We start from the raw sequence: 115,343 nt of genomic DNA, 5'->3' as shown, positions 1-115,343 counted from the left end.
ATAATGAATTCACTGGAATTTTTGGGAGAAATAACAGGTGAATCCGTAAGGGACGACCTTATAGACAAGATATTTACCGAGTTTTGCATAGGGAAGTAATGGAGGAATAAGCAAGTGAAAGACATAAAGAGATTTATAGCAGGGAAATATGATGTAGTGGTGGTAGGAGCAGGACATGCAGGATGCGAGGCTGCCCTTGCCGCTGCAAGAATGGGCAAGAAGACGATTATGATAACCCTTAGCCTTGACTCACTGGCCATGATGCCCTGCAATCCTTCAATAGGAGGAACAGGAAAGGGTCATATAGTAAAGGAAATTGATGCCCTTGGTGGAGAAATGGCCTTTGCAACTGACAAGGCCATGATACAGTTCAAGCTTCTGAATACTTCAAAGGGACCTGCAGTTCATTCTTCAAGGGCACAGACTGACAAGAGAATATATCATGTGGCAATGAAGCAGGCAATAGAGAATGAATATAACCTTGACCTTGTGCAGAACGAGGTTACTGAAATAGATGTTGTTGATGGAAAAGTTGTCGGAGTAAACACCAAGACAGGTGCTTATTTCGAGACGGAAGCTGCAATACTGTGTACCGGAACGTATCTTAAGGGCAAGATATACATGGGAGAAGTGAGCTACGAGGGAGGACCGGGAGGTCTGTTCCCTGCAAACGAGCTTTCAGCATCTCTAATAGAGAATGGAATAGTGCTTAAAAGATTCAAGACAGGCACGCCGGCAAGGGTTCACAAGGATTCAATAGATCTTGAAAAGATGGAAATACAGGAAGGAGATGCGGAAATAATACCATTCTCCTTCATGAATGACAAGATAGACATAGATCAGGTGCCCTGTCATCTTTGCTATACCAATGCAGAGACACATAAAATTATAATGGATAACCTCTCAAGATCGCCTTTGTATGCCGGAAAGATGGAAGGTGTTGGACCGAGATACTGCCCGTCAATGGAAGACAAGGTGGTGAAGTTCTCAGACAAGCCCAAGCACCAGGTTTTTGTTGAGCCTGAAGGTCTTGATACAAAGGAAATGTATATACAGGGATTCTCCACATCACTGCCTGAAGAGGTGCAGATAGCAATGTACAGGACAATAGTGGGAATGGAGAACTGCAAGATTATGAGACCTGCCTATGCAATAGAATACGACTGCATAGACCCTACACAGCTAAAGAGAAGTCTTGAAATCAAGAGTATTGAAAATCTTTTCTTTGCAGGACAGATAAATGGAAGTTCAGGATATGAGGAAGCCGCAGGGCAGGGTCTTGTAGCCGGAATAAATGCCGTTCTCAAGTTGAACGGAAAGGAACCTATGATTCTGGACAGGTCCGAAGCATACATAGGTGTTCTTATAGACGATCTTGTAACCAAGGGAACAAACGAGCCCTACAGGATGATGACATCAAGGGCGGAGTACAGACTTGTGCTTAGACAGGACAATGCCGACTTGAGACTTACGGAAAAGGGTTACAAGGCTGGACTTGTAAACCTCGAAAGATATAAAAAATTCACGGACAAAACAGTAAGCATAAGCAAGGAAATATCAAGGCTTAAAGGCAGGATGGTGACTCCTGCTGCGCAGGTGAAGAGTCTGTTGGACAAGCTTGGTACAGTTCCTCTTAAGGCTCCAATGTCAATGTATGAATTATTGAGAAGACCTGAAGTTAATTATGACGACCTTAAGGAGATTGATCCGGGAAGACCTGAGGTGGACAGGGTGGTAATACAGCAGATAGAAATACAGATTAAGTACGAAGGATATATCAAGAAGCAGTTCAAGCAGATAGAACAATTCAAAAAAATGGAAAACAAGAACATTCCTGAAAACATAGAATATGACGCGATCAAGGGACTGAGATTGGAAGCGAGACAGAAGCTTTCAAAAATAAGGCCTGACTCCCTTGGACAGGCATCAAGGATATCTGGAGTGTCTCCTGCCGATGTCAATGTACTTGTCATCTATCTGGAGCAGCAGAGAAGGGTGAAGGAAACGGATGAAGAATAAACTTGAAGAAATGTTGAAATCCTCGGACCTGGATTGTACTTCCGAGCAGGTGGACAAGTTTGAATTATACAAGACAATGATCCAGGAATGGAACAAGAAAATAAACATCACTTCCATTACGGAAGATGAAGACATATACATGAAGCATTTTGTGGACAGCATTATAGTTAAAAATCATTTTGACATGGAATCTGTGGATAAGATGATAGATGTGGGTACCGGAGGAGGATTTCCCGGAATACCTCTTAAGATAGTTAATGAGAAAATGGATGTTACACTTCTTGACAGTCTGAACAAGAGGATAATCTTTCTGGAAGAGGTAGTGAAAAGTCTCGGTCTACAAAATGTCAGTCTCATACACGGAAGGGCTGAGGATTTCGGAGTCAATGAGGACTACAGGGAAAAATTTGACCTTTCAATATCAAGGGCCGTAGCACCTCTCAATATACTTTCCGAATACTGCATCCCCTTTGTAAAGGTTGGAGGATGCTTCATATCAATGAAAAGCGGAGATGTTGAAAAGGAAATTGAGGATTCGGCAAATGCACTTGACTTGCTGGGAGGAAGAATAAGGAATATTGTGAAATACAGGCTTCCGGGAACGGATATATCCAGAAGCATAATAATAATAGAAAAATACAGGGAGACGCCGGTTAAGTATCCAAGAAAAGCCGGAAAACCAACAAAGAAACCATTATAGGAGTATAATAAATGATGCAGGAATTCAAAGCAGTAGAAATGATAAATCTGGACTGGATAGTACCAAACAAACACCAGCCCAGAAAAGTATTCCAGGAGGATGCGCTTATTGAACTCACATACTCAATACAGTCCTATGGAATTATCCAGCCAATATCACTTAAGAAGAACAGCGAAAGGGAATATGAAATAATTGCTGGAGAGAGAAGATTCCGTGCTGCACAGCTAGCTGGAATGGAGGAAATTCCTTCACTTGTTATTGATGTTGACGAGAGTAATTCTGCAGCCATTGCACTTGTAGAGAATCTTCAGAGAGAGGATTTGAATTTCCTGGAGGAAGCGGAATCTTATAGGAACCTTATGGACATCTTTGAAATAACCCAGCTGGAGCTTGCAGATAAGATAGGAAAGACACAGTCAACTATAGCAAACAAGCTTAGGATTCTAAAGCTCCCTGAAGTAGTAAAGGCAAATTTGGTGGACCACGGTCTCACCGAAAGACACGGAAGGGCACTTCTCAAGTTGAAGGATGAGGAGCTGCAGAAAAACGTTGTTGACAAAATTATTAAAAATAATTTGACTGTAAAAGAGACTGAAAAACTAATTGATGATATAATAAAGAAATACAGCGACAAAAAGGTAAAGGACAAGAGACTCATCAAGAATTTCATCAACTACAGGATATATGTCAATACCATCAAGCATGCATTCAATGAAATAAAGAAAACGGGCGTACCTGCTGAATTTGAGCAGAAGGATTTTGACGAATATATAGAGCTGAAGGTTAAAATTCCTAAAAATAAGATCTAGAGGTGGAACATGGGTAAGGTTATATCAATTTTCAATCAAAAGGGAGGCGTAGGCAAGACCACTACAAATGTAAATCTGTCTGCAATCCTTGCAATGAAGGGCAAGCGCATATTGTCTGTGGACATAGATCCCCAGGGCAATTCGACAAGCGGCTTTGGAATAGACAAGAATGATGTTGATTCCACAATATACGACTGTCTTTTTTCGGATATTGAAGAATCCGGTGAATCAAGTGCCATTGTTGAAACGGATGTTGAGAACCTTCACCTGATACCGTCGAACATAGAGCTTGCTGGTGCGGAAATAGAGCTTACCAAGACTGTACACAGAGAGAACACCTTGAAGAATTTCCTGGGAAAGATAAGGGAGGATTATGATTTTATTTTCATCGATTGTCCTCCTTCCCTTGGACTTTTGACCATAAACGCACTTACTGCTTCCGACAGTGTAATAATTCCTATTCAGTGTGAGTATTACGCTCTTGAGGGTGTAAGCCAGCTTGTGAATACGGTAAAGCTGGTCAAGAGAAATTTGAATCCCAAGCTTGACATTGAAGGGATAGTTCTCAACATGTATGATGGAAGGACTAACCTTTCGATCCAAGTAGTGGAGGAAGTAAAGAAGTATTTCAAGAACAAGGTTTACAAGTCAATAATTCCCAGAAATGTAAGATTGGCAGAGGCACCAAGTTTTGGACAATCAATAGTTGAGTACGACGAAAAGTCGAAGGGTGCTGAAGCCTATACGAATTTGGCGGAAGAATTTCTGGGCAGGATATAAGGGGGACATATGGCAAGCAAGAGAAAGGCCCTTGGAAAGGGGCTGTCTGCTCTAATAAACGAAGAGTTCGACAAGATAGATGAAAATTCCATAGTAAATATAGGCGTAGACCTTATCAAGTCCAATCCTCTTCAGCCAAGAAAGAACTTCGACGAAGAAAAGATAGACGAGCTTTCAAAGTCAATAGAAAGACATGGAGTGATCCAACCTGTAATCGTGAAGAAATCGGGAATGCACTACCAGCTCATTGCAGGAGAAAGAAGGTGGAGGGCCGCCAGACAGGCAGGTCTCAAGGAAATCCCTTCCATAGTGAGGGATATAGACAACAGAAGCCAGGAGGAGATTGCCCTAATAGAAAACATTCAGAGGGAGGATCTCAATTCCATAGATGAGGCTGTAGCTTACAAGGTTGTTATGGACAGGTATGATATAACCCAGGAAGAGGTTTCAACCATGGTTGGAAAGAGCAGGGTATATGTAACAAATATCATGAGACTTCTTAAGCTTCCCGATTATGTTCAGAAGTACATTATGAACGGTGATATGACAACAGGACACGGAAAGGCTCTGGCGGGCATTGGAGAAAAGGAAATTAAGGCTGTAACGGACAGAATACTTAAAGAAGACCTGAGCGTCAGAGAAACGGAAAAAATCGTCAGAGAGTTGAAAAATGGCAAGAAAGACGAAAACAAGAAAGTTAGGAAAAACGAGAAGGAACCAAATATACTGCATATTGAGGAAGTTTTAATGAACGAGCTGGGCACCAAGGTTGAAATTAACAAGAGAAAGAAATCAGGAAAAATACAGCTGTTCTTTTCCAATGATGAAGAGCTTCAGAGAATTCTTAATATAATATCGGACAAGTTGAGTTAGAATAAATAGGAAAGTAGATTCCAGGGATAAATTCCCTGGAATTTTTTATTACATGACGTTCAATATAATTACGGATTTTGGGAATTATCACTCACGTGAACGTCAGATAATTCGAAGGACTCGATGTCCTGAGAATTTTATTTGTCCATATTTTAACAGATTGTATAGATACCTGTACAATTATCGATAAAAATTAGTTATTTATTTATTAAACTCATGCTTGAGCAAGTGCATGGTTTTTCCTTGCAATAATGGGAAAATGTTTACAAAAAAGTGAAATGTCTTAAAATATAAGACAGATACCACAAAGAAAGACAAAAATGAAAAAAAGTCGTTTTTTCATGATAAATTCTTGTCAAAGTAATTGACATAAAATTAACAACAAAGTATAATAATCGTGATATTTGTATATAGTAGGAGGAAATAAAAGTGCAGAAAACAATCGATATTGTTGAAAACAAAGCTAATTTCGATGAACTGGCAAGTTACATCGAAGCACAGGATGCATCACAAGGTGTCCTGATGCAAACGTTACACAAAGCACAAGAACTATTTGGCTATCTGCCGATAGAAGTGCAAAAGTTCATATCCGAAAAAACCGGAATCCCTATGGCTGAAATCTATGGTGTAGCTACATTCTACACTCAGTTTTCACTTGAGCCAAAAGGAAAGCATACTGTAGGAGTATGTATGGGAACAGCTTGCTATGTTAAGAATGCACAGCTGGTACTTGACAAGCTTGCAAGTGAATTGAAGATCCCTGTTGGTGCAACAACAGAAGATGGTCTTTTTACGTTGGAAGCGACAAGATGTCTTGGATGCTGCGGACTGGCACCTGTAATGATGGTGGGCGAAACAGTTTACGGCAAGGTTGATCCTAAGGATATCCCAGACATAATCAAGAGTTACAGAGAGTAATCCGGAGGTAGATATGAAATCATTGGAAGAATTGAAAAAAATCAGAGAAGAAGCGAAGAAAAATCTTGAATTAAGAGATTCTGGAAAGACTACAAGAGTTGTTGTAGGAATGGCGACATGCGGAATATCTGCAGGAGCGAGACCTGTATTGCAGGCTTTTATTGAAGAGCTTCAGAAGAGAAACATGGCCGATGTTCAGGTTGTTCAGACAGGATGTATCGGAATGTGCGCATATGAGCCAATAGTTGAAGTGACTATGCCTGATAAGGAGAAGGTTACCTATGTATTTATGGATGCTGAAAAGACAAAGAAGGTTGTTGCAGAGCATCTGGTTAATGGAAATGTAGTAGCGGAATATACAATAGGAGCTGTGGAGAAGTAATTTCTCCAGAGTAATAAAGGAGGGTCATTATGGCTATATTCAGATCACATGTACTGGTATGTGGCGGTACAGGATGTGCTTCTTCAAAATCTGGAGATATAAAAGATAGATTTGAAGAGAAAATAAAGGAAATGGAACTGGACAAGGAAGTCCAGGTTATAAGTACGGGATGTTTCGGACTTTGTGAAGAAGGTCCTATAGTAGTAGTTTATCCTGAGGGTGCTTTCTACTCAAAAATGGAAGTTGAAAGAGTGGACAAGATAGTTGAAGAGCACCTTTACAAGGGTAGAATAGTTAAAGAGTATCTTTATGAAGGAAGCTTGGACGCAGAAGACCTTAAGTCTCTAAGTGAAGTGGACTTCTATGCAAAACAGAAAAGGGTTGCACTTCAGAACTGTGGTGTAATCAATCCTGAAGATATTAACGAGTATATTGCAAGAGATGGATATACCGCTCTTGGAAAAGCATTGACTGAAATGACTCCAGCGGAAGTTGTTGATGTTATAAAGGATGCAGGTCTCAGAGGTAGAGGAGGCGGTGGTTTCCCTACAGGTGTTAAGTGGGGATTTGCAGCACCTCAGGTTGCAGACCAGAAGTATATAATCTGTAACGCGGACGAAGGAGATCCAGGTGCATTCATGGACAGATCAGTTCTTGAGGGAGACCCTCATGCAGTTCTTGAAGCAATGGCAATTGCCGGTTATGCAATAGGTGCAACCAAGGGATTCATCTACGTTAGAGCGGAATATCCAATAGCTGTTGAAAGACTTAAGATAGCAATAGCGCAGGCCAAGGACCTTGGACTTCTGGGAGAAAACATATTTGACTCAGGATTCGATTTCGAGCTTGACATAAGACTTGGTGCCGGTGCATTCGTATGTGGTGAAGAGACTGCACTAATAGCTTCAATCGAGGGCCAGAGAGGTATGTCAAGAAACAAGCCTCCATTCCCTGCAGTAAGCGGACTTTTCGGCAAGCCTACAATCATCAACAATGTTGAGACTCTTGCAAACGTACCGCAGATAATAAACAAGGGAGCTGAGTGGTTCAAGTCATTTGGAAGCGCAAAGTCTCCTGGAACAAAGGTATTTGCTCTTGGTGGAAAGATCACAAATACAGGTCTTGTTGAGATACCAATGGGAACTTCACTTAGAGAGGTAATTTACGACATAGGCGGTGGATGTCCTAACGGAAAAGCTTTCAAGGCAGTTCAGACAGGTGGACCGTCAGGTGGATGTATAACTGCCGACTATATAGATACACCAATCGACTTTGATACACTGACAGAGCTTGGTTCAATGATGGGATCAGGCGGAATGATCGTAATGGACGAAGACAACTGTATGGTTGATATCGCTAGATTCTTCCTTGAGTTTACAGTTGAGGAGTCTTGTGGAAAATGTACGCCTTGTAGAGAAGGTACAAAGAGAATGCTTGAGATACTTGAAAAGATAGCAGAAGGAAAGGCTGTAATGGAAGACCTTGACACTCTTGAGAAACTTGCTGTCAACATCAAGAACACTTCTCTTTGCGGACTTGGACAGACTGCTCCAAACCCTGTACTTTCAACTATGAAGTACTTCAGGGAAGAGTATGAGGCACACGTAAAGGACAAGAAATGTCCTGCAGGAGTTTGCCAGTCGCTTCTTAGCTACAAGATTACTGATGCTTGTAAGGGATGTACAAAGTGTGCAAGACAGTGTCCTGTTAACTGTATATCAGGGAATGTGAAGGAAGTTCACGTTATTGATCAGGATAAATGTATTAAGTGTGGTGCATGTATGGATGCTTGTCCATTCGATGCAATAATCAAAGAGTAAGGATGGTGTTGATGTGAAAACAGTAAATTTAACTATAAACGGCATTGATGTTACAGTGCCAAGTGACTATACAGTACTACTTGCTGCCAGAGAAGCAGGAATAGATATACCGACATTGTGTTACCTGAAGGATGTAAACGAGATTGCAGCATGTAGACTATGTGTTGTTGAAGCCGATATCAAGGGTAGACCTCTTAGAAACCTTCCAGCTTCATGTGTGCTTAAAGTAGAAGAGGGAATGAACGTAAGAACAAATACTCCAAGGGTTAGGGAAGCTGTCAAGACTAATCTTGAACTTATTCTTGCAAACCACAACAGGGAATGCCTTACCTGTAACAGAAACGGTACATGCGAGCTTCAGAAGCTGTGTGATGAAATCGGAGTAGATGATATACCATATGTTGGTGAAAGAAGAGAGCCGGTAATTGACAAGGTATCACAGGCTATAATAAGAGATGCAAGCAAGTGTATCCTCTGTGGAAGATGTGTTGCTACATGCAAGCAGGTTCAGGGAATAGGAATACTTGACTTCACAAAGAGAGGATTCGAAACTGAAATCGCTCCTGCATTCGACTTCTCTATGGATGATGCTCCATGTGTATATTGCGGACAGTGTATAAATGCTTGTCCAGTTGCGGCACTTAGAGAGAGAACTCATATAGACGAGGTATGGGAAGCAATAGACGATCCTGAGAAGTATGTAGTTGTTCAGACTGCTCCAGCAGTAAGAGCTTCTCTAGGAGAGGAATTCGGACTTCCAGTAGGAACAAGAGTAACAGGAAAAATGGTTGCAGCACTTAGAAGAATTGGATTCAACAACGTATTCGACACAGACTTCACTGCTGACCTTACAATAATGGAAGAGGGAACTGAGCTTCTTGGAAGAGTCAAAAACGGCGGAAAGCTTCCAATGATAACTTCATGTTCACCTGGATGGATAAGATACTGCGAGCTTTTCTACCCAGAGTTCGTTGAGAACCTGTCTTCTTGCAAGTCTCCACAGCAGATGTTTGGAGCATTAGCAAAATCATACTACGCTGAGAAGATGGGAATCAACCCTAAGAACATGGTTGTTGTTTCTATCATGCCATGTATTTCGAAGAAGCAGGAAGCTGACAGACCGGAAATGGAAGTAAGCGGAATAAGAGACGTGGACTTCTCACTTACTACAAGAGAGCTTGGAGATATGATCAAGCAGGCAAGAATCGACTTCAAGAGACTGCCTGATGAAAACTTCGACAAGGTTCTTGGAGAGTACACAGGAGCTGGAGTTATCTTCGGAGCAACCGGCGGAGTTATGGAGGCAGCCATAAGGACTGTAGCCGACATACTTACTGGAGAGGACCTTGAAGATATAGAATATCATGCAGTCAGAGGTATCGAGGGAGTGAAGGAAGCAGCACTCACCCTTCCTATAGAAGGAGTTGACACTGAGATCAAGGTTGCAGTTGTTCACGGTACTGCAAATGCAGCAAAAGTTCTCGAAGCTGTTAAGGCTGGTGAAAAAGATTATCATTTCATAGAAATAATGGCGTGTCCTGGAGGATGTGTTCACGGTGGTGGACAGTCTCATGTTTCAGCAAAAGAAAGAATAGATGTTGACCCAAGAGTGAACAGGGCAAATGCTCTTTACGAAGAAGATGTAATAATGGTGAACAGAAAGTCTCATAAGAATCCTGAAGTTATTAAACTTTACGAAACTTTCCTTAAGGAACCAAACAGTCATCTGTCACACAAGCTTCTTCACACTCATTATGAACCTAAAGTTAAATATCCAATTGCAAACCAGGAAGATTTTGACGAACTGATCAAGTAGAAACTAAAATTCACATATAAAGCAAAAAAAGGCCTTTTTTGGGCCTTTTTTTATTTTATCATATGAATGTATTGATAATTATTTTTAATCCCTTTAAAACGGGTGTATTTTGAGGCTGATTTCCTGGAATTTTGAATAGAATTTGTATTTTGTATACAATTTCTAGATTTATATTAAATGGCTTTACTCTATTGAATCAAGTCTATATAATAATAAATGGGTGATTTAATGATATATTTGGATAACGCGGCTACTACATTTCCAAAGCCGGAATCGACATATTACTACATGAATAAATATACAAGAGAAATAGCGGCCAATCCTGGAAGAGGAAGTCACAGCATGGCAGTTGAAAGTGCTGAAATTATTTTTGAAACCAGGGAGATGTTGGCGGAGTTTTTTAACATAGAAGATTCCATGAATATAATTTTCACAAAAAACTGTACGGAATCTCTGAATGTCGGAATCAAGGGGGTCCTTAAAAGTGGGGACCATGTAATAACAACTTCCATGGAACACAACTCTGTTCTAAGACCATTGTCTACCATGGAGTCCCGTGGAGTGGAGCTGACCATAGTGCAGGGTGATGAATTTGGCAATGTAGATCCTGAAGATATTAAAAGGGAAATAAGGGAGAACACCAGGATGGTGGTTACAACCCATGTGTCAAACCTTACGGGAACAATAGTGCCAATAGATGAAATAGGAAGGATATGCAGGGAAAAAGGTGTTGTTTACATGGTGGACTCAGCCCAGAGCGCAGGTCTACTGGAGATTGACGTTAAAAAGCAGAATATTGACATACTTGCTTTCCCGGGACACAAGAATCTCTTCGGCCCCATGGGCATAGGAGGACTCTATATAGGAGAAGATATTGAAATTGAAAACTTCATAGAGGGAGGAACAGGCAGCCTTTCAAGTGAAATGGTGCAGCCTGACTTTATGCCGGACAAGTTTGAAAGCGGTACTCCGAATCTTCCCGGCATTGCAGGACTCAAAGGAGGACTTGAATTTATTATGGAAACCGGAAGGGAAGAAATTAAAAGAAGGGAAGAATATCTGGTGAAGGCCTTTGTTGACATAATTGGTTCCACGTGGAACATTCAAACTTATGGACCAAAGGATTTAAGTAAGAGAAGCGGAGTTGTGCTTGTCAATATAAAGGATATGGATTCTTCTGAACTTGCTTCACGGCTTGACAGGGAATTTTCAATTGCGGTTAGGCCTGGATATCATTGTGCTCCCCTTGCGCATAAGACAATAGGAACCTATGGAAAGGGGGCTGTGAGATTCAGTTTCAGCTGGTTCAATACAATGAAGGAAATAGAAAAGGCTTCTAGCGCACTCCTTAGGATTGCTGAAGAATGCAGCAAGGAAGGTTAGTATGATAAAAAAGACAGTGCTGTTTATGGTCGTAGTTGTAGTATTTCTTGGCATCTTGTATTCCATGGGATTCCTAGATGACATTGTTGAGCGATTCACTGAAACGAAGGTTTCTCTTGTAGTGGAAAATATGATTGATATGGATACCCAGAAAGGCGACATAATAATGACGGGAGAAGGCTATTATATATTGTATGACAATGTAATGGAGACCTATGACTATAAGGGTCAGATGGCCGATATTACTGAATTCGATGAATTCATAGAGAAGGCTTACTTCGGTATAAGAAAGATTGTAAAGACTTCAGATTGTCTTTCTATTGAAATGGACGGAGGGTTTTCGGAGCTTGAATTCGATAATGAGTCCAGAAATCTTTTGAATATTAGTCAGGATGAACGTATTTTTGTCATAAGCTCGGACCTTGATGAAACCACAAATACAGTAGACATATATAACGACACAATGAAGTTTATGGGATCCTATGACAGCAATAGAATGAGGGTAATAAAAACTATGGATTCAGACAACTCCGATGGTGTCATAATAACCACATTCTCTTATGAGGGAAGTTATATGACTTCAAAGATTGGGGAGTACCTGGTTGAAGGAATGTACAATCTTTGGGAGCTGGAGCTTAACAATGAGCTTGTCGTATTCCAGTACACAGCAAAGGATGGGATATATGTTGCTACAAATAAGAATCTGTATAAAATAAACAACGAGGGAAGTATATTATGGACCTACAGCGGGTATGATTATATAAAGGATTGCAAATTTACAGGTGATAAAATAATTCTTCTCACAGGCAGGGATGAAAATGCAATAACCACCATAAACAGTGAAGGTAAGGTGGAAAGCATAGTAAAGACGGAGGATTTATATTCGAGGCTTGACATTTATATGAGCCAAGTATTCATTAGCAACAGCAGCTTTATATCCACAATTGCCGACGGGAAGGTTGCTATGGTCTATAATTCGGATGGAGTAATAAAGGATTTGAAACTGGACGGCAGTAAAATGAGGTTGTTGACTGAAAACAGCATAGTTGTGCTGGATATAAAAATAGACTGACAGGAGGGATTTAATGGAATACAATGTTATAGATATTATAGTATTGGTATTTGTTCTGCTTGTACTGGGAAACGGATTCAGAAAAGGATTGATAATGTCATTGTTCGATCTTGTAGGCTTAATTGCTTCTTTTATAATAGCGTGGAATTATTACTATTTAGTGAAGGATTTCCTTGTTGATAGGACGGGACTTGTTGATTTTATAAACAATAATATAAGTTCAAAGATATCGGACATACTGGCTGAATTCCCTGGAAAGGATCTTGATCTTGGAAGCATATTCAATGGGTTCGGTAAGCTTCCATTCGACATGCAGAGGATAATGGAGGATTTCATCCAGTCTTCAATAAAAGATACAGCGGTGGACTATGCACAGTCAATGTCGGATAAGATAACAAATATATTTATAATCATAATCAGCTTCACCGTAGCCTTTCTCATTGCATACCTCATACTAATGATAGTTGCAGGAGTTTTAAACATAATGTTCAAGGCACCGGTACTTAATATGGCGAACAAGCTACTTGGAGGTCTTTTCGGGTTGTTGAAGGCTGTTGTACTTCTGTACATAGTCTTTGCCATAGCATCTCCTTTTATAGCCATGTCTGAAAAGGAAAACATGTTTACGACAGAGATTCTTGAGTCCAAGTCAAGCGAAGTGTTTTATGAAAACAATCTTATTCTCAACTATCTGACATATAAGGGAGTACTGGCAGAATAGCGATAACAACCTAATAGAGAGCAGAGAAGACTATTGTTCGAATGTACAATGGTCTTTTCTTGTAATTGTTAATATGATAAAATAGTATTGAAAATTTGTGACAACGGGAGGAAATATGAAGGAAATAGATGCAAGAGGACTTGCTTGTCCGCAGCCTGTCATACTGACTAAAAAAGCACTGGAAGAAAGCAAGAATGTAATGACTATAGTTGATAATGAAACTGCAAAGACCAATCTGCTTAAGCTGGCGAAGAAGATGAATTGTGAGGTGGCAGTGAAGGATGAAAGCGACGGTATAAAGATTTCAATGTACAGAGATAACATTGAAAATGCGAAGCCAGAAGAGGGTAATTTGAATGCAGAAGTTACTACATCTTCAGGCGGCATGGTATATGTATTCGGAAAGGATACACTAGGGGAAGGATCAGATGAATTGGGAAAACTTCTTATGAAGGGATTCATATATACCTTGACCGAGATGGATGTACCTCCGGCAAAGATTGCATTTCTCAATGGAGGGGTGAATCTTACCTGTGAAGGTTCGGAGTCGATTGAAGATCTGAAGACACTTGAGTCAAAGGGAACTGAAATTGTTTCCTGTGGTACTTGTCTAAATTATTTTGAAATTAGCGACAAACTTCTAATAGGGGAAGTTTCAAATATGTATGACATAGTGGAAGTAATAGCTTCAGGCGGTAATACAGTGATGATATAGGAAATAATAGACAAAACCGCAGTAATCTTAATATATGATGTATTTAAGCAAGAAAGAGGCTACTCCCCGGCAAGGTACAAGCTGTTGTTTAAACGTGTAGAAAGTTTATCTTAAATGTATAAAACCAACATTTCAGGGGTTTATGCATATTGAACTTTTCTATGTGATTAATTATAGGGAATGATGTCCTGATATGGAGTGAAATTGGTTAAATGATAGAGGTGCAATATGGATGAGAAACTGAATGTAGGAGATGTTATCAGACTAAAGAAGCAGCATCCCTGCGGAGGATACGACTGGGAGATCATGAGGATAGGAACAGACTTCAGGATAAAGTGTACAACCTGTGACAGACAGATATGGCTTCCAAGAAGGGAAGTAATGAGAAGGGTGACTAAGGTTGTATCAAGGAAGGAAGAGGAATAGAGAGATAAGTATAGACTAGTAAGCATTAAAGGTAAAGTAGCAAAAGAAGAAAAATTAAATGGAGAAGACCTGTGGTTGCGGAATAATGCAGACATGGGTCTTTTGTTTTAGACTGCAACTATATTTCTGAACATATTTAGAAGAAATAAGAACTGATTTTACTTTTAAGGTATTAATAATAAATTTGCGTACATATTATCAGAATATTATTAATCAATAGAGTATGTTGCTAGCTATGCTTCAAAATGAAGAAAAAATTAATCGGATTAGAAAATCTTGTTTTTTCTTGAGGTGTGAGAATATGAATATGATTGGTATACATAATTGTTTAATTAATGTAACTGTTCCACGTGGAACAATTATGTCAACAAAGGCAATAAGCAGTTGGGACATTTACAATGTTTCTAAATTAAAAGGATGATCTTAACAGGATATTTGCTGAATAGTCCGAAGAGATGGGGCTAGACTTTTTTTAGAGATTAATGAACCAAAAATTTTTGTAATCTATGGGAGTAATTATTGTATATAAAAATAATTCAAAAATGTTTTTGTAAGAGGTTGACAATTCCAAAGCTATTATATATAATTAAGTTAATTCCATTTAGTAAAATCTATTTTCATTCTATAAAAAAGGAGGAAATATGGCTAATAATACTGTTGAAATAAAGAAAGAGTTAACAATTGAGCAAAGAAAGGAACTGGATACTGCATTAGAGAAGGCTAGAAAGGCATTAGAAATAATAGAGACATATGATCAGGAAAAGGTTGACAGACTGGCACAGGCAGTAGCGTGGGCTGTTGCAAACAAGACATCATTTGCAGAGTTGACGAAAATGGGTATAGAGGAAAGTCAGCTTGGTAACTTTGAAAACAGAATAAACAAGAGATTCAAGATTAAAGGTATCTTGAGAGATGCTCTTAGACAGAAGAGTGTAGGTATCATTGAAGAGATACCTGAAAAGGGAATTGTAAAATATGCAAAACCTGCTGGTGTTATCGGATCAGTTGTTCCAACGACAAATCCAGCTTTGACTCCGGCGGGAACGGGTGTGTATGCCATCAAGGCAAGAGATGCAGTAATATTCTCTCCACATCCAAGATCAAAGAAGACAACATTTGAAACTGTTAGAAGAATGAGGGAAGCACTGGTAAGAGAAGGAGCACCTGCTGATGTATTCCAGTGTCTGCAAAACGTAAACCTTACTATGACTAAGACATTGATGGCAGAATGTGATTTGGTCCTTGCAACCGGTGGGCCGGGTCTCGTAAAGGCTGCATATAGCTCAGGTACGCCAGCCTATGGCGTCGGTGCAGGTAACTCAACTATGATTATTGATGAGACTGCAGATATCAAGGAAGCGGCACACAATACCATGCTGAGCAAGACATCTGACAATGGTTCAGGATGTTCTGCCGATGGAAACCTGGTAGTAGAAGAGACTATATTTGATGATATGGTTAAAGCCCTTGTAGAAGAAGGCGGATATCTTGCCAACGATGAAGAGAGGGAAATGCTTAAGAAGGTAATGTGGGACGATGAAGGACACAGACTTTCAGATACTGTTGCAGTAGCACCTCAGAAACTTTGTGAAATAGCTGGATTTGAAATACCTGAAGATAGAAAATTTGTCATAGTAATGGGAGATGGGATAGGCATTGAGCACTTGTTCTCAAATGAAAAGCTTACTACTCTTCTTGCCATGCACAAATATTCAGGTTTCGACGACGCTCTTGAGAAGATGAAGGGTATCTACAACGTTAAAGGAAAGGGTCATTCATGTGGAATCTACTCTTTTGATGATGACCACATACACAGACTTGCTATGGTTGCTCCTGTCAGCAGGATCATGGTAAGACAGCCGCAATCAAAGGCAAATGCCGGATCATTTAGTAACGGAATGCCTATGACATCAAGTCTTGGTTGTGGAACCTGGGGTGGAAATATAATATCTGAAAATGTAAACCTCAAGCACTATATGAATACAACATGGGTATCAAAGCCAATACCTGAAGACAGACCTTCAGATGAAGAGCTTTTTGGAGATTACTACAATCCTGAATTGGAAAAATAAATTCACTTCTCCCCTGGCAAAAAGACCGTTAATGCGGTCTTTTTGCATTGAAGCAATTAAATTGAAACATATAATTGACAATGATTCAAAATTATAATAACATTACCCTAGCGCTTTAAGCATGTGTTGTTCTGAAAGATGAAACGCTGCATCAGAGTACGAAATAGAGAATTTTAAGAAGCAGAGGAGTTCTCATGAACTCCTTTTCAGATAATTATTGTTTTGGGGAGTGAGGTTATTATGAAGAACATTGCATTGATCGGTATGATGGGAAGCGGAAAGACGACCTTGGCTGAGATGTTGGCAGAGAAGATGAAACTGGATTATTGCTGCGCCGATGAGTATCTGGAGGAAAAATATAACAGATCCATACCAGACATATTCGAGAAGGACGGAGAAGATGGTTTTAGAAAGCTTGAAAGTGAAGCAATAAGAGATTTGGCAAAGAGAAGGAATATTATCATAGCAACTGGTGGAGGAGTCATACTTAGGGAAGAGAATATTGATACATTGAGGGAAAATGGGTTCATCATCATATTTCTGAACAGAAGTATTGAAAGCATACTTAAAGATATTACTACGGAAAACAGACCTCTCATCAAGGAAGACAAGAACAGGCTTTTGAAGATATATAGCGAAAGGGAACATCTGTATAAAGAATACAGCGATATCATTATTAACAACCACGATTGCCTGGATGAAACCTTGGACAAGCTTTATAACTCGGTTGCCCTTTTATCAAATGATAAATCCGACAAAAAATAAAAATGCATTCCATCTAATGAAAAATATGTTTAAGAACAACAAGAAATATGGTATAATGAGATATAAATATTTTTAATAAGGATGATACTATGAGTGAAAAGAAGCCTACAACGAGATCTGTTGACAGAGCCCTTGACATCCTTGAATGCTTTCTGGGAAAGGAAAGGGAGTTGTCTTTGATGGAGATTTCAGAGATGACAGAATTGTCTCCAAGTACTGCCCACAGGATGATTAATTCTTTGATGACAAGGCATTTTCTCGAAAGGAACAATGAAAACAAGAAGTTTTTTCTTGGTCGGAAGATAGCAAAGCTTGGATCCATGAGTCTTACCAGCATTGATGAAAACCTTAAGGAGCTGGCAAAGGAATATATGATACAACTCAGGGATAAAGAGAATGAAAATGTAAGCCTGTACGTTCTGGATGGAGACTACAAGCTTTGCGTTGAAAGGTTTTTATCGTCGCAGACCTTAAGGCAGGTAATCAACATAGGCGACAGACTGAAGATAGATAAAGGTTCTACAGGAAGAGTTTTTCTATCGCATATGGAGAAAGAAGAGCTTGATGCAATGCTGAAGAAATATCCAAATATAGACATTGAAAAGGTTAATCAATGCAGAGAAAAGGGATATACAATCAGTAACGGTGAGAGGGACGAGGGTCTGGTTGGAATAGCAGCTCCAATTTATGGAGCGGACAATTCACTGAAGGCTGTATTGTCGCTGTCGGGCCCTTCCTTTAGATTCATAAATGAAAACCTGAACGATAAGATTGAAGACACGAAAGCAACTGCATATGAGATTTCAAAGGCGATAGGTTATCAGAACAATAACTGAAAAACCGCAACCATTAGATGGTTGCGGTTTTTTTTAGGTGGAATAATTTTGCTTGTAAAAATATAAAAAACAATATGGTCAGTTATGGACCTTGCAGACGGAATATTTTATCTTGGCGATAAAAGCTTTAAAAGATCAAGGTATATCAATATATAGAGGTTATTTCGACCTAGTGTAGCATATGTTGTGTGTGCCGATGCAGTGTTAACTTAATCTTTACAAATGTTTTTATATATATTGACAACACTATGAATTAGTGATACAATTTCATTAGAAGAAAAAGATTTTCAAAGAATGGAAATGAAACAAAAATGGAAAATTTAGAATTAAGGAGAGTTTGAAATGAAAACAGAGTTTTCCTTAGCTCACTTGACGGTTCTGGGATGCGCTCCGCCGGAAATGATTTACATAGCATCTCTTTGCGGATACGATTATGTAAGTATAAGACCGATATATATGAAGCTTCCCAACGAGCCGAACTACGATCTGGCCCACAACAAGGCCATGATGAAGCATACAAAGGAAGCCATGAGAAGAACGGGAATGCGTATTCATGACATTGAACTGGCAAAGATTGACGACACAATAGATGTAGAGGATTATAAGGCTGCAATTGAAACGGGTGCGGAACTGGGTGCAAAAAGCCTGCTGTCCAGCATATGGACTGAAGACAAGTCGATGTATATTGAGAAGTTTCATCACTTGTGTGAGCTTGCAAAACCTTATGGCATGACTGTTGACCTGGAGTTCGTAACTTGGGCCGGCGTGAAGAACCTGAAGCAGGCTGTTGAAGTATTGAATTCAATCGATATTGACAACAAGGGTCTGATGATAGACACACTTCACTTCAACCGTTCCAGGGTGGCCCTGGAGGAACTGGATAATCTTCCTCCGGAGTGGTTCAATTATGTACACCTCTGTGACGGGCCCAAAGAGATACCGGAAACAAAGGAAGGACTGATTCATACGGGAAGGGATGAACGCTTGTACTGCGGTGAAGGAGAAATAAACATAGCAGATATAATAAGAAGGATTCCAAGACCGGTTGTATATTCCCTTGAGCTTCCACACCTGAAAAGAGTGAAAGAATTGGGATATACGGAACATGCCAGGAGATGCCTGGTTACAGCAAAGGAATATCTGGAAAAGCACAACCTGGAAAACTTTTGCCTGAAATAGCAGAAGTTGACTAAGTCAAATCATTATAAATGAATTATGAAATGAAAATTGATTCAAAGTAATGGAATTGGATTAAATGGAATGGAAACACAAAACAGTGGAGGTAGTGATGAATAAACTCTTATCACATCAGATTGTTGATTATCTGGAAAGAAAAGGAATTGAACATGTATTCGGATTATGTGGACATACAGTCATAGCGATGCTGGATGCATTGGAAAAAAGTGAAAAACTTAGATACATATCAGTAAGACACGAACAGGTTGCATCACACGCAGCCGATGGATATGCAAGGATTACAAAGAGGGCGAGCGTTGTACTTTGCCATCTTGGCCCGGGACTCACGAATGCTGCTACCGGTGTTGCAAACGCTTCCCTGGATGCCATACCAATGGTGGTAATAGCAGGTGATGTGCCTAGCTACTATTACGGAAGGCATCCACATCAGGAAGTGAATATGCACTGTGACGGATCGCAGTATGACATTTACAAACCATTTGTAAAGAGGGCATGGAGGGTTGACAATCCCGAGCTTATGCCTCAAATTTTGGACAAGGCGTTCAGACTTGCCGAGACTGGAAGACCGGGACCGGTACTCATATCGGTACCAATGGACATGTTCTCAAGAGAAATTGACGAGAAGCTTTTTGAAAGGACATATGTGGATTCCCAGGAGGTATTCAAGCCTGGAATTCCTCAGGAAACGGCTGCGAGAATTGCAAAGCAGCTCATAGATGCAGAAAATCCTGTCATACACGTAGGTGGCCAGGTTGTGTTTAACGAAGCTACTGAAGAATTGAAGGAGCTTGTGGAGTTTCTGGATATACCTGTTACCAGAAGCTTGATGGGACAGGGAGCATTGCCTGACACCCATCCGCTAATGGTTGGAATGACAGGGTTTTGGGGGACGGATTTTGTAAACGGAACAACAAAGAATGCAGATCTCATTCTTGGAGTTGGAACAAGGTTTGCAGAGGCTGACAGCAGCTCATGGTACAAGGATGTTACCTTCAATGCAGAAAATACAAAATTCATGCAGATTGACCTTGAGCCTTCTGAAATAGGAAGAAACTTCCCGGTTATACTTGGTGCTGTAGCAGATCCTAAAAATGCACTTAAGGTGATTCTTGAGGAAGCAAAAAAGATTGTACCTGAAGGAATCGATAGAAAAGAGCTTAAGGCTGAGATTGCAAAATACAAGGCTGAATTCAAGAAATCAAACGTGGAAATATCAAACGATGAAAGATTCCCTATGACACCCCAGAGAATACTCAAGGATGTAAGAGAGGTATTTCCTGTAGACGGCATCATAGCTACAGATGTGGGCTGGAACAAGAACGGCATAGGACAGCAGTTTGATATTGAACTTCCCAGCACCATTATCCATCCCGGAGGACTTGCCACAATGGGATTCGGACCGGCGGCAATACTTGGAATAAAGCTTGCAGCCTTTGACAAGAAGGTTATAACCCTTGTTGGCGACGGTGGATTTGGAACAAACCCATCAGTTATAGCAACAGCTGTGGAGCAGAATATTCCGGTAGTGTGGGTTGTAATGAATAATGGAGCGTTTGGAACAATAGCAGGATTGGAAGCTTCTCATTATGAGCACTCCTTTGGAACCATATTCAAGGATCACAAGGGAGAAAGCTACAGTCCGGATTGGGCAAAGGTGGCAGCAGGATACGGCATAAAGAGCAAAAGGATCACAAGTGCAGCTGAATTCAAGTCAGCGTTGAAGGAAGCTCTTGAAGCGGATGAGCCTTACTTGCTGGATGTGCCTATGGAAAACATACCGGTGCCTACTGACGGAATCTGGAATATAAATGATATTTATACGCCTAAGGAAAATGTATCTGAAGGAAGACTTACATCTGGTGAAGCCAAGAAATCGCTTCACGTAACAACTTGATTTTTATGAATAATGTTTAAGGGAGAGGTGTCTAATGAAAGTTTTAAGATGGCTTGACAAGAATTTTGAAGAATTCATACTTCTGATTTTTCTTATAGTCATGGTTGTAGTAATGGGTGTACAGGTTCTTATGAGATATTTGTTTAACTATTCACTTACATGGTCGGAAGAATTAACAAGATATCTTTTTGTATGGTCTTCGTTTTTAAGCATAGGCTATTGCATTAAGAACAGTACATCTATAAAGCTGGAACAGTTTCTGGGTGTATTGCCCGGTGTTCTTTCACAGGTTATAAGGTTGACTTCCAAGATAGTCATGCTGGCGTTTTTCGTGTTTGTGTTCATGAATGCAGTGACACTGGTCCAGTCTACACAGGCAAGCGGTCAGGTAAGTTCAGCCCTGGGATTCCCAATATATCTGGTACAGTCATCTGCAGTCGTGGGATTTGCACTTGCGATTTTCAGATTGCTTCAGAGTTTTTATTTGGGATTCATGGAGTTGAAGGGAGCCGAGAAACAGCATTCATAAGTGACAACTGATACGTGCTGTGATGCGAAATCATTTCATCACAGCACGGGATAATTATATAAGAGAGGAGATTTTTATGTCACCAAGTATAGTTTTTATAGTGTTTGCTATATCGATACTGGTATCAATTCCGGTGGCAACAACACTGGGAATAGTGGCGGTACTTCCAGGAATTCTGGACAGCTCTTTTCCAGCCAGCGGTGAATTTATCGTAAGGAGTATGGTAGGCGGTGTCAACAGCTTTCCTATCCTTGCAATACCAATGTTCATACTGTCAGGAATGATAATGGCTCAGGGCGGTATTTCAAAGAAATTGTTTAACATATTTTCATATATTTCGGGAACAAAGACGGCAGGAATACCCATAGCGGTAATAACGACTTGCCTGTTCTATGGAGCCATTTCAGGATCGGCACCTGCAACGACGGCTGCAGTTGGGGCCATGACTATACCTTTGCTGGTGGAACTGGGTTATGATAAAACCTTTTCTACAGCACTTGTAGCAGTATCAGGAGGACTGGGAGTTATCATCCCTCCTAGTATACCGTTCATCCTGTATGGAATGGCATCGGGCGTATCCGTAGGAAGCATGTTTATAGCGGGAGTTCTCCCGGGACTGCTCATCGGATTTTGCCTTATGATTTATTCATACTATTATTGCAAGAAAAATGGAGAAGACAAGGAAAAAATAGAAGCCAATTTCATGAAGCTCAAGAACAAGGGATTCATCAATGTGTTCAAGGACAGTTTCTGGGCATTGTTGGCACCTATTATCATCCTTGGAAGCATCTACGGTGGAATAGCATCACCTACGGAAGCTGCAACCATATCTGTTTTCTATGCACTGTTTGTAAGTCTTTTTATCTACAAGACGATAACGTTTTCAAAAGTCAAGGGAATAATGGTGGAAAGTGTAAAGACATATACTCCGCTGCTGTTCATTCTTGCAGCTGCAGTTGGATTCTCAAGGGTTCTTGCACTCATGCAGGTACCACAGCTCGTTTCAGGATTCATCACAGGGATTTTCTCAGGAAAGGTTGCAATACTGCTTATCATCAACCTCCTGCTTCTGTTTGTAGGTATGATCATTGATACGGGACCTGCACTGCTCATATTGACACCTATACTTTTGCCGATAACGAATGCAATTGGGGTTAATCCTATTCAGTTGGGAATAATTATGGTTGTCAACCTTGCAGTGGGATTTGTAACACCTCCTGTCGGTTTGAACCTGTTTGTAGCAAGCTCCATTACGGATATAGAAGTAATGGATATAGCAAAGAAGGCAATGCCTTTTATAGCTTTCTTCATTGTAGCGCTGTTGCTTATTACGTTCATTGAAGAAATCAGTCTGGCATTACTATAAAATAAAAAATGAGGAGAACAAGATGAAAATATTATTGAAAAAAGGTTTGGTTTTAATGTTGGTATTGACGATGCTTGTATCATTTGCCGGTTGTGGAGCATCAAACAATGAAGGTGGCGAAGATGCTGGCGAAGCAAAGACGTATTCTTTCACACTGTCCTGCGACACTCCTGAAGATTCGGTTACATATCTCTATGCCCAAAAGTTCAAAGAAGAGCTTGAAGCTGCCACTGGCGGAAAGGCAACGCTTCAGATATTTGCCAATGGAACAATGGGAAGTGATGTAGAGGCTACAGAGAGTTGCCTTAACGGTGAAATAGATTTTGTTGCCCTTACTACAGCACCAATGGTAAACTTCATACCGGAACTTGCTGTATTCGACATGCCAAGTGTATTTGAAAATATAGAAATTGCCAGAAAGGCAGTTGACAGCGAATTCTTCAACCAGCTTGAAGGAATTTATGAAGGATACGGATTCAAGATCCTTGGATTTGCAGATCAGGGATTCAGACAGATGAGCAGCAATAAGATGGTTACATCAATGGCAGACTTTGAAGGACAGAAGATAAGAACTATGGAAAATCCATATCATATCGCATACTGGAGAGCAATAGGTGCAAATCCTACTCCAATGGCGTTCTCGGAGGTTTATATAGGACTGCAGCAGGGTACAATAGATGCCCAGGAAAATCCTTATGAAACAATAGTAGCTGCAAAGCTTTACGAGCAGCAGAAGTACATAATAAACACAAACCATGTTATTCACCTTGTTTCTCTTGTTACAAACCTTAACAAATTCAACAGTCTGCCTGAGGATATACAGACAGCAATAGTCGAGTCTGCACAGACTGCCAAAGTGTGGGCAAGAGAACAGGCTGACGAAAGAATAGGACAGCGTGTGGAAATAATGGAAAGCAATGATACGGAAATAATAGAACTTTCTCCTGAATTGAAGAAGGAGATGAAGGAAGCCGCAGCACCGGTATATGACATGATAAGGGAAAAAATTGGTGATGAGCTTGTAGATTCACTGCTTGATGCAACAAAATAGGAAAATACACTAATTTATTGCCTACAGACTATCATGCTGTAGGCAATTTAACTAATGAAATTGAAAGACCTGATAAGGAGTAGATAATGAGAAAACTTTTTGTTTCCGAACCGGGAACCATAGAGATGAAAGAAATTGAATTAATCTCTAAACCCGGAGAGGGAGAGATTAAAATAAAAGTGTTAATGGGCGGCATTTGCGGATCAGACATGAGTGTATACAAGGGAAAGATACCCTATGCGGAATACCCTTTGACTCCAGGACACGAAGTAATTGGAGAAGTAATAGAGGCCGGGGCAAATGCCAGATTCAAGGTTGGCGACAAGGTTGCATCATATCCAAATACATATTGCGGGAAATGTGAAAATTGCCTTAGGGGCATGACCAACATATGCGTGGAGAAGAAATCATTTGGCGTGACTATAGACGGCCTTTTTGCAGAAGAGATAATAATAGACTCTGAGTTTGCCGTCGGTGTTCCCGCTGATATCGATGAAAAGAAGGCTGTCCTTATGGAACCCTTGTCCGTATGCGTCCATGCAATTGGAAAGGCCGATTTAAAAAACTCCCAGAAGATTGCAGTCATGGGATGCGGAACAGAGGGTATGCTCTGCATAGCCATATTGTCATATCTTGGAATGGACATTACGGCCATAGATATCAATGAGGACAAGCTGGCAATAGCAAAGGAATTTGACAAGGGAATAACAACATTGGTGCCGGGACAGGCTGACGGACGAAACTTTGACGTAGTCATAGAGGCTGCAGGAGCGAAAAAAGCCATTGAACAGGCTTTTGAAATAGTTAAGCCCGGTGGAAAGATGATAACCCTGGGATTGACCAACGAAGACATAAGCTATCCATGCTTCAAGGTGGTCAGGAGCGAAATTACAATACAGGGTAGTATAATATATACAAAGGATGATTTCGACAAGGCATTGGAATACTTGAAGGATGAAGACTTCAACATAAAGCCAATCATATCTGAAGTAGTTCCCTTCGAGGAATTCAGGACGGCATATGACCATGCCTTAAGCGGCAAGATGGTTAAAGTCCTTATGGACTTTAAGTAAATACTGGTGAGAGGATAATACAATGAAATACCCAAAGAAAGTAATTATTGCAGAAGTGGGCCCGAGAGACGGGTTGCAGAATGAGAAGAAGATACTGCCTGCACATGTGAAGGCGGATTTGATTGACAAGGCCATTGAGGCGGGGTACAAGGTTATTGAGGTGGGATCCATGGTCCATCCGAAAGCAATACCTGCCTTGGCGGATACGGCTGAAGTTTTTAAAATGATAAAAAACAAGGACAAGGCGGATTTGAGAGTTCTCATTCCAAACTTTAAGGGAGCAGAAAGGGCAATTGCAGCCGGATTCAAGAAGATAAAGCTTACAGTTTCAATCAGTGAATCCCATAATCTGGCAAATTTCAATAGAAAACCTGAGGAGACCATTGCCAGTTTCACTGACAGTATCAATCTTGCCAGAGAAAACGGTGTTGCTGTTTCAGGCGCCATGGCAACTTCTTTTGGATGTCCCTTTGAAGGCGAAATAAGCATCCAGCAGATTGATGAAGTAGTGAAACAGTTTACTGCACTTGGAATCATGGAATTGTCCCTTTCAGATACAACAGGTATGGCAAATCCGAAGGACGTATATGAAAAATGTATTTATTTCAAGGAAAAATATCCTGAGGTAACATGGAATCTCCATTTCCACAATACAAGGGGGATGGCCATGGCAAACATACTTGCAGCAATGGAGGCTGGAATGGACAGGTTTGACGGTGCATTTGGAGGCCTGGGTGGATGTCCTTTTGCCCCTGGTGCATCAGGCAACATAGCTTCTGAAGACATAGTCCACATGCTGGAGCTCATGGGCATTGAAACGGGAATCGATATCGACAAGGCCATTGAAATAGCCAGAGAGGTAAGGGAACATGTGGAACATGACCTTGACAGTTGCATGCTTAAAGCCGGAAAGGTTTCAGATCTTGTTCTGGAACGCCCAAAAGGGCAGATAAAGCCCGGCAAGTAAAAAATTCAGCCGGACACGGTATTGGGCTGGCCGGCTGTTCTAATCAAGGAAGAGTGTAATGATTTTAACGACAGTAGTGAATTCAGTCCTTATTATGGGTTTTCTCATTGCAGTAGGATTTTTCCTGTCTAAAAAAGGCATTGTAACCCATGAAGTTGAAAGAGCATTTACATACATGCTTATGAACATAGCAATTCCTGCGCTGGTTGTAAAGGCTTTCAATATAGAGTATTCGCCTGAAAAAATGGAGCTTGGAATAAAGGTTATTCTTGTAGGTTTTTTCTACATCCTGGCAGTGCTTATCATAAACACCTTGCTGCTAAAAAGGGTAGGCAATGAAGACAAGAAAAAGATACTCAAGTATACGGGAGTACTGACGAATGCAGGATTCATGGGTTTTCCGGTCGTATACCAGATATACGGAAATGAAGGAACATTTTTTGCGTCCATGTATTATATTGCAGTAATGATTTTCATGTGGACCTACGGCATGTCTATTTTCTATGACAAAATAGGAAAGGAAGAAATGCGCCAGATGCTATTCAATCCCAACATGGTATCGGTATATATAGGAATTTTCATTTTTGTGTTTTCAGTAGATATTCCTGATTTGGGTGAAAGAATGATCGATTCGGTGGGGGCTATCACTACTCCTCTTGCAATGTTTATCATAGGAGCAAGAATAGGCAGGGTTAGCATTTCCACATTGCTAAAGGACAATCTGGTTTATGCAGGAACATTTCTGAGGTTGATTTTTTATCCGGCCATTATGGTGGCAGTTTTATATTTCCTGGAGCTGGATCCTGTAATTGAAGGAGTATGTCTGGTATATTCGGCTCTTCCTCCTCCGGCGATAACTGTTGTAATAGCCAGCAGATTTGATGGGGAGGTTGACTTTGCATCGAAGATTGTTGTTGTTTCACACATAGGTTCATTGGCAACAATACCTTTGATGTTTGCCTTTTGTGAATTGATGGGCGTTTTTTGAGAATATTGTAAAAGATTGTATATATGGAGTCACTTGAGTGTTGTGACTTTACAAATTGAAAGGTGGTATATTTATGAAAAAAATATTGTTTCCAACCGATGGTTCTGCCGAATGTCAAAAGGCATATGACATGGCTGAAGAACTGGCGAAGAAGTTTGATTCGGAAGTGACTGTATTCTATGTATATGACATACATGTAATGAAAGGTTACGAAGTCACTACAACTGAAGAGGAAGGGAAAAAAATCATAGGCAAGACAGTTGAATATTTCAAGGACAGGGATGTCAGAGTCGGCAGCAAGATAGTAAAGGGTTATCCTGCAGAAGCAATAATCGAAGAAGCGGAAGAAGGTGGATATGATCTTGTAATTATGTGTACTCACGGAATGTCGGCGAGGAAAAGATTTATGTTGGGAAGTGTGACCAACAAGGTTGTACAACATGTGAAAGTGCCTATGCTGGTAGCAAGATAAGGGTTTGACTTAATTAGTGAAGATCTGCAATCACCCTAATCATGACCAGGTTATAAATATTTTGTGCGAAAATATTACAACTTAGTAAGAAAAATGTTGACAAATCTTAATATTTATAATATATTTGATATAATTATATTTTGAGGATAAACTTATGGAAAAATCTAAACTTAAAACAGGAATGCAACAATTTTATTATTTTTACTTTTATTTCTGGGGCTTTTTTAGCGCTGGCGCTTTTGCATACAAAAAAAGTAAATATAAAAGTATTGAAATAGGAAGTCCTGCATAGATAAATCCATAGATGTTATGATGAAAGACAAGGAGTTCTTAGGAACTCCTTTTTATTTTGCAGAATTTTTTGGTGAAAGAGAGGGTATCATGAGGTTGCAGAGTAGGAAGAAAGTGGTTGTTAAAAATAAGGTGTTTGGCGGGGAGGATATGCTTGTCTGCCTGCCATTGGTTTCAAGTAATAAAGAAACGTTGATTAAGGATGCCGGGAAGATATGTGAATATAATCCGGATGTCATTGAATGGCGTGTCGACTATTTTGATACAGTAAATGATGCTGAAAGCGTTGTTGATGCATTGGAATCTTTGTCTGAAGTAATTGGAGAAAAGCCGCTGATTTTCACCTGCAGACACAAGAGGGAAGGAGGCCAGTCGGACTTTTCGGATATGAAAAGAGTTGATATAATCAGGAAGGCAGTTTCAACAGGAGCCGTTGACCTTCTAGACATAGAGATGTCAAGCGACAGGGAGGCATTGGAAGATATTAAAAGGATATCCGAGGAGAAGGATGTGAAGTTGATACTTTCATACCACAATTTCGAAGAGACACCTGATGAATCTGGCATAGTAGAAAAGCTTGCAGAAGGTGAAAGGCTGGGTGCCGACATATCGAAACTGGCTGTAATGCCAAACTGCCATGGTGATGTGCTCAATCTTCTCAGTGCCTCATGTCTGGCAAGAAAGGAAGTTGATATACCTCTGATAACAGTATCCATGGGTGAGATGGGAAGTCTGACAAGAATAGTTGGAGGGATGTTCGGTTCGGATCTTTCCTTTGCCGTTGGAAGTGAATCATCGGCACCGGGTCAGGTGCCTATTGAAGATATGAGAAAAATGCTTGGATTGCTGACGAATCAGGTGTTGGTATGAGCTAATATGAATAAATTTTGGAAATCTATGGCGACTATATCTTGATTCTATGATATAGTATTATCGATAGGTTCATATATAATTTGTGAAAAAATCGGTTTAAATGTGGATAAAGTGCAGTTCCGCAAGTGAAAATTGTTGACAATTTTAATGACAGGGAGAATTGACCATGAATAAAAGCAAAACGGTTACAGTCAAAGGATTGAGAATAGGCGGCGATAGAACAAAGATCTGCTTGCCTCTTGTTGCTGAATCGGATTATGATCTTACAGCTCAGGCCCTTGAGCTGAAAAAAATGAAGCCGGACCTTATAGAATGGAGAGTTGACTATTATGAAGACTGTGGAGACAAGGATAAGGTTCTCAATGCATTAAGCGATTTAAAGCACGTTATTGAAGACATACCCCTTATTTTTACACTAAGAACAGTAAAAGAGGGTGGAATGGCAAAGATTGAAGATGATTTGAGGAAAGAGGTTATCGAATTGTCCGTAGAATCAGGCCTCGTGGAGCTTGTTGATATTGAAATGTCCAATGACAAGGAGTTTATTGATGATATGAGAAGCATTACCCTGGCTAATGGGACAAAGATAATCATGTCTTATCACAACTTTGATTATACTCCCGAAGAGGTTGAAATAAGAAGGATGCTTGCCAAAGGGCAGGATCTTGATGGGGATATTGTGAAACTTGCCATCATGCCAAAATCCAAGGGAGATGTAATTACCCTCATGAATGCAGTGCACAAGACAGGACGAAAGCTTGATATACCTGTCATTGCAATTTCCATGGGTGAACTGGGACAGATTACAAGGATTGCCTGCAGAATAATGGGTACGGCAGTTACCTTTGCATCAGGTATAGGCTCTTCTGCACCGGGGCAGCTTGGATACAAGGAGATGAAGGATATACTTTATACATTGGAAGGTGGAAGACATGATTAACAATGATACAAGGTTTCTTGGTCTTATGGGAAATCCCCTGGAGCACAGTTTTTCCTGCTTCATGCACAACAGGGCATACGAGCTTGAAAAAATGAACTACATATATATAAATATGGAGACGGAAAAGAAGAACATAGGAGATATATTGAATGGGATCAAGCATCTTAAGTTTGACGGATTCAATGTTACAATACCCTATAAGATAGATATAATGGACCATCTGGATGAAATAGACCCCTTGGCTGAAAAGATAGGTTCAGTAAATACTGTAAAGATCGAGGATGGAAGATTCATAGGATACAATACAGACGGGGAAGGCTTCGTCATTTCCCTTGCAGAGGAATGCAACTTCGACTGCAGGGGAAAGAAGGTGCTCATACTTGGTTCTGGAGGAGCATCAAGGGCTGTTGCAATGACAATAGCGGACAGAAATCCGGAGAAGATATTCATCACGAACAGGACACTTCAGAAAGCGGTTGACTTAAGCGATGAGATTAACTACAAGTTCAGTGAAATATGTTTTCCTGTAGATGGCGTGAATCTGGATGCTGTAATAGATGACTGCGACCTGTTGATAAATACCACAAGCGTGGGAATGTACCCAAATGTGGACGAGTGTCCCCTTGAACCTGAGCTTCTTCATGAAGGACTGACAGTATGCGACATAATATACAACCCTGAAAAGACAATGCTCATCCAGGAGGCTGAAAAGCTTGGATGCAAAACAATGAATGGAATTGGAATGCTTGTAAACCAGGGAGCAAAGGCATTTGAAATATGGACAGGGAAGAAGGCGCCCCTGGAACATATGAGGGAATCCTTGAAGATTCTTATAGACAGCAGGAAAGAAGAGAAGGTATAGTAATTGATATAATAGTGTTAAGTCAGATCATTACAAAGGAGCACCCAGATGCGTATTAGAATACCGAGAAAAGTACACCCTATCCATTCAGTTGATGCCGGCGAATTCGTAGGGGTTTATATGGAAGGAGTCAAGTCCGACAAGGAGGCCAAAAGGCTGGCAAAGGGATATCTGGAGAATTATTCAAAAAGTTTCAACGGGAAAGAGCTAAAATATATCGATCCTAACAACTATAAGATGACAACCAAGTATTTGTATTTAAAGGCAGACAGGTCTGGAAGGAGAGACAAGCTTTATTTTTGCAAATACTATTATCCGGGAAACAAGATGGTTACAGTGGTATTGTTTGACTAGACAATAATAAATGGCTCTATGCGGTTTTGCATAGAGCCATTGTTGTAGAAACAATCAGCTAACGAGATTGTTCAGCCATTTCCTGCTATTGATCCTTTTACTGACTACAAAAACCTTGATTATCTCCTCCGAGAACACTGCTGCCAGCACCAGATGTATAGGCCAATCCATTACAAGTACGCTTATAAATGCAAGCGGTATGCCTACAAGCCATATGAAGAATAGATCCAACAGCATGCAGTATCTGGTGTCTCCACCGCTTCTCAAAACTCCTACTATTATCATGTAGGTGAGCATTTTTGGAAGCATGAACAGGGAGAAGACTATTAACGACATTTCAAGCATGTAGTTGGTGGACTCCTTGAAATCGTAAAAGTTTATTATGGGGTTTTTTAATGAATAGAGCAAGAGACCAGTCACGATTGAAGCTATGGCTGTAAGCTTTATGAAACTTATTCCATATGAATAGGCAAGGTCCTTGTTGTCCCTTCCCAGCTCGTTTCCTATCATTACACCACAGGCGCTTCCAATTCCGAAGAAAAAGGACTGGAAGAAGTCACTTATTGTCATTGACACCTGAACAGTTGCAACGGCATCCGTTCCCACCATGCCGTATGCTATATAGTAGATGGAGGTTCCCAACACCCAGCTGGCCTCGTTTACGAAAACCGGAAATGCAGTTTTGTATACCTTCATCAAAAAAGGCCTGTCCCAGTCGAAAAGCTCCCTGAATGATCCTGCCAGAGGATGGTTTCTATCCTTGTATATGAAATACAGAAGAAGTACAAATTCCAGAAATCTTGCTATGACAGTGGCTATGGCAGCTCCTCTCACTCCCAGTTGGGGAAATCCGAATTTTCCATATATGAGCACATAGTTGAGAAAGGTGTTTATGCTTATTGCTATTGTGTTGATGACGACCGTCATCTTAACCCTGTGTATGGACCGTGAATTATAGCTAAGTGCAAATGATATGGCTATGAATATATAGGCAAGACCTATTATCCTCAAGTATTGTATTCCGTAGTCTATCACAACGGGGTCCTTTATGAATATTCTCATTATGACATGGGGAAATACAAGGGCCAGAGTAGAGAATAATATTGCCACTGAAAAGCCTGAAATGATTTCTATGCCGAATACCTTTCTGATGTTTTTGATATCCTTTATACCCCAATACTGTGAAATGAACACTGAGCATCCGCTGTAGAAACCAAAGCAGAAAAGTCCGAATATCATGAAGAATCGGTTTGCTATTCCTACGGCTGCAAGTTCAGGTTCTCCAAGACGACCTATCATCACTGTATCTACAAGGTTCAGTCCAATGCTTATTAGATGCTGGATAATTACGGGTAGTGCAATTGTCAGCATTGTATTATATATGATCTTGTTGTTGCTTTTATCGTTCAATGTCACCATGTTGCCTCCTGTGCCGAAAGTCTTGTGCTTTCTTGTGCTATTCTACCACAATATTCATGTGGTGTATATCATGATATTCTGTTAAGAAAAAGTAACATGAATAACAGGATAATTTGATAAATACTCATAATAATGATAATATATAGAAAATTCGGATTTTTGCTTGTATAAATGAGCATTTCCATAAACCGGCTTGAGGTGAGATATGGATTCATACAATTTACAACGTTGCGAAGAAAACTGCAACAGCAGGGAATGCTGTGAAAACAGGGTAAAAGAGGTAACTGCGAAACTGACAAAAATGTTCGAAAGGTTGAACAGCATAATAGAATCAAGCTACGACGGCATATACATAACCGATGGCGAGGGTAAGACTCTCCAGGTCAATAAGGCTTATGAAAAGCTTACGGGAATCAACAGAGACAAGCTCATCGGGCGTATGATGGTTGATCTGGAGAAGGAAGGTACCATATCCAAATCGGCAACTATGATAGTTCTTAACACTAGGAAGACTGTTACATTGGAGCAGACAATAAAGAACAAGAAGAAGTTGCTGGTGACTGCAAATCCCATATGGAACAAGAATGGGGAAATTGACATGGTTGTTACAAATGTCAGGGACATCACCGAGCTTGATCATCTCAAGCAGGAAGTTGCAAAAAGCAAGGTGATTATGAAGCAGATGCAGTATCAGATGCTTCAGGATGATTCCATAATAGTTCAGGATCCAAAGTCCTTTAAAATGATTGATATGGCAAACCGGGTATCAAGAAAGTGTACTACAGTTATAATAACTGGAGAGACAGGAACAGGAAAGGAAGTAATGGCCAGATATATACATAATCATTCAAAAAGGAAGGATGAAGCTTTTATCAAGGTCAACTGCGGAGCAATACCTGAAAACCTTATTGAATCGGAACTCTTTGGATATGAGAAAGGTTCGTTTACCGGAGCGGTCAACTCTGGCAAGACGGGAATAATAGAGGCGGCTGACAAGGGAACACTCTTCCTTGATGAAATCGGCGAGTTGCCCCTTTCGGCTCAGGTGAAACTTCTGAGAGTACTTCAGGAGGGGGAAGTAAGAAAGTTGGGGTCCGTCAAGGACAAGAAGGTGGATGTCAGAATCATAGCTGCAACAAACAGGAACCTGCGTCAAATGATACGGGAAGGAAAATTCAGAGAGGACCTCTACTACAGGCTTAACATTGTGCCCTTAAAGCTCCTGCCTCTAAGGGAAAGAAAGGATGATATCATTCCCATGGCTCTTGATTTTTTGACGAAATACAATGAAGAATATGAGGAGTCAAAATCATTTTCCCCTGAAGTTTTAGATTTATTCTACAATTATGAATGGCCTGGAAACATAAGGCAATTGAAGAATATTGTAGAAAGATGTTATGTACTTACTGAGGGAAGAAAAATATTAAAAGAGGCTGTACCATTTGAAATTAGGGGAAGGGACAACCTCATTGAGAAAACTGGTGAAATAAGCAACATGAAGAAGGCCGTAGCCGTACTTGAGATGGAGATGATAGAAAAATCTTTCAATAAATATGGCAATGTAAGGGATGCAGCAAAGTCTCTGGGAATAGATGCATCAACCCTTGTAAGGAAAAGGAAGAAGTATGCAAATCAATGATGTTGTATTTATGCAACGTGTTGCGATGATGCAACAACAGGAAAACGTTGTGTCCATTATTGCTGAACAACAGCTGGATAGCTCAAAAATAAGATATTTTTACTGTAACAGAAAAGGGTTGATGCGTTGCAATAACGCAACAATCCTTTTCTGTTATATATCTTCATATTCTTAATATTATTGGGTTGTCCTTTGAAAGTCAGTATTTTCAACACAATTGAGTGATTGGTAAATTGTTTTTCGAAATTGGCACGGTACTTGCACTATATAGTGGCATACAAGGAAGCAGCAAAAAATAATTAATTGGTTAACCATTCGAAAGGAGAAACAATATGGCATTAATGACAGGAAAAGAGTACATTGAAAGTTTGAGGAAACTAGACATCAAGGTATACATGTTTGGAGAGAGGGTTGAGAACTTTGTGGATCATCCAATAATCAGACCGTCAATCAATTCAGTTGCTATGACTTACCAACTCGCTCACGAAGCGGAGTATGAAGACTTGATGACTGCAACATCAAACCTTACAGGAGAAAAGGTAAACAGATTCACTCACCTGCATCAAAATACAGATGACCTGAGAAAGAAAGTCAAGATGCTTAGACTTCTAGGCCAGAAGACAGCTACATGTTTCCAGAGATGCGTTGGTATGGATTCATTCAATGCAGTATACAGCACAACTTATGAGATTGACCAGAAATACAATACAAACTATCATGAAAACTTTGCTAACTATCTAAAATATGTTCAAGAAAACGATTTAGTAGTTGACGGAGCCATGACGGATCCAAAGGGAAACAGGGGACTTGCACCAAGCAAACAAGAGGATCCGGACCTTTTCCTTCACATAGTTGAAGAAAGGGAAGACGGAATAGTTGTAAGGGGAGCCAAAGCCCATCAGACAGGTTCAATCAATTCACACGAGCATCTAATAATGCCTACAATAGCAATGCGTGAAGGCGACGAGGCATATGCAGTATCATTTGCAATCAATACGGATGCAGAAGGCATTTTCATGATATATGGAAGACAAAGCTGCGATACTAGAAAGATGGAGGAAAATGTTGATGTAGACCTTGGGAACAAGAATTTTGGCGGACAGGAAGCACTTGTTGTATTTGACGATGTATTCATTCCAAATGAAAGAATATTCCTGAAGGGTGAAATTGAATTTGCAGGAATGCTTGTTGAACGTTTTGCAGGATATCATAGACAGAGCTACGGCGGTTGCAAGGTTGGTGTGGGTGATGTTCTTATCGGTGCAGCAGCATTGGCAGCGGAATACAATGGCGCACAAAAGGCATCACACATTAAGGACAAGCTAATTGAAATGACACATCTTAATGAAACCCTTTATTGCTGCGGTATTGCATGTTCAGCTGAGGGATATCCTACTGCAGCCGGAAACTACCAGATTGACCTGCTGCTGGCAAATGTCTGCAAGCAGAATGTCACAAGGTTCCCTTACGAGATTACAAGACTTGCCGAAGACATAGCTGGAGGATTGATGGTTACAATGCCTTCAGAGAAGGATTTCAAGAGTCCTGAACTTGGACCTATCTGCGAGAAGTATTTCTCAGGAGTTGACGGAGTGCCAACTGAAAACAGAATGCGTGTATTGAGACTCATTGAAAACATGACTCTTGGAACAGCAGCTGTAGGTTACAGGACCGAGTCAATGCACGGTGCAGGTTCACCTCAGGCACAGCGTATAATGATATCAAGACAAAGCAATACTGAGCACAAGAAGGAGCTTGCCAAGGCAATCTGTGGAATAAACAAGATTGCACAAAAAGAATTGTTGGAGGTTTAATAATGGCGATAAAAAGAGAATACGGTGCGGAATGTCCTTACATTCCCGCCGGACCATTTAAAATAAGAATACCTTTTGTACACTACAGATTCGAGTGGGCTGACTATATCCAGGGGCTGTTGATGTGTGCCGTATGCCTTGGTGCAATACCAATGCTCCAGGAATACCTGGGAATGCCTTTTGAGGTTGCAATGGCAATCGTTCTCTTGAATGGTATGTTTTACTGTGCACATGTTTTACTTGGTGATCCTGTTGTTCCAGGCTGGATTACTCCGGCAATACCGTTGCTTATATTACATGTAGCCCAATTTGAGATGGGTCCCGAAAGAATGCAGGCTTTGATTGCATTTGAGATGAGTCTTGGTATACTAGCTATTTTCCTGGGAATTACAGGTTTGGGAAAGAAAATTGTAAATATTGTACCTAACGCAATGCAGTCAGGAATAATTCTTGGTGCAGGATTTGCAGCAGTAATGATAATTTTTAATGAAGGTGCAAGGTTTGACCAGTTCCCTATATCAATTATAATCTGTGTAGGTCTTGGTTTCTATCTCTTGTTCTCAACACATTTCAAAAGCATCAGGGACAACAACAAAGTGTTGAAAACGATCGGAAACCTGGGGATACTTCCAGTAGTTGTACTTGCAATAATAGTCGGACCTCTAATTGGTGAAACTGCATGGCCTCAGATAGAGTGGGGTATTACAAAGCCTGCATTGTCTGTATTGTGGCATGACTGGACAATGCTGGGAGTTGGAATTCCGCCTGTAAGCATGTTTGTAAAAAGCATACCAATGGTATTATCTTGTTATATAGTTCTTTTCGGAGACATGATTCAGTCCAGGGCGTTACTTGACGATGTAGCTGAATTCAGGCCTGATGAAAAAATCGACTACAATCCAAACAGGTCGCATCTGATATTCGGACTCAGGAACCTTGTCATGTCAATCATAGGACCGGATTTGACAATGTGCGGACCTCTTTGGGCAGCAATGCAGGTTGTGGTATGCGAAAGATATAAGCAGGGAAGAGATGCCATGGATTCCATAAACGGTGGTGCAGGATCATTCAGATTCGGTACCTTGACAGGATATCTTCTTCTTCCAATAGTAACACTTTGCAAGCCTATTCTCGGTATTGCACTGGCATCCACAATGCTGATCCAGGGTTATGTATCAGTAAGGGTAGGAGTTATGAAATCCAAAACATTCAACGATCTTGGAATAGCAGGTGTTATGGGTGCCGTTCTTGCAACAAGAGGTGCTGCATGGGGTCTTGCTGCAGGTATAGTACTTTGCATAATAGTCAACATGTTCCACAAGCCTGCTTATGACACTTATCTTTTTCCAGAAGAAGAAACTGTACCACTGAAAGCGGCAGAAGAAATGAAGCAGGCACATGGGTCTTGCTAGGATTCTGGAAAAACAGGGTGATGAAATGAAGGAAAAAGTGGCTAAAATACTTAATGACAGTGTTAAACCGATCTTGGCCAATCATAATGGGGACATAAGGCTCCTGAATGTTGATAATAATGTTGTAGAGGTTCAAATGCTTGGGGCGTGCAGCGGGTGCGCCTCGGCAAGTGACACTCTTCAGGAGATCGTACTTGTCGAGATACAAAAGGAAGTCCCTGAGATAAAGGAAGTTGTTATGACCACCGTCATAAGTGACGATCTACTGGATCTGGCAAGAAATATATTGAACGGAAAAAAGGAATTAAAGAGGTGACAGAATGAATTGGGAAGAGAACTACAAGTCGAAACTGGTTACTGCCGACGAGGCGGTTAAATATATTCCCTCAAACAGCAGAGTGGTTTTGGGTCATGCAGTTGCAGAACCATTTAAACTGGTAGAGGCAATGGTTAATAACAAAAAGAATTACGAGAATGTTGAAATAGTACACATGGTTGCCATGGGTAAAGGAGAATATACGCAGCCGGAGATGGATGGTCATTTCAGACACAATGCGCTTTTCGTTGGCGGGAGCACACGTGAAGCGGTAAATATGGGTCGTGCGGATTATACACCATGTTTCTTTTCGGAAGTGCCCAAGCTTTTCAAAGAAGGCTACATGGATGTGGACGTTGCTCTGGTGCATTTGAGCAGACCTGACGAAAAAGGATATTGCAGTTATGGAGTCTCCGTAGACTACACAAAGCCTGCAGCAGAGGCTGCGAGGATTGTCATAGCTGAAGTAAACGACAAGATGCCGAGGACCCTTGGAGACTCCTTTATTCACGTGTCAGACATAGACCTTATAGTTGAAACTTCATACGATCTTGTTGAATTGCAGCCGCCTAAAATCGGTGAAATTGAAAAGTCAATCGGTGAGAATTGCGCCAAACTTATAGAGGACGGAGACACACTTCAGCTGGGAATAGGCGCTATACCTGATGCCGTCCTGATGTTTTTAAAGGACAAGAAGGATCTTGGAATACATACGGAGATGTTTTCCGACGGAGTTGTTGACCTTGTGGAAGCAGGAGTTATAAACAACAAGCAGAAAACACTACATAAGGACAAGATGGTTGTGACATTTTTGATGGGTACCAAAAAGCTTTATGATTTTGTGGACAACAATGAAGATGTTGAATTTTATCCTGTGGACTATGTCAATGATCCAAAAGTCATCATGCAAAACGACAACATGATATCAATCAATTCATGCATCCAGGTGGATCTTATGGGGCAGGTGGTGTCGGAAAGCATTGGTCTCAAGCAGTTCAGCGGTGTTGGCGGACAGGTTGACTATGTAAGGGGAGCATCCATGGCAAATGGAGGGAAATCCATTATAGCAATGCCTTCAACTGCTTCAAGAGGCAAGGTTTCAAGAATAGTTCCTTTCATTACAGAGGGAAGTGCTGTAACAACTTCAAGAAATGATGTGAATTATGTGGTTACGGAATATGGCATAGCCGATTTGAAGGGGAAGACACTGAAAGACAGAGCGAAATCATTGATCGATATAGCTCATCCGGACTTCAGGGATGAGTTGCAGAAACAGTTTGAAGATAGGTTTTAAATACTGCGGAGGTTGTAATCCAAGGTATGACAGAAAGGCAGTATATGAAGAAATACTGGACAGGGCCGATGGCATCCATGAAATAGCCATAGCCGATGAAAATGGAACCTATGACTATTTGATAGTACTTGCAGGTTGCACCAATGCCTGTGCGGATTGCTCAGGGCTGAGCTTTCAAAATGAAAAGATTGTAATTACAGAATATAGACAAGTGTGTGATACAATTAACCGAATAACAAAATCATAGCTAATAACTCCTAACAAGTTATACAATATCAATGACAAAAACCCGCAGTCCAGAAGCGGGTTTTTGTTCATTTTACAAAGGTTTCGAAAGTTGAAGAACCACTTTACTTTTGTATGATTTTGAAATATAATTTTAGTTGGATATTTCAGGAATATACCCGATTTGAACGGGATCATATATATGCAGTATCAACAATAAAGAGAGGAAGAATTTATGGATTACAAGGATTTATCGAAAAAACTCAGCGATATATTGAAAATGGAACAGCCTGCAGTGGGAATAAAGCTTTTGAAGGATGAAGATTTCCCGGAGGATTATGATGCGGAAAGCAAGTATACCTTTTGCCAGTTCATCATGAGGGCAAGGGAAGGAAAGAAGATGCTTGCAAAGGCTGACAATATTTCATGTGCAAACGGCGCTTCGGCCCTTGGTTTCAGACCTGTTCCCGAAAAGCTCATGAACGGCGAGTTTCTTTCAATATTGGGTTCCTTCAAGAAGGAAGGTGCACAGAAGACCATGGAGGAAATGCCAAGGTTCGAACAGGACAGCTACAAGGGAATAGCACTGGCATCCCTTGACAATATGGACTTTGATCCCGATGTAGTGGTACTTGAGACACTGCCGGAGCAGATCATGTGGCTGAGTCTCGCTTCCATCCATGAGGAAGGAGGAAGGCTTAACTTCAGTACCAGCATATCCAACGGAACTTGCGTGGACATGACTGTTATACCCCACAAGACACAGGAGATGAATGTAAGTGTGGGATGCTACGGCTGCAGGAATGCAACGAGCGTGCCCGACGACCATCTCTATGCAGGATTCCCGGGAGACCAGCTTGAGTCAATAGTGGAGGCCCTTGAAAATATAAGCGAGAAGGCAATGCCTAGAACAAGGGAAAAGATGGCATACAACAAGCTTGTTTAGGTCCGATAAAATAACTGGATTGCGCATAAATATACATATCAAAAAAATATGCATGTTTATAATCATTTTTTCCAGTTAATCTATTGACATTTGTCTGAAACTATAGTATTTTATATGAAATTGAACCTTTAATTTGGCACGAGAGGCTGAAAAGGATGAAATTAATAAGCAAGATACGGCAAATTTACGCCTTCCTCTCGTCATGCAGAGGAAGGCTTTTTTGATATAAAGAAAACACTTTTAAAATGGTCCGGAGAGACCAAAAGGAGGAAATTATGTTAAAAGGAAGACATCTTATCGACCCAATGGATTTCACAGTGGAGGAGCTTGACAGCATATTTGACCTGGCTGACGATATTATAGCTAATCCGAAAAAATATGCAGAAGTGTGCAAAGGCAGGCTGCTTGCGACATGCTTCTACGAGCCAAGCACAAGAACAAGACTGAGCTTCGAGGCTGCAATGCTGAGACTTGGCGGCAGTGTACTTGGATTCTCATCTGCAGGAAGTTCATCTGCATCAAAGGGTGAGAGCGTAAAGGATACTGTTCAAACAATAGCATGCTATGCTGATATTTGCGCAATGAGACATCCAAAGGAAGGAGCACCAAAGGTAGCATCACTTACTTCACCTATACCCGTAATCAATGCAGGAGACGGAGGTCACCAGCATCCCACACAGACACTGACAGACTTGCTTACAATCAGATCACGCAGGGGCAAGCTTTCAGATTTCACCATAGGCATCTGCGGAGACCTTAAGTTCGGACGTACAGTACACTCCCTCATGAAGGCTCTGTCAAGATACTCAAACATCAAATTCGTACTGATATCGCCTGATGAACTTAAAATTCCCGACTATATAAGGGAAGAGACACTGGACAAGAACAACATGGAATACAAGGAAGTTGAAAGGCTTGAAGAGGTCATTTCAGAGCTTGACATCCTTTATATGACAAGGGTTCAGAGAGAGAGATTCTTCAATGAGGCAGACTATATAAGGCTTAAGGATTCATATATACTTGACAAGGAAAAGATGAGTCTGGCGAAGGAAGACATGTGCGTACTTCATCCGCTTCCAAGGGTAAATGAGATCTCTGTTGAAATAGACAATGATCCGAGAGCGGCATATTTCCCACAGGCGAAATATGGAATGTTTGTAAGAATGGCGCTTATAACTAAATTGTTGGGGGTAGAAGCATGTTAAATATAGATTCAATTCAAAAGGGACTTGTAATAGACCATATAGCAGCCGGAAAGGGAATGAAGATATTCAAGTATCTTAAACTTGACGAAGCTGATTTCACCGTGGCACTGATAAAGAATGTGTGTTCGAAGAAAATGGGAAGAAAAGACATAATCAAGATAGAGAATGAAATAGACATAGACCTTGACGTGCTTGGCTTCATAGACCACAACATCACAATAAACGTAATAGAAGGGGACAAGATCGTGGACAAGCTTAATCTTGAGCTTCCAGAGCAGGTGAGCCATGTAGTGAAATGCAACAATCCAAGATGCATCACTTCCATAGAGCAGGAAATAGCGCACACCTTCAGGCTTGTCGACAAGGAAAAAAAGGTTTACAGGTGCATTTACTGTGACCAGGCTTATGATCCGAACAAGCAGGACATATAGATAGCTTAGGAAAGTTTAATATGCATAGCCCCTTGAAGTGCTGGTGTTATGCTTTTAAGGGCACCTTGATAAATGCTTGCACATTTATCTGCATGCGCATTTATCTGCATAGGCAATTAACGCAGCATAGCTGCTTTCTTGAGAGGAGAAATCATGAATATAATCATAGAAAATGTAAACATAGTGGATTCAAGGAAAACAGAATATGGAAAAATAGTTATTGAAAATGGAATCATTGTGGATCCATCAAGTATATCTGAAGACATGGACTATGAAATTATTGACGGCAGGGGACTAACAGCCCTGCCGTCATTTGCAGATACACATACCCACTTCAGAGAGCCTGGATTTGAGTACAAGGAAACACTTGAAACAGGAAGCAAGGCAGCAGCAAGGGGAGGATACACTTCGGTACTACTCATGGGAAATACAAATCCTCCCTGCAGCAGCTCGAAAGTGATCAACAAGGTGATAAACAAAGGAAAGGAAATCGGCCTTGTTGAAATACTTCAGGCTGGAACCATATCCGATGGAATAAAGGGAGAATCCCTTGACCACCTTGACGATGTAAGAACAGCAACGAGTTTCATTACAGACGACGGAAAGGGTGTAATGAACGACAAGCTCATGTATGATGCAATGAACTATGCAAGGGAGAACGGACTCATAGTTGTGTCACATGCCGAGGACCACTATTTCTCCGATACTGACATGAGGCTAGCAGAAAACCTCATGACCTTCAGGGACATAGACCTCTGCAGGATTACGGGAGCAAGGCTCCACCTTGCCCATGTGAGCACCGTGGAGGCAGTTGAAAGGATAATAGCAGCCAAGGAGGAAGGTCTTCCGGTAACCTTTGAGGTGACTCCCCACCACATATTCGGAGACAGCAGCCTGGTTTACAGGGTCAATCCGCCATTAAGGGAGCAGAAGGACATAGATGCAATAATAGAAGCAATCAGGGAAGGCTATGTGGATTCCATAGGAACGGACCATGCCCCACATACTGCAGAAGACAAGAAAAATGGCTCACCGGGCATATCAGGCATAGAAACAAGCTTCCCCATATGTTATACTGTTTTGGTAAGGCAAAATGGCATCACCCTGAATGAACTTTCAAGAATCATGTCTGAAAATCCTTCAAGGATATTGGGTCTCAACAAGGGCTTGATTGAAGAAGGATACGAAGGAGATATTGTTCTCGTCGAAACGGATACGGAGTATGAGATAGACAGTTCGCAATTCGTATCAAAGGGAAAGAATACTCCATTCGATGGAAGAAAGGTGTTCGGAAAGGTGATGATGACAATCAAGCACGGAAATATAGTATATAAAGGAGCCGACTATGATAGTAGACAAGCTTTATAGGGCAGTGGAAGAAAAGGGACACGTATGCGTAGGACTGGATACGGATTATTCATACCTTCCATCTGCATTCGCAAGCAGATTCGAAACAAAGGGCGAGGCAATATTCGAATTCAACAAGGAAATAATAGACAGGACACACGACAAGGCTGCATGTTTCAAGGTTCAGGTGGCATACTACGAGGCACTTGGACTGGAAGGACTTAAGGCTTATTCGGACACACTTAAATACATCAAGGAAAAGGGAAGCATAAGCATCTGCGACATCAAGAGAGGCGACATAATGAAGACTGCAGAAATGTATGCAAAGGCACACTTTACGGGAGACTTCGAGGGAGACTTCATCACCCTTAATGCATACATGGGTGTAAACGACAGTCTTGAGCCATTCCTTGACTATATAAAGAATCAGGATAAGGGAATCTTCGTTCTTGTAAGGACATCAAACCAAGGTGCAAGGGACTTCCAGTACATAAAGAACGAAGAAGGTAAATACCTCTACTCCTCAGTAGGAGAAAAGCTCCAGGAGCTTAGCCAGGACTATCTTGGAGAATGCGGCTTCAGTTCAATCGGCGGAGTTGTTGGATGTACAAACAACGAAGAGGGAATCAAACTTAGGGAAGAGATAAAGTCAATGTTCCTACTCATACCTGGATATGGAGCCCAGGGCGGCGGAGCCAAGGATGTTGTACCTTACCTTATCAACGGTAACGGAGGAGTTGTAAACTCTTCAAGAGGAATAATCACTGCATACAAGAAAGACGGATCTGACCCTATGGACTTTGCAAAGGCTGCTGAAAGGGCAACTGTAAAGATGAGAGATGAGATCCGGGAGGAACTTAAGAAATGAAAACTTCCCTCTCCAGAATAATTGAAAATATAAAGGTTGCAGAGGGAATCTACAAGATGACCCTTGATGTGGATACCAAGCCAGTACCGGGACAGTTCTACATGGTGAAGGGTCTCAACGGAGACTACCTGCTGCCGAGACCTATAAGTGTACACGACTACTATGACGGAAAGCTTGTGTTGCTTTACAGGATATCAGGACACGGCACCGACATGATGAGCAGGATGAAGGAAGATACAGAGGTACAGGTTCTTGGACCATTGGGCAACGGCTTCGATCTTGAAGCAATTAAGGGAAAGACTGCAGTAATAGGAGGCGGAATAGGAACTGCTCCTCTTTATTATCTTGCAAAGGAAATGAAAAAGGCAGATATGGATATATACCTTGGATTTAAGGACATAGTATACTCCATAGAGGACTTTGAAAATACGGGCCATAGTGTAACTGTGGCAACTGAAGACGGAAGCGTGGGAACAAAAGGCTTTGTTACGGATTGTGTCGACTATGACAAGTACAGGATGGTTATCACCTGCGGACCGGACATAATGATGAACAAGATAATAAGGACCTGCGTTGACCACAAGATAGACATATATGCATCCCTTGAAAAGAGAATGGCCTGCGGTGTTGGAGCCTGCCTTGGATGCGTTACCGAAACAGTGAACGGAAACAAGAGGGTCTGCAAGGACGGCCCTGTCTTCAACGGAAAAGAACTGATACTTAGCGAATAGCTGAAGGGAGCGAATGCACATGGCAAATATGAAAATATGTTTTCTGGATAAAATATTCAAAAATCCTGTGGTGGCTGCAAGCGGAACCTTCGGCTTCGGAGAGGAATACAACGAGATATACGACGTTGGAATCCTTGGAGGCATAAGCTCCAAAGGTCTTACCTTAAGGGGCAAGACAGGCAACAGCGGCATAAGGCTGTGGGAGACTCCAATGGGACTCATGAACTCCATAGGCCTTCAGAATCCCGGTGTTGAATCATTCATTTCCCAGGAAATGGAAAAGATGAAAACCTACAATACGAACATCATAGCAAATCTAGGCGGAGGAACCCTTGAGGATTACCTCGAAGGAGTCAGACTTCTCAACAACTCGGATGTGGACATCATCGAGCTTAACATATCCTGTCCTAACGTGAAGGCAGGAGGAATGGCCTTTGGAATAAAGTCGGAAGTGGCCTACGAGACAGTAAAGGCTGTAAAGGAAATATGTGAAAAGCCCCTCATGGTTAAGCTTTCGCCAAATGCTGAGAACATCTCCGAAATGGCTGCAGCCTGTGAAGAGGCTGGCGCCGAGGCGCTTTCACTCATAAATACCCTTAACGCAATGGCGATAGACATATACCAGAGAAAGGCTGTATTCAACAACACCTATGCGGGACTTTCAGGACCTGCAGTGAAGCCAGTGGCCCTAAGGATGGTTCACCAGGCTGCAAAGGCGGTTGAGATACCTGTCTGCGGAATGGGTGGAATTAGCTCAGGAAAGGACGCCATAGAATTCATTATGGCGGGAGCATCCCTTGTGCAGGTTGGTACGGCAAATTTCGTAAAAGCCGACATCTGCGTGGATATAATAAGGGAAATGGAAGAGTTCCTGGACGCCGAAGGAATCAAGGACATTACGGACATCATCGGAATAGTGTAGTATCCTTTAATCCGACACCGAAAAAATATCATATATCAACTCCCTGTTCACTCGGAACGTCAATCTATTATTTATTAGGTTGATTGACGAACCTCGAATTTACGACCTCGTTGATATCTGATATTTTTTCTAAGATGGAAATCTAACTTAGTAGGATTAAAGAAGTAACTAAAATATAAAAATGAGTGTATTTTTTATATAAATTGTGGATAAAGTACCGATTAATATAGATAATTGTTGATAGAATTGAAAATCATGGAGGATATTATGGATTTATTAGAATTGTTCAGGGAAAGTGAAGCTCTTTTGGAGGGGCATTTCCTTTTGTCATCTGGTAAGCACAGCCAGAAGTATGTACAGTGTGCAAAGCTCATGCAGTATCCCGACAAGGCAAGGAAGGTTGTGGCTGAAGTTGTCGAGAAGGTAAAGGACCTTGACATCGATGTGATTGTAGGACCTGCCATGGGTGGAATAAGGGCTGCATACGAGCTTGGAAGCCAGCTCAACATCAAGACCATCTTCACTGAGAGAGTAGACAACATTATGACTCTTAGAAGGGGATTCGAGATCAAAGAAGGCGACAAGATTCTAATTATGGAAGACGTTGTAACTACAGGAAAATCTTCCATGGAGACTGCAAAGGTTCTTGAAGACCTTGGTGGAAATGTAATAGGAATAGGATGCCTTGTTGACAGAAAGGTAAGTCAGATAGACCTTCCCATCTACAGCGCAGTGGAACTTTTCTTCGAGACATACGACAAGGAGAACTGTCCTGAATGTGCAAAGGGAACAGAGGCGATAAAGCCTGGTTCAAGGAAGATGTAGAGAATAGAAAAATTGGATTGCTAGATTTATAAATAACAGGCTGAAGAATGTTGAATTCTGCAGCCTGTTTTAGTTATTGGTTTTTTATTGAATTAAAAACTTCCTCTAGCTTTTTAAGGTTTATTGAATCATCTTGAATAGAATAGCCATAATCGATAAAGTCTTGATCATAATGTATTATTTTATTTTTCTCATCTATTTTTTTGTCAACTAATGTAATCCAAACTGATAAATGTGATTCATCAAATAATATAATGTCAACGGATTCAGGTGTATTGATATTATCAAAAGATATTCGGTATTTTGTGTCTTCAAGATTCCATCTTTCTGAATCTTCAACAAGATGCAAATCATCGAATAGAGCCAGCATTTCTTCAATATAAATTTGACTTCTACTGGTTTTTTTCATTCTGTCATCACCTGAATATTTGACAATAGAGACTTGCTGGAATCCTTCCTCAGCAGCTTCCTTGTTGTAGTTTTCAATGATAATATCATTGAATTCACCTTTGTTGTATGCAAAATCCCGGAAATTATCGGTACGAATATATAGGATGAACAGCCAGAATATTGAATAAAAAATGATGCTGTATATTGTCTTTTTCTTCATGACAGCCTACTTGTCATTGAATTTATGTATTAATTTGGTTCTCCGTTATCATCACTTAAGTCCAGCAGCATATCAATAAATTCCATATCCAACTGATTTTCATTAACCTTGTATATTTTTTCCAGGCTTTCTATTTCATGATGGATAATTTTCTCATTCTTTTCTTCCCATGTATTCAATATGTCACTTTTGACTAGTATATATTCGCTGTCATTTTTGTTAATATATATGGACAAATCTTCGGATGTTCCAGGAATACTGAATCTTATGACATAGCTGTTATAATACACGATGTCATCTTTTTTATCTCTGACATCATATGACTGATAATCTTCATTGAAAATGCATGTAATATTATTGATGACTTCTCTGTCATATGATTCCAATTGCATTTTGTTGAGTTTTACCAAAATGTCTTCAATCAGCTCAGGAGCTTGACTTTTAAAGTCCCTGTCATCATCTCTATTAAAAAATGGATGCACAAAAACTATTCCAAATTCATTACCTTTAGCTTCTGAATAATATTCATTGAGTACAATTTCCTCAAATGATCCTTTCTCAAAACTGATTTTATCAAATTCGTGAACATTTGAAACATCGAAAATATTCATGATTTTCATTAGAATCAACAGTGTTATAAATACTATTACTGCCAATACTTTGATTATTTTTCTTATGTTCATATCAGCCCTCCAGATTTCCCGTCAAATTTGAATACAAAAAAGCAGCATCCGGACAGATACCGCCATATTATTTTCATTAATCCCTAATATCCACCCTATATAATGATAGCACTATGGATGGTTGACATCAATTGTATAATGGACATTTATTATTAAGATAATGAAATATTTGGCACAGGATTTGCATAATTGAAGGTAAGCGAAAAATTATGAAGAGAGGTAGATAATAATGTTGGTAAAGGAATTGGTGAAAAAAATAGAGCCGGAGCTCATCGATGTAAGAAGATATCTTCATAAAAACCCCGAACTGGGTAATGAGGAGCATCTTACCATGGAAAAGATAATGGAATGCCTGAAAGCATGGAATATCGAATATGAAAAGAGAAAGACAGGTATAGTAGCTATCATAAGAGGAAAACAGCAGGGAAAGACCATAGGTCTTAGGGCGGACATAGACGCCCTGCCTATTAAAGAAACTGCAGATGTGCCTTTCAAGAGCGAGAATGAGGGAGTTATGCATGCCTGTGGTCATGATGTCCATACAACTATACTCCTTGGTGCGGGTTATGTCTTACAGAATATGAAGGATGATCTGAAGGGTAATGTGAAGTTGTTTTTCCAGCCTGCAGAGGAGACTACCGGCGGAGCCGAGCGTATGATACTTGAAGGATGCCTCGAAAACCCCCAGGTAGAACACGTACTGGGACTTCATGTTACACCTGATGTAGAGACAGGAAAGATTGAAATCAAGGCAGGTAAGCTTTTCGCAGCCTCAGACATGCTTACTATTAGAGTTGAGGGTTTTTCTGCCCATGGGGCAAGCCCTCATGATGGCATAGATCCTGTAGTGGCTTCGGGAGCCATTTTGCAGTCTCTGCAGCCTCTAATAAGTAGGAAGATTTCACCTTTTGATTCTGCTGTTTTAACTGTCGGTTCAATCCATGGTGGAACAGGTGGTAATATCATAGCCGACAGCGTAGAGATGAGGGGCATTCTGAGGACCCTTGATCCGGACATGAGAAAGGTCATGCAGGACAGAATGGAGGCAGCAGTGGTTAAGACTGGAGAAGCATACGGTGTAAAGGCAGTTCTAGAGGTTGAACACAGCTACTGTCCTTTGATAAACGATGCTGAAATAACAGGTGTTGTGGAGATGACTTCCAAAAAGATGTTGGGAGAGGAGAATGTCATAGTTAAGAAGCATCCAACCCTGAAGGTTGAAGACTTTGCATATTTTGCCGAGAAGCTGCCGAGTTGCTTCTATGAGATAGGTTGCAGAAATGAGGCTCTTGAATGTACAGAACCGCTGCACAACGGAAAATTTAAGGTGGATGAAGAGTGCATTGCAATAGGTACCGAGCTGCAAGTAAGGAATACTCTTGCATTGCTCAACAGTTAATATTTATTATTTAAGGAGAAGAATAAATGGTTGAAAAAATAAGGAACAATACATTATATTTTGATGGATGCAATACTGTGGAACTTGCAGAACGATTTGGTACTCCTTTGTTTGTGTATTCTCAAACGGATATCTCTAAAAGGTTCAGTGAAATAAGAAAATGTTTCATAGAAGGCTATCCCAAAAACAGGGTTGCATATGCAGCTAAGGCTTTCTGTTCGCTGGCAATGCTCAAGCTTGTGGAGAAGGAAGGCATGTGTGTAGATGTGGTTTCGGGAGGTGAACTGTATACTGCCATCAAGGCCGGTTTTCCTGCTGAAAGGATCGAATTCAACGGTAATAACAAGTCTGTTGAAGAAATTGAAATGGCAGTGGACTACGAAATAGGAAGGATAATAATTGACAGTCTCCAGGAGCTTGATCTGATTGAAAAGGTATGTATTGAAAAAGGTAAGAAAATGGATGTTCTTTTCCGAATCACACCTGGGGTCAAGAGCGATTCTCATGACTATATAGTCACTGGGAAGAAAGACTCTAAATTCGGAGTGCCCCTTGATGATGAGGTGGTTCTGCCCTATACGAAGGCTGCAATTGATTCCGAGTTTGTAAACTTTTTAGGATATCATTTTCATGTAGGATCCCAATTGTTTGACAATGGATCGCACCTGCAGGCAATTGATGTAATCCTTGATCTTGTAAGGAAGGTGAAGGATTCTTTCGGCTATAACATCACCGAACTGAATCTTGGAGGAGGGTTCGGTGTTAGATATAGGGATGAAGAAAGAAAATCCTTTTCATATTTTCTGGAACCTATGATGGAAAAGGTGTGCAATGCATTCAAGGAAATAGGAATTGAAATACCTGCAATGGTAATAGAACCTGGGAGAAGCATTGTTGCAGAGGCAGGACTTAGTCTGTATACTGTAGGTAGCATTAAGGATATCAAGGGTCTGAGAAAGTATGTATCCGTCGATGGAGGAATGACTGACAACATAAGGCCGGCACTATATGGCGCCAGCTACACAGGTATCATTGCAAACAAGGCAGAGGAACCAAGGAATGATACCGTTACGATTTGCGGGAAGTGTTGCGAATCGGGAGATATACTCTTGAAGGATGAAAAGATTGCAAATCCTGAGGCAGGAGACATATTTGCAGTCTTCTCAACGGGTGCATACGGGTATTCAATGTCGTCAAACTACAACAGGAATACCATTCCGGGAGTGGTTTTTTTGAAGGACGGAGAAGCGGAATGGGCAATCAAGCCTCAAGGTTTCGAGGATATGATTGTCAATGATATGATTCCGGATTCCCTTAAGTAAAATGGTTAAGGGAATAAAAGGGTATAATAGGCGTAAAATGGAATTAAAGGGTGGCGAAAAAGGGATTAAAAAGGATTAATCTGTGTAGAAAAACCCATTAATATCATGAATAGTATAAATTAATCGAAAAAAACAGTATTTCGTTTATGGCATAATTCTTGCTTATTATCAGAGTACAGGTATTAATACTATTATACTCAGGAGGATTTTCAATGGAAAAAGGCACTAAAAAGGAAAACGGTGTTGTAATGAATGAACAGGTAAAAAAAGAAAAATGGTTTGTCATGCCGGATACCTACATCATTGTGGCAGTCATAGTGCTGGTGATGGCAATTCTGACATGGATTGTCCCACCGGGAAGCTATGATTATCAGGAAGTTGATGTAAACGGAAGGATGCGTACCATAGCAATCGATGGCACCTTCCACTATCTGGATAAATCGGAGGCGAATCCCACTGGATTTTTGGATTACTTTAAAGCGCTCTATATGGGATGTGTCGATGCTGCAAACATAATCTTTGTAATCTTCACCTGTGCCGGTACCTTCGGCATATTGGTAAAGACGGGAGCTTTTCATGCAGGAATAGGGTCTGTTCTCAAGAAGATGGGAAACAAGGATGTAATGCTGGTCCCAATACTTATGTCGATATTTGCACTTGGCGGGTCAATGTTTGGAATGCTCAGTGAATTTTACGGATTCATTCCTCTTATTGTGGGACTTGGAGTGGCGATGGGATACGATGCCATGTATGGCTTTGGAATCATCATTCTGGGAGAATTCATAGGATTCATGGGGGCTACCCTTAATCCATATACCGTAGGTGTTTCTCAGGCAATAGCAGGTGTTCCAATATATTCCGCGACAGGATTCAGAGCATTTTGTCTGGTATGCTTCATATCTGTCAGCTCTGTCTATGTAATTCTTTATGGTAAGAAGATTAAGAAGAATCCTGAGCTTTCTGTTGTATATGGTGAAAAATCAATCCATGAATTCAACAGAGAAGATCTTGACAAGTACAAGATGGACGGAAAGGCAATACTAATAATGATGGATGTATTGGTGACTCTCGGATTCCTCATGTATGGAATGATAAACCTGGGTTGGAGTTATGGAGAACTTTGCGGACTTTTCCTGATAATGTCAATGGTGGCTGCAGTTATTGATGGATGGTCTCCTAACAGATGGGTTGATGAATTCATAGCAGGAGTGAAGACTGTCCTATGGGGAGGTATACTGACGGGTATAGCGAAGGCCATAGTAATAGTAATGCAGGATGCTCATATAATGGATACAATCATTTATGGATTGTCTAGCTCACTAAACAACCTTCCAAGTATGCTTTCTGCACAGACAATGCTTTTGGCACAGACTATTCTTAATTTCTTCATACCATCAGGAAGTGGACAGGCGGCTGCCACAATGCCGATAATGGCTCCGCTTGCAGACATGGTAGGTGTAAGCAGACAGGTTGCATGTCTTGCATTCCAGTTTGGAGACGGACTTTCAAATCTTGTCTGGCCAACAGGTACATGTGTTATCGTTTGTGGTATTGGAGGTATTTCCCTTCAAAACTGGTGGAAGTGGTTCTTGCCACTTGCAGGAATACTATTGGCAATGCAGGCTGTATTCATTGCAGTAGCAATATTCATGGGACTATAGGATAATATTTTAATAAAATCGAATATAAAGAAACCGGAGAATTCCACGGATTTGGAATAACTCCGGTTTTTTCTATTCTATTGACTTGAGATACTCAATTCCTTCATCTGTAACCTTGGCACCGCCTCTACCACGACGTATCTCAATCCACTGTTTCTCTTCCAGCTTCTTCATGACCCTTCTTATCTCAGATTCGGGAAGATACACTGAAACCTTTTCAGCTTCTTTTTGAAGGCTCCTCCTTCCGATGGATTTGTTTATGCAGTTGAATCTGTAAATGGTTTCTAGAATGAATAGGAGAGTATCAGGCCTTTCAGGAAATACCAATCCCACAGTCTTTTTAGGTTCCGAGTCTTCAACGGATACAGTTCTAGAGTCTAAACCTCCAATCTTAAATGACTTTGGAAGATCATCCCTTGTAATTACATCCTTGTCGAGGCACTGGAAGTATTCGATGCAGTTTTCAAGCTCCCTGATATTTCCGTCCCAGGGATGACTCTTGAATGCCTCATACACATCATCAGCCAGTTGTGCAGCTATTTTCTTCTTCGACATGAAATGGTCTGCCAGGAGAGGGATGTCCTCGACCCTTTCGCGTAAGGGAGGAAGTTCCAGCTGCAGGGTGTTGAGCCTGTAATAGAGGTCTTTTCTTATGGCGCCCTCCTTCACCATCCTTTCCATGTTCATGTTGGTTGCTGCAATGACACGTACGTCAACGTCGATGATCTTGTGGCCCCCTACACGCATGACTTCCTTCTCCTGCAGAACACGCAGGAGTTTCACCTGAAGGGAAGGGCTCATATCCTCTATTTCGTCAAGGAAAAGGGTTCCCTTGTGGGCATACTCAAAAAGCCCAAGTTTTCCCGATTTCTTCGCACCTGTGAAGGCTCCTCCCTCATAGCCGAAGAGTTCGCTTTCCAGAAGGTTTTCGGGCATGGCGGCACAGTTTATGGCAATATATGGATGAACTGACCGTGATGAAGCATTATGGATGGCACTGGCGAGGAGCTCCTTGCCAGTGCCACTTTCACCAGTGATAAGTATGGCAGAAGATGTTTTTGCCATCTTCTTTGCCAGCTGGCAGGTGGCAGCCATCTTTTCACTGTTGCTCAGGATGTCTGAAAAATAGTATTTTGCCTGATGGCCCTTCTGTAGGATCTGTAGCCTTGCCTTCTGCTGCTTGTTCTCCATCTCCATGAACCTTTCTATAATTACGAAATGGCCTCTGAACTTCAGGTCTATCTCTATGGGATGTACCGTCACCATCATGTCAGTATTTTCATGATTAACTATTTTGTTTGTCATGTTAAGACGGTTGTTTCTTCCGTTTTCGAAATTGATGAAGGGAAGGATGGTCTTGTAATGTTTCTCTCTCTCCTTCTGGCTGTCTATATTGAGTATGTCACGAGCCTTTTTATTTATGCAGAATATCCTGTTGTATTCATCTATTCCCACCACTCCTGTATCCATGAGCTCCATGAGTTTGTTCAGCCATATTTCAAGCTGAGAAGTCTTTTGGTAGAGTATGGAAGAATTATAATCGTTGGACGGAAACTGCTCCGAGTAATCATTGTAATTTTTGCCTTCAAAGATATTCTCTATGTCCAGTTTAAGAGCCACTTCCAGTATGGTCCTGGGAGTCAGATATCTATAGCCTAGATCTATGACTTTTGTGACTGATTTAGGAACCAGGTGAGGTTCTCCCGGAGTTACGGCGAAGTCAATGTCCTCAAGAAGGTCCATGCCAGGGGCATAGGGATAGAAAGCGATATTGTGGATTCTGCGGTGGCGCAGGTTTATTATTGAATCCATGCATGAGTTTTCATTTTCATTGACCATGAGACACTTGGTGCCCTTCTTGATGTTTCTGAGATCCCGGATGGTATCTTCCTTGTAGTCGACCTTCAGATCGACTACGGGGACGCCGAAGGGGATTGAATATTGAAGGTCGCTACCGCTTGCTATGGCGAACCTGGATACGAGATAAAGGTCGATAAGGGACAGGTCTTTTTCCTGGGCATAGGAAGATGGAGTATGGACCACTACGTCAATGCTGTTAGCAGGAAAAAGCTCAAACAGTGTTTTTCTGTAAAATTCACCGGCGGAGTGGTTCATTGTAAGCATAAGAATGTGTTTAGTTTCCATGTAGTCCTCCTTTCAACCTGTACCTGGTGTTCTTCCCTTTTCCGATCTTTTCTATTGCAGATTTATCAAGAAGCTTCCTCAGCAGATTGACAGCAGTTGGCTGGGCGATGGAAAGTTCTTCTTCAACATCCTTTCGGCTTATTATCTTCCTTGAATGCAGTATTTCAAGTACCCTTTCTTCCCCCGTACTGTATTCCGCGCATGATTCATGGACTTCATTAAAAATCTGCATGTTGGGAAGGGTGATCTTGAAGGCATTATCTGTAATGTCTATCCGCGGTGATTCAAAGTGGTCTCTGTAGCTCTTGACTATCTTCATTATCCCCGTACCGTAGGCTTCCACCCATTTCAGGCGATAGAATACATTGGCCAGATTCTTGTTCCTGGAGATTGATACGCCTATCATGATGTCATTTTTCGTCAGTCCCTTGGCAAGTCCACCCAGTGTAAGGAATTCCATCCTGTCATCGAAGACACTTATGAGGGTGCTGCCGCTGAATGAATAGTCCCTGTGGATTATGGAATTGAGAAGGGATTCTCTTATGGCGACAACGGGGTAGTCCCGGGTATCCTTTCTGTGCAGGCCTTCGATTACCGAATGGGTACGGTTGTATCTGTCGAGGAAAATGAATACTTCATTCATCTGCTTCATCAGTGAACCTGAAAATTCATAGCGGTCCTTGAATATCTCCTTGTTGACTCCTTCGAAAACTGCAACCTTGATTGTATGATTACATTGCTCTGACAACAGATAGCCAAGATTTGTATACAGGCCGTTATCATCAACCAGATGAAGAGTTTTCATCTGGGCATCCTCTATAGCCAGACCCTTTTCCTGGAATTCCTTCTTTAGAGTATCGAAGTCAAGGTCCTGCTTAAGTGAGCGCAGGTCTTCATAGCTGTCGCCTGCCGTTTCCTTAATCATCTTAAGTATGGCCGATTCCGTTGCAGGAACGGTTGACGCCCCCTGTCTTAGATAGACTCCTTCCGGACGTATTCCCTTGCCGGCCAGATAATAGGGACATGATGTGCCCTTTTGAACTTCCAGCATTATTATATTCTTGCCGTCTATGGATTCTATGGTGCTCGATGTCAGGAGGGTGATGTCAGGCTTGATCGAATCCCGTATTGAGTTAGTAAGTTTAAGCAATTCCTCGTCTGGATTGTCAAGGCCTACGACTTCTCCGAAATCATCAATACCGATATATATCTTACCACCGCTGGTATTTGCAAAGGCAATGACTGTCCTGTTCAGATCATTTACATATTGTCTTTTGAATTCAATATTTTGACCTTCATTTATATTCATGATTAGCCCCTTTCAATATTCTAATACATTATAATATATTCTGATATCTTTCTAATATTATTATAATATATTTTGCTATTAGAATCAATGATCAGTAAATGTCATAGGTCCTTGAATACAGGCTGGAGACCTATTTTTCGTTGTTTAGGCCGTTTAAACTGTCGTTTAGGCCAGAGACCTTGAATAATATCCAAAAAGTGCTAGAATGTATGGCGGCTAAAACAATATTGACTAAGGGGTGTTCTAATGAAGAAAGTGATGGTTTTGGTAATCGTGGTGGTATTTGTTTTAGGTGTTGCAAGTATTGCAAATGAAAGACCACAGAAAAATACTGATATGGTTTTGAATGAGCCTGACGAGTTTGGAAATGTTATGACTATAGATAATGATGAGGTCAGGGTAGTTGAAAGCCCTACTGAAGATGGGATAATAACGGTTAAATATTATAAGAAGACTGGGGCATTCGAGATAATAGATGCTGATGGTGAATCTACAGTTATTGACAAGTCAGCTGGTGAAAAGCAGGTAACCGGTAAAAAAGAGCCGGGTCTTGATAAGGATTAATAAAAACCCATAGTAACATTCCCTCTTTTCCACATATACATATCGAAGAGACAATTTATATGTATATGGAGGAACGCGGGATGAAACTTGATATAAATGATAAGCAGGCACATGAAATGTCAGCTGACAGCCCTACCATAATGACAATGAAAAACGACGAGGACATAATTGGTATCATGGATTTTCCAGGCAGGGTTCACTGGTACAGGGTGAGGTTCGACTACGGAGGTAAGGCTAATTTCTACATCAAGCCACGTGATGATGGTACTAACATAGATCTTTCACTTTACAGGGGTGACCAAAAGACTCTCGTCGGATTTTCAGGAAACGGTCCTGGAAGCCATGAACTCATCACTATTTATAAAGCAGAAAAAGATGTAGAATATTTTCTGAAAGTGGAAAATAAAGGTGAATCTATAATTACCTGCACGAAGTATCTTGCACGATGCAGGATATATCCTTATGTTTTAAAGAATCTCAACATAATAAAATACCAGCAACAGGATATAAGATGGGGTTACAAATACTTGGACTGCAAGGGGTATACCATGAGAACAGATGGATGCTATATCACATGCGGGTCCATGGTACTTGGAGAGACACCTGAAAAACATTGTGAAAAGCTCAAAAACAGTGGCATAATCAACTGCCCCTATCCCATCAGAGACATTGCAGAAATGTACGAAAAGAAGTATGAAAACGAAGGTAAAAGAGACGGTGAAAACAGGTTCGATTTTCTCAAGTCCAGTATCTTTTACTACATATATGTACGGAACATTCCCGTCATAGTTAGACTACATGGATCCAGGGGAACCCACTTCGTAGTGGTAACCGGCTTTGACGGAAACATGTCTTCAAACAAAAAGGGCCTCAACCTTGAAGACATAAAAGCACACATGTTCAAGGTTAATGACCCGGGATATATGGACAATAAAACCCTTGCTGATTCTCTTGACAAGGGATATGAGAATCTTACCCATATTGAGGTTATGTACTAACAACAATTTAAAAACATGATAAAACTATATGGGTTTAATCATTTTATTCGAATTTGTCATAGAAGATGTCTTCTTCATCAAACCCCTTTTCCTTGAGTATCTTAACAACTGAGTCTATCATGGACGGATTGCCGCAGAGATAGGCTTCTTTGTTTTCTCCGTCTTTCACGTACTTTTCTATGAGGTTTGTCACCCTTCCAACTTCCCCCGTCCAGTTGCAGGTTTCAGTAGGTCTTGAGAGACAGGTTATGAGTTTGAAATTCTTCATGGTCTTTTCAAATTCTGCCAGTACGTCCATCATGTACATGTCAGGTCTGGTCCTAGCTCCGAAAAAGAAAGTCACCTTCCTGTCTATCTTGTTTTCATTCATGTACCGCAATATGCTCATTATTGGAGACATGCCGGTACCTATGGCGGCCAGTATCATTTCCTTGTCGCTGTTGATGTACTGGAAGTCGCCGAAGGGGCCTATGATGTTCAGCTTGTCCCCTTCCTTCAGGTACTTGTGGATATAGGTGGTGCATATTCCTTCGGGGATGTACCCTATGAAAAGTTCCACTGCATTCTTGGAACTTGGAGGTGTGGTTATGGAGTATGCCCTGTAGACCTCCTCATCGCTTTCCCTGTATATTGGGGTGAGTATCTGTATATACTGGCCAGGCTTGTAGTCAAGCTGTTCTCCCTCGGGAAGCTCCAGACGGATCCTTTTTATCTTGTCAGTCAGGTCTTCTATCTCAGTGACGGTACAGAGGTACTGCTTCACGTTGAAGAGCTCCTCCGGTATCTCTATTCTCATGTCTTCCTTCACCTTGCACTGGCATGAAAGACGGACTCCCTTTTCCATTTCCCCTTCCGAAACATAGCCCTTTTCCGTAGCCAGAAACTGGCCTCCCCCTTCAAGGACCTTCACCTTGCAGTAGCCGCAGCTTCCCTTTCCTCCGCAGGCGGATGGTATGAATATTTCATTTTCTATGAGGGTGGAAAGGAGGCTGTCTCCTCCTTCCACTATAAGTTCCTTGTCATCATTTATGATGATCTTCTTCTCTCCATAGTCTCCTATAGTCCTGTTTGCCAGGGACAGGAGGAAGGCAAGGATTCCGGTGATGGATGATATTGCAACTACCGTTGTCACTATGTTTTCCATGGTTTCCTCCTATTGTATCTGTACTATTCCTGAAAAGCCTATGAATGCAAGTGCCATGAGGCCTGTTATTATGAGAGTGATTCCAGGCCCTTCGAGGCCTTTTGGAAGCGGATTGTTCTTTATCTTTTCCCTTATTCCCGCCATTGCGACAATTGCAAGGAGCCATCCAAGTCCTGATCCCGTACCGAAGGCTACGGACTGTATAAGATTGTACTCCCTTATGATCATAAAGAGTGATACTCCAAGTATTGCACAGTTCACCGTTATGAGGGGCAGAAATATGCCAAGGGCGTAGTAGAGTGTCTGTAGATATCTTTCCACAACCATCTCCACAAGCTGGACGAAGGAAGCTATGACCACTATGAATACTATGTATCGCAGGTATTCAAGGTTAAGGGGTACCAGTATGCTGTGGTATACGTTGTAGTTTATCATTGTTGTGAAGGTCAGCACGAAGGTGACTGCTATTCCCAGGTTGAGCGATGTTTTTATGTCGCTGCTTATTGCTATGAATGAGCACATACCGAGGAAATTGGAAAGTATCATGTTGTTTGTGAATATTGCTGCAAAGAATATTGTGATTGGGCTTATTTCAGTCATGCCTTCACCTCCCCTTCTTCTTCGTCGAATATGTTCCTGGATATCCAGATGACTATTGCAAGCATGAAAAATGCTCCCGGAGCCATTACCATCAGTGTCCATGACACCCATGACGGTCCAAGGATGTTGATGCCGAAGAGGGTACCGAATCCAAGGAGTTCCCTGAAAAAGGCTATGATAAGAAGGACTATTGCATAGCCCGTTCCCGAAGCTACACCGTCTATGAAGGAATAGACAGGAGGGTTGTTCTGGGCGAAGCTTTCACACCTTCCCATAATTATGCAGTTTGTAATTATTAGACCCACATATGGGCCCAGGGCCTTGCTGATTTCCGGAAAGTAGGTCTTCAAAAAGATGTCCACTATGATTACGTATGAGGCTATTATGAGTGTCTGTACCATCATCCTGATATGCTTGGGAGTATATTTCCTCAGGATCGACACGGTAAGTTCTGAAAAAGCCGTGACGAATATGAGTCCAATGCCCATGATGAGGGAATTCAGCATGAGGTTTGTTACTGCAAGGGCGGAGCAAATCCCGAGAATCTGTCTGTACACGGCATTGTCCTTCCATATTCCGAGGGTAAGTATCTTCTTGGTTTTCTTGTTCATATGACATCCTCCCTTATCTTGAGAATTTCATCGATACTGTCGTTGAACATCTTAAGGACAGCTTTTGAGGTTATTGTGGCGCCTGATATGGCATCTACATTTCCTCCTGTGGAGGGCCTGAACACAAGATATCTTCCATTCTCATAGTCTTTGATAGGAATATCCCTGAATTGTTCTATGAACCATTCCTCCTCAATCCTTCCCCCGAGACCGGGAGTTTCTGAGTGGGAGATGAATTCCACTCCAAGTATTGCGGAGAATTCCGAATCAAGAGCGACTATTCCCTCTATCATTCCCCAGAGGCCTGCACCCTCCACCATGAAGGCGTACCCTGTGACTGAGTCGCCGGTTCCCGACTTATAATATTTCCATCCGTCGATTTCCTTCTCTGTTATGGTTTCATTGTATATCCTGATTATTTCATCTTCATTGTCTCCATGCTCCAGTCCAAGAGAATTGAGGACCTTCGTCTGAATCTTAAGCTTCTCCTGTCTTGCAATGGTTCTTATGGACAGTTCGTTGACTCCTGCAAGTATTAGCGTGAAGAAAACTGTTATGGACACCATGAAGACTACGGGGTAGAGTATTTTCTTCTTCCTAGGCACTCTTCTCACCCCTCTTCTTCAATGATTTAACAGTTACGTCAATGATGGGTACGAATACATTTGCTATGAGAATTGCAAACATGATGCCTCCTGCAAATAGTGCAAAGGCCCTTATTATTACAGTGACGGAACCTATGATTAGACCGTAGATTATCCTTCCCTCAAAGGTTTTTGGAGATGTCACAGGGTCCGTAGCCATGAAAACAGCACCGAAAAGCAGCCCTCCAGCAAGAAGACCCCAGAGAGGATTTGGCACCTGGTCTACTCCCAACATGAAGAGTGCAGTGCTCATTATGAGATAGCCTCCAAGGACTGAAAGTATTGTTTCCTTATGGGCAACCTTTTTGTATGCGAGATAAATTCCTGAAAGTATTATTAGAAATGCAGATGTCTCTCCAAGGGATCCTGAGACCTGTCCTATGAATAGGTTTGAGTATTCGGCCATGGCTCCGCTTTCCCTGAATATGAGCATGGGCGTTGATTGTGCAAGGACGTCTATGGGATCGGTGATGTATCTTGAAAATCCGGACATGAAGGGGACTGCCGGCTCCGACCACTGGGCCGTCATGTATTTTACGAATGATACATAGACAAAGGCTCTTGATGCAGCGGCAGGGTTGAAGACGTTCCGTCCGAAGCCTCCGAAGGTTTCACGGGCGAAGAGGATGCCGAAGATCATTCCGATGGCGGCTATCCACAAGGGTGTCCTTGGGGGCAGTGTAAGGGTGAAAAGGAATGCAGATACGAATACGGCCTTTGAGAGAGGCTTTTTTGTCTTTCTCTTGAATATCCACTCCGTCAATAGTCCTGTTGAACAGGTTACAAGCAGAAGAAGAAGAACTCTCCAGCCGTAGTTTCCTATGGAAAAGATAATGAGTGGTGTCAGGGAATAAAGCACCTTCACCATGGCTTTCTGGTTCATGAATTTAATTCCGGAAAATAGTTTCAAAGTCTTACCTCCCGTTATTATTATATGTTAATTCAATTTTACCATACTTATGGCAATCATTAAAATTGTATACAGTATTTCCCGGGAAATATATACCCATAACATGCAAAAAACAAAACTTGCTGCAAAATGAAATATTGCAGCAAGTCGAATAATCTATCAGTTGTTTTTACCTAAATGGATCAATATTCCTTAAGGCTCTTCTTGTCGATATTTTTCCATACAAAGCCCTTTTCATTGTTCACTTTTTCCACTAGAAGGACTGATTGATTTCTGAGGCGTACTGTCTTCACCTTTTCCGTAACGAAGACTTCCTCATTTTCTCCAAGGGCATATCCGTTTTTGTCCTGTATGGAATCTATCCTTTCATGTGAGAGGAGATCCTTCACCAGCATGTTGTCCTGGTTAACTGCTACCTTGAATTGTCCCTTGTATCTGCCGTCGTTTCCGCTCATTCTGAGACCAACGCCTGCAAGGGCGCCTATGATTCCTATTCCAAGGCCTCCGTGTTCCGACAGATGAATGTTCTTTTTTTGAGCAAGGCTGTAGGCATCTTCCTTTGTAAGGACCCTGCATTTTGCATCTCTGCCGAAGTTGATCAGTTCATCCCTGTCGGAGAAATTTTTTTCAACTATGCAAAGACCGGGGTCCGAGCCTTTGGCACAGTTGTCCTTGAGGTAGGAGGAACAGATGCATATGAGCTCCTTTTGATCCTTTTCGCATCCCTTAAGCTCAAAGCACATTGCACTGTTGTGTGATGTGTAGGCAATTGCATCGTTGAAGAAGAGCTGGTGTCTGGTTACGGGGGTTGGTGTGCCGAAGCCGAACTTGTTCAGCAGGTTGCCAAGGTTTTCAGCCACTTCACCTGTTCCTATGCTCGTAAGGTTGTCGGTATCGTCAATTGCAATATAATAATCCTTGTAGTTCATTTAATCCTCCAGATTCTTTGCTTTTCTCATGTCCACGCCCTTGAGGATGGCTTCCAGCTCCTCGTCGGTGAGATCATATTCGAAAAGTTCTTCATAAAATCTTCTTGTATAGGCTTTAAGGTCGATTCCTTCCGCATGTTCGGGATACAGCGTTTCAAGTGCCCAAAGCATGGCAAGGGGAGTTTCCAGTGATGTGGAGTGGCCCCATCTTGATATTCCCGTAGGCAACAGATAAACATCGTCGTTGAGGACTGCTTCAATGTTTTTCCACGCCACCTGTGTTTTTATGTATTCATGGGCTCCGGGGTCGTTTGCTATTATTACTTCAGGATTCCACTTCAGTATGTCTTCAAGGGTTGTATAGTATTTGTCCTCATCCTTTGTAAGGGAGTTGTCTGCCGCTACATTTACGAGCCCAGCCCTTTCAACCCATTCTGCTGTTATGGTGTTTGTGGCGGAGGTTCTTACCGCCTCGTTTATGGCATGATATACCTGCCGTTTTTCGCCTTCTGGTATGGCAGTTACCGTTTCATCCACAAGAGCCAGCACCTCGTCATAGAAGTCAATATATTCCTGTGCAGCTTCTTCCCTTCCTATGATCTTTCCGATGTCCTGTACAAGCTTCTTTTCCTCATCCATGGAGTTGAATTCAACAACATAGTAGGGAATGTTCATGTTTTCAATTTTTTCAAGCTCCCCCTTGTTCCAGTAGAGGGGGGCATCCAGAAGGATGATGTCGGGATTTGAGTTTAGCAGTTCCTCTATGTTCACTATTCCTCCAACCTTTGGAAGGTAGATGTCATTAATTGATGGCTCCATGTTGAGAATGAGCTTGTCCCTTTTGAGGCCGTTGCTGCATGATGTTATCTTGTCTCCCTCGTCAAGCATTATTATTATGTGGCCTGCAACGGTATAGAGGGCAGATATGCTGTCGATTTCCTCGGGTATGTATACAGTCCTTCCTGCAGAGTCAATTACTGTTTCAAGGTTGGGATTTACAGGTTCTTCCGGTGCTTCGGCCTGGGCCGGTTCGCTGGGGCCGCATGATGACAGCATAAGTGAAATCATGATTATGACTGCCAGTATCAGTCTTATTTTCTTATTCCTTTTCATTTTCTGTTCCTCCGATTGGCACTATGTGTTTTTTGTTGCCGTCGTATGTGAGTATTCTGGATTTCACTCCGTAGATATTATAGACATTGTCTTCTGTTAGTACAACACTTGGCAGTCCCTGGTATTTTATTTTCCTGTCTGCGAGCATGATGACCCTTGTGTCCAGGTTGTGGTTTTCGAAATAGAAGCTGTGGTTAGGGAAATGGGTTGACATTATTATCGTCTTGTTTTTGTTGAGGCAAAGGCTTTTCACCATTTCAAGGAACATTATTTCATTCTTGTAGTCAAGGGATGCCGTCGGTTCGTCCATTAGTATTATGTCCGACTCCTGGGCCAGGGACCTTGCCAGTACAACAAGCTGTCTTTCACCTCCGCTTAACTTGGTGAAGAGCTTGTCCCTGAATCCTTCCATGCCAACCATTTCAAGTGCTTCCATGGCTATATCGGTGTCTCTTCCATTCGGCGATGAGAATATGGAATGATAGGGAGTCCTTCCCATGAGAACTATTTCAAGTACCGTATAGGGGAATATGTGACCTTTCTCTTGGGGAACGTAGCTGAAGAGCTTTGCCCTTTCTCTTGCGGACATCTTGTCAAGTTCCCTTCCCCTGTGGGTCATGGATCCTCTTGTAATCCTGTTGACTCCCAGGATGCAGTTTATGAGGGTTGTCTTTCCGCAGCCGTTTGGACCGATTATGGAAAGAAGCTGTCCCTTTTTCACGGCGAAGCTTATGTTTTCCAGCACTTCCTTATCTTCATATGAAAAGCTTATATTGTCTATTATGAGCATTCTACCACCCGCTTCCCTTGGTTATTTTAAGTACATAGACATAGAAGGGTGCACCAAGAAGTGATGTCAGAATTCCCAGGGGAATCTCGCTTCCAGTAAGGGTTCTGCTCAGCAGGTCTATTATGACAAGATAGAAGCTTCCAAGGGCAAGGCTTACGGGTATGAGTTTTCTGTTGTCCGTACCCACCATCATTCTTCCCAGGTGGGGTATTACAAGTCCTACCCATCCTATGGTTCCTGCTATTGATACGGCCCCCGCAGTCGAAAGGCTTGCAAAGGTTACTACAAGACCCCTGTTGAGCCTGGTGTTTATGCCCAGGGTTCTAGCGTCCCTTTCGCCCATTGACAGAACGTTTATCCTCCATTTCATGAGAACAATTCCGGCTGTTCCAATGACTATTGGTATGAAAGATATGGCTATGTCCTTGAAGCTGCAGCTTGCAAGGCTTCCCATGAGCCAGAAGGTGATTGCAGGCAGTTCGTTGAAGGGGTCTGCAACAAACTTTCCAAGTGAAATCAGTGATGAAAACACAGATGAAACTATGACTCCTCCGAGGACCAGCATTATTGTTGGATTTGCCTTGTATATTCCTGCTATTAGCGTGCTGAAACCTACGGCTATCATACCGAAGATGAAGGCGAAGAGCACCGTGTAGACATTGACCTCGTTGAACAGTATTATGGCAAGTATGGCACCGAAACCTGCTCCCGAGCTTACACCAAGTATTCCCGCATCCACCAGGGGGTTTTTGAACATTCCCTGGAGGGATGCTCCGCTGACGGATAGTGCACCTCCCACTATGATTCCGCCGATTGCCCGAGGCAGCCTGATGTCCCATACCACAGATTGTTCTATTGGTGTTGACATGGTCGTTATTTCCGGTATTATTCCATTGAACAGGGTGGTTTCCCTCAAACCCGTCAATATCTTGTATGTTATTATGTCAGGCACTGTCGCTGCAGCTACGTTGTATCTTCCTATGAAAAGGGATAACGCCACGCTCAAAAAAGGCAGCAGTATCAGAATGAAATAAAATGGTTTTCTTTTTTTTATCATTTTGATTTTCTTTTTCTAATGAAGATGGTCACAATTACTACTATCAATAGCGCTATCATTGCTATTCCCGTCCCATTAAAGGTGGATAAAGATGATGTGGGGTTTGTGGACATTGTGGAGAATGTCACCATTACTTCCTCTCCAAGGGTATTGCCGTTTTTTGCAAGCATGTCCGGACTAATCCTTATTGTATAGGTCATGTCTTCCTTGAGTCCTTCAACTGGCTTGATTACTATGTCCCTTTTCTGGTCAGGGTGTATCTGGTCGTCTCCCATTACAATCTCTATAGGAACATCATAACCATCGGAGTCTTCCATTGTGAAGCACTTCAAATTGTTGTCCTTTACGGATACATTGACTACATTCTTAGAGAATACAAGCTTGATTTCCTGTTCCACAGGAATGTCGGCCGCTCCGTCTTCGGGGGTGGATACATCTAAAAATAGTGGCTTGTTTCCTTCGGTGCCTTCTGCAACTGTAAAGATTGACAGCAGCAGAGTCAGCGCCATTACAAGTACGAGTGTTTTTTTCATGTTGATTCCTCCTGTAGGTAAAATAAAAACCCGCTTCAATGTGATTGGCGGGTTTGATTAATCCTTTTCACACTGGAAGGCATGCCCGTTTCCAGACATACCCTGGCCTGAACGCCGTAGAAACCTTAGGCGCAAAGACTCGGATTCGTATTTGATTTTGTCCTTTAATTATACTTTACAAAGCGACTGATTTCAACAGTCTTATGACAGGACAGTAAAAAAACAAGTATTTGTAACTATTTCAAATTTGTAATAATGTAAAAGATCAGTTAAATCATCTTTAATTAATTGAACATATGCCTTGCAAGGTGTATAATAAACATGTATTACCTAAAAAACCAAAGGGGTGATAAAATGCCTGAAGAATTCAAACCAGGTTGTCAAAGACCTGAAGCCAAGACCGAGGAAAAGGTCGAGGCAGAAGAGAAGGTTGAAAAAATCGTTAAGGAGGAAGCAAGTATGGTCAAAGTAGGAAAACCGGCACCGGATTTCACCGCACCAGGATTTTTCGAAGGAAAGTTTGCAAACTTCAAGTTGTCAGAGTATTTGGGTCAATGGGTGGTTCTGTGCTTCTACCCGGGAGATTTCACATTTGTCTGAGCTACTGAAGTCTCAGCAGTTGCTGAAAAAAATGATGAATTCAAGAAACTCGGAGTACAGGTATTATCAATGAGCGTTGACAGTGTATTCGTACACAAGATGTGGAATGAACATGAACTTAGCAAGATGGTAAACAAGGATATTCCTTTCCCTATGCTTTCAGACGGAGGCGGAAAGATTGGAACTATGTACGGCATTTATGACGAAGCTGCTGGAGTTGAAACAAGGGGAAGATTCCTCATCGATCCGGACGGGATCATTCAGGCATTCGAGGTTTTGACACCTCCGGTAGGAAGGAACGTAAGCGAGACTTTAAGGCAGATACAGGCATTCCAGCTTGTAAGGGAATCCAAGGGATCCCAGGCCACTCCATCGGGATGGAAGCCGGGCAAGAAGGTATTGAACCCGGGACCGGACCTTGTAGGTAACGTATGGAAGGAATGGAAGGTCGAAGAGGCTTTTGAAGATTAAATAGAATGTATATCAGGGACGGCATTTCACCGATTGATTCGGATTGAGTCGTCCTTTTATTTATGTGATTCATTTCGTGAAGGCATGGATTGTGGTATAATATAGGTGAAACGGATGCTTTAGTCTGGTGATTAGTATGTTTAGAAGAATATCTAAGATATTGCTGAAGATGACAGACAAGGAAGGAATGTCTGCGGAAAAACTTTTCAATCATGAGTTTATGCGCGAGCATACAAGCTTTATATCCTTTGAACAGATGATAAAGAGTTCTGGAATAACTATGAAAGAGATCAAGTCCATATCGAATCTTGAGTCTCTGGGTAGTGACGTGTTCAATGATTTCATCAAGAATGGGACAAAATTCGAGTCCTGGCAGGAAATGCTTGAAAAAGCAAGGGAAACGATGTTGCATAAGGTATAGAAAATTTTGCATCCGTTCCATGTCCGTACCGGAAGGTACGGTCGAGTAATTGGAAAGAGGCAAGTCTTCGTTTTAGGAAGAGCTTGCCTCTTTTGATATTTGCAGTGAAGAGTGCAGTCCTCACCAAGTAGCAGTTAGTATCGTTCCACAATTATGTTAAATTTAATTTCTTACTCCTTGCCAGAAGGAGTTTTGAATATCTCCATACTCCTGTCAAGGATGCCGTTGAGATAGGCAAGTACTATGCCGTAGTTTGTTATGGGAATACCCGCTTCTTCGCAGAGCTGTATCCTGGTCAGCATTGTCTTCTTGTTCAGCATGCAGGATCCGCAGTGTATTATCAGGTCGTATCCGGACATGTCTTCCGGGAAGTCGTGTCCTGCCTTGAAGGTGAAGTCGAGGTTGAATCCAAGCTTCTCCTGAAGGAGCTTAGGGATCTTCACCCTTCCTATGTCCTCGTGGGATGTGTTGTGTGTACAGCTTTCACTAATGAGTACCTTTGAGTTTTCATTCAGTTTCTTTATGGCATTTATCCCATTTGTAAAAGCATTAAGGTCCCCCTTGTATCTTGCATAAACTATGGAGAAGGATGTAAGCATAATGTCTTCGGGGACGATTCTTGACACTTCCTTGAAGGCCTGGGAGTCCGTGACCACAAGATCCACGTCATAGTTCAAGTCCTTGAGGGCATCTTCAAGCTCCGTATCCCTGACAACATAGGATTTTATGCCGTGGTCCAGGCAGTCTCTTATGAGCTGTACCTGTGGAAGTATTATCCTTCCCTTTGGAGCTTCCGAGTCTATTGGGACCACCATCACAACCTTGCTGTTGTAGGGTAAAATGTCCCCTATGATGGCAGGCTCCTTCTCATGGCCTTTGAGCTCATCCACAAGCCTGTCCTTGAAGTTAAGGATGCTTCCCCTGTCAAGGGTAGATACGAATGATGCACCGGGATATGCATCTCTCAGATTCTTCATCCTTTCTTCATTGAGCATGTCAGACTTGTTGACAATGGTCAATGATGGAATATTATGTTTTTTGAAGTCCGCCATGGTCTTCTCGTATTCGGAGTCAAATTCTTCACAGCCGTCAATTATATAGAGGGCCAGGTCCGTCCTCTGCATTATCTTCCTGCTTGCCTTCATCCTCTTTTCGCCAAGGGCACTTGAGTCCTTGAGGCCTGCAGTGTCAATGAAGACCACTGGGCCAAAGGGTATGAGCTCCATTACCTTGGTCACGGGATCCGTAGTTGTTCCCCTTATTTCGGATACCAGGGAAGTTTCCTGTTCGGTTATTGCATTCAAAAGAGAGGATTTTCCTGCGTTTGTCTGTCCGTAAATTCCTATATGAAGTCTGTTTGCACTTGGCGTTGCATTCAATGTACTACTCATGTTTTTCTCCTGTATGTGAATTTATTTTTCTAGAGGACGCATTCCAGTCCACATAGTCCCCCCTACCCATATCCACGTATGATCCGGTGGAGTTTATCCTTTTTTCTATGCATTGTCTGCAGTGGGCAGCTTCATCCCCCGTGCAGATCTTGTTTTCATAAATCTCGTATTTCTCCCTTACATCAGTAGGGGAAAGATTTGGCATCACCACATTTGCTCCTGCCTTGATTGCCTTTTCCCTTCCCTGGCTGTCTATTGTTCCAAGGGCTGTTGTGGAAGGCAGAAGTGCTTTTGGAATCATAAGCCTTGTAAGGGCTACCATCTTAAGCGTAAGCTCTACAGTGCCTCCATTAAAGTTTTTAAGTGGAGTTTCCGAGTGCGGTATGAAGGGGCCTATTCCTATCATGTGTGGGTCCAGTTCTTTCAAAAACCGAAGATCCTTTACAAGGTGTGTGCTTGTCTGGCCGGGAAGTCCCGTTATGAAACCAGCTCCTATCTGGTAACCTATTTTCTTTAGGTCCTTTAAGCATCTCACTCGATTCTTATAGCTTCCGCCGGGATGGAGACTGTTGTAAAGTTTTTCGTCTGCAGTTTCATGCCTTAATAGGAACCTGTCGGCACCTGCCTGGAAGTATCTTTCATAACTTTCGTAGGATTTTTCTCCTATTGAAAGGGTGATGGCGGCTTCGGGGAAACTTGACCTGATGTTTGTTATTATTTTAACCAATCTGTCGTCGCTATAGTGGGAATCCTCCCCTCCCTGCAGTACGAAGGTCCTGTATCCAAGGCGGTATCCTTCCCTGCAGCAGTCCATGATCTGATCTTCCGTCAGCCTGTATCTGTCCACATTCATATTGTCACGTCTAAGTCCGCAGTATTTGCAGTTCTGCTTGCAGATGTTTGTGAACTCCAGAAGACCTCTCATGTAAATGCTCTTATCGTAGTGCAGGATTTTCTTCTCAAGGGCCTTGCTGTAGAGATGTTCAAGTACCACTTGGTCTTTTGCTTCTATAAGTTCCAGGAGCTTTTCATCCTCCAGGTCCTCCCTTTCGAAGAGGTCGTCGATGTATTTCAGTTCTTTCATTTAAGCTCCTTTTTCGAAATGGATGTCTTCACCGTGACTCCAGGAATACGGCCGAGTAATCCCGTGAAGGAGTTGATTTCATCAAGTGTTCCCTTTACGGTGATTGATATCACAGAGATCCCGTCGTCGGCGAGGGGTATTCCCATCCTTCCTATGACTATGCTTTTGTGCTGGGCGACGATTTCGTTGAACTTGTGTGTTGCCGATTCGGGCTCGTCCAGAATGGCTCCTATGATGGCTATTCGTAACATATTTGCTTAACCTCCAAATAAAAAACGGCTTCCTGGTAGGAAGCCGATATTAATCATATCAAAATCAAGCATAGCCGAAAATGGCTGCACTTTGAGGGCCTCTACCGGATAAGATAACTAAATAAAAGTTTCACTTTTATTCTCGTCCGTAAGATATTATTTTCAAGCATTCATGGAAGAGGAGTCCTCGTCCACAAATAGCATTTTTAAACTTTCAAAAGCAAGGTCTCCGATTTCTTATAGTTGATTTCTCGGGGAGATGGTTTTGAAGTTGAATCTTGTTAATAATTTAACAAAAATCCGTGGCTTTGTCAAGGGTTAATTCTGTTTGTATTACAGAGCTTATTTCTGCAATTTCTTTATAGGTATGATTACTCGTGTAATATGCTCGTCTATATTGTTTATGTCTACAGGTGAAATGATGAATTCGTCAGTAGGATAACCGTCGATGGCATATTTGTCCCTGTTCAGGTTGATGAATTGGATCATTTTCAGATATGTTTGAACTATGTTTGAATAGTCTCCCACATGTATGCAAGTGACAGCCTGGAATCCGCCGAATTTCCTGAAGCTAGGTTCATCCCTGTACTCGTCCACCTCAATGGCGAATTCGACGTCACAGTCCTTGTAGAGGAACTGGTCCAGCAGGTTCTCGTAGTATGTGAGCATGATGGGTCCTCTTGTCTTCAGATTTTTTGATTCTGCGACTTCCCTTATTTCAATCCATCTGTCCAAGGTAACTCCTGCATTGTTGTAGGCTATGATGGGCTTGCGGATGAAATAAAGGTTTTTCTCCGATATCTCCTCAATTTTCACTACGTCTATGTCCTTGTCGTATTCGTTCAATACTCCCTTGTCGTAGTGGTCCAGTATGATTGCCCCTCTTTTCAAACGAGCCAGGAAGTTTTCGCCAGATTCATAGGATTTCTGAAGTAAAGCGATTTTTTCGGAAATCTCCTGGAGTTTTTTCTCTATGCTTGTTTCGATTGCCTTGGTATTGTTGTCCTCCAGTATGGATTTGATTTCCTTTAGGCTGAAGTCCAGATTCTTGAGCTTTCGTATTATATATATAGTTACCATCTGTTCCTTGGTATAGTACCTGTAGTTATTCTGTTCCTCTATATATTCGGGCTTAATAAGTCCTATTTCATCGTAGTAACGCAGAGTCTTGATTGGTATGCTGCACTTTTTTGAAACCTCTCCGATTTTGTAGTAATCCTTGTTCATAGCTACAGTACTCCTTCAATATATTTATACATCAAACAGATATCAAGAATTATTATACCAAAGATAACTGTCCTCTTCAATGATTCCAGGTATGTATCAAATCAAAAAACTGTCCACCAGGTGGAGGGTTTTTGCAGTTTTTGAGAAAACTTTTTTTGAGTTTTTTTAAAATGCATATTGCCTGTCCCGTAACTGGATGAGATATATTTGAATTACAGCAACAAGAGTTACTGAAGCATACGAAAAAACGTATGCACAATATAATATTAATTGGAGGAATTACAAAATGGTAGGAAAGAAAGTAGTACACAAGGCAATGATGAGAGCAAGTGATGGACATTATGTAGGAGATTTGGTAAACGGAGCTAAGCTTCCTGTAGCTTGGGGAGACGTTGGAACTGAGCTTATGGTTCTTGTTGACGGAGACATCAGTCTTTTCCTTGGTTATGATGAGATCGAGTTCACTGCACCTGTATATGTAGGTGACTTCATGGAATACCACGGATGGATTGAAAAAGTAGGAAATACTTCTTACAAGTGCAAGTTTGAAGCATACAAGGTTGCTGCTATGTGCAACAGAACAGACATGGATACTACAGGTCTTGCAAGTACAGCTGCAACTGCAATCATACCGCCAATCCTTTGCGGAACTGCAACAGGAAGCCTTTATATAGCCAAGGATCTTCAGAGAGGACCTCAGGACCCTACATTCAACGACGCAGTACACACTGTAAAAGCTGTAAAGTAAGTAAATAATAAGTAGAACAGGATTAGAAAACAATATATCAATTGATGATAAGAAGGCGGATTATCATCCGCCTTCTAAATAAATCGGCAAAATAAAGAAGACCGATGATTCGAGGGACTAGGAGTCCTGAGAAATTTAGTGAAAAAGGAGATTAACTATGGAAAAACCATTGAAAGGCGTTAGGGTGCTGGACCTTACCCAGGCATATAGCGGCCCCTTCTGTACTATGAACCTTGCAGACCACGGTGCGGAAGTTATTAAGATAGAGAGACCGGGAATAGGTGATCAGACAAGAGCATGGGGGCCACTAGTAAATGGTGAAAGCGGTTACTTCGCATATATCAATAGAAACAAAAAAGGTATAACTCTTGATCTTAAGCATGAAGAGGGAAAACGTATATTCAGGGACCTCATAAAGACTGCCGACGTAGTTGTTGAAAACTACAAGGTTGGAGTAATGGAAAAGCTGGGATTCAGATATGAGGAAATGAAGAAAATCAATCCTGGAATCATCTACGGATCAATATCAGGATTCGGCCTTGAAGGACCCTTGGCTGAAAGACCATGTTATGACATAGTGGCTCAGGCTATGAGTGGAATGATGAGTGTTACAGGATTTTCCGATGGACCTCCATGTAAGATAGGTCCTTCAGTAGGAGACTCTTATTCAGGTGCATACCTTTGTATGGGAATACTCATGGCTCTTTACCAGAGAAGTAGGACAGGAGAAGGCCAGAGACTGGATGTAGCTATGGTTGATACGCTTTTCTCTACTATGGAGAACTTCGTTGTTGAACATACCATAGAAGGAAAACATCCACACAGGGCAGGAAATATGGACCCAAGCATAGCTCCATTTGACTCTTTCAGAGCAAAGGACGGAGACTTCGTTATGGGTTGCGGAACAAACAAGATGTTTGCTGGACTCTGTAAACTAATGGACAGGGAAGACCTTATCGACAATCCATTGTACAACACAAACGTAAATCGTGTTGAAAACTATCATTCAGGCCTTAAGGACCTTATAGAAGAATGGACTACTACAAAGACAATCGACGAACTTGAAGAAATGATAACTGCAATAAAGATACCTTTCGGTAATATTCTTACAATACCTGAGGTTGTTAACCATCCTCAAACAGAAGTTAGAAAAATGCTTCTTGAGGTTGACCAGCCTAAAATGGGTGTAATTAAAATGCCGGGTACGCCAATAAAGCATCACGGCAAGCCTGATGAGATAGAAAAAGCTGCTCCTCTTCTTGGCGAAGACAATGATGATATCTTGAAAAATCTTTTAGGATACGGACAGGATAAAATCGAAGCACTCAGGGCAGCACAGATAATTTAGAGGGTTGGGTTATTACATAGCAATTTACCGGCAACAGGGAGAGTAAGCATGATGCCGGTATAATTGCACCTGCCAGAGAATGCAAACATTGTAGTGTGAATGTGCTTTCGTGATTTTAAGAAAAGGCAGGAAAACGTTTCGTGAATTAAGTTGATATGATAGAATATTTTTAGTGGAGGTTGTATGAGTAAAAGCAAGAGTAATATAGTTAAAATGATTCTTATGGGTGCAGTTGTGTTTTCCATGCACTTTGGGGGCTCAAGTATGATATGGCCCATGACGTGGGGGAAAGTCAGCGGTACCAATGTATTAAGCGCATATTCGGGAATATTCCTGACGGCTTTGTTGTTCCCGCTACTTGGGTATATAGCAATTATCAGAGGTGAAGGTACATTTTTCCAGATTACACAGAAGGTGTCAAGCAAGTTTGCATTGATTTTCTGCTCCCTAACCATTTTGGTATTGGGACCCTTATATACCATACCAAGAATGAGTGCGGCGGCATGGGATGCATTCCTTCAACTGACGGGAATACAGGCTGGAAGCGGAATATTCAACATAATGTTTTCAGTTGTGTATTACCTTATAGTATACTGGTTCATAGCCCGCAAGGACGGAGTTGTGGACAAGATAAGCAAGATACTCCTGCCTGTTCTTCTGATTGCAGTTGTGTCCATAATAACAAAAGGTCTTATTGTTCCCCTGGGAGAGGTTGCACCACGTGAATATTCAACTTTGCCTTTTGTATATGGATTCATAAACGGATATGATACTGCAGAGCTGTTGTGTGCCCTGATTTTTTCGACAATAATAATAGACGACTTGAAGAACAAAAACATGAGCAAAAATATTACAAGAGATCTCATAATAATCTGTGCAATCGGAATAGGAATACTGTCATGTACGCATATGGGTCACATGATCATAGGTTCCAAAGTATCTACATCCATGGTTGACCTTAAGTTTGCGGCACTTTACACAAATGTAGTTGTTGAACTGTGGGGCGTTGTAGGGGGAGCAATATTCAATGTAGCACTTCTCATGGCGGCCTTGACTACGGCAATAGGTCTGTCACTTTCAAGTGCTGAATACTTCTCGGAAGTGTCTGAAAACAGGCTTGAGTACAAGCATTCAATGATTCTGGTACTGGTTTTCAGTGCCATAGTCAGCTCCTTGGGTCTTGATACAATAGTTGTATTGGTTACACCTTTCCTTAAGGTTATATATCCGCCTGCCATTGTTCTGACTCTATTCTATTCACTTGGACCCCAAAATGCTTCAAAAAGGGTCTTCTTCGGCTTCAAATTGGCCATAATATCTTCCTTTGCATATGGTACCTTGGAGGGAATAGTTGAGTTCATGAAGATGGGTGGAGCTGTTGAAAACGGCCTCATCAGCTTCTACAATCTAATTCCTATGAGCGAATTCAGCCTTGGATGGGTTGCTATATCTGCTGCACTCTTCTTCCTGGGCATGGCCGTATGGCAGAACAAGGACGATGATGAAGGCAAGCTGGAAGCTTCTATCTGACATGGAAGACATAATAATAAACAGGATAATGCCCCTTCGGGAAGCAAGGGAGATGCTTGAGAGGGAGCTTATAACAAGGGCCATGGAGGAGGCTGGGAGCACTTACAAGGCAGCCAGACTCCTTAAGGTAAGCCAGGCAACGGTTGCGAGGAAGTCAAAGAAGTATCAGGATGATATTTTGACGTCCTAGCTCAAAAAAGCTAAGTTACATAAATCCAATAGATGAATGAATGTTTGCCAGCCTGGAGCCTGCGAGCCCAGGCTGGCTTTCTTTAAAAAGAGGAAAACAATATGAATAATATATTTTTACAAAACAAAGGAAATATTCTAGTTATTTTATCTGCAGTCTTGTTTGGCTCTATGCCGTTGTTTGTGAAGATCATTGATGCAAATGGTGGAAATCTAGTCCTACTTACATTTATGCGAAGCATGATTTCTTTACCCTTGCTTTTTATGCTTATGAGATATGAAGGGAACAAGTCTTTAATATCTCTTGTGGAATTCAAAAAAATAGTAATATTGTCACTTGGTTTTGCTGCTACGCCAATCTTACTCCTTACATCTTATGATTTCATCCCATCAGGAATGGCAATGACAATTCATTTCGTTTACCCTGTATTCGTTTTAATAGGATGCTTTCTATTCTTCAAGGACAAACCAAATCGAATTAAAACAACAGGCCTTGTCTTAAGCACTTTTGGAATCTTTCTATTTTTTGATCCTGGTCAAAGAAGCAATACAAGTGGGATATTGTTGGCCTTCTTGTCCGGCATTACTTATGCCTTTTATACCATCTACTTGGATAAGAGCGGCTTGAGAAGCCTTAAGCCTTTCACATTGGGATTTTACCTGGCCTTTGTTTCTTCTGTTGAATTAGGCATGTACGCTTTTTTGACAGATTCGCTTGAAAACTCCTTGAATTTACTCGGATGGATTTTATGTATCTTATATTCCCTCTTGATTACTGTGGGTGCAAGTATTTCATTTCAGGAAGGAGTAAAGGAAATTGGATCTCAACGTGCATCCATACTAAGTACTTTTGAACCTATCACCAGTATTGTAGTTGGCATACTTGTTTTTTCAGAATCATTCGGACTAAAAACCGTCATAGGGATTATTATGATTTTGACTGCTGTTGTAATTTTGACAGCTTTTGATAGAAAGCAAGTTACATCCAAATCAGGTATTAAAGAAGAGTATGTGGGGTAGAATGTAAGTGTAAGATGAATATAGAAAAATTTTACCTGCTGGTTGAATGGTATTCTAGAAACCATCATACCGGCAGGTTTTGTTTTGTATGAGGATTAACAACTGTTTTTAGTCTGCGCATGTTTTATATATGCCTTAAAACGTAATATTCCGATAATAAATCATAAAATGTTCGCAAACACTACGAGGCGACTTTATTTTTGAAAATAGACGGAGTCATATGGTTTATATTGTTCACAAGAAAACGCATTCATGAATATTTGTTAAGAACTTGTCATAATTTACAGTAACTTCATGTACAAAACTTGCGATTTATTGTATAATATTACGGTATGGGGGGAAGAATATGAACAGAATAATGGATATCAATGGATTCGCAAATTATCATACAGGCAAGCTGTACAACAGCTATGAATATTTTGGAGCTCACTTGAGAAAACAACAGGACGGGAAAGGCGTATACTTCACGGTATGGGCGCCCAACGCCACTGGTGTTTCTTTGGTGGGCACTTTTAATTTTTGGAACGACCAGGCCAATCCCATGGAAAGGCTTGGAGATACTGGAATATGGCATTGCTTCTTCGAAAATATAGGGGAAGGCGAGGAATACAAGTACAAGATTTTCAAGAAGGACGGCACGTCGGTACAGAAGGCTGACCCATATGGATTCTTTTCGGAGAAAAAACCCGGCACATCCTCCGTTGTTGCAGATATGGACGGATATGAATGGAAGGATGGGAAGTGGCTGAAAAAGAGAAACGAGGTCAGGCTATATGACGGCCCCTTGAATATTTATGAAATTCATCCGGGCTCCTGGAAGATGCACGAGGATAAAAGCCACTATAGTTACAGGGAGCTTGCAGATGAGCTTGTTCCATATCTCAAGGAGATGAACTACAACTATGTGGAGATAATGCCTGTCATGGAGCATCCCTTTGACGGATCATGGGGATATCAGATAACAGGATACTATTCCATTACAAGCAGATATGGAAAACCGGATGACCTGAAATATTTAATTGACAAGTGCCACCAGAACAATATAGGCGTCATTCTTGACTGGGTTCCCGGCCATTTCTGCAGGGACGAGCAGGGGCTGTTAAACTTTGACGGTACGGAGCTCTACGGACATATAGACCACCCCAACTGGGGAACGAAGAAGTTTAACTTCGGCAGAAGCGAGGTGACGAATTTCCTCATTTCAAATGCACTTTTTTACTTTGACAAATACCATGTGGACGGATTGCGGGTTGACGGTGTTACGTCAATACTTCATCTGAACTTCGGCATGGATGAACAGATATATAGAAACAGATATGGAGGGACCGACGACCTTGACGGGATAGACTTTTTGAAGGAGCTTAACAAAGCCGTCTTCGCAAGGTATCCCTTCGCAATAATGGCTGCAGAGGAGTCCACGGACTGGCCCCTTGTGACTGCTCCCGTCGATTCGGGAGGGCTTGGCTTCAATTTCAAGTGGAACATGGGATGGATGAACGACACCATAGCGTATGTTGAAAATGACTTCTTCTTCAGGAAGAACGACCATGACAGGATTACATTTTCCATGCATTATGCCTTCAGCGAGAACTTCATACTTCCCTTTTCTCACGATGAGGTTGTACACGGCAAGAAGACGCTCATTGACAAGAGCTGGGGAACCTACGAGGAGAAGTTCAAGAATCTCAAGGTGCTTGCAATGTACCAGATGACACATCCCGGAAAGAAGCTGAATTTCATGGGCAACGAAATAGGCCAGTTCATGGAGTGGAGATATTATGAGGAAATTGAATGGTTCATGCTCAAGTATCCCATACACGATTCCCACAGGGAGTATATCAAGAAACTGAACAGGCTCTATATGAATGAAAAGGCTTTGTGGCAGCAGGACAACAGCTGGGCAGGATTCCAGTGGATAGATGCGGACAACAGGGACCATAGCATGTTTTCATATATAAGGTGGGGGCTTGATGATTTTATAATCACAGTGCTGAATTTTACTCCAAATGTCCACGAGGAGGCATGGATCCAAGTTCCACGGGAGGGTGAGTACAGGGTCATAATGAACAGCGACGAGGAGAAATACGACGGAACGGGAACAACGTATAAAAAGTACATAAAATCCCAAAGGGATGAATTCAATCCCGACAGGAATATCATAAAGATCAAGATACCAGGTCTTTCCGGTCTCATGATCAAGAAGAAAAAAACTATAAAGCGAGGTTGAGATGTTTTCGAGTAAGGAAGCTTTTAAGAAGGAATATTTGCAAAGATTCAAGGAAGTTACCGGAGAATGTTTTGAGGAGAGCAGTTTTATTGACAGATATAATGTACTTGCTTCACTTGTAATGAAGTATGCATCCATTTGCATGGCGGACAGCCACTCTCTTATGAACCGAGAGAAAAATCAAAAGAGACTTTACTATTTTTCTATGGAGTTTCTTGTAGGAAAGCTTTTGGAAATGAACCTGATGAAGCTTGGAATCCTTGATGTTGTCACAGAAGGACTCAACGACCTTGGAGTGGATATCAAGGACCTGGCAGATGTTGAAATGGATGCAGGACTTGGAAATGGAGGGCTGGGAAGACTGGCAGCATGTTTTCTCGATTCACTGGCTTTTCTCAACATACCTGCCATGGGAATGGGCATAAAGTACAGATACGGCCTGTTTGAGCAAAAAATACATGAAGGCCATCAGGTGGAACTGCCCGACAAGTGGCTCAGATATGGAAACCAGTGGGAGATAAGGAAGGCTTCGAAGGCGGAAGTAATTAGGTTTTATGGTAATATAAGGACTATCGAAAAGGACGGAAAAATAGTGGTTATCCACGAGAATTATGAAACGGTCCTTGCCGTTCCTTTTGATGTTCCCATTGTAAGCAGCAGTTCAAGCAATGTGAACTTTCTCAGGCTTTGGAGTGCCGGATCTACTGATGCCTTTGACTTCAATCTTTTCAATAAAGGAAACTACATGGAGGCCCTGAGGGAGAAAACTACGGCGGAGGCCATAACCCAGGTTCTATATCCAAACGATGCCAATTACGAGGGAAGGCTCCTGAGACTGAAGCAGCAGTATTTCTTTGTAAGTGCAGGCCTTCGCAGCATAAGAAGAAGATACAAGAGGAACAACGAGGAGCTTCAGGATCTTTCTAAAAAGATTCAGATACAGATAAATGACACCCATCCTTCTCTCGTCATTCCGGAGCTGATGAGAATACTCATGGACCATGAAAGGCTGGAATGGGATGAGGCGTGGGAGCAGGTTACTGGGATATGCGCCTATACAAACCATACAATACTGCCTGAAGCCCTTGAAACTTGGCCCCAGGAAATGATGAAGTGTTTGCTGCCGAGGGTATACATGATAATTGAGGAGATTGACAGGCGCTTCAAGGAAGAAGGCGACGAGAGCACCAGGGAATTGAGGGCAAGGAATTCAATTCTAAGGGACGGACTGGTGCATATGGCCAATCTTGCCATTATCGGTTCCAAATCCGTAAACGGAGTTGCAAAGCTTCACACCGATATACTTATAAATGAGACATTCAGTGAACTTTACGAGCTTTATCCCGATAAGTTCAATTCAAAGACAAACGGAGTATCCCACAGAAGATTCCTTATGAAATCCAATCCTCTTCTTACAAAATGTATAAATAAAACCATTGGAGAAGAATGGAAAGACGACCCGGCCAGGCTCAAGAACCTTCTTGACCATTGCGGCGACAGGAACTGTCATGAAATGCTCAAGTCTATGAAGAGGAAGAACAAGGAGAGATTGGCAGCATATGTGATGAAGACCATGGAAATTAAACTTGATGTGAATTCAATTTTCGATGTACATGTGAAGAGGATACATGAATACAAGAGACAGCTCCTTAATGTACTGCACATCATGTACCTTTATGACAGGATAAAGACTCAGAAGATGAAGATTTATCCAAGGACCTTCATATTTGCAGGCAAGGCTGCTCCAAGCTACCATATGGCAAAGGAAATAATAAAGCTGATAAACAAGGTGGCCGACAAGGTGAACAACGATCCCGAGGTGAGCAGCTATATGAAGGTTGTTTTCCTTGAGAACTTCAACGTAACACTTGGCGAACTCATATATCCGGCTGCCGATGTTTCTGAGCAGATATCCACTGCCAGCAAGGAGGCCAGCGGTACGGGCAACATGAAGTTCATGATGAACGGAGCAATAACCATTGGAACCCTTGACGGAGCCAATGTGGAAATAATGGAAAAGGCGGGAGAAGATAATATTTTCATCTTCGGCCTCAGGTCGGAGGAAGTGCTTGAATATTACAGAAACGGCAGCTATTCCTCAAGGGAGATATACGCATCGGATTGGGATGTTCAGAGGACCGTCGACCACCTTATTGATGGATTCCTTTCCAAGGACACTTCTGAATTCAGGGACATCTATGACAGTCTCATCCTTCACAACGACGCCTATTTTGTCATGAAGGATTTCAGGGCATATGTTGAAGCTCAGAAGGAAGTGGAGAAAGCCTACAGGGATACCGGCAGGTGGTTTGAAATGTCCATGAAAAATATTGCGGCATCGGGATATTTTTCAAGCGACAGGACAATCAGGGAATACGATAATGAAATCTGGAAAATCAAGGAAGACATAAATAATTAGGAGGTTTTTATGGGAAACAACGAATGTATTGCAATGCTTTTGGCAGGCGGCCAGGGAAGCAGGCTGAAGGATTTAACGAAGAACAATGCAAAGCCCGGTGTAATGTTTGGAGGAAAGTACAGGATTATAGATTTCAGTTTAAGCAACTGTTTCCATTCGGACATTTATACGGTTGGCGTGCTTACACAGTACAAGCCGCTGCTTCTCAACAGATACATAGGAAACGGGAGCGCCTGGGCCCTTGACAAGCTGGGACAGGGAGTAAGCATACTGCCACCCTACATGGATACAAAAGGGGGAAACTGGTATCTGGGGACTGCTGATGCAATATATCAGAACCTTGAATTCATAGACATGTATGATCCTGAATATGTGCTAATACTTTCAGGTGACCATATATACAAGATGGACTATTCGCTGATGCTTTGCTATGCGAAGGAAAAGGATGCGGACCTTGCAATAGCTGTAATGGAAGTTGACTGGAACGATGCATCAAGATTTGGGATCACCAATGTTGATGAAGACATGAAGATAGTGGAGTTTGAGGAGAAGCCTGAAAATCCAAAGAACAACATGGCATCCATGGGAATATACATCTTCAAGTGGAGCATATTGAGAGAGGCTCTACTGAAGGATGCGGGAAATGACAATTCGGACCATGATTTCGGAAAGAATGTTATTCCCATGCTTTTAAATGAAGGGAAGAACATCTATTCATATCTATTCGAGGGATACTGGAGGGATGTTGGAACAATAGACAGTTATTACAAGGCAAACATGGACCTTCTTGAGGAAAATTCCGAGTTCGATCTGTTCTCCAGTGAAATGAGGGTATATTCCAACAACGAAACATGGAGACCCCACTACATGGGAGAAGGGGCAGATGTAAACAACAGCCTCATCTGCGACGGATGTACCATAGAGGGGTATGTGAAGAATTCGGTAATCTCATACAATGTAACCATTGGGAGCAATTCAATAGTGAAGGATTCCATCATCTTTAACAATGCAGTGATTGAAGAAGGTGCAGTGATTGAAAAGGCTATAATAGGTGAAAATATGAGAATAGTCAAGGGAAGCAGAATAGGCAGTTTAGACAGCGATGAAATAACCGTCATAGCATAGGAGGGAATATGAAAAATACCGTAGGTGTAATAATAAACAGTCAAAACCAGAAAGATCTGGACAAGATGCTGTTGAACAGAAGCATTCATACAGTGCCAATAGGAGGAAAATACAGACTTATAGATTTTACACTTTCAAACATGATAAATTCCGGAATCAGCAAGCTTGGAGTTATAGGATCTTATAAATACAGGTCCCTCGTAGACCATCTTGGAAAGGGTGAAAACTGGAACCTTAGCAGCAAGAGCAACGATTTGTCAATACTCCATGGAGGAAAGAATGTCAAAGTCGGACAAATTACCAGGATTAACCTTCAGGACTTTCTGGACAACATAGCCTTTTTCTTGAAGATTCCATCAACTACCAAATATTTTGTAATAAGCGGATGCAACATAGTAAGCAACATGGATATAAAAAAGGCGGTACACTACCATATTGACAATGATGCCGATATCACAATGATTTACAAGAAGGACTATGAAGGTGAAATATACAACAATGAAATTTCACTTTGTACCGGGGGCGGTGATGGAAAGGAAATCAAAAACATACTGCACTGCGGGGAAGACGGGGGCGATTGCAAGAATGTCTTCATGGACATGATAATCATCAACAAGGCGACATTTATGGATATACTGGAAAATGCCCAGCAAAGCGGTGCAATAGACCTTCTTGACGTCATATTGAAAAACCTTAACAGCCTGAAGGTAATAGGCTACAGTTACCAGGGCTATATCAGGATAATTAATTCCATAAATTCATATTTCGACTGTTCAATGGATCTTCTCAATGCGGATACAAGGAAAAGACTTTTCTTTGGTGATTGTATGATTCATGCCAAGTCAAAGGACAACCATCCAACGAAATACAGCACCCAGTCAAGGGTTAAGAATTCGCTTATAGCCAGTGGAGCGAAGATATACGGCACAGTTGAGAACAGCATAGTTTCCAGGGGTGTTGTTGTCGAGCCGGGAGCCAGGGTAAAGAACTGCATCATAATGCAGAAATGTATAATAAGAAGAGATGCGGTTCTGGTAGATGCAATCATCGACAAATACGTTGAAATAACAGAAAGCAAGATACTGGTTGGTACGAAAGAAAAGCCCCTTGTGATGGAAAAGGATCTTGTATTATAGAGAATGAATAAATCAACCAGACTTTTATAAATTAAGGAGTGTTCTATGAATATATTATTTGCAACATCTGAATGTGTGCCTTTTATAAAGACAGGGGGATTGGCTGATGTGGCTGGGTCTTTGCCGAAGGCGTTAAAGGATAAGAATACTGATATCAGAGTGGTAATGCCCCTGTATGCCAACATATCTGAGAAATACAAAAAGAAAATGAAGAAGGTTGACGAGTTTGATGTAGGACTCAACTGGAGAAAGCAGACATGCGAAATCTTCAGCCTCAAAAATGATGGAGTGATGCATTATTTCCTTGGAAATGATTACTATTTCAACAGGGAGGGAGGCATCTACGGACACTATGATGACGGAGAGAGGTTTCTGTTCTATTCGAAGGCTGTACTGGAAATGCTGCCCTACATAGATTATATTCCTGACATAATGCACTGCAACGACTGGCATACGGCAATAATACCCTATCTTGCCAATACGCACTATAAACCTCATTACACCGACATGAAAACCGTGCTTACGATTCACAATATAAAGTATCAGGGAATTTATGGCCGCGAAACACTTTTCGACATACTGGATCTTAAGCCTGAGGAAATAACATTGGACTTCGAATACAATGATGCAATAAATATCATGAAGTCCGGTATCTATAATGCTGATTGGATTACTACAGTGTCTCCTTCATATGCCAGGGAGTTGGAATTTGATTATTTCGGGGAAGGATTGGAAGGAGTCATAAGTGTAAACAGGTACAAGATGACAGGAATATTGAATGGAATAGACTATGATGCACACAATCCTGCAAAGGACAAAAACTTATATGCAGCATATACAAGGTCCTACAACAAGAAGCAGGAGAACAAGGAGAAGCTTCTGGAGGAGCTTGGACTTGAATATGATGAAAACAGACCTGTAATAGGAATGATTACAAGGCTGGACGAGCTTAAGGGCATAGACCTTGTAATGGCTGTGGGCAAGGAAATAATGGACCTTGACGTGAACCTTGTTCTTTTGGGAACGGGAGAGGAAATGTACGAGGATTATTTCAGATATCTTGAAAGCCAGTATCCGGAAAAGATGTCAGCAAGGATAATGTTCGATTCAAAAACAGCTTCAAGAATCTATGCGGGAAGCGACATAATGCTTATGCCTTCAAGGGTGGAGCCATGCGGTCTCAATCAGATAATCGCCCTCAAGTACGGTACCGTGCCTGTTGTAAGGAATACGGGAGGACTTGGAGATACAATATTCGAGTACGATGAAGTGGCTAATGAAGGCAATGGATTCAAGTTTGATGATTACAACGCTCATGCAATGCTTTTTGAAATAGAAAAGGCAGTGGATATCTACAAGAACAACAGGGAGTCGTGGAAGAAGCTTGTAGCAAATGCATTCAAGTGCAAATATGACTGGAAGGCTTCTGCGGCTGAATACAAGAAGGTTTATAAAAATACGATGATTAGGCAGGAAGATGAAAATATTTTACAACTCACATGATGAGGAATACAAATCGCCCTTCGGGGCGGTTGTTACAGGTGAACAAGTTGATATAAGGTTGAGGGTGGAGAAGGGAACCGACATAAGCTGCGGAGTCGTGGTCATGATTCGGGCTGTTGACGTAGAATTTGAAATGGAGGAGGAGAAGCAGGATGGAGACTATATTGTCTACAGGGCTGAATTTTCCGCCCCAAATCATCCATGCCTCATTCACTATTATTTCAGTATACGCGAAGGCGAGGACACCTATTATATCGGCAACTGCAGTGAAAAGCTTGGCGGCGAGTGCTGCCTGTATTATGAAAATCCCGTGCCCTATCAGATAACCGTAGCATCAAGGAACATACGGGTTCCCAAGTGGTACAAGGAAGGGATAATGTACCAGGTCTATGTTGACAGGTTCAACAAGGCCGGTGATGAAAATTTCTATGCAGGACGAAAGGGTTTTGTCAGATACGAGAACTGGAATGAGAAAAACAGATATATGAAGGACGACAGCGGAGACATATTGTTCTGGGATGTCTACGGAGGAAACCTCAGGGGAGTTATTGAAAAGATACCTTACCTGAGGGAATTTGGCGTATCCATACTTTACTTCAACCCCATATTTGAATCAAACAGCAACCACAAATACGATACAGGTGACTATGAGAAGCTTGATTCCGGTTATGGAAGTGACGAGGATTTTGAAGAGCTTGTAAAAGAATGCGACAAGAACGGCATAAGCATAATACTTGACGGTGTATTCAGCCATGTTGGAATGGACAGCAAGTATTTCAACCGTCTAGGCAAATATGAAAACAGAGGCGCATATAATTCCAGGGATTCCGAATATTTCCACTGGTTCAGGTTCAAGAATTATCCCGATGAATACGAGTGCTGGTGGGGCAACAAGAGCCTTCCCAATGTGGAGGAAATGAACCCTTCATACATTGATTATATTCTGCGAGGCAAAAACAGCATTGTCAAGCAGTGGATGAGAAAGGGAGTCAAGGGCTGGCGGCTGGATGTTGCAGACGAGCTTCCTGATGAGTTCATACAGATCCTCAAGACTGAAACCTTAAAGGAAAATGCAGACAGCATTGTCCTTGGCGAAGTCTGGGAGGATGCTTCCAACAAGAAAAGCTACAGCAAGTTGAGGGAGTATTTCTATGGAGACGAGCTTGATTCTGTCATGAACTATCCATTCAGAAAGGCCTTTACAGGATTTCTGACTGGATATTTGGACGGCGCGAAGGCCCTCAAGATTATCATGTCCATTTTCGAGAACTATCCACGGGAATATTTTTATTCGTGTATGAATCTTGTGGGAACACACGATACGGAGAGGATACTGACTTATCTCGGTGATTCCCCCGAAGAAAGGTCTCTGGACGAAGATACAAGATACGGATATGTCCTTTCCGATGAACAGAGGGGATATGGGGTGAAGAGGCTTAAGCTTCTGTCCCTGATCCAGGCTACATTTCCAGGAGTGCCATGCATCTACTATGGTGACGAGGCAGGCATGGAAGGATACAGCGACCCCTACTGCAGGGGAACATATCCCTGGGGCAATGAAAACGAAGAGATCCTTTCATGGTACAGGAAGATATTCAAGTACAGGGAAGGGTCCGAGGTGCTAAAAAGAGGAACCTGGGAGCCCTATGCATGTACAGGGGACATGTTCAGCTTTACGCGTACTCTGGGCAGCAAGACCATAGTGGTGGCAGTGAACAGGTCAAGTACCGACATGATCTTCAAGCTTCCCGGAAGCGGATATGAGGATATCCTCACTGGAGAAGAACTGGACAGAAAAACCAAGCTGAAGGGTTTCGGTTTCATATTTGCAATATGTTCAAATAGATAATATTGCATAATGAGAATTTTAATATGTCATTTGCTGTAGTTGAATATAAATAAATTGATTTCTAAATTGTTGAAGGAACTATCCATATCCGGTAAGCCGGTCAGGATAGTTCCTTTTGTACATACTACAAAAATCAAAAGGAATTAAAGTGCTTTGTCTAATTATCTTTGTTTAGATTTATGATAACCTTTTCCTGAGGAGGAAAAGAATACTTTGCATAATAAAAATACTTTGCATTCAAGGAAAATAATAATTAGGGAGGATTTATGAACAAAAAATTTCAAATCATTGCAGTCTTGTTGATATTTGGATTAGTATTATTTACTGGTCTTACAAGTAGTTCTGTAAACGTCTCAGAGGGTCAGTACGGCATATTGACAATATTACCGCCCCTTGTAGCAATATTGCTGGCATTTGTAACTCGACAAGTAATAATATCATTGTTTGTCGGTGTGTTTTCGGGAGTGTTGCTTCTTTATAATGGAAATCTTTTTATTGCATTTTTAAGAACTCTTGACGAATATATTATTGCATCATTGGCAGATTCATGGTATGCCGCAATTATTATTTTTACACTTACAATTGGAGGAATGATAGGAGTCGTATCCAGAATGGGAGGTACCCAGGCAATTGCAGATGAGCTTTCAAAAAAGGCAAGGAGTCCTGTAAGTGCCCAGGTGGTTGCAGCTATATTGGGATGTCTGGTGTTCTTTGATGATTATGCAAACCTTCTCATTGTTGGACCTACAATGAGGCCTCTTTCCGACAAGCATAGGGTTTCTAGAGAAAAGCTTGCTTATATTGTCGATTCCACGGCAGCTCCTGTGGCGGGTCTTGCGTTTGTATCAACATGGATTGGTTTCGAGGTTGGTCTTATAAATGATGTATTTGCAGGCATGAACATGAATGTGAATGCATATGAGATATTTGTAAGGTCCATTCCATATGCCTTTTATAATATTTTCGGGCTGGGACTGGTATTTGTAATTGCATTGAGCGGAAGGGACTTTGGCCCTATGTATAAGGCTGAAATAAGAGCCAGAAGATATGGTAAGGTACTGGCTGATGATGCAAAGGCTTTATCGGGAACTATTGACGATATTAAGGAAGTGAAGAATAAGAAAGTAATGAATGCGGTTATTCCAATACTTACCATGATTATGGTTACCTTGCTGGGCTTGTGGTACAACGGATATCTTAACAGCGAAGGAATAGATCCCTTCACATTTGAAGGATTGAGGGTAAGTTTTGGAAATGCGGATTCAAGCCAGGTGCTCGTATGGGCTGCAATTGTGTCATCACTTGTGGCAGGTGCCCTTGCAGTTGGGCAGAAGATTCTGACTATGGAAGAAACGATATCTGCTTGGGTTGAAGGAATGAAGGGTCTTTTGGAGGTGTCGACAATACTGGTTTTGTCCTGGTCACTGGGGTCGGTTATCGGAAGCGTTGATACTGCAGGATTCTTGATCCAGGTAGTAACTGATGCCATACCTTTTTCTCTATTGCCTCTGTTGATATTTGTGCTTTCATGTACCGTGGCATTTTCAACAGGTTCATCATGGGGAACCATGGCGATCATGGTACCTCTTGCAGTTCCTTTGGCGGCATCATATGTAGCAACTGATGTGACTTCATCTCCAATGGTAATAGCTTCCTTGAGTGCAATACTTTCCGGCTCAATATTTGGAGATCATTGTTCGCCTATATCGGATACCACAATTTTATCTTCAATGTCTGCAGGGTCCGATCATCTTCACCACGTTTTGACGCAAGTTCCCTATGCCCTTACCGGTGCCGTATTGTCGGTTATAGGTTATCTTCTAATTGGCTTTGCAGGGCTGAATCCCGTTATAGCCCTGGTTGTAGGATTTGCTTTGATGATAGGATTTGTAAGGGTAAAGGGTAGGATTGTCGAGAGTGATGGATTTGAAAACTTAAGTGAGCTTGAAATGAAAATATAAAATAATTGTAAGAGGGTTGAACCATGATAAATAGTAAGATGATTGTTCAGGCAAATAAACGAATTAAGAAATATTTGAAGGAAACGCCTTTGAGAAAGAGTTTGAAGTTAAGCAGTGGCGATACGGAAGTTTGGCTGAAGCTTGAAAATGAACAGCCGACAGTAAGAAGCTACAAGGTAAGAGGAGTTGTAAACAAACTGCTTTCATTAAGTGAAGAAGAAATCGAAAAAGGCGTCATGGCAGTTTCTTCTGGAAATCATGGTGCAGCTCTCGCTTACATGAGCTCAATGCTTGGAATAGAAAGATGCGTAATCTATGCGGCGGAAACAACTCCCAAGCCAAAAGTTGACAAGATGAGGTTTTTTGGGGCGGAAGTTCGTCTTGGTGGCAGCAATTATGATGAGGCTCATAAAATTGCTGAAAGGGAGATGAAGAAGGAAGGGCTTGTGGAAATTAATACGTGTGAAGACCCGGTTCTCATATGCGGTCAAGGGACTATAGGACTGGAAATGCTTTTTCAAGAACCTGAACTTGACTGTATAGTGGTTCCAATTGGAGGAGGAGCAATGATTACGGGAATTTCGGTAATTGCCAAAGCCCTGTGTCCTAAGATCGAGATTATTGGAGTTCAAACTGAAAGTTGTCCTGCAATGGTGAAATCCATAGAAGACAACATCTGTTATGAATATTTTGAATCCGCTCCAAGTGTTTGTGATGCTCTTATTGGAGGTGTTGGAAGAATTGGTTTTGATATGGCCGGGGAGTGCATAGATGAAATACTGCTCGTTCCCGAGTCGAAAATCAAGGAAGCCGTGGGAAAAATGCTTCTTGAAGAAAATATTGTTGCTGAACCATCCAGTGCCATCTGCTACGGGGCATACTGCATGTATAGCGAACGCTTTAAAGGTAAAAAGACAGGGCTTGTAATAAGCGGGGGAAATATCAACGAAGACCTCATAAAGGAAATAATTGGAACAAAGGCTATTTGACACTTTTTGTTATTGAATTTATACTATATATAATAACTAAAGAGGTGATTCAATGAAGCTGACAGTAAGAGAAGCAATGAAATTCAATCAATTATCAAAGCTTCAGCTTATTGCGGGAAGATCGGGTCTTGACAGGGAAATCAGATCGGTTGGATTTCTTGATTATGAATCATTGGATGAATTGAGTGGGAATTTTCAAAAAGGTGATTTTATATTAACCAGTTTTTACAACATGAAGGACAGGCATGATTTATTGATTGAATACTTGATGAAATTCAATGAAATGGAAATAGCCGGAATAGCTGTAAAAAAGGCTGTTTTCAAGGGCTTTCCAGATGAGATAGTTGAATATTGCAATAAAAATGGAATGCCCCTGTTCATGTGCGACCAGGAAGTATGGTTTGACAGCATTATTATGGAAATAGTCAATTATCTGAAAAACGACGAGAATAATGACTATTTGGCATCCAAGATATACAGTATCTTGAACTCTGACTTGAGCAGGGAATTGATGGAAAAAATTTCTCTGGAAATCAATCCGAGTTTTAGAGACATAGTTAGGGTTCTATACTTTGGCAATCTTGAAAATCCGAAACACATAATGTCCACAATAAATAACGGACCTTATAGAAAATTGACAACGAGAGCGTTGGTCTTTGAGAAAGGTGTCCTTATAATACTATCTGACAAGAAAGATCCTGCAGCAGATAAATTTTTGTCGAAATTCAATTTCATATTGAACGGATATTTTTGCGGCATAAGTGAAAGCTACAACTTGTACGACATAAATATGGCTATTAGAGAGGCCTTGTATACATACCAGCTTCAAGATTTGACAAAGGATAAACAGATGGCTTTTGAAGATATTGGCATATATAAAATTATAAAACCCTTGGAAAAGAATAGATGGTTCAGGAAGTTCGCTGACAGCATACTGGAGCCTATTCTTGAGTATGACAGGGAATACGACGGCAACTTAATGGAAACGGCCGTTTCCTTTGTAGTGAACCAGGGTGATTTTAGAAAGACTTCAAATGAACTGTTTCATCATATAAATACCATAAGATACAGAATATCAAAGATATACGAAATCACCAGGATTGAGGGAGCGAGAACCGGAAATTACGAGCAGCTTGCCATTTCTATATATTATTATATAAGCAAAAATCCTGTTGCCGATATCTTGTCAGAAGAGGTTGAGAGATAAAGTTTTACTAAAGCCTTTTAAGTTTTCAAAATCACATGATTTTTTGAGTATGGCCTACACTGCAGGGACTTGAGTCAAGATCTCCCTGCATTTTTATTTTATGCGTTTTTGTCGATTAATTATCGACGTATGGGGAGTATGATGCGGGTATTAATATTTAATAAAAGGGAGGACTAACTTATATGAAAAACAAAAATTATGAAATTACATCAAAGAGGATTTGGGATGGAAGGGTGGATTCTGTTGATAACTTCTACGCCTTCAGGTGGCATCAGTGGATAACTCTCATGGATTTGGAAGAGGACAATCTGCCGTCAAATCTTGAGGGAATAGGCTTCATAGGATTTTGTTCCGACGAGGGAGTGAGGAAGAATCTTGGAAGGACGGGTACGGCCAATGGACCGGACACTATAAGGGAAGCCCTTGCAAACCTGCCATGCTACTTCACCCAGGATTTCAGGCTATATGACTTCGGGAACATATACTGCCATGATATGGAGCTTGAAGATTGTCAAAAAATGCTGTCCGGGGCAGTAGAAAGGATTCTTGAAACGGGTCTCTATCCCGTCGTACTGGGAGGAGGCCATGATGTAGCCTTTGGCCACTACTGCGGACTTTTCAACCATTATGAAGACGGGAATAAGGATCCACGAATAGGAATAATCAACTTTGATGCCCACTTGGACATGAGACCCTATCCCAAGGGGAGCAGTTCAGGAACAATGTTCAGGCAGATAGGAGACATGCTGAAGGACAGGGACTATGACTTCAACTACCTCTGTCTTGGAGTACAGAAGAGGGGTAATACCATAGACCTCTTCAGGACTGCAAATGAATACGGTGCAAAATACATATATGCAAGGGACCTGCTGGACATGGACATGTGGAAACTAATGGAGGAAATGGATACCTTCATACAAAGATCGGACAGGATATACATGACAATTTGTTCAGATGTGTTCTCCTCGGGATTTGCCCCGGGAGTAAGCGCAGCCCAGCCCCTGGGAATAGAGCCTGAGAGGGTCATTAAGATTATGAAGCACATCATAAAGTCTGGAAAGAATGTGAGTTTCGATATTGCGGAAGTGTCGCCGAGATTCGACCAGGACCACATAACCGCAAGGCTTGCATCCACCCTTATATTTGCCGTTGTAAACTCAGTTGCCGAACTGAAGGGAATGGATGCAGGGGTGTAAACCTAGATGTCCAGATAATAAAAGTCTTCCTTGTCAATTTTGTTGAAGCCCATTTTCATGAGATAGTTGTGGTGTTCAACATGCTTGGCAGAAGCAGTAATCCTTGATATCCCCTTTTCCTTGAAGAAGGGGATATTTTCCTTATATATGAACTGTCCGGTCTTGAAATCCCTGTAAGCCGGTATGACAAAATCAAGATCAACTTCCAGTATGTTGTCCTTCTTCCTGCCTATGAAGATTCCAGCAGTTACCATGTCTCTCAATATGTAAAAGCCTATGGAATCTTCAGTATGTGAAAACTCGTCAGCAATGAAGAATTTCTGTATTTCCCTTTTGTTGTACTCCATGAATCTTTTGTAGAATTCTGAATTCATATCCAGTGGAAGGATTTCGAATTTTTCCTTGGCACCATATATTCTGCTCAAGTAGTAGGAGTTGATTCCAACTATTCCCAGGTTCATTATCATTACCGGGATAGAGCCGATCAGGTATCCATATGCGGCAAAGATTAAAGAGCCGGCAAGATTTATCCATCTCAGCTTTATTATTGAACTCATGAGCAGAGATACAAGAATTATTGCTGATGCAATATAGCCTATCCATTCGATTATTAGACCGCTCATTTCTCCACCCTCGCAACGAATTCAAATCTCTCGTTGTCGGGACCAAGGAAGAATATCAGCTTTGCTGAACCCACAACTTTAACGTCGGAAAATTCTATTCCTCTTTCCGTTAGCATTTCCATCTTTTCCTCAAGGGAGTCTACCTTGAAGGCTATATGCTCTATGGGACCCATTTCTCTTTCCCTGTTTTTTTTCTTTCCTATGAGTTCGATTATGGTTCCACCCACTTCCAAGAAGACTATTCTGCTTCTGGGATATGAGTGGTCTTTAAGAATTTTGGCTTCCAGTATATTTTTGTAAAAGTCCAGTGACCTTTCCATGTCCAGTACCTTTATTCCGATATGTCCAAATTTCATATATAATATTCCTCCTTATTCGGGTACTGTTCTAGATACAAATCCAAACTACCCTTAATAGAACACTGATTCATATTTATATTATATAGCATTGATGAGAATATAGACAGTTGAAAGATTGCTCAATTGCAGTATAAATGTTTAGAAGCGTATTAATAAACCAGCTGATAGGATAGTTTTGTCAGCTGGTTCATGTACATGTTTGGATATAATGGTTTAGTGCATGACAACCTAGATATTATAATACTTGTCCAGTATCTTCATCACTTCGTCTATCTTTTCCTCTTCCTTGTCTTCGTTCTTGAAGGCTGTTTTTATGCATCCGTCTATGTGAGCCTTGAGGATTTCGTGGTTGGCCTTCTTGAGAATGGCCTGTACTGCAAGAACTTGTGTTGAGATGTCCACGCAGTACCTGTCTTCGTCAACCATCCTCATTATTCCTTCTATTTGTCCCTTTGAAGTTTTAAGGTATCTCATTATTCTCTTCTTGTCCGCTTTCATGGCATCACCTAATGCGTAAACTCTTTTACTTTGTAGCCGGCTTCGTCAATGAGTCTTGCAATCAGATTCTCATCCACTTCCTTGTAGAATTCGACTACAGCCTTATTCTCAGCAAGTATGACTTCGGCGTTTTTTACACCGTCTATTTCGCTGAGAACATTCTCTACCCTCATTTTGCAGTGGCCGCAGCTCATTCCTTCAATGAATATTTCCTTTTTCATAATGTCGCCTCCTGTGTTTTTATTTTCTTCATCTATGACTGTATCCAATATTTGTTCTTCTTTCTCTGATTTTATGATTTTAGGCTTGAATCCTTTAAGTCTCAAGGCATTTGAAACAACCGATACTGAGCTGAAGCTCATGGCACCTGCTGCGAACATTGGATTCAGTTTCCATCCAAGTATGGAGAAGAAAACTCCTGCTGCCAGAGGTATGCCTATGGTGTTGTAGAAGAATGCCCAGAAAAGGTTCTGTTTTATGTTCTTTATTACTGCACTGCTCAGCTGTACCGCCGATACGGCATCCAGCAAGTCGCTTTTCATGAGTACGACATCAGCCGACTCTATGGCTACGTCGGTTCCTGCTCCTATGGCTATTCCTACATCGGCTCTAGCAAGGGCCGGTGCGTCGTTTATGCCGTCACCGACCATTGCAACGGTCTTTCCTTCTCCCTGCAGATTCCTGATCTCTTTTTCCTTGTCTGCAGGCATGACCTCTGCTATGGCCTTGTCTGCTCCAACTTCTCTTCTGATGGCCTCCGCTGTCAGTCTGTTGTCGCCGGTGAGCATTACCACGTCTATTCCCATTTTCTTAAATGTGGAAATTGCCTGTCTGCTTGTGGGTTTAACAGTGTCTGCAGCTGTTATTATTCCCATGAGTTGGAGATCAGCTATGTAAAGTGGTGTCTTTCCTTCGGAACTGAGCCTCTTCTCAAGGTCAGAGTGTGCCGATGTATCTATGCCTGCATCCTTCAAGAGCTTGAGGTTTCCTATGGAAAAGGTCTTGCCTGACAGTTCAGCAACTATTCCTTTACCCGGTATGGCCTTGAATTTTTCGGGTTGGAGCAGCTTCAGATTTCTGTCATTTGCCTCCTTGACCACGGCTTCAGCCAGTGGATGCTCGGATTTTTTTTCTATGGATGCAGCAATTTGTAGAAGCTTGTCCTCATCTATGCCGTTGAATGTGAATATGTCCTTGACCTTAGGCTTTCCTGTGGTTATCGTTCCCGTCTTGTCCATTACTATGGTGTCTATTTTGTGGGCTATCTCAAGCGCTTCACCTGATTTTATTAGTATTCCGTTTTCTGCTCCCTTGCCTGTCCCCACCATTATTGCTGTAGGTGTCGCAAGACCAAGTGCGCATGGGCACGAAATGACCAAGACTGCGATTCCTATGGATAAAGCAAATTCAAATGAATATCCAAGCAGCAGCCATGTTACGGTTGCTACCAGTGATATCATCAAGACAGTCGGAACGAATATGGAACTTATCTTGTCCGCCAGTTTGGCTATGGGTGCCTTGGTGGATTGGGCCTCTTCAACCAGAGCTATTATCTGCGACAGGGTGGTGTCCTTTCCAACCTTGTCGGCCTCGAACTTGAAGAAGCCTGTCTTGTTGATGCTTCCGGAAATAACACGGTCTCCGATTTTTTTCTCAACGGGTATGCTTTCGCCTGTGAGCATTGACTCGTCCACCGATGAATGCCCCTCCGTCATGGTGCCGTCTGCCGGTACCATGCCTCCAGGCTTGACTATTACGATATCTCCTGCAGTCAATTCCTCTACAGGTATTTCGCCTTCTATCCCATTTCTTTCCACAAGAGCTGTCTTTGGAGTAAGGTCCATGAGCTTCTTAATAGCTTCGGAAGTCCTTCCCTTGGCTCTGGATTCCAGGAATTTACCGAAGGTTATGAGTGTAAGTATGACTCCGGCAGATTCGAAGTACAGATCATGAGCGTACTTCATGACAAGCTGGCTGTCGTCAGCACCCAACCCGTATCCTATCCTGTAGATGGCGAAGATTCCGTATATAAGTGCCGCGGAAGTACCTACTGCTATGAGGGAATCCATGTTAGGGGATCTCTTCAGCAGTGTCTTGAATCCCACCTTGTAGAATTTGCTGTTGATTATAGCCACTGGCATTGCCAGCAGAAACTGTGTGAATGCAAGGTTCATTGCATTCTTGTATCCCATGAATACTCCCGGTAGGGGAAGTTCCATCATGTGACCCATTGACAGATAGAAGAGGGGTATTGTGAATATGAGGGATATTATCAGCCTCTTCTTCATATTGAGGTATTCTTCCTCGGCAGGATTTGTCCTTGTTTCCGTTTTTGCTGCTCCATTGTAATGGGTGGTTGCGCCGTATCCAGCATTTTCTACTGCCTTTATTATTTCTTCCCTGGAAAGTATGCTTTCGTCATAGGATATGTTCATATTGTTCTGCAGCAGGTTGACCGAGATGCCGTCCACTCCTTCAAGTTTCTTGACACTTTTTTCAACGGCAAGGGAACATGCCGCGCAGGTCATTCCTGTCACATCGTATTTTTCTTTTTTCATAATTGCCTCCTACACCCCACCCCCAGGGGGTATAATTAATTATAACATCTTATCATTAAAGCGTCAATTTAGAGAAGATTAATAGATGGAAAAATATGCTATTTAGATATTGTTGATATAACTATGATGTAATTTTGTAGAGATAAATCAAGGGGTGGAGATTGAAGATTTTAAGAAAGAGCGGCTAGATAGATATATTTAGAGGAATTGTTTGAAAGTGAAAATTGAGCAAAAGGTATTTCGTCTGCCGCCCGAAGTGAACTTGATATTGTATGATATTTAAATTTTAGATTGTTTCTAATTGGCGCAGAAACAGCACCTGTTCAATTTTTCCAAGTGGGCAACTCCGGCAATTGTAGTTCCGTAGAATATTACTTCCTTGTCGAGATTGATAAAATCAACTACCGTGCCGTTTGCGACTGTACTTCCTGTAACAAGAATGATGTCGGCCCAGTCAACGACGGAAGAAAAAGCTTTTTCGCCGTCTTCCACGACAATGCCGTACTTGTTTGTCCCTATATTGTTTTTGTCAAGGTCGAGAATCCTGAGTTCAAATGATTCCGACAGTTTTTCAAGCATTGAAGGCTGATAACCCACCAAACCTATTTTTACATCGCCGTATTTTTCCTTTAGGTAGTCAAGGTATTTACCGGAACAAATTTCCGGCTCCTCATTTTTGCAGTGTATGGTTCTGTCAATCAATCCAAGATACTTCATTGTGGCATTCAGCACGGATATGAATATTGCCCTGTTCTTGTTGAAGCTCAGGTCAAGTGATGCAACATCCTTGAGGGTGCCTTTGAATTTGCTCGGTGCATTTGTGAATGACTGGCCTATGCATTCCTTGAAATATGCATTCATCAACACTTCCTTGCCTGTTAGAATGGGGTAATCCTTCCTTGATGTATGTCCAATTGCCTCTTCGGGTTTCAATGCCCTTGTTTCAATTATTATTGATTCGTTTTCAAGATTGTTGCTCTTGACTAATTCCTTGAATTTTTTATTTAGATTTGAATAAAACTCCATTTTTTCCTCCTGTTAGTTTTATATGGCCTTTTTACAGAACTTCAGCTGGTTAAGTAAAAAAGACCTGGGCTTGTTTATGAATTCTTTCTTCGTTTCCGTTTTTATAAGTTCTCCTGCAGTCATGACACCGATTTTATCTGCCAGGAAAAAAGCTTCATCAAGATCATGTGTTACATGAATGATTGTTATTCCGGAATTCCTGTGGACTCTTTGAAGCTCGTTCATCAACAGTTCCTTGTTCAGATGGTCAAGAGAGCTTAGCGGTTCATCCAAGAAGAGTATTCCTGGAGAAATAATCAAGGCTCTGGCCAAGGCTACCCTCTGCTGCTCTCCGCCGCTTAAATTTGCCGGATATCTGTCCAGAAGGTGTTCGATGCGGAATAAATCCATAAGCTTTCCTAGTTCACTCTTAATGGTTTCATTGCTCTTCTTTCTGATGCGCAGTCCGAATGTGATGTTATCCCTTACGGTCATGCGGGGGAAAAGCTCGTAGTTTTGATAAACCAGGCCTATTCCCCTCCTTTCGGGAGACATTTCCAGCAAGTTCCTGCCGTTGAAGAGAACCTGTCCTTTACTTGCCTTGTGGAGCCCTGCTATGGTTTCAAGCATCAGAGTCTTTCCCGACCCGCTGGGCCCCAAGAGGACACAATATTCCTTGTCATCGACTTCAAGGTTAATATTTTTCAGTTTGAAGCCGTTCAACTGCAGGCTTAGGTTTTTTATTTCCAGCATTTGCAATCATCCCTTTCATTGTATTGTATCCCTGTCCAATTGTTCAAATATTACATGAGAAACCATGGACATAATAATCAATATTGACGCTGCTGCCACCGCAAGGTCCAAATCCCCTGTCGACATATTAAGGAATATAGCCATTGGGAGTGTTTCAGTCTTAAACCTTGTAGCCCCGGCAAGCATTAGAACCGCCCCAAATTCACCTAGGCTTCTTGACCACGTTATGACAAGAGCGGAAATCAAATTTTTCTTGCAGGTGGGCAGGGTGACGTGATACAGAGTCATGAACTCGCTGCAGCCCAAGGTTCTTGCTACAAATTCCATTTTTATATCCATTTCATCGAAGGCGTTCTTCAATATCTTTATCATATAAGGCATATTGACGAAAACCTGTGCGGCTATTATGCCTTTGACTGTAAATATGAAGTCCAGACCTATTCCTGACAGCAATTCCCCCATTGCCGTCTTGGAGAAGAACAAAAGAAGTGCGATTCCTGAAGCGAGATGAGGCAAGGACATGGGCAGATATATGAAAAGAAGAAGAAGTCTTTTCATGGGAAATTCATATCTGGACAATCCATATGATGCAGGCAGAGAAAATATCGTGCATATGATGGTTGACCAGAAGGATGTCTTGAAGCTCAGGAATATCGCTGAAATCATTTCTTCATTTTTGAGTGCCGTTTTTAAACTTGCAAGACCCATCTTCAAGAGCAAGGCTATTGGAGTCAAGCTGAAGGCAGCTACAATAATTATGAAGAAAACCATGATTGAAACAAATAGTATTTCACGTTTTTCTTTTGCTCTTTCAGGACTAGTCATTTTCTACGGCAGGGAATCCGTATTTCTCAAAAATTGCCTTACCCTTCCCTGAAGATACAAATTCAATAAACTCATTGGACACCCCTGTATTTTCAGAACTGGTCAATGTGCATACAGGTATGATTTCTATTGAATTCAATTCCACCGGTATCTCTATAATCTCGATACCTTCCATGTGGGATGCAAGATCCTTGGTGATTATTGACGCATCGGCATCCTCCATTTCAAGGTGGATTGCCAGTTCATTGACGGTTGCGGTTTTTGCGACAACATTGTCGTTGATTCCTGTCAATCCCGTTTTGGTTATTATTCTCTGGGCAGCCTTTCCGACGGCATTGGCCTTTTCGTCTCCGAGAACAATCTTCACTCCCTGTTTCGTCATGTCCTCCAGTGATTGTATATTGGCCGGATTACCTTCAGGGACACCGATTACGGGAACATGATAGGCCACCTGCAAGCAGGGTAGAACCAGACCCTTATTATCTGCAGAGTTGTATGAATCCATGGAACCGGAAATGAAGACATCTCCTTTTCCGCTGATTTCAATCTGTGACAAGAGCTGCGCCGAACCACCGAATATATATTCAACCATTATTCCGGTTTCATCTTCAAACATCTCTCCAATTTCAGCCATGGGTTTTTTCAATCCAGCGCCGCTGTATACAAGGAGACTTGTTTCTTCAGTGGAAGCATCTGCCAGCTGGATCTCTTCAGTCTGCTGGTTGCCTTCAGTCTGACTGCCGGTACTGCTGCCTGAAGTACAGGCTGATACCGTCAATAAAAGAAATAAGGTTGCGATACTGCATATGAATTTTGTAAATTTTTCCATAGGCCCCTCCTGGCTGCGTTGCATTCGGAATGCAACTGGTTTTGTAATATGAAAAGAGTCTTTTGAGAATTTAGACGAAAATGCTTACGCAGAAAATGAATAATATTCGCCTATGAGCTAACGTAAATGTTTGATAACTCCAAATATGTTTGTCATTATGTGTTTTGGGTAATATATCATAAATTAATAAATATTTCAACTGTTATTTTTATGCATTTCATGGATATTGAAGTTTATATTTGATGAAAATGCGATGTTTTACGAAATGGTAACATTTTCATGAAATATGGAAATTTTTTTGATTTTATTTTAGAAAATCATTATCCTGATTCAATAAATTAATAAGGGGAATTTGGCAGATGAGGATGGACAGGTGCATTCATAAAACTGGATTTTGAGCGAATGTTCGTGAAAAGGTTTTCGCTGAGGGCGCTTTCATTGATTCCATTGACAGCTCATCGACTTTGCTATATAATCCATTTAGGACATGGGGGCCGGTGAACCGGCTGAGATAGAACTGATACTGTTCTTACCATTTACCTGATCTGGATAATGCCAGCGTAGGGAGATTCGATAAAGAAATATAAACCTACAATTAATGGCTGCCATCAGGCAGTCTTTTTGTTTTAAGGAGGAGAACTAAATGGCAAACATCAATGTAAGTCTACAGATACTTCCGAAGATTCCGGGAGTTGACGACATATACCCGGCAGTGGACAAGGTAATAGAGCTAATTGCCAGCAAGGGAGTGAAGTACGAGGTGGGTCCAATGGAAACCACAATGGAGGGAGATCTTCACGAGCTGCTTGGTATTGTGGAGGAGGCTCAGGAACTTTGTGTCAAGGAAGGGGCCATAAGGGTAGTGTCCATAGTGAAGATTGACTATGCTCCGGAGGGAGTGACAATGGATGAAAAGATTCATAAATACAGATAAGAAAAGATACGTGGGATATTCGGACAAGATATATCTCAACAAGACTGTGACGGCTCTATTTTATATCATGCTTATCATGGTATGGCAGATTCTGGTCGACCAGATGGAGGTGCCGGATTGGATTCTTCCGTCACCGGTAGTAATCCTTAGGGAGTTTATAAATTCCTTTCCACTGTTATTGAAGCATGGAAGAGTTACTATAATTGAAGTGCTGGGTGGATTTGCAATATCTCTGGTTCTGGGAACGGTACTGTCCATATTGATGGATAAATACAGGCTCATAAAGGACCTTTTCTATCCATTTATGATTATAACCCAGACGGTTCCATTAATGGCCCTTGCACCCCTGTTGATGGTTTGGTTCGGATTTGGACTTACTCCGAAGATCATAGTGGTAGTACTGGTTTGCTTCTTTCCCATTGCCGTGAGCCTGACAGAGGGTCTTTCTTCAGTGGATGGAGAGCTCATAGACCTTATGAGGTCCATGAATGCTACGGAGAACCAGATATTTTTCAAGTGCAAGCTTCCTGCAGCCATGCCTTCATTCTTTGCAGGCCTAAGGATAGCGGCTACCTATAGTGTCATGGGTGCCGTGATTTCCGAATGGGTTGGAGCACAGGAAGGACTTGGAATATTCATGACAAGGGTCATGAAATCATACAGGATACCTGCATTGTTTGCAGACATTGTGTTTATAATTATAATGACACTGATATTTGTCGCAGTCATTGATTTTTGCGGCAAGAAACTCATGCCTTGGAGAAAGGCAAAATAAAGAATATAGAAATATAGAGGAGAAAGAAATGAAAAGATTTTTAGCATTGGTTTTGGCGTTAATGATGGTATTTGCAATGGCCGGATGTCAGCCGGCACAGGAAACACAGGAACCTGCAGAAGAGGCAGAGCAGCCTGAAGAGGCGCAACTTGAGAAGGTTGTATTCACCCTCGACTGGTTCCCTAATACTAACCACACTGGTATCTATGTAGCAAAGGAAAAGGGATATTTCGAGGAAATGGGTCTTGACGTTGAGATCATACAGCCAAGTACGACTGCTGAACAGCTTGTGGCATCGGATTCCGCACAATTCGGTATCAGCTACCAGGAGGCAGTTACCTTCGCAAGAGCAGAGGGAATACCTATTGTTTCAATTGCAGCAGTTATCCAGCACAATACATCAGGATTCATGTCAACAAGCGACAAGGGAATCACTTCTCCTGCCGACTTCGAAGGAAAGAAATATGGCGGCTGGGGTTCGCCTGTTGAAATGGCAACTATTAAATACTTGATGGACCAGGTAGGAGCGGATTCCGAGAAGGTTGAAGTTGTTACCATTGGAGATGTTGATTTCTTTGCGGCAAGCGAATCCGGAGATGTTGACTTCGCATGGGTATTTGAGGGATGGTCTGTAATTGAGGCAGGACAGAAAGGCTTTGATGTAAACTATGTAGACCTTGGAAAGGAAGCTGAAGTATTCGACTACTACACTCCTGTGATCATAACCAGCGAAAAGAACATAGAAGAAAAGCCGGAGCTTGTTGAAAACTTCATGAAGGCAGCAGCTATGGGGTATGAGTTTGCAATAGAAAACCCGGAAGAAGCAGCAGCAGCTCTTATGGCAGGAGCTCCCGAGCTTAACGAAGAGCTTGTAATTGAAAGCCAGAAATTCCTTGCAGACAAGTACGCTGCAGACGCCGAGTATTGGGGATACCAGGATGCAGCCGTATGGGACAGATACACAGCATGGCTTCTTGAGAATGAATTCATATCAAACGATGTTGAATCTGAAAAGGCATTTACTAATGAATTTTTGAAGTAAGAAGCTGCAAAAAAAAGAGAATTTTGATTGGTGGTTATATGAAGAGCAGAGTCCTTCTAAAAAATGTTTCAAAGACTTATTTCATGGACAATGGAGAAAAGCTTGAAACGCTGAACAATATAAATATTGAACTTGGAGACAATGAGTTTGTTTCCATAATAGGTCCCAGCGGATGCGGTAAGAGCACCATATTCAGGCTTATTACTGGTTTGGAGGGAAGCTTTTCCGGTGATATCTTCATTAACGATGTGGAAGTTGAAAAATCCGGTGAGACTGTAAGTTATATGCAGCAGAAGGATCTTCTCATGCCCTGGAGGAAGATAATTGATAATGTAATCCTTCCCCTGGAACTTAGGGGTGAAGGAAGGAAGGACAGCATAAAGACTGCCATGGAGCATCTGCCGGAGTTCGGTCTTGAAGGCTTTGAGAATTCCTATCCGGACCAGCTTTCAGGAGGCATGAGGCAGAGGGCTGCCCTTCTCAGGACTTTTCTCATTGGAAGTCCCATTATGCTTCTTGACGAACCCTTCGGAGCCCTTGATGCAATTACAAGGTCCGACATGCAGGAATGGCTTCTCAAGGTATGGCAACAGAACCGAAAGTCCGTCCTTTTCATTACCCATGATATAGACGAGGCAATATATTTATCCGACAGGGTATATGTGCTGAGCAATCGTCCTGGACACATAATCCACGAACTGAAGGTTGATTTTGACAGACCCAGGGACAAGGAGATACTCCTTACGGAGAAGTACCTTGATTACAAGAAGCAGTTGACAGAAAAGCTTAATCATTAGATACTATACTCAGGTATAGATGTTGAACATAAATGTTGGACACGGGGCATACCCGTGTCCTTTTAGATATGTTGAGAAGGGAGAGCGTTGTGATAGACAAAAAAAGTATTGAAAAGAATGCAATAGAGAGATTCTCCAGGGAACAGGACGACAAGTGGAAGAAAGAGGCGGAAAGTCTTCTTGAAGACCAGAAGAAGATGGAGAAGATGCTTAAAAGAGCGGAGAAGAAGCTGGACGAGAGGAAGAAAGGGCCATTAAGGAAGCTTTTTGACAGCATAAACTACATGATTTTGATGATAAATGATTATGCTTCAGGAGAATACAGGGAGATTCCCTATGGGTCCATAATCATGGCTACAGCAGCAGTCATTTATTTCGTAATGCCCTTTGATTTTGTGCCTGATTTCATAGCAGGTCTGGGTTTTATTGATGATTTGGCCATTATAACCCTGGTTTTGAAGCAAGTTGAGGCGGATCTTGAGAAGTACAAGGACTGGAGGGAGAAACGGAAGTCATCTGCCTTAGAACAGATAGAACAGACATAAATATGGATAACAACAGCGCACTCCATTAGGAATGCGCTGTCTTGTTATCATATATAGATATTAAAAGCAAGTGCCGTGCCAATATTTTATGCGTGTCTATTAATTGTTGAATAGCTGATTTAAAGCGCTTTTTCAAGAAGTTCCACGGAACGCTTTGCCTTTCTGGCCGCACCGTAGCTGAACTCCACATGGTCTTCCTGGCTTGTTTTGGTAGTTATGGAGTCTGCAGTTGCAGGCATTACAAGTTGGTCAAGCTTGTTTATTATGTTTAGTACATAGGACTTGTCTTCATGACTGTTGTTTCTGTACATCCACTTGCACATATCTGAAACGAGAACGGTGACAAGATCCATCATATACCCTATCTGAGTGTTGGAGCAGTTGCATCCCATGACGGGTTCGTAGTTATTGCCATCTGTTTTGAACAGAAGAGGATTGTCGCAGGATACGTTGTTTTCCTTGTTCAGGTTCAGCTTTATTAGATTCATTGAATTTTTCAGCGAATGGTATAGGGTAGCCTCCGTTTTTTCAATATCACTCGACATATCGTCGAATATCCTTTCCAGCTTGTTAAAAGTGAGAATTGCAATGGCTTGGGTCATAGTCGACCCGTTCATGAGGGCCAGAACCTCCTTGCACTCAAGGTCGAAGGTTTCCTCGATACCGGCTTTTTTGAACGCTTCCCTGGCACTTGTCATTGTTCCGTCGGAAAAGGCTTTAGCTTCCTCCAGACCGGCTACAAACATAGTGTTCTGGGACAGGGGTGACAAATCGCTGAGACCTGTGGATCCAAGCTCGTAAACAACAGGGGACAACCCTGAGTTGAACAGCTCAAGAAGCCTTTCGATAAGCTCGACACGCACAGCCGAATAGCTTCTTGCAAGGACATTTGCCCTCAGGAGAAGTGAAGCTCTGGTTATTTCAGGTTCGATAGCCTTTCCCAGAGCCACCGCATGGGGATAGGGTATCGTCTTGTTCCATCTTTTGTGCTCCTCCGGTGACAATACGGTATCTTTCATGTTTCCCAGTCCTGTATTGATGCCGTAGATGACAGGCGGATCACCTTCAAGCCACCTGTCGATCTGGCTTCTGCTGTCTTTGCACATCTCCCTGGCTTTCTCGTCAAGAATTACTTCAATATCCTCATTTAAAGCCTTCATGACATCTTCTACAGTAAGGTCGTATCCGTTAATATACAGTTTATCCATCTTAATCCCCCTATTTGAGTTTTCCCGTTGACTCTTCAACGGCTGCAATAAGCTCTCCGGTAAATATCAATCTGTCCATTTCCTGAAGCTCAGGAGTTATATATCTGTTTTCCCTGACAGTATGAATATTTTCCCTGATTTTACTGTAGGCGGCACCGGTACCCTTCCCGAAGTCCATATGGGGAAGCTTGGATTTGACTATATCCATTCCCTGGCATGACATGAACATCTCTATGGAAATTATTTTTGAAAGATGGCCTGTTCCTTCAACTGTTCGTAATGCTGAATCAAGAGGCAGAGAGCTGTTCATGGAACAGTCTATGTTGGACCTGGTTGGAATCGACAGGGACTTAAGTTCTCCCAGAACGGCCGTAGCAATTGCATGGGTCACTGCAAATCCGTAGTTGTATCCCGGGTCATGGTACACCATGTTTGGGGGAAGCCCGTAGGAAAGTTGATATCCGTTGAGTCTGAAGGAGCGCCTTTCGGATATGTTTCCAAGGTCAGAAAGTGCTGCCATGGTCAGGTCCAGGGCATATCTAAGCTGTTCAGGAAGATAAGTGCCTTCATCGACAGCAAGTTTAAGTGTGTCCTTCAGATAGCAGAACACATCTCTTGCTCCACCGTGGGTTTGTGGTGCAGACCTGTAGGATATTGCATCCTGACATCTGGGGTGGTCGTCGTATCCGTACTGGTATCGTCCCTCATCTTCTGTGAAATTGCTGCCTTCCAGTAACCTTAATGTGTTTTCAGCGGAATTGTACTGCTGGACAAACTGTTTTCCTTCGCTGTGGAGTCTAAGGTCAAAGGCTCCCTTTTCTCCCCTTATGGCTTCAAGGTTTAGGGAAAGACCCAGGTCTGCAGCCTTTGAAATTTCCATGGCTCTTACATATGTATAGATGCCGAAGGATATTGGCAGAATTTTGTGGAGCAAAGATGATGGGTCCATGATTTCAAGATCCTTTTCCTTTAGGAACTTCTCAAAGAAGAGTACAATTTCCATTTCAACACTCAATGACAGGGGAAGTTGAGGAAGGGTTCCTTCTGTAAGTTTCACAAGTGAATCATGTTTGGTTGTCTCTTTTGTACTGTCTGCAAGAAGATGCAATATGATTCTTGTGATTGATTCAGGGTAGTGCGATTCCATGAGTGTTTTTTCACATGTTACCAGTGACGAGAGAAAATTAAAATCGATAAGCTTTTTCATATACTGCTCCTTTATTTTATTCATAAATCAGGCATGTTAAGCCTGTCATGTTTGTTCATCAATTGTCTCCCGAAGGAAAGACTCCGGGAGACAGGGAGTTTCATATGAATCAAGTTCGGTCTACTGTGTCAATAAGATCCTTTACAGCGTGTACGATATTCTTGAGGTATTTCCTCTTGGCTTGAATGGACAGTCCGGTTTCCCTTACGAGGTTTGACTTTTTTGTGATTTCCTCAATCGCATTGTCACATAATTCTTCAAGGGACATGTTTCCACTGATGATATGTTCCAGTACATTTTTCTCTGTTTCTTCAAGCTTTATGGGTCCTGGACCGGCTGCGCCTGCAATTATGTTCAGGACATTTTTCTGTCCGTCTTTTGCCGGTTTCCTATAGTTTACGGCAATGTTGAGGACAGGGAAGTCTATGGACTGCCTGATGCTGTACTTGTAAAAAGAGTTTGTGGAGCTGGCGTCCTTTTTTAAAATGAACCTTAGAACAAGGATATCCGTTTCTTCTGTTGTTCCGTTTAAGGATACATGGGATGCTACCAGTTCCGATACGGCCATAGCCTTTTCAGAACCTTTTTCAACTACGATGGCTTCAGCCTCAAGAGCCATGAGAACCGGCGCTACGTCAGAATAATAGAGAGCTTTGCATACAGGGGAATTTGGAGCCTGATGGCAAACATTCCCTCCCGTCTTGAAGCAGGGAGCGATGCTGCTTCTCCAGGAATCCGTCTGGTTGTAGTATATGCATCTTCTGTCCTGCATTATGTTTCCGCCTATTGTTGCAGTGTTCCTGATCTGGGGAGACGCTACACACCTTGCGGAATATGCCAGGGATGGGAAATGTTTCAGGATGCTTCTGTTCTTGGATATTTCTTCAAGAGTAACGTGTGCACCTATTGACAGATGGTCATCATCTTCCGCAATACCTTTTGCTTCTTCAAGTTTGGAGATGCTCAGTAGACAGTCGGGATCCTTGACTCCGTATTTCATGAGGGGGATCAGGTCCGTACCTCCTCCCAAAATCTTGCTGTTTTCAGTATTTTTCCAAAGGGAAACGAGTTCATTCATGGTTTTTGGAGCATGGTATTTAAGTTTTGAATCTAATATCATTGTTGAACCTCCCTTAAAAACTTCCTCTGGTCAGATCTTGAGCCCGTCAGTGTGTATTTTTTCGAAAGAGGAAGCTCCACTATTTCGTTGCCTGTAGCATTGGTAACGGCAATTGCAACGGCAGAAGCAACCGCCACCGTTGAAAGCTCTCCTACGCTTTTAGCGCCAAGGGGTCCCTTGGGCTCATATCCCTTGGCAATGTATGTGTAGGTTTCCGGCATGTCCTCTGACAGGAGCGCCTTGTAATGAAGCAGGTCCGACGATACGGGTTTCTTAACCATGTTGTTTATCTCAATATTTTCCATTAGGGCATAGCCAAGTCCCATGTGGATACCGCCTTCAATCTGCCCTTCAACTATTGACGGATTTACGGCTGTTCCTACGTCCACACCCTGTATGAAGTGCTTCACCCTGATTTCGTCCGTTATCCTGTTCACCGCCACCTTTGCCATGCACACGGAGAAGGGAGGAGGTGCGGCTTCAGCCTTGTAGCTTGAATTTCCAATGAGAACCATTCCTGTAGCGCCGAAGGTGACTTCCTTCACTGCTTCTTTAAAGGTTATTGTTTTTTCGATATTGTCAACTTCCAGTGAGAATCCGTCAAAGCAATTAAAGGATATCTCATCGAAAGGGACGCTGAATCTGTCGGATATGGCTCTTCTTGTATTTTCAATGAGGCTGTCTGCAGCTTTTCTGACGGCATTTCCGCAGACGAACATCTGGCTGCTGGCAAATGTACCTGTGTCATAGGGGGTGTTAAGGGTATCGGCTGCCTTAATCCTGACGTCCGACAACTCAACTCCTAGCCTTTCGGCTGCAACCTGACTCAAGGTGGTTTCGCTTCCTTGTCCTATGTCGGCTGAGCCCACCATGAGGTTTACAGAGCCGTCGCCGTTTGCCATTACTATTGCGGAGCTCATGCCCGTCTTGTTGGAGGGACCCGAAGTGTGGCAGCCGAATGCCACTCCCCATGCTTCGTCGATGTTTTCATCTTTTTCACTGCAGTCGGCTTTGTCTATATCATCCTTGAGCTCCATAACTCCATTTATGCAGTCCTCAATGGCACAGCTTTCTATTGGATCGGTCCAGCCGGGAAATTTTTCTCCTGTTTTAACGTGATTCATGAGCCTGAGCTCAACTGGGTCCATTTGAAGCTTCTTTGCTATCCTGTCAAGCAGGATTTCTCGGCCGAAGTTTATCTGAGGATTTCCATAGCCTCTTACTGCACCGCTTACAGGTGAGTTCGTAAGCACGCAGTATCCCTCGAAGCGGTAGTTGGGGACATTGTACTGCATCTTTTTTGTCGCTGCGGCAACGACTGTAGGTCCGTGGCTGGTGTAGGGTCCCGTATTGAAGTATGATTCGATATGGCATGCGTTTATCCTGCCCGAATTCATGACTCCCATCCTTATCTTTAATTTGACTTCGTGTCTTGCTATGGTTGCCAGCATCTCCTCTTCGCGGGTGTTTATTATCTTCACCGGTCTTTTGACAGCCTTGGAAAGGAGGGCGCAGACATGCTGGTTGTGAAGCTGTTGCCTTGCTCCGAATCCCCCTCCCATTGCAGGTTTGACCATGCGTATGTCCTTTTCCTTCATGTCGAGGAGATCTGCCAGGATTCGCCTTTCCTGGAAAACCGTCTGGGATGTGCTCCATATGTTAAGCTTCTTTTCGTTTGTATAGTCGCATATGCAACCAGTAGGTTCCATTGCCGTTACCTGTATCTGAGGAGTGTAGAATTCCTCTTCGAATATGTGGTCGGATTCTTCAAAAGCCCTTTCCATGTCACCGGTGTTGACCTCCAACTTCTTGACTATGTTGCTGTCGTAAAGGTGGGGATGAATCGGTGCTGCACCTTCCTTGAGGGCATCCTCAATCCTGAACACGGGCTTGAGGATTTCGTAATCAACCGTAATTGCATTTAGGGCTTTTTTGCACGCCTCTTCCGTTTCTCCGGCGACTGCTGCAATCCTGTCTCCTGCATAGAGGGCACGGTCAGTCAGTATCCTTTCATCCTTGAAAAGGAGGTCGGAGGGGGGATTTCCCGAACAGTTGAACAGCTTATGGGTAACATCATCAGGTGTCAGTACGGCAAGGATGCCTGGGATTTTCAGCGCATCCTTAACATCCATGCTTCTGACCACCGCATTTGCATGTGGAGAGCGGAGTATTGCACCATATACTGCATTGGGGAAATTCAAGTCATCGGTGTACTCCGCTGAGCCCGTAACCTTGCTTATTGATTCGTGTCTCGGGAAAGAGCTTCCCACTGTTTTCATCTTACTCATGGTCCACCTCCATAAGCTGATCCTTTTCATTTCTTAAAACTGCAGCAGAATGTTTGACTGCATCTGTTATCTTGGTGTAGCCAGTGCACCTGCAGTAGTTTCCCGATATGCCTTCCCTGATTTCGTCTTCGGTGGGTTCCGGATTTTTGTCAAGAAGTCCCTTGGCGGATATCACCATACCGGGAGTGCAAAATCCGCACTGGATTGCTCCCTTTTCTATGAATGATTCCTGTATGGGATGAAGGATACTGCCGTCTGACAATCCTTCTATTGTAAGGATGTTTTTCCCATCTGCCTGTACAGCCAGCGTCATGCATGAATTAACCGGCTTACCGTCCATGAGCACTGTGCAGGATCCGCAGTTGCCGTTGTTGCAGCCCTTTTTTGTTCCTTTCAGGTTGAGTTCCTTCCTGATAAGGTCAAGCAGGGTCATGGCCGGGGATATTTGCTGGGTCATTTTTTTGCCGTTTATCGTTATTTCGATAGTCAGATTGTTTTCCAATTTGAATCCTCCTAAAAGTCTAATCGAAATATACCATGCATATTCCGTGCCAACATCATCAATCTTCCCTGTCAAAAACTATGGACTTGGAAATCTTCAGCTTGTTCATCCTGGACTGAAGGTTCTGCCTCTTTATTCCCAGCTTTTCAGCGGACTTGGTAATATTACCGCCGTTTTTTTTCAACGTGCTCATGATTACTCCCTTTTCTATCTCGTTGAGGAGCTGTGGAAGGGAGTCGGTCCTCATTTCCATGTTTGAGGTGTTCATAATATCCCTTTGCTCGGAAAACTTGTCTTCATTTGCCTTGATTTGAAAATAGTTGGGAAGATTCCTGGTTGTCAGATATGTTTCATTGTCTATGAAGTTGAAGGAAGACTCGATAACATGCTCCAGCTCCCTTATGTTTCCAGGCCATTTGTGCAGCATGAAGAGCTCCTCCAGCTGGGGGGACATTCCTGTGACGAATTTACCGTAGATTCTGCTGAATTTTTCTATAAAAAAGTTGGAAAGACGCAGTATATCCCTTTCCCTGTCCCTGAGAGGGGGAACCACAAGGGTCAGGGCTGCTATTCTGTAGAAGAAGTCCTTTCTAAGCCTTCCATCCGATATTAGTTTCTCGGGGTCTTCGTTGACTGAGCTTATTATCCTGCAGTTGATAGGTATTTCCTTTCCGCTGCCCAGCCTCCTCACCTTTTTTTCCTGGAGTGATCTCAGAAGCTTGGCCTGCAGATCCATGCTCATTGAGTTTATCTCGTCGAGGAAGAGAGTTCCTTCTCCTGCCTGTTCCATCAGACCTTCTGTGTTCTCCGCGCCGGTGTATATACCCTTCTTCGTACCGAAGAGAATGCTTTCCAGGAGTGTTCCCGGAATTGCAGCACAGTTGATTGCAAGGAAGGGTTCTCTGGAGTTGGGACTTGCATTGTGTATGCTCTGGGCAAATAGCTCCTTACCTGTTCCTGTCTCACCCTGTATGAGGATAGGTATGTTGCTTGATGAAGCCTTCATGGCTCTTTCCTTGACTTCGACCAATGATTTGCTTTCACCAATTATGTCTTCAAATGTGTAACTGGTATTGTTGTCGGGAAGCTTTGCATTCCCGGATATCCTGTTCTTCAGCTGAAGATTCTGGACCCTTGAGAGGGTTTCCTGAATCCTGTTGAGATACCTGTTAATGAGGAGTACAGCTATGACTTCATCTCCATCCTTTACGGGCACAAGGGTTGAGAGCATGTGAATTTCCTTGTGGTCAAGGGTTATGTACTTGTTGTAGTTTCCAAGTACGGCCTGACCCGTTTCAAACACCTCCATCATTTCCCGTACAAGCTTTTCCCTGTATGCGGGCATGAACCTCTCAATCCTGTTGAGGACAAGCTCCCTGCCTTCCCTGTCAATGGCATAGACTGCATCCTGTACGTACTCGATTGACTTGTTCAGTATTCTGTTTTCAAGTTCCATCCTGTTAAGTTCGGTGATGTCGGCAACGGTAAAGGTGCTGTAGCCTTCATCTGTGCTGTGGCTGTATTCCAGGAGATAATCCCTTTCTTCTACGGTGGTTTCGGATTTGTTTCCGGCTCCGTATATCAATTTACTTATGCGGCCCGGAACTTGTTCTCCTTCAACACATATCGAAGATGCTGCTTCAGTTGATCTGATGCATATGTTTTTTGTCATGTCGACGATTATTATTCCGGTATTTATATTCTTCATAATTCCTCCTTGGCGCAACGAAATGTTGCGAATGAAACATAAAGTTTCGCAACAATATTATGCGCTTTTATTGGTGTTTTGTCAAATATACGGGCATATTGATGATAATCCGGCAAATATTCTGTAAATTGAAATATATAGCGGAGATTCATTTCAGGCATGGATTTTGCAATTATCATTATGGAAATTTCAATTTAATAAATTCAAGGGAGGGAGAATGACGGAAACAGAAAATTGAAATAAAAACAAAATATATTGATGGAGGTACTATTTTGAACGGAACTAATTCTAATATTGTAAGAAAGGTTATATTCATTCCAATGAGTATAATTTTTGTAGTAATAATCATGATGGGAATCGTAAGCCCGACAGCGTTTTATAATTTCGAGTCCGCCATATCAAATTTCCAGTACAACTGGTTTGGCTGGCTTTATTCCATGATGGCAATGATCAATATAGCAATACTGGCATGGCTGGCATTTTCAAAGCACGGTGATATCATCCTTGGTGGAGAGGATGCAAAGCCCATTCTCAGCAGGTGGAACTGGTTTGCAATAGCCCTGTGCGGAGGTATAGGAACAGGAATAGTCTTCTGGGGAATTGCCGAGCCGATATTCCACTTAAACAGTGGAATACCGGGAACAGGATTTGCACCGGGAAGCAACGAGATGGCTCTCGAGGGTCTGTCCGTTTGCATGCTTCACTGGGGAATACCTTCATATGCACACTATTGCATATTCGGAGTAGCCGTAGGTTTTGCCATATACAACATGAAGCTTCCATACAGGATTTCTTCAACGCTATATCCTCTCTTTGGCAAGAAAAGCTTCACAACCATAGGTAACATTGTGGACAATATCTGTCTTTTCGCCATAGCAGTATCTGTATCCGCAATCCTTGCAGTTGCAGCTCTTAATTTCGGAGCAGGATTCTATGCGATTTTCGGTATCGAGCCTACAAATACGGTAAGGGGGATAGTGCTGGTTGTTGTTGTTTCAACTTTCATCATATCGAGCTACACTGGCCTTCAGAGAGGAATCCGCAGGCTTTCTGACATGAACGCCAAGATATTCATCGGCCTTCTATTCTTCATCTTTGTAGTGGGACAGACAAGGTTCTCCATGTTTTTCACGGTTGAGGCCCTGGGAAGGTCTCTGGACCAATTCTTCCCGAGGATGACCTACCTGAGCGCCATCGAAGGAAACCTGTGGCCAATGTGGTGGACTGTGATCTACTGGATCTGGATGATAGTTTACGGGCCGATGGTTGGTCTCTTCCTGGGTAAGATAGCCAAGGGAAGGTCCATAAGGGAATTCATAATTATGAATCTTATGGTGCCTGCATCCTTTGCAATACTGTGGTTCGGAATATTCGGAGCCAACGCAATAAAGCTCGAACTTGACACCGGAGGACAGATTTGGAATGTAATCCAGACACAGGGGCTCGAAGCTTCGGTTTTCTCGTTCCTTGACAACTTCCCTCTGCCGATGGTTACGAAGATAGGATTCATGATTACCCTGTTCCTGTCAGTAGTTACGCTTTGCGACTCAATGACTTCGACAGTTGCTTCGCTTTCCATAGACGTACCTCATGGAGCGGAGGTTGAACCTCCAAACAATATCAAGATATTCTGGGGGCTTGTAATGTCTTCTGTAGCGTTCTTGAGCATACTGGCATCTACGTCATCAACAGAAGGTGCAGTGGATATCATGCAGTCAACAAAGCTGCTTCCTATGACTTCTGCTCTTCCTGTGCTTTTCATCTATGTGGCTCTTGCGGTATCCATGCTGAAGATGTTTACGCAGAGAGAAAAATACGATGCCGCATACTATCCTGAGACATGCGTAATAGAATCGGAACTCATGGGAGAAATAGCCATAGCAGGCGAAGAACAAGAAAAATAAACAATTGGGAGGCTTGAAATGGATAAGGAGAAATTGATACTGAACGGTCAGGATTTGACAATTGAAGATGTGACTAGGGTGGCTAAGGAGGGCTTGAAGGTTGAAATCTCTCCTGAAGCCATGGTGAGGCTTGAAGAGACAAGAAAATTCGTCTTCGACCTTGCAGACAAGGGATTACCCATATACGGATTTACAACGGGAGTAGGCGTAAACAAGGACAAGAGGGTATTCGAGGCATATTTCGAGCAGTACAACAGGAATCTGATCTATGCACATTGCGTTGCGGTAGAGCCTGAGGCTACGGAGGAGAATACCAGAGCCATAGTACTTGCAAGGCTCAACACCTTCCTGGTTGGAAGAACGGGAATACAGCCTGCAGTGGCAGCTATGTACAAGGAGTTCCTGAACCACGGAATTCATCCCGTAATACCGGAAAGAGGGTCTGTAGGGCAGGCGGACATCAGCTGCCTTTCCCACATAGGACTTGCGGTAATGGGAGAAGGGGATGTGTACTACAGAGGTACGAAGATGCCTGCAGGGGAAGCCATGAAGATGGCAGGTCTCAATCCTGTCGTTTTGGGACCTAAGGACGGACTGGCCATAGTTTCATCAAGCGCCCATTCATCGGGACCGGGTGCCCTTGTCCTCCAGGAGATAAGGGAGCTTGTGGAAACTGCAAACATAGTATACGCCCTTTCCCTGGAAGGTTTTGACGGCAATGTCACTCCTCTTGACGAGAAGGTCAATGAAATAAGGAAGATGCCTGGACAGATTCACTGTGCAGCTCAAGTTAGGAAGTATCTGGATGGAAGCTATCTCAACAAGAAATCAATCACGAAGTCTGTCCAGGATCCATTGAGCTTCAGGGATGCATGCGCCGTACATGGAGCAGTTCTTGACTCATTGGAGCATGTGTGGAAGTATCTAACAATACAACTGAATACTTCCGACGACAATCCATGTGTACTTCCTGAGCAGGACAGGATAATCTCATGTCAGAATTTCGAGGTTGCAAACTGGGCTATAGGATTCGAGATGATGGGAATAGCCTTAAGCCACTTGTCGAAGGTTTGCTCGCACAGGACTATGAGAATGGCGGAGCCTGTATTCACTAAGCTTTCCAGGTTCCTCACTCCTTCAGAGGGAGATATCCTGGGCTTCAGTACCGTACAGAAGACGTTCACGTCTCTTGATACCGAGATAAGACACCTTTCCAACCCTGCTACGGCTGATTATTTCTCCGTATCCCTGAATATGGAGGACCATGCAAACAACACACCTTATGTTGTTAAAAAGACAGGTCAGATTGTGGATATACTGAGATACATAATAGGCATCGAGGCAATGCATGGAGCCCAGGCAGTGGACCTGAGAGAGGATATCAATCTTGGAAAGGGTACCAAGGCCGCCTATGATGTCATAAGGGAGGAAATACCTTATTACGACAACGACAGGGTTCTTACTACCGACTTCAAGGCAGCGTACGAATTGGTCAAGTCCGGCAGGATTCTTGATGCCGTTAGAAAAGTAATTAACTAACTCTATGATTGGATATATAATAACACACGGAAGAAGGGAAGGCTAAGGCCTTCCCTTTTTCCAGTTTAATATAGACTCTTTATTTACTGATCCAATCAAGAGTCTAGCTGTTTCCTATACGTTTCCGTAATACTCCCTGCAGTTGACGGCGAGGTTGATTGAATCAAGAAGTGTTCCCCAACTGTATACGGGAACATCGATTGCCTGCTGTATGGCTCTTGAATAAGGCGTCCATCCGGTGCAGTCGAAGATTAGTGCTCCCATGTCGGGATGGTCTTCTTTGATTTTCAATGCTCTTGCAACCATCTGGTCCCTTGCCGTCTCAAATTCTATGGTTCCCTCGGCTTCTATTCCTGGAGCTCCCCAGAGCTTTATGAACTGGGTGCACTTCACATGGTCGTGAATGCTTTCTGCTACATAATTGGATCCCGGCTGGACTCCGAAGTTTGAAAGATACTCCTCGGTCATCCTTTCCTTCAGGGGAGTTAGAATGACTGCCTTCCTGGTTGATGATATCGTCTGCTGGATCATTGGAAGCTGAAGTAGGCTGGATGTGAAGACAGGGATATTAACAGCGTCTGCAATTTCCCTCTGATAGTTTCCGAAATAGCTCCCTTCTGCGGCAATTGCCCTGCATCCCAGCTTCTCGAGCTTCTTTGCTGCTGCAATCATCAACGGAAGGAACCTTTCCATGTGGTCTTCGTACTGCAGAGGGTTGAGATCCAGTCCTTCTATTATTTCGTACTGGATGGGGAAGGGGTAGGAGCTTGGGTTTCTGATGTCTCCCGGAAATCCCGGATAATGCATGTCGAGGACCATTATCCCAAGACCCATTCCCGAGCAAAGACCGCTGTAGCGTGTCTTCATATGGTTGATGTTCATATCTCTGTTCTGATACATATCATTCTCCTGTGATTTTTTAATTTACTGCATTAGCGGTGATTAACACCTTTGTCTTTAGATATATTATATGGCAGTTGGAGAGTGATTTGTATTGAGAATAGTGTAGTATCGCTTTCTTTCTTAAGTAATTGACAGTAATCTTAAGTTTG

General features: G+C 42.0%; 109 protein-coding genes and 2 riboswitches (1 of these 111 only partly in view). Of the genes, 75 read left to right on the top strand and 34 right to left on the bottom strand.

The window, feature by feature from the left end:
* The 32 genes from mnmE to BUB05_RS00645 all read left to right on the top strand — a co-directional run.
* A protein-coding gene (mnmE, locus tag BUB05_RS00795; protein WP_073045625.1) for a tRNA uridine-5-carboxymethylaminomethyl(34) synthesis GTPase MnmE crosses the window boundary here: on the top strand, positions 1-99 show its final stretch. The gene continues 1,278 nt to the left of window position 1, outside the view; only the last 99 of its 1,377 coding nucleotides appear in the window; its start codon lies off the left edge, out of view; its stop codon occupies positions 97-99.
* A gap of 15 nt (positions 100-114) precedes the next feature.
* Positions 115-2,019, top strand: a complete 1,905-nt coding sequence (mnmG, locus tag BUB05_RS00790) for a tRNA uridine-5-carboxymethylaminomethyl(34) synthesis enzyme MnmG (RefSeq protein ID WP_425430032.1) — start codon at positions 115-117, stop codon at positions 2,017-2,019.
* Positions 2,009-2,719, top strand: coding sequence for a 16S rRNA (guanine(527)-N(7))-methyltransferase RsmG (gene rsmG / locus BUB05_RS00785; RefSeq protein ID WP_073045622.1), 711 nt, complete (start codon positions 2,009-2,011; stop codon positions 2,717-2,719). The genes mnmG and rsmG overlap by 11 nt, the downstream gene beginning before the upstream one ends.
* A gap of 14 nt (positions 2,720-2,733) precedes the next feature.
* On the top strand, positions 2,734-3,528 hold the full coding sequence (noc, locus tag BUB05_RS00780) for a nucleoid occlusion protein (protein ID WP_073046226.1): 795 nt from the start codon (positions 2,734-2,736) through the stop codon (positions 3,526-3,528).
* Between the two features lie 9 nt (positions 3,529-3,537).
* Positions 3,538-4,308 (top strand): ParA family protein, encoded by a 771-nt coding sequence (locus BUB05_RS00775; protein WP_073045618.1) that lies wholly within the window; start codon positions 3,538-3,540, stop codon positions 4,306-4,308.
* A gap of 9 nt (positions 4,309-4,317) precedes the next feature.
* A complete protein-coding gene (locus tag BUB05_RS00770) occupies positions 4,318-5,181 on the top strand; it encodes a ParB/RepB/Spo0J family partition protein (RefSeq protein ID WP_073045615.1) in 864 nt (287 codons plus the stop codon).
* Between the two features lie 429 nt (positions 5,182-5,610).
* Positions 5,611-6,099, top strand: a complete 489-nt coding sequence (locus BUB05_RS00765; RefSeq protein WP_073045612.1) for an NADH-quinone oxidoreductase subunit NuoE family protein — start codon at positions 5,611-5,613, stop codon at positions 6,097-6,099.
* 13 nt (positions 6,100-6,112) lie between these two features.
* Entirely contained in the window at positions 6,113-6,481 is a 369-nt protein-coding gene (locus tag BUB05_RS00760) for a (2Fe-2S) ferredoxin domain-containing protein (protein WP_073045609.1), read from the top strand.
* A 29-nt stretch (positions 6,482-6,510) separates the two neighbouring features.
* Entirely contained in the window at positions 6,511-8,301 is a 1,791-nt protein-coding gene (gene nuoF, locus BUB05_RS00755; RefSeq protein ID WP_073045606.1) for an NADH-quinone oxidoreductase subunit NuoF, read from the top strand.
* A 13-nt stretch (positions 8,302-8,314) separates the two neighbouring features.
* Positions 8,315-10,117 (top strand): NADH-dependent [FeFe] hydrogenase, group A6, encoded by a 1,803-nt coding sequence (locus BUB05_RS00750; protein ID WP_073045604.1) that lies wholly within the window; start codon positions 8,315-8,317, stop codon positions 10,115-10,117.
* 228 nt (positions 10,118-10,345) lie between these two features.
* On the top strand, positions 10,346-11,500 hold the full coding sequence (locus BUB05_RS00745; RefSeq protein WP_073045601.1) for an aminotransferase class V-fold PLP-dependent enzyme: 1,155 nt from the start codon (positions 10,346-10,348) through the stop codon (positions 11,498-11,500).
* 1 nt (position 11,501) lies between these two features.
* Positions 11,502-12,572 carry a hypothetical protein gene (locus tag BUB05_RS00740; protein WP_073045598.1) on the top strand — a complete coding sequence of 357 codons (1,071 nt, stop codon included), beginning with the start codon at positions 11,502-11,504 and terminating at the stop codon, positions 12,570-12,572.
* A 13-nt stretch (positions 12,573-12,585) separates the two neighbouring features.
* Positions 12,586-13,293: a CvpA family protein gene (locus BUB05_RS00735; RefSeq protein ID WP_073045596.1), complete on the top strand. Its 708-nt coding sequence runs from the start codon at positions 12,586-12,588 to the stop codon at positions 13,291-13,293.
* 115 nt (positions 13,294-13,408) lie between these two features.
* A complete protein-coding gene (yedF, locus tag BUB05_RS00730; RefSeq protein ID WP_073045593.1) occupies positions 13,409-14,008 on the top strand; it encodes a sulfurtransferase-like selenium metabolism protein YedF in 600 nt (199 codons plus the stop codon).
* 228 nt (positions 14,009-14,236) lie between these two features.
* The gene (locus BUB05_RS00725; protein WP_073045589.1) at positions 14,237-14,434 is read left to right on the top strand and encodes a DUF951 domain-containing protein; all 198 of its coding nucleotides are present in this window, start codon (positions 14,237-14,239) and stop codon (positions 14,432-14,434) included.
* Between the two features lie 641 nt (positions 14,435-15,075).
* Positions 15,076-16,506 carry an aldehyde dehydrogenase family protein gene (locus BUB05_RS00720; protein ID WP_175548486.1) on the top strand — a complete coding sequence of 477 codons (1,431 nt, stop codon included), beginning with the start codon at positions 15,076-15,078 and terminating at the stop codon, positions 16,504-16,506.
* Positions 16,507-16,746: 240 nt separating this feature from the next.
* Positions 16,747-17,271: a shikimate kinase gene (locus tag BUB05_RS00715; protein ID WP_073045586.1), complete on the top strand. Its 525-nt coding sequence runs from the start codon at positions 16,747-16,749 to the stop codon at positions 17,269-17,271.
* Between the two features lie 89 nt (positions 17,272-17,360).
* Positions 17,361-18,107 (top strand): IclR family transcriptional regulator, encoded by a 747-nt coding sequence (locus BUB05_RS00710; RefSeq protein WP_073045584.1) that lies wholly within the window; start codon positions 17,361-17,363, stop codon positions 18,105-18,107.
* 342 nt (positions 18,108-18,449) lie between these two features.
* Complete coding sequence (locus BUB05_RS00705; RefSeq protein ID WP_073045581.1) at positions 18,450-19,286, top strand: sugar phosphate isomerase/epimerase family protein; 837 nt, start codon at positions 18,450-18,452, stop codon at positions 19,284-19,286.
* A gap of 109 nt (positions 19,287-19,395) precedes the next feature.
* A complete protein-coding gene (locus tag BUB05_RS00700) occupies positions 19,396-21,198 on the top strand; it encodes a thiamine pyrophosphate-binding protein (protein WP_073045577.1) in 1,803 nt (600 codons plus the stop codon).
* Positions 21,199-21,232: 34 nt separating this feature from the next.
* The gene (locus tag BUB05_RS00695) at positions 21,233-21,727 is read left to right on the top strand and encodes a TRAP transporter small permease (protein ID WP_073045574.1); all 495 of its coding nucleotides are present in this window, start codon (positions 21,233-21,235) and stop codon (positions 21,725-21,727) included.
* A gap of 76 nt (positions 21,728-21,803) precedes the next feature.
* The gene (locus BUB05_RS00690) at positions 21,804-23,093 is read left to right on the top strand and encodes a TRAP transporter large permease (RefSeq protein ID WP_073045570.1); all 1,290 of its coding nucleotides are present in this window, start codon (positions 21,804-21,806) and stop codon (positions 23,091-23,093) included.
* A 22-nt stretch (positions 23,094-23,115) separates the two neighbouring features.
* Positions 23,116-24,144 (top strand): TRAP transporter substrate-binding protein, encoded by a 1,029-nt coding sequence (locus BUB05_RS00685; RefSeq protein WP_073045567.1) that lies wholly within the window; start codon positions 23,116-23,118, stop codon positions 24,142-24,144.
* Positions 24,145-24,230: 86 nt separating this feature from the next.
* Positions 24,231-25,217, top strand: coding sequence for a zinc-dependent alcohol dehydrogenase (locus tag BUB05_RS00680; RefSeq protein ID WP_073045563.1), 987 nt, complete (start codon positions 24,231-24,233; stop codon positions 25,215-25,217).
* A 22-nt stretch (positions 25,218-25,239) separates the two neighbouring features.
* A complete protein-coding gene (locus tag BUB05_RS00675; protein WP_073045560.1) occupies positions 25,240-26,184 on the top strand; it encodes a hydroxymethylglutaryl-CoA lyase in 945 nt (314 codons plus the stop codon).
* A gap of 58 nt (positions 26,185-26,242) precedes the next feature.
* Complete coding sequence (locus BUB05_RS00670; protein WP_073045557.1) at positions 26,243-27,172, top strand: AEC family transporter; 930 nt, start codon at positions 26,243-26,245, stop codon at positions 27,170-27,172.
* A gap of 73 nt (positions 27,173-27,245) precedes the next feature.
* The gene (locus BUB05_RS00665; RefSeq protein WP_073045555.1) at positions 27,246-27,644 is read left to right on the top strand and encodes a universal stress protein; all 399 of its coding nucleotides are present in this window, start codon (positions 27,246-27,248) and stop codon (positions 27,642-27,644) included.
* A 154-nt stretch (positions 27,645-27,798) separates the two neighbouring features.
* Entirely contained in the window at positions 27,799-27,936 is a 138-nt protein-coding gene (locus tag BUB05_RS18605; RefSeq protein WP_175548485.1) for a hypothetical protein, read from the top strand.
* Between the two features lie 89 nt (positions 27,937-28,025).
* Positions 28,026-28,805 (top strand): type I 3-dehydroquinate dehydratase, encoded by a 780-nt coding sequence (gene aroD, locus BUB05_RS00660; RefSeq protein ID WP_073046221.1) that lies wholly within the window; start codon positions 28,026-28,028, stop codon positions 28,803-28,805.
* Between the two features lie 169 nt (positions 28,806-28,974).
* Entirely contained in the window at positions 28,975-29,748 is a 774-nt protein-coding gene (aroD, locus tag BUB05_RS00655; protein WP_073045552.1) for a type I 3-dehydroquinate dehydratase, read from the top strand.
* Positions 29,741-30,610 carry a shikimate dehydrogenase gene (aroE, locus tag BUB05_RS00650; RefSeq protein WP_073045549.1) on the top strand — a complete coding sequence of 290 codons (870 nt, stop codon included), beginning with the start codon at positions 29,741-29,743 and terminating at the stop codon, positions 30,608-30,610. The genes aroD (BUB05_RS00655) and aroE overlap by 8 nt, the downstream gene beginning before the upstream one ends.
* Before the next feature lie 48 nt (positions 30,611-30,658).
* Positions 30,659-30,964 carry a hypothetical protein gene (locus BUB05_RS00645; protein ID WP_073045546.1) on the top strand — a complete coding sequence of 102 codons (306 nt, stop codon included), beginning with the start codon at positions 30,659-30,661 and terminating at the stop codon, positions 30,962-30,964.
* A gap of 54 nt (positions 30,965-31,018) precedes the next feature.
* Here the strand turns inward: BUB05_RS00645 and BUB05_RS00640 are convergent, their stop codons facing one another.
* Positions 31,019-32,383, bottom strand: coding sequence for an MATE family efflux transporter (locus BUB05_RS00640; protein WP_073045543.1), 1,365 nt, complete (start codon positions 32,381-32,383; stop codon positions 31,019-31,021).
* A 205-nt stretch (positions 32,384-32,588) separates the two neighbouring features.
* On the opposite strand from BUB05_RS00640, the gene BUB05_RS00635 reads away from it, so the two are divergent.
* The 14 genes from BUB05_RS00635 to pyrE all read left to right on the top strand — a co-directional run bounded on the left by BUB05_RS00635 (position 32,589) and on the right by pyrE (position 46,358).
* Complete coding sequence (locus BUB05_RS00635) at positions 32,589-34,022, top strand: sigma-54 interaction domain-containing protein (protein WP_094762606.1); 1,434 nt, start codon at positions 32,589-32,591, stop codon at positions 34,020-34,022.
* Positions 34,023-34,354: 332 nt separating this feature from the next.
* Positions 34,355-35,836, top strand: coding sequence for a 4-hydroxyphenylacetate 3-hydroxylase family protein (locus tag BUB05_RS00625; protein ID WP_073045538.1), 1,482 nt, complete (start codon positions 34,355-34,357; stop codon positions 35,834-35,836).
* 2 nt (positions 35,837-35,838) lie between these two features.
* Positions 35,839-37,248, top strand: a complete 1,410-nt coding sequence (locus tag BUB05_RS00620) for a hypothetical protein (RefSeq protein ID WP_073045535.1) — start codon at positions 35,839-35,841, stop codon at positions 37,246-37,248.
* Positions 37,249-37,273: 25 nt separating this feature from the next.
* Positions 37,274-37,564: a NifU family protein gene (locus tag BUB05_RS00615; protein ID WP_073046214.1), complete on the top strand. Its 291-nt coding sequence runs from the start codon at positions 37,274-37,276 to the stop codon at positions 37,562-37,564.
* Between the two features lie 4 nt (positions 37,565-37,568).
* Positions 37,569-38,858: an acetyl-CoA hydrolase/transferase family protein gene (locus BUB05_RS00610; protein ID WP_073045532.1), complete on the top strand. Its 1,290-nt coding sequence runs from the start codon at positions 37,569-37,571 to the stop codon at positions 38,856-38,858.
* Entirely contained in the window at positions 38,842-39,105 is a 264-nt protein-coding gene (locus tag BUB05_RS00605; RefSeq protein ID WP_073045529.1) for a hypothetical protein, read from the top strand. The genes BUB05_RS00610 and BUB05_RS00605 overlap by 17 nt, the downstream gene beginning before the upstream one ends.
* 213 nt (positions 39,106-39,318) lie before the next feature.
* A complete protein-coding gene (locus BUB05_RS00600) occupies positions 39,319-40,029 on the top strand; it encodes a DUF169 domain-containing protein (protein WP_073045525.1) in 711 nt (236 codons plus the stop codon).
* Positions 40,030-40,304: 275 nt separating this feature from the next.
* Positions 40,305-41,234, top strand: coding sequence for an aspartate carbamoyltransferase (gene pyrB, locus BUB05_RS00595; protein WP_073045522.1), 930 nt, complete (start codon positions 40,305-40,307; stop codon positions 41,232-41,234).
* Positions 41,228-41,665 carry an aspartate carbamoyltransferase regulatory subunit gene (locus BUB05_RS00590; protein ID WP_073045519.1) on the top strand — a complete coding sequence of 146 codons (438 nt, stop codon included), beginning with the start codon at positions 41,228-41,230 and terminating at the stop codon, positions 41,663-41,665. Before pyrB ends, BUB05_RS00590 begins: the two co-directional genes overlap by 7 nt.
* A gap of 153 nt (positions 41,666-41,818) precedes the next feature.
* Positions 41,819-43,033, top strand: coding sequence for a dihydroorotase (locus BUB05_RS00585; protein ID WP_073045516.1), 1,215 nt, complete (start codon positions 41,819-41,821; stop codon positions 43,031-43,033).
* A complete protein-coding gene (gene pyrF, locus BUB05_RS00580) occupies positions 43,011-43,880 on the top strand; it encodes an orotidine-5'-phosphate decarboxylase (RefSeq protein ID WP_073045514.1) in 870 nt (289 codons plus the stop codon). Before BUB05_RS00585 ends, pyrF begins: the two co-directional genes overlap by 23 nt.
* Positions 43,877-44,611 carry a dihydroorotate dehydrogenase electron transfer subunit gene (locus BUB05_RS00575; RefSeq protein WP_073045511.1) on the top strand — a complete coding sequence of 245 codons (735 nt, stop codon included), beginning with the start codon at positions 43,877-43,879 and terminating at the stop codon, positions 44,609-44,611. The genes pyrF and BUB05_RS00575 overlap by 4 nt, the downstream gene beginning before the upstream one ends.
* A gap of 19 nt (positions 44,612-44,630) precedes the next feature.
* Positions 44,631-45,533, top strand: coding sequence for a dihydroorotate dehydrogenase (locus BUB05_RS00570; RefSeq protein WP_073045508.1), 903 nt, complete (start codon positions 44,631-44,633; stop codon positions 45,531-45,533).
* Positions 45,534-45,800: 267 nt separating this feature from the next.
* Positions 45,801-46,358 carry an orotate phosphoribosyltransferase gene (gene pyrE, locus BUB05_RS00565; protein WP_425430031.1) on the top strand — a complete coding sequence of 186 codons (558 nt, stop codon included), beginning with the start codon at positions 45,801-45,803 and terminating at the stop codon, positions 46,356-46,358.
* Between the two features lie 73 nt (positions 46,359-46,431).
* On the opposite strand, the gene BUB05_RS00560 is transcribed toward pyrE, so the two are convergent.
* Together BUB05_RS00560 and BUB05_RS00555 are read right to left on the bottom strand one after the other, a co-directional pair.
* Positions 46,432-46,968, bottom strand: coding sequence for a hypothetical protein (locus BUB05_RS00560; protein ID WP_073045506.1), 537 nt, complete (start codon positions 46,966-46,968; stop codon positions 46,432-46,434).
* A 29-nt stretch (positions 46,969-46,997) separates the two neighbouring features.
* Positions 46,998-47,651 carry a hypothetical protein gene (locus BUB05_RS00555; RefSeq protein WP_073045503.1) on the bottom strand — a complete coding sequence of 218 codons (654 nt, stop codon included), beginning with the start codon at positions 47,649-47,651 and terminating at the stop codon, positions 46,998-47,000.
* A gap of 229 nt (positions 47,652-47,880) precedes the next feature.
* Between BUB05_RS00555 and BUB05_RS00550 the strand changes: the two genes are divergently transcribed.
* The 3 genes from BUB05_RS00550 (at position 47,881) to BUB05_RS00540 (ending at position 52,033) form a co-directional block, all read left to right on the top strand.
* Entirely contained in the window at positions 47,881-49,050 is a 1,170-nt protein-coding gene (locus BUB05_RS00550) for a M20 metallopeptidase family protein (protein ID WP_073045500.1), read from the top strand.
* Positions 49,051-49,076: 26 nt separating this feature from the next.
* The gene (lysA, locus tag BUB05_RS00545; protein WP_073045497.1) at positions 49,077-50,372 is read left to right on the top strand and encodes a diaminopimelate decarboxylase; all 1,296 of its coding nucleotides are present in this window, start codon (positions 49,077-49,079) and stop codon (positions 50,370-50,372) included.
* Between the two features lie 212 nt (positions 50,373-50,584).
* A complete protein-coding gene (locus BUB05_RS00540) occupies positions 50,585-52,033 on the top strand; it encodes a YfcC family protein (protein ID WP_094762603.1) in 1,449 nt (482 codons plus the stop codon).
* Between the two features lie 72 nt (positions 52,034-52,105).
* Here BUB05_RS00540 and BUB05_RS18915 read toward each other — a convergent pair whose 3' ends face one another.
* Both BUB05_RS18915 and BUB05_RS00530 read right to left on the bottom strand, forming a co-directional pair.
* Entirely contained in the window at positions 52,106-54,178 is a 2,073-nt protein-coding gene (locus tag BUB05_RS18915) for a sigma-54 interaction domain-containing protein (protein ID WP_073045494.1), read from the bottom strand.
* Entirely contained in the window at positions 54,168-55,487 is a 1,320-nt protein-coding gene (locus tag BUB05_RS00530; RefSeq protein ID WP_073045492.1) for an RNA-binding domain-containing protein, read from the bottom strand. The genes BUB05_RS18915 and BUB05_RS00530 overlap by 11 nt, the downstream gene beginning before the upstream one ends.
* Before the next feature lie 246 nt (positions 55,488-55,733).
* Here BUB05_RS00530 and BUB05_RS00525 point away from each other — a divergent pair, with 246 nt between their 5' ends.
* Both BUB05_RS00525 and BUB05_RS00520 read left to right on the top strand, forming a co-directional pair.
* Positions 55,734-56,051: a hypothetical protein gene (locus BUB05_RS00525; RefSeq protein ID WP_073045489.1), complete on the top strand. Its 318-nt coding sequence runs from the start codon at positions 55,734-55,736 to the stop codon at positions 56,049-56,051.
* 80 nt (positions 56,052-56,131) lie between these two features.
* Positions 56,132-57,049, top strand: a complete 918-nt coding sequence (locus BUB05_RS00520) for a hypothetical protein (RefSeq protein WP_073045487.1) — start codon at positions 56,132-56,134, stop codon at positions 57,047-57,049.
* A gap of 43 nt (positions 57,050-57,092) precedes the next feature.
* On the opposite strand, the gene BUB05_RS00515 is transcribed toward BUB05_RS00520, so the two are convergent.
* The 10 genes from BUB05_RS00515 to BUB05_RS00470 all read right to left on the bottom strand — a co-directional run bounded on the left by BUB05_RS00515 (position 57,093) and on the right by BUB05_RS00470 (position 65,380).
* The gene (locus tag BUB05_RS00515; RefSeq protein WP_073045484.1) at positions 57,093-58,193 is read right to left on the bottom strand and encodes an NADH:ubiquinone reductase (Na(+)-transporting) subunit F; all 1,101 of its coding nucleotides are present in this window, start codon (positions 58,191-58,193) and stop codon (positions 57,093-57,095) included.
* 9 nt (positions 58,194-58,202) lie between these two features.
* Positions 58,203-58,793, bottom strand: a complete 591-nt coding sequence (locus BUB05_RS00510; RefSeq protein ID WP_073045481.1) for an NADH:ubiquinone reductase (Na(+)-transporting) subunit E — start codon at positions 58,791-58,793, stop codon at positions 58,203-58,205.
* On the bottom strand, positions 58,790-59,404 hold the full coding sequence (locus BUB05_RS00505) for an NADH:ubiquinone reductase (Na(+)-transporting) subunit D (protein ID WP_073045478.1): 615 nt from the start codon (positions 59,402-59,404) through the stop codon (positions 58,790-58,792). The genes BUB05_RS00510 and BUB05_RS00505 overlap by 4 nt, the downstream gene beginning before the upstream one ends.
* Positions 59,401-60,009, bottom strand: coding sequence for an RnfABCDGE type electron transport complex subunit G (locus tag BUB05_RS00500; protein ID WP_094762602.1), 609 nt, complete (start codon positions 60,007-60,009; stop codon positions 59,401-59,403). The genes BUB05_RS00505 and BUB05_RS00500 overlap by 4 nt, the downstream gene beginning before the upstream one ends.
* Positions 60,002-60,958, bottom strand: coding sequence for an RnfABCDGE type electron transport complex subunit D (locus BUB05_RS00495; protein ID WP_245819693.1), 957 nt, complete (start codon positions 60,956-60,958; stop codon positions 60,002-60,004). Before BUB05_RS00495 ends, BUB05_RS00500 begins: the two co-directional genes overlap by 8 nt.
* Positions 60,959-61,140: 182 nt before the next feature.
* Complete coding sequence (locus BUB05_RS00490; RefSeq protein WP_073045474.1) at positions 61,141-61,887, bottom strand: hypothetical protein; 747 nt, start codon at positions 61,885-61,887, stop codon at positions 61,141-61,143.
* Positions 61,888-63,000: an ABC transporter substrate-binding protein gene (locus BUB05_RS00485; protein WP_073045471.1), complete on the bottom strand. Its 1,113-nt coding sequence runs from the start codon at positions 62,998-63,000 to the stop codon at positions 61,888-61,890.
* Positions 62,987-63,790, bottom strand: coding sequence for an ABC transporter ATP-binding protein (locus tag BUB05_RS00480; protein ID WP_073045468.1), 804 nt, complete (start codon positions 63,788-63,790; stop codon positions 62,987-62,989). Before BUB05_RS00480 ends, BUB05_RS00485 begins: the two co-directional genes overlap by 14 nt.
* A 1-nt stretch (position 63,791) precedes the next feature.
* Positions 63,792-64,847 carry a FecCD family ABC transporter permease gene (locus tag BUB05_RS00475; protein ID WP_073045465.1) on the bottom strand — a complete coding sequence of 352 codons (1,056 nt, stop codon included), beginning with the start codon at positions 64,845-64,847 and terminating at the stop codon, positions 63,792-63,794.
* The gene (locus BUB05_RS00470; RefSeq protein ID WP_073045462.1) at positions 64,844-65,380 is read right to left on the bottom strand and encodes an Ig-like domain-containing domain; all 537 of its coding nucleotides are present in this window, start codon (positions 65,378-65,380) and stop codon (positions 64,844-64,846) included. The genes BUB05_RS00475 and BUB05_RS00470 overlap by 4 nt, the downstream gene beginning before the upstream one ends.
* A gap of 44 nt (positions 65,381-65,424) precedes the next feature.
* Positions 65,425-65,537: riboswitch (molybdenum cofactor riboswitch) on the bottom strand.
* A gap of 197 nt (positions 65,538-65,734) precedes the next feature.
* Between BUB05_RS00470 and prxU the strand changes: the two genes are divergently transcribed.
* Positions 65,735-66,451 (top strand): thioredoxin-dependent peroxiredoxin, encoded by a 717-nt coding sequence (gene prxU, locus BUB05_RS00465; protein ID WP_094762601.1) that lies wholly within the window; start codon positions 65,735-65,737, stop codon positions 66,449-66,451.
* Positions 66,452-66,587: 136 nt separating this feature from the next.
* Positions 66,588-66,872 carry a hypothetical protein gene (locus BUB05_RS00460; RefSeq protein ID WP_073045459.1) on the top strand — a complete coding sequence of 95 codons (285 nt, stop codon included), beginning with the start codon at positions 66,588-66,590 and terminating at the stop codon, positions 66,870-66,872.
* A 170-nt stretch (positions 66,873-67,042) separates the two neighbouring features.
* Here the strand turns inward: BUB05_RS00460 and hydF are convergent, their stop codons facing one another.
* From hydF to BUB05_RS00440, 4 genes are all read right to left on the bottom strand, one after another.
* Positions 67,043-68,251, bottom strand: coding sequence for a [FeFe] hydrogenase H-cluster maturation GTPase HydF (hydF, locus tag BUB05_RS00455; RefSeq protein ID WP_073046198.1), 1,209 nt, complete (start codon positions 68,249-68,251; stop codon positions 67,043-67,045).
* A 4-nt stretch (positions 68,252-68,255) separates the two neighbouring features.
* Complete coding sequence (gene hydE / locus BUB05_RS00450; protein WP_073045456.1) at positions 68,256-69,347, bottom strand: [FeFe] hydrogenase H-cluster radical SAM maturase HydE; 1,092 nt, start codon at positions 69,345-69,347, stop codon at positions 68,256-68,258.
* Positions 69,344-69,598 (bottom strand): TM1266 family iron-only hydrogenase system putative regulator, encoded by a 255-nt coding sequence (locus tag BUB05_RS00445; RefSeq protein ID WP_073045453.1) that lies wholly within the window; start codon positions 69,596-69,598, stop codon positions 69,344-69,346. Before BUB05_RS00445 ends, hydE begins: the two co-directional genes overlap by 4 nt.
* Before the next feature lie 342 nt (positions 69,599-69,940).
* On the bottom strand, positions 69,941-70,825 hold the full coding sequence (locus BUB05_RS00440) for a MerR family transcriptional regulator (RefSeq protein ID WP_073045451.1): 885 nt from the start codon (positions 70,823-70,825) through the stop codon (positions 69,941-69,943).
* Between the two features lie 286 nt (positions 70,826-71,111).
* Here BUB05_RS00440 and BUB05_RS00435 point away from each other — a divergent pair, with 286 nt between their 5' ends.
* The 15 genes from BUB05_RS00435 (at position 71,112) to hutG (ending at position 91,272) form a co-directional block, all read left to right on the top strand.
* Positions 71,112-71,573 (top strand): hotdog fold domain-containing protein, encoded by a 462-nt coding sequence (locus BUB05_RS00435; protein ID WP_073045449.1) that lies wholly within the window; start codon positions 71,112-71,114, stop codon positions 71,571-71,573.
* Positions 71,574-71,730: 157 nt separating this feature from the next.
* On the top strand, positions 71,731-72,921 hold the full coding sequence (locus tag BUB05_RS00430) for a CaiB/BaiF CoA transferase family protein (protein ID WP_073045447.1): 1,191 nt from the start codon (positions 71,731-71,733) through the stop codon (positions 72,919-72,921).
* A gap of 183 nt (positions 72,922-73,104) precedes the next feature.
* A complete protein-coding gene (locus BUB05_RS00425; RefSeq protein WP_073045445.1) occupies positions 73,105-74,451 on the top strand; it encodes a branched-chain amino acid transport system II carrier protein in 1,347 nt (448 codons plus the stop codon).
* Positions 74,420-74,641, top strand: coding sequence for a helix-turn-helix domain-containing protein (locus BUB05_RS00420; protein ID WP_094762600.1), 222 nt, complete (start codon positions 74,420-74,422; stop codon positions 74,639-74,641). Before BUB05_RS00425 ends, BUB05_RS00420 begins: the two co-directional genes overlap by 32 nt.
* 101 nt (positions 74,642-74,742) lie before the next feature.
* Entirely contained in the window at positions 74,743-75,660 is a 918-nt protein-coding gene (locus BUB05_RS00415; protein ID WP_073045441.1) for a DMT family transporter, read from the top strand.
* A gap of 346 nt (positions 75,661-76,006) precedes the next feature.
* A complete protein-coding gene (gene glgB / locus BUB05_RS00410; RefSeq protein ID WP_073045439.1) occupies positions 76,007-77,887 on the top strand; it encodes a 1,4-alpha-glucan branching protein GlgB in 1,881 nt (626 codons plus the stop codon).
* A 1-nt stretch (position 77,888) separates the two neighbouring features.
* Positions 77,889-80,306: a glycogen/starch/alpha-glucan phosphorylase gene (locus tag BUB05_RS00405; RefSeq protein WP_073045437.1), complete on the top strand. Its 2,418-nt coding sequence runs from the start codon at positions 77,889-77,891 to the stop codon at positions 80,304-80,306.
* 9 nt (positions 80,307-80,315) lie between these two features.
* Entirely contained in the window at positions 80,316-81,431 is a 1,116-nt protein-coding gene (locus BUB05_RS00400; protein ID WP_073045435.1) for a glucose-1-phosphate adenylyltransferase, read from the top strand.
* A gap of 8 nt (positions 81,432-81,439) precedes the next feature.
* The gene (gene glgD / locus BUB05_RS00395; protein WP_073045432.1) at positions 81,440-82,567 is read left to right on the top strand and encodes a glucose-1-phosphate adenylyltransferase subunit GlgD; all 1,128 of its coding nucleotides are present in this window, start codon (positions 81,440-81,442) and stop codon (positions 82,565-82,567) included.
* Between the two features lie 45 nt (positions 82,568-82,612).
* Positions 82,613-84,070: a glycogen synthase GlgA gene (glgA, locus tag BUB05_RS00390; protein WP_073045430.1), complete on the top strand. Its 1,458-nt coding sequence runs from the start codon at positions 82,613-82,615 to the stop codon at positions 84,068-84,070.
* Complete coding sequence (locus BUB05_RS00385; RefSeq protein ID WP_073045428.1) at positions 84,045-85,919, top strand: glycoside hydrolase family 13 protein; 1,875 nt, start codon at positions 84,045-84,047, stop codon at positions 85,917-85,919. The genes glgA and BUB05_RS00385 overlap by 26 nt, the downstream gene beginning before the upstream one ends.
* Positions 85,920-86,185: 266 nt before the next feature.
* Entirely contained in the window at positions 86,186-87,880 is a 1,695-nt protein-coding gene (locus BUB05_RS00380; protein WP_073045426.1) for a Na+/H+ antiporter NhaC family protein, read from the top strand.
* Positions 87,881-87,903: 23 nt separating this feature from the next.
* Positions 87,904-88,869 (top strand): threonine ammonia-lyase, encoded by a 966-nt coding sequence (locus BUB05_RS00375; RefSeq protein ID WP_073045424.1) that lies wholly within the window; start codon positions 87,904-87,906, stop codon positions 88,867-88,869.
* Between the two features lie 52 nt (positions 88,870-88,921).
* On the top strand, positions 88,922-90,076 hold the full coding sequence (locus BUB05_RS00370) for a PucR family transcriptional regulator (RefSeq protein ID WP_073045422.1): 1,155 nt from the start codon (positions 88,922-88,924) through the stop codon (positions 90,074-90,076).
* 182 nt (positions 90,077-90,258) lie between these two features.
* The gene (gene hutG / locus BUB05_RS00365) at positions 90,259-91,272 is read left to right on the top strand and encodes a formimidoylglutamase (protein WP_073045420.1); all 1,014 of its coding nucleotides are present in this window, start codon (positions 90,259-90,261) and stop codon (positions 91,270-91,272) included.
* 2 nt (positions 91,273-91,274) lie between these two features.
* On the opposite strand, the gene BUB05_RS00360 is transcribed toward hutG, so the two are convergent.
* The 8 genes from BUB05_RS00360 to modA all read right to left on the bottom strand — a co-directional run bounded on the left by BUB05_RS00360 (position 91,275) and on the right by modA (position 98,722).
* Positions 91,275-91,895: a hypothetical protein gene (locus tag BUB05_RS00360; RefSeq protein WP_073045418.1), complete on the bottom strand. Its 621-nt coding sequence runs from the start codon at positions 91,893-91,895 to the stop codon at positions 91,275-91,277.
* Positions 91,892-92,251, bottom strand: coding sequence for a VOC family protein (locus BUB05_RS00355; RefSeq protein ID WP_073045416.1), 360 nt, complete (start codon positions 92,249-92,251; stop codon positions 91,892-91,894). Before BUB05_RS00355 ends, BUB05_RS00360 begins: the two co-directional genes overlap by 4 nt.
* A 231-nt stretch (positions 92,252-92,482) precedes the next feature.
* Positions 92,483-92,752, bottom strand: coding sequence for a metal-sensing transcriptional repressor (locus tag BUB05_RS00350; RefSeq protein ID WP_073045414.1), 270 nt, complete (start codon positions 92,750-92,752; stop codon positions 92,483-92,485).
* Positions 92,753-92,760: 8 nt separating this feature from the next.
* Complete coding sequence (locus BUB05_RS00345) at positions 92,761-95,310, bottom strand: heavy metal translocating P-type ATPase (RefSeq protein ID WP_073045412.1); 2,550 nt, start codon at positions 95,308-95,310, stop codon at positions 92,761-92,763.
* A 297-nt stretch (positions 95,311-95,607) separates the two neighbouring features.
* Positions 95,608-96,336, bottom strand: a complete 729-nt coding sequence (locus tag BUB05_RS00340) for a Rossmann-like domain-containing protein (protein WP_073045409.1) — start codon at positions 96,334-96,336, stop codon at positions 95,608-95,610.
* Positions 96,337-96,354: 18 nt separating this feature from the next.
* A complete protein-coding gene (locus BUB05_RS00335) occupies positions 96,355-97,068 on the bottom strand; it encodes an ABC transporter ATP-binding protein (protein ID WP_073045407.1) in 714 nt (237 codons plus the stop codon).
* Positions 97,069-97,083: 15 nt separating this feature from the next.
* A complete protein-coding gene (locus BUB05_RS00330) occupies positions 97,084-97,893 on the bottom strand; it encodes an ABC transporter permease (protein WP_073045405.1) in 810 nt (269 codons plus the stop codon).
* Positions 97,886-98,722: a molybdate ABC transporter substrate-binding protein gene (gene modA, locus BUB05_RS00325; RefSeq protein WP_073045403.1), complete on the bottom strand. Its 837-nt coding sequence runs from the start codon at positions 98,720-98,722 to the stop codon at positions 97,886-97,888. The genes BUB05_RS00330 and modA overlap by 8 nt, the downstream gene beginning before the upstream one ends.
* 477 nt (positions 98,723-99,199) lie before the next feature.
* Positions 99,200-99,307, top strand: a riboswitch (TPP riboswitch).
* A gap of 58 nt (positions 99,308-99,365) precedes the next feature.
* On the opposite strand from modA, the gene BUB05_RS00320 reads away from it, so the two are divergent.
* From BUB05_RS00320 to BUB05_RS00300, 5 genes are all read left to right on the top strand, one after another.
* A complete protein-coding gene (locus BUB05_RS00320; RefSeq protein ID WP_073045401.1) occupies positions 99,366-99,656 on the top strand; it encodes a thiamine-binding protein in 291 nt (96 codons plus the stop codon).
* Positions 99,631-100,431 carry an ABC transporter permease gene (locus BUB05_RS00315; protein ID WP_073045399.1) on the top strand — a complete coding sequence of 267 codons (801 nt, stop codon included), beginning with the start codon at positions 99,631-99,633 and terminating at the stop codon, positions 100,429-100,431. Before BUB05_RS00320 ends, BUB05_RS00315 begins: the two co-directional genes overlap by 26 nt.
* Positions 100,432-100,459: 28 nt before the next feature.
* On the top strand, positions 100,460-101,473 hold the full coding sequence (locus BUB05_RS00310) for an ABC transporter substrate-binding protein (protein WP_073045397.1): 1,014 nt from the start codon (positions 100,460-100,462) through the stop codon (positions 101,471-101,473).
* Positions 101,474-101,511: 38 nt separating this feature from the next.
* The gene (locus tag BUB05_RS00305) at positions 101,512-102,270 is read left to right on the top strand and encodes an ABC transporter ATP-binding protein (RefSeq protein WP_073045395.1); all 759 of its coding nucleotides are present in this window, start codon (positions 101,512-101,514) and stop codon (positions 102,268-102,270) included.
* 89 nt (positions 102,271-102,359) lie between these two features.
* Entirely contained in the window at positions 102,360-102,815 is a 456-nt protein-coding gene (locus BUB05_RS00300; protein WP_175548484.1) for a YkvA family protein, read from the top strand.
* Between the two features lie 119 nt (positions 102,816-102,934).
* Here BUB05_RS00300 and BUB05_RS00295 read toward each other — a convergent pair whose 3' ends face one another.
* From BUB05_RS00295 to BUB05_RS00270, 6 genes are all read right to left on the bottom strand, one after another.
* On the bottom strand, positions 102,935-104,023 hold the full coding sequence (locus tag BUB05_RS00295; RefSeq protein ID WP_073045393.1) for an aromatic amino acid lyase: 1,089 nt from the start codon (positions 104,021-104,023) through the stop codon (positions 102,935-102,937).
* Positions 104,024-104,033: 10 nt separating this feature from the next.
* Positions 104,034-105,230, bottom strand: coding sequence for an aromatic amino acid lyase (locus tag BUB05_RS00290; protein WP_073045391.1), 1,197 nt, complete (start codon positions 105,228-105,230; stop codon positions 104,034-104,036).
* A 109-nt stretch (positions 105,231-105,339) separates the two neighbouring features.
* Entirely contained in the window at positions 105,340-106,350 is a 1,011-nt protein-coding gene (locus BUB05_RS00285) for an FAD binding domain-containing protein (RefSeq protein ID WP_073045388.1), read from the bottom strand.
* Positions 106,347-108,638 carry a xanthine dehydrogenase family protein molybdopterin-binding subunit gene (locus BUB05_RS00280; protein WP_073045386.1) on the bottom strand — a complete coding sequence of 764 codons (2,292 nt, stop codon included), beginning with the start codon at positions 108,636-108,638 and terminating at the stop codon, positions 106,347-106,349. Before BUB05_RS00280 ends, BUB05_RS00285 begins: the two co-directional genes overlap by 4 nt.
* A complete protein-coding gene (locus BUB05_RS00275) occupies positions 108,631-109,140 on the bottom strand; it encodes a (2Fe-2S)-binding protein (RefSeq protein WP_281257982.1) in 510 nt (169 codons plus the stop codon). The genes BUB05_RS00280 and BUB05_RS00275 overlap by 8 nt, the downstream gene beginning before the upstream one ends.
* Before the next feature lie 58 nt (positions 109,141-109,198).
* Positions 109,199-110,848, bottom strand: coding sequence for a sigma-54 interaction domain-containing protein (locus BUB05_RS00270; protein ID WP_094762596.1), 1,650 nt, complete (start codon positions 110,846-110,848; stop codon positions 109,199-109,201).
* A 272-nt stretch (positions 110,849-111,120) separates the two neighbouring features.
* Between BUB05_RS00270 and BUB05_RS00265 the strand changes: the two genes are divergently transcribed.
* Both BUB05_RS00265 and BUB05_RS00260 read left to right on the top strand, forming a co-directional pair.
* Positions 111,121-112,752, top strand: a complete 1,632-nt coding sequence (locus BUB05_RS00265) for a BCCT family transporter (RefSeq protein ID WP_094762595.1) — start codon at positions 111,121-111,123, stop codon at positions 112,750-112,752.
* Positions 112,753-112,770: 18 nt separating this feature from the next.
* The gene (locus BUB05_RS00260; protein ID WP_073045384.1) at positions 112,771-114,291 is read left to right on the top strand and encodes an HAL/PAL/TAL family ammonia-lyase; all 1,521 of its coding nucleotides are present in this window, start codon (positions 112,771-112,773) and stop codon (positions 114,289-114,291) included.
* A 114-nt stretch (positions 114,292-114,405) separates the two neighbouring features.
* On the opposite strand, the gene BUB05_RS00255 is transcribed toward BUB05_RS00260, so the two are convergent.
* Positions 114,406-115,191 carry an aspartate/glutamate racemase family protein gene (locus tag BUB05_RS00255; RefSeq protein ID WP_073045382.1) on the bottom strand — a complete coding sequence of 262 codons (786 nt, stop codon included), beginning with the start codon at positions 115,189-115,191 and terminating at the stop codon, positions 114,406-114,408.
* Positions 115,192-115,343: the final 152 nt, after the last annotated feature.

The sequence above is a fragment of the Dethiosulfatibacter aminovorans DSM 17477 genome, assembly GCF_900142005.1.
Lineage (GTDB): Bacteria > Bacillota > Clostridia > Tissierellales > Dethiosulfatibacteraceae > Dethiosulfatibacter > Dethiosulfatibacter aminovorans.
The sequence above is the reverse complement of the archived record's forward strand: the minus strand, read 5'-3'. Positions and strand labels throughout refer to the sequence as shown.

Coding starts and splice junctions, on each gene's coding strand:
- BUB05_RS00740 (WP_073045598.1), top strand. CDS start 11,502: ATGATAAAAAAGACAGTGCTGTTTATGGTCGTAGTTGTAGTATTTCTT.
- BUB05_RS00600 (WP_073045525.1), top strand. CDS start 39,319: ATGGATTACAAGGATTTATCGAAAAAACTCAGCGATATATTGAAAATG.
- BUB05_RS00550 (WP_073045500.1), top strand. CDS start 47,881: ATGTTGGTAAAGGAATTGGTGAAAAAAATAGAGCCGGAGCTCATCGAT.
- BUB05_RS00485 (WP_073045471.1), bottom strand. CDS start 63,000: ATGAAAAGGAATAAGAAAATAAGACTGATACTGGCAGTCATAATCATG.
- modA (WP_073045403.1), bottom strand. CDS start 98,722: ATGGAAAAATTTACAAAATTCATATGCAGTATCGCAACCTTATTTCTT.
- hydE (WP_073045456.1), bottom strand. CDS start 69,347: ATGAAAGAACTGAAATACATCGACGACCTCTTCGAAAGGGAGGACCTG.
- BUB05_RS00705 (WP_073045581.1), top strand. CDS start 18,450: ATGAAAACAGAGTTTTCCTTAGCTCACTTGACGGTTCTGGGATGCGCT.
- BUB05_RS00575 (WP_073045511.1), top strand. CDS start 43,877: ATGAAAACTTCCCTCTCCAGAATAATTGAAAATATAAAGGTTGCAGAG.
- BUB05_RS00665 (WP_073045555.1), top strand. CDS start 27,246: ATGAAAAAAATATTGTTTCCAACCGATGGTTCTGCCGAATGTCAAAAG.
- BUB05_RS00775 (WP_073045618.1), top strand. CDS start 3,538: ATGGGTAAGGTTATATCAATTTTCAATCAAAAGGGAGGCGTAGGCAAG.
- BUB05_RS00745 (WP_073045601.1), top strand. CDS start 10,346: ATGATATATTTGGATAACGCGGCTACTACATTTCCAAAGCCGGAATCG.
- BUB05_RS00560 (WP_073045506.1), bottom strand. CDS start 46,968: ATGAAGAAAAAGACAATATACAGCATCATTTTTTATTCAATATTCTGG.
- BUB05_RS00440 (WP_073045451.1), bottom strand. CDS start 70,825: ATGAACAAGGATTACTACAAAATCGGAGAGGTTTCAAAAAAGTGCAGC.
- hutG (WP_073045420.1), top strand. CDS start 90,259: ATGAAAAACAAAAATTATGAAATTACATCAAAGAGGATTTGGGATGGA.
- BUB05_RS00370 (WP_073045422.1), top strand. CDS start 88,922: ATGAAGCTGACAGTAAGAGAAGCAATGAAATTCAATCAATTATCAAAG.
- BUB05_RS00385 (WP_073045428.1), top strand. CDS start 84,045: ATGAAAATATTTTACAACTCACATGATGAGGAATACAAATCGCCCTTC.
- BUB05_RS00345 (WP_073045412.1), bottom strand. CDS start 95,310: ATGAAAAAAGAAAAATACGATGTGACAGGAATGACCTGCGCGGCATGT.
- BUB05_RS00435 (WP_073045449.1), top strand. CDS start 71,112: ATGGTAGGAAAGAAAGTAGTACACAAGGCAATGATGAGAGCAAGTGAT.
- BUB05_RS00540 (WP_094762603.1), top strand. CDS start 50,585: ATGGAAAAAGGCACTAAAAAGGAAAACGGTGTTGTAATGAATGAACAG.
- BUB05_RS00520 (WP_073045487.1), top strand. CDS start 56,132: ATGAAACTTGATATAAATGATAAGCAGGCACATGAAATGTCAGCTGAC.
- BUB05_RS00725 (WP_073045589.1), top strand. CDS start 14,237: ATGGATGAGAAACTGAATGTAGGAGATGTTATCAGACTAAAGAAGCAG.
- BUB05_RS00680 (WP_073045563.1), top strand. CDS start 24,231: ATGAGAAAACTTTTTGTTTCCGAACCGGGAACCATAGAGATGAAAGAA.
- yedF (WP_073045593.1), top strand. CDS start 13,409: ATGAAGGAAATAGATGCAAGAGGACTTGCTTGTCCGCAGCCTGTCATA.
- BUB05_RS00380 (WP_073045426.1), top strand. CDS start 86,186: ATGAACAAAAAATTTCAAATCATTGCAGTCTTGTTGATATTTGGATTA.
- BUB05_RS00315 (WP_073045399.1), top strand. CDS start 99,631: ATGAAAAGATTCATAAATACAGATAAGAAAAGATACGTGGGATATTCG.
- BUB05_RS00700 (WP_073045577.1), top strand. CDS start 19,396: ATGAATAAACTCTTATCACATCAGATTGTTGATTATCTGGAAAGAAAA.
- BUB05_RS00695 (WP_073045574.1), top strand. CDS start 21,233: ATGAAAGTTTTAAGATGGCTTGACAAGAATTTTGAAGAATTCATACTT.
- BUB05_RS00525 (WP_073045489.1), top strand. CDS start 55,734: ATGAAGAAAGTGATGGTTTTGGTAATCGTGGTGGTATTTGTTTTAGGT.
- BUB05_RS00405 (WP_073045437.1), top strand. CDS start 77,889: ATGTTTTCGAGTAAGGAAGCTTTTAAGAAGGAATATTTGCAAAGATTC.
- glgD (WP_073045432.1), top strand. CDS start 81,440: ATGAAAAATACCGTAGGTGTAATAATAAACAGTCAAAACCAGAAAGAT.
- BUB05_RS00360 (WP_073045418.1), bottom strand. CDS start 91,895: ATGAGCGGTCTAATAATCGAATGGATAGGCTATATTGCATCAGCAATA.
- BUB05_RS00330 (WP_073045405.1), bottom strand. CDS start 97,893: ATGACTAGTCCTGAAAGAGCAAAAGAAAAACGTGAAATACTATTTGTT.
- BUB05_RS00420 (WP_094762600.1), top strand. CDS start 74,420: ATGATGAAGGCAAGCTGGAAGCTTCTATCTGACATGGAAGACATAATA.
- BUB05_RS18605 (WP_175548485.1), top strand. CDS start 27,799: ATGGAAAAATCTAAACTTAAAACAGGAATGCAACAATTTTATTATTTT.
- BUB05_RS00475 (WP_073045465.1), bottom strand. CDS start 64,847: ATGATAAAAAAAAGAAAACCATTTTATTTCATTCTGATACTGCTGCCT.
- BUB05_RS00635 (WP_094762606.1), top strand. CDS start 32,589: ATGGATTCATACAATTTACAACGTTGCGAAGAAAACTGCAACAGCAGG.
- BUB05_RS00375 (WP_073045424.1), top strand. CDS start 87,904: ATGATAAATAGTAAGATGATTGTTCAGGCAAATAAACGAATTAAGAAA.
- BUB05_RS00290 (WP_073045391.1), bottom strand. CDS start 105,230: ATGAAAAAGCTTATCGATTTTAATTTTCTCTCGTCACTGGTAACATGT.
- BUB05_RS00760 (WP_073045609.1), top strand. CDS start 6,113: ATGAAATCATTGGAAGAATTGAAAAAAATCAGAGAAGAAGCGAAGAAA.
- BUB05_RS00645 (WP_073045546.1), top strand. CDS start 30,659: ATGCGTATTAGAATACCGAGAAAAGTACACCCTATCCATTCAGTTGAT.
- BUB05_RS00610 (WP_073045532.1), top strand. CDS start 37,569: ATGAATTGGGAAGAGAACTACAAGTCGAAACTGGTTACTGCCGACGAG.
- BUB05_RS00670 (WP_073045557.1), top strand. CDS start 26,243: ATGATTTTAACGACAGTAGTGAATTCAGTCCTTATTATGGGTTTTCTC.
- BUB05_RS00400 (WP_073045435.1), top strand. CDS start 80,316: ATGGGAAACAACGAATGTATTGCAATGCTTTTGGCAGGCGGCCAGGGA.
- BUB05_RS00280 (WP_073045386.1), bottom strand. CDS start 108,638: ATGAGTAAGATGAAAACAGTGGGAAGCTCTTTCCCGAGACACGAATCA.
- BUB05_RS00770 (WP_073045615.1), top strand. CDS start 4,318: ATGGCAAGCAAGAGAAAGGCCCTTGGAAAGGGGCTGTCTGCTCTAATA.
- rsmG (WP_073045622.1), top strand. CDS start 2,009: ATGAAGAATAAACTTGAAGAAATGTTGAAATCCTCGGACCTGGATTGT.
- BUB05_RS00310 (WP_073045397.1), top strand. CDS start 100,460: ATGAAAAGATTTTTAGCATTGGTTTTGGCGTTAATGATGGTATTTGCA.
- BUB05_RS00620 (WP_073045535.1), top strand. CDS start 35,839: ATGGCGATAAAAAGAGAATACGGTGCGGAATGTCCTTACATTCCCGCC.
- BUB05_RS00675 (WP_073045560.1), top strand. CDS start 25,240: ATGAAATACCCAAAGAAAGTAATTATTGCAGAAGTGGGCCCGAGAGAC.
- BUB05_RS00685 (WP_073045567.1), top strand. CDS start 23,116: ATGAAAATATTATTGAAAAAAGGTTTGGTTTTAATGTTGGTATTGACG.
- BUB05_RS00305 (WP_073045395.1), top strand. CDS start 101,512: ATGAAGAGCAGAGTCCTTCTAAAAAATGTTTCAAAGACTTATTTCATG.
- BUB05_RS00615 (WP_073046214.1), top strand. CDS start 37,274: ATGAAGGAAAAAGTGGCTAAAATACTTAATGACAGTGTTAAACCGATC.
- aroD (WP_073045552.1), top strand. CDS start 28,975: ATGAATAAAAGCAAAACGGTTACAGTCAAAGGATTGAGAATAGGCGGC.
- BUB05_RS00515 (WP_073045484.1), bottom strand. CDS start 58,193: ATGGAAAACATAGTGACAACGGTAGTTGCAATATCATCCATCACCGGA.
- pyrB (WP_073045522.1), top strand. CDS start 40,305: ATGTTAAAAGGAAGACATCTTATCGACCCAATGGATTTCACAGTGGAG.
- BUB05_RS00585 (WP_073045516.1), top strand. CDS start 41,819: ATGAATATAATCATAGAAAATGTAAACATAGTGGATTCAAGGAAAACA.
- lysA (WP_073045497.1), top strand. CDS start 49,077: ATGGTTGAAAAAATAAGGAACAATACATTATATTTTGATGGATGCAAT.
- nuoF (WP_073045606.1), top strand. CDS start 6,511: ATGGCTATATTCAGATCACATGTACTGGTATGTGGCGGTACAGGATGT.
- BUB05_RS00530 (WP_073045492.1), bottom strand. CDS start 55,487: ATGAATATAAATGAAGGTCAAAATATTGAATTCAAAAGACAATATGTA.
- BUB05_RS00430 (WP_073045447.1), top strand. CDS start 71,731: ATGGAAAAACCATTGAAAGGCGTTAGGGTGCTGGACCTTACCCAGGCA.
- BUB05_RS00625 (WP_073045538.1), top strand. CDS start 34,355: ATGGCATTAATGACAGGAAAAGAGTACATTGAAAGTTTGAGGAAACTA.
- glgA (WP_073045430.1), top strand. CDS start 82,613: ATGAATATATTATTTGCAACATCTGAATGTGTGCCTTTTATAAAGACA.
- BUB05_RS00355 (WP_073045416.1), bottom strand. CDS start 92,251: ATGAAATTTGGACATATCGGAATAAAGGTACTGGACATGGAAAGGTCA.
- BUB05_RS00255 (WP_073045382.1), bottom strand. CDS start 115,191: ATGTATCAGAACAGAGATATGAACATCAACCATATGAAGACACGCTAC.
- noc (WP_073046226.1), top strand. CDS start 2,734: ATGCAGGAATTCAAAGCAGTAGAAATGATAAATCTGGACTGGATAGTA.
- BUB05_RS00285 (WP_073045388.1), bottom strand. CDS start 106,350: ATGATATTAGATTCAAAACTTAAATACCATGCTCCAAAAACCATGAAT.
- BUB05_RS00415 (WP_073045441.1), top strand. CDS start 74,743: ATGAATAATATATTTTTACAAAACAAAGGAAATATTCTAGTTATTTTA.
- BUB05_RS00570 (WP_073045508.1), top strand. CDS start 44,631: ATGGCAAATATGAAAATATGTTTTCTGGATAAAATATTCAAAAATCCT.
- BUB05_RS00445 (WP_073045453.1), bottom strand. CDS start 69,598: ATGTTACGAATAGCCATCATAGGAGCCATTCTGGACGAGCCCGAATCG.
- BUB05_RS00270 (WP_094762596.1), bottom strand. CDS start 110,848: ATGAAGAATATAAATACCGGAATAATAATCGTCGACATGACAAAAAAC.
- BUB05_RS00715 (WP_073045586.1), top strand. CDS start 16,747: ATGAAGAACATTGCATTGATCGGTATGATGGGAAGCGGAAAGACGACC.
- BUB05_RS00340 (WP_073045409.1), bottom strand. CDS start 96,336: ATGGAGTTTTATTCAAATCTAAATAAAAAATTCAAGGAATTAGTCAAG.
- BUB05_RS00335 (WP_073045407.1), bottom strand. CDS start 97,068: ATGCTGGAAATAAAAAACCTAAGCCTGCAGTTGAACGGCTTCAAACTG.
- BUB05_RS18915 (WP_073045494.1), bottom strand. CDS start 54,178: ATGGAAACTAAACACATTCTTATGCTTACAATGAACCACTCCGCCGGT.
- BUB05_RS00425 (WP_073045445.1), top strand. CDS start 73,105: ATGAGTAAAAGCAAGAGTAATATAGTTAAAATGATTCTTATGGGTGCA.
- BUB05_RS00490 (WP_073045474.1), bottom strand. CDS start 61,887: ATGAACTACAAGGATTATTATATTGCAATTGACGATACCGACAACCTT.
- BUB05_RS00690 (WP_073045570.1), top strand. CDS start 21,804: ATGTCACCAAGTATAGTTTTTATAGTGTTTGCTATATCGATACTGGTA.
- BUB05_RS00260 (WP_073045384.1), top strand. CDS start 112,771: ATGGATAAGGAGAAATTGATACTGAACGGTCAGGATTTGACAATTGAA.
- BUB05_RS00350 (WP_073045414.1), bottom strand. CDS start 92,752: ATGAAAGCGGACAAGAAGAGAATAATGAGATACCTTAAAACTTCAAAG.
- pyrE (WP_425430031.1), top strand. CDS start 45,801: ATGGATTTATTAGAATTGTTCAGGGAAAGTGAAGCTCTTTTGGAGGGG.
- aroD (WP_073046221.1), top strand. CDS start 28,026: ATGAGGTTGCAGAGTAGGAAGAAAGTGGTTGTTAAAAATAAGGTGTTT.
- BUB05_RS00710 (WP_073045584.1), top strand. CDS start 17,361: ATGAGTGAAAAGAAGCCTACAACGAGATCTGTTGACAGAGCCCTTGAC.
- BUB05_RS00295 (WP_073045393.1), bottom strand. CDS start 104,023: ATGGATAAACTGTATATTAACGGATACGACCTTACTGTAGAAGATGTC.
- BUB05_RS00470 (WP_073045462.1), bottom strand. CDS start 65,380: ATGAAAAAAACACTCGTACTTGTAATGGCGCTGACTCTGCTGCTGTCA.
- BUB05_RS00640 (WP_073045543.1), bottom strand. CDS start 32,383: ATGGTGACATTGAACGATAAAAGCAACAACAAGATCATATATAATACA.
- BUB05_RS00505 (WP_073045478.1), bottom strand. CDS start 59,404: ATGAACAAGAAAACCAAGAAGATACTTACCCTCGGAATATGGAAGGAC.
- BUB05_RS00320 (WP_073045401.1), top strand. CDS start 99,366: ATGGCAAACATCAATGTAAGTCTACAGATACTTCCGAAGATTCCGGGA.
- BUB05_RS00720 (WP_175548486.1), top strand. CDS start 15,076: ATGGCTAATAATACTGTTGAAATAAAGAAAGAGTTAACAATTGAGCAA.
- BUB05_RS00510 (WP_073045481.1), bottom strand. CDS start 58,793: ATGACTGAAATAAGCCCAATCACAATATTCTTTGCAGCAATATTCACA.
- BUB05_RS00480 (WP_073045468.1), bottom strand. CDS start 63,790: ATGCTCATAATAGACAATATAAGCTTTTCATATGAAGATAAGGAAGTG.
- aroE (WP_073045549.1), top strand. CDS start 29,741: ATGATTAACAATGATACAAGGTTTCTTGGTCTTATGGGAAATCCCCTG.
- BUB05_RS00460 (WP_073045459.1), top strand. CDS start 66,588: ATGTTTAGAAGAATATCTAAGATATTGCTGAAGATGACAGACAAGGAA.
- glgB (WP_073045439.1), top strand. CDS start 76,007: ATGAACAGAATAATGGATATCAATGGATTCGCAAATTATCATACAGGC.
- BUB05_RS00590 (WP_073045519.1), top strand. CDS start 41,228: ATGTTAAATATAGATTCAATTCAAAAGGGACTTGTAATAGACCATATA.
- pyrF (WP_073045514.1), top strand. CDS start 43,011: ATGATAGTAGACAAGCTTTATAGGGCAGTGGAAGAAAAGGGACACGTA.
- BUB05_RS00735 (WP_073045596.1), top strand. CDS start 12,586: ATGGAATACAATGTTATAGATATTATAGTATTGGTATTTGTTCTGCTT.
- BUB05_RS00555 (WP_073045503.1), bottom strand. CDS start 47,651: ATGAACATAAGAAAAATAATCAAAGTATTGGCAGTAATAGTATTTATA.